This window comes from Vibrio qinghaiensis (genome assembly GCF_002257545.1).
GTDB lineage: Bacteria > Pseudomonadota > Gammaproteobacteria > Enterobacterales > Vibrionaceae > Vibrio > Vibrio ordalii.
Map to the genome: position 1 here is coordinate 2,536,764 of NZ_CP022741.1, position 115,343 is coordinate 2,652,106.

Here is a 115,343-nt window from a genome sequence, read left to right on the forward strand (position 1 = left end):
CCGCCTAGCGTTACATCTTGCAAAATCGAGACATCATTCTCCACCACCGCGGTTTCACCGATCACAATGCCTGTGGCATGATCAAGCATGATGCCGCGGCCAATACGTGCAGCAGGATGAATGTCCACTTGGCAAGCTACCGAAATTTGGTTTTGAAAATAGGTAGCCAACGCCACTCGACCTTGCTTCCATAACCAGTTCGCGACGCGATAGCCTTGTAAGGCATGGTAGCCCTTGAGATAAAGTAGAGGCATTGAAAACATAGATACCGCGGGGTCGCGATTGACAGTCGCGCAGATGTCACACGCCGCCGCTTCCATAATGCTGGGGTCTGCGGCAAATGCCTCTTCGACCACTTCACGCACCGCCATCGCTGGCATTGAGGCCGTATTCAGCTTATTGGCAAGAATGTAGCTCAAGGCCGAGCTTAAACTATCATGCTTAATAATAGTGGCATGATAAAAACTGGCCAGCATCGGTTCTTGTTCTGACTGCTCGCGCGCCTCTTTGACTATGGCTTGCCACACTTTGAGTTTTTCGCAATGTTTCATCGTTGGTTGATCACCCTTCCTCATCCAATCTCTAGAGCGTCAATGTAGATTGCTAATAGGCTTTGTGCCTAATCATGAGCAATGAATTAGCGTTCTGCTTTTTTATCACGAGCCAGCAAATCTTGTGCTGCAACACGCGCATCTTTTCCTTGATACAGCACTTGATAGATTTGATCAACTATTGGCATTTCAACCTCCATGCGCGCCGCTAATAACCACACCTCTTTGGTGTTGCGATAACCTTCAACCACTTGGCCAATTTCTTGCTGCGCCGTATCCACATCTTTTCCTTGCCCCAACGCCAAACCAAAGCGACGGTTACGTGATTGGTTATCGGTACAAGTGAGCACTAAGTCACCCAATCCAGCCATCCCCATAAAAGTTTCTGGCTGAGCACCTAACGCCGCACCTAAACGGCACATTTCGGCCAGACCGCGCGTAATCAATGCAGTACGCGCATTCGCACCAAAGCCAATCCCATCGGACATGCCAGCGCCAATCGCAATCACGTTTTTCACCGCACCACCTAGCTGCATGCCAATAAAATCACTATTGGCGTAAACGCGGAAAGTTTTGCTGCAGTGAATTTTGCCTTGCAGATCTTCGACAAACTGCGCGTCAGGCGAGGCAACAGAAATTGCGGTAGGCATTCCCATCGCCAGCTCTTTAGCAAAAGTCGGCCCAGATAACACCGCCAATGAATAGCGCTCGCCAATGGTGTCATAGGCCACATCCATCAGCAGCCGGCCCGTTTCAGGTTCAAGCCCTTTGGTTGCCCAACAAATACGGGAATCATCACGCAAGTGAGGCTTTAAACTGTTCATAACAAGGCCAAATACGTGGCTCGGAACGACAACCAACAAATCACGGCTCGCTTGTACCGCTTTTTTTAAATCGGTTTCCACAATCAGCGAATCGGGAAAATCAATACCGGGTAAAAATTCTTGGTTAGCACGATCAGCATCAAGACGAGCCATATGCTTAGCATCGTGTCCCCAAAGGACAACATTAGCACCGTTACGTGCTAAAGAAATCGCCAGAGATGTGCCGTAAGAACCCGCACCAACTACTGTCATGGTGATCGCTTTACCGTAAATACTGTTAGGATCTGTCATTGTTTCGTCCATTGCTATTCGTGTTGTCATGTTATACCTAAATTCCTCCCGATACAGCTTTCAATACGGAGTAGCAAGGAACTGAGGTATTGGCATTCGAAATAAACAAAAAATGCACAACGCACCATCATTATCTGGGATGCTTTGTGCATTTTTTATCATCAAAGTCTGACGTGGAACGCCAACGTTAATGATCTCACGTCATTAACGATTAAGCTTCTGCTTGCTCGCCTTGAGTCGCTTGTTGTTGTAGGTAGTTCATGAACAATGCATCAAAGTTCACTGGTGCAAGGTTAAGTTGTGGGAATGTCCCTTTTACAACCAAGCTAGAAATCGTTTCACGTGCATATGGGAACAGAATGTTCGGGCAGAATGCGCCTAAACAATGAGCAAGTTGGCCCGCTTCCATTTTTTCAGCAGTAAAAATACCACCTTGTTGCACTTCACATAAGAACGCGATGTCTTCCGCGTTTTTCACTGTCACCGTTAGGCGCAATACCACTTCATACACACCTTCACCCAGATCACGACTTTGAGTGTCAAGATCCAACTTCACATCTGGATTCCACTCTTTTTGGAACATAACAGGTGAGTTTGGCGCTTCAAAAGAGACATCTTTTAGAAAGATACGTTGAATTGCGAAATTTTGTTGTGCTGTTTGTTGTGCGGCTTCAGCCATGATTAAATCCTTAAATACTTACAAATTCAGTGTTGCTTTTAGACTAACCGAGCTGATTTCGAATGACTAGATGAGCTCACGATTACGTGGAAAACATCACAACTCTTAGCATCAAATGCTGGCTTTTCAGCCAGCACACTCAGTTCAAGATAACCGCGATCAGTCAATTATTTATTGCCACGAACCAGTGGCAAGTTCGCTTCATTCCAAGCTACAAGACCATTTTTCAGTAGATTCACATTCTCAAACCCAGCTTTAGCAAGCAGGTTGGCACTCTCTTGCGCGGTTTGACCCGTTTTACATACCACAATGATGGGGTCAGACTTGTGCTTTTCAAGGCTAGCCAAGTTACCGGATTTAATATCCGACGGCAAAATGTGAACCGCATCGGTAATATGGCCTTTTTTAAACTCATCTTTCGTGCGGATATCGACAACCACACCGTTTTCACGATTCATTAAAAGCGTCGTTTGTGAAGCCGTAAGCTCTTTATAGGCTGCCGTGGTTGATTTCACGATGCTCATGATTAAGGCGACGAGAATACCTACCCATGCCAAAGATAGAATCATATTGTGTTGGAAAAATTCGATGTACTCTTGCATATTCTGTGCTCTTGCAATGTGGGCTTAAAATCAGACAAGGAGTATAACGAGGTTGTCAGCCAGACGCGAGGGCTTACATTGCATAATAAGAAACTGTTGCCGTTTTTCAGCGCGCTCATCGCACTGCAAGCGCGCAATCCACATCAGCTTAAAAGCTTAAGCTATCGGAAAAGGAAAAGCCGTCACGTTATCAATATGATCTTGGCCTAACGCCAGCATAATCAAGCGATCAATACCAAGCGCCACTCCCGAACATTCAGGCAAGCCAGCCTCTAATGCTGCTATCAAGTGGTAGTCAATCGGCTGTTCGACCAGCCCCATCGTTTTACGCTTTTGGTTATCCGCTTCAAAACGAGCCAGTTGCTCTTGTGGGTTGTCCAACTCATGAAAACCATTCGCAAGTTCAATCCCTTTGAAGTAGACCTCAAAGCGATCTGCAACACGATGATCTTGCGGGTTAATCTTAGCTAGTGCCGCTTGTGATGCAGGAAAATCGTAAACAAAAACGGGTACCTGTTGACCAATTTCCGCCTCAACACCGACACTAAATAGCAGTTGCAGTAAGGTATCTCTATCCTCTTCTGGCTCTGCAATGTCACTCAGACCCAATAGGCTCGCAGCCGCTTTTAACTCGTCCATTGAGCCTTCTAACGGACAAACCCCAAGTACCTGCAAAAATGCTTGTTGGTAGCTCATCTTCTGCGCCGCTCCACACTGCAAAATAAGTTGCAGCAATTGATCCATCTCATCCATTAAATCATGGTGAGTAAAACCAACCCGATACCACTCTAACATTGTAAATTCTGGGTTGTGATAGCGGCCATTTTCCTCGTTGCGAAACGCTTTATTGATCTGATAAATCGAACCACTCCCCGCCGCCAAAAGTCGTTTCATATGAAACTCTGGGCTAGTCATTAAATAGAGTTGACGGCCATCAGCATAGCCTGGGCCAACAAACTGGGTTTGGAAGGTTTGCAAATGAATGTCGGTTACCGTGGCATGACTCATGGCTGGTGTGTCGACTTCCAATACATCTCGTAGTTCAAAGAAATGGCGGATCTGCTTGAGTAACTGAGCACGCTGTTTGAGTTGTGATATTGATGCGGTTGGCATCCAGTTTTTTCTATTCATGTTCTGGCACACATAAGTTTGGATGATATGAATTTTACTGACTTGAAGCGTAATTCCAAATTCTAACGTGATTATTATCACACAAAGAAAAATAAGTATGCTTGCACTTGCATTTCCGAAGCAAAAACCTAACAGAATCAATTTTTTCTTTACCCAGCTCTTCTACACTGGGTGTACCTCTTAAGGCTTACGAACCTTTAACTATAACAAGCGGATTTTCCGCATCACACACTGGAGGATAACTGTGCAAATTATCACCACAGATATCGCAGTCATCGGCGCAGGCGGCGCTGGTCTTCGCACTGCAATTGCAGCCGCTGAAGCAAATCCTGATTTAGAAGTCGCTCTGATTTCTAAAGTTTATCCTATGCGATCTCATACGGTTGCAGCGGAAGGAGGCTCAGCAGCAGTTATCAAGGAAGAAGATAGTCTCGACAACCACTTCAACGATACCGTTGGTGGGGGTGATTGGCTATGTGAACAGGATGTTGTTGAATATTTTGTGGCCAACTCGACCCGCGAGATGGTGCAAATGGAACAGTGGGGTTGCCCATGGAGCCGTAAAGAAAATGGCGAAGTCAACGTGCGCCGTTTTGGTGGAATGAAGGTCGAACGCACTTGGTTTGCCGCCGACAAAACAGGCTTCCACATGCTGCACACTCTCTTCCAAACTTCAATGAAGTACCCACAAATCAATCGATTTGATGAGTATTTTGTGGTGGATCTGCTTGTTGAAGATGGCGAAGTGCAAGGGCTTATCGCGATTCATATGTCCGAAGGTGAACTAGTAACCATCAAAGCAAAATCTGTGGTGTTAGCCACTGGTGGCGCGGGCCGTGTGTATCACTGCAACACCAACGGCGGCATTGTAACTGGCGATGGTATGGCGATGGCTTATCGTCATGGCATCCCTCTACGCGATATGGAGTTCGTGCAATACCACCCAACTGGCCTACCTGGCACGGGGATTTTGATGACGGAAGGCTGCCGCGGTGAAGGTGGTATTATCGTCAATAAAAATGGCTATCGTTATCTGCAAGATTACGGTATGGGCCCAGAAACTCCGGTAGGGCAGCCTAAAAACAAATACATGGAACTCGGTCCTCGCGACAAAGTTTCTCAAGCTTTCTGGCATGAACAACAGAAAGGCAACACCATCAAACATCCGCTTGGTGATGTGGTGCTGCTTGATCTTCGCCACCTCGGTGAAGAGTACTTACAAGAGCGTTTGCCGTTTATCTGCGAATTGGCGAAAGCTTACGTCAACGTTGATCCAGCAAAAGAGCCGATCCCAATTCGTCCAACCGTACACTACACCATGGGTGGTATCGAAACGGACGGACAGTGTGAAACGCGCATCAAAGGTCTGTTTGCGGTCGGCGAATGTGCCTCGGTTGGTTTGCATGGTGCAAACCGTTTGGGTTCTAACTCGTTAGCTGAATTTGTGGTCTTTGGCCGCGTTGCCGGTGAAAGTGCAGTGAAACGCGCAGCGGAATTCAAAGGCTGGAACGATGAATCTATCGCCAAACAAGTCAAAGCCGTAGAAGAGCGTATTGCAGCGCTGATGAACCAAGAAGGTGATGAAAACTGGGCCACCATCCGAACTGAAATGGGTCACACCATGGAAGCGGGCTGTGGTATCTACCGCCAAGAAGATTTAATGCAAGCGACGATTGATAAAATCACCGAGCTAAAAGCACGCTACAAGAACATTAGCATTAAAGATAAAGGCAAAGTGTTCAACACCGACCTTCTGTACGCTATCGAAGTCGGTTATGGCCTTGAAGTGGCTGAAGCTATGGCTCACTCGGCTATCTTGCGTAAAGAATCTCGCGGTGCGCATCAGCGTTTAGATGAAGGTTGTACTGAGCGTGATGATGTGAACTACCTCAAGCACTCTTTGGCTTTCTATCAACCGGATGCCGCTCCAAGTATCGACTACAGCGCGGTTAAGATCACGAAGTCTCAGCCGAAAGCTCGTCTCTATGGTGAAGCGGCAGAGCAGGCTGCTGCCGCGGAAAAAGCCGCAGCAGAGAAAAGCGCAGAGGAGCAAAAATAATGTCAGCAAATCGCATTCAAAAAGTAGACATTTTGCGCTACGACCCAGAAAAAGATGCTAAGCCACGCCTGCAAGCGTTTGAAGTTCCCTTTGATGACACCATGTCAGTGCTCGACGCGATAGGCTACATCAAAGATAACCTCGATAAGGATCTCTCTTATCGCTGGTCTTGCCGTATGGCGATCTGCGGTTCGTGTGGTGTAATGGTCAATGGCGTACCTAAATTGGCTTGTAAAAGCTTCCTGCGCGATTACCCTAATGGCGTGAAAATTGAACCTTTAGCCAACTTCCCAATTGAAAAAGATTTGATCGTGGATATGACTTCGTTTATCGAGCGTCTTGAAGCCATTAAACCCTACATCATTGGCAACGATCGCAAACCTGAAGATGGCACCAACTTACAAACGCCAGAGCAAATGGCCAAATACAAACAATTTGCTGGTTGTATTAACTGCGGTCTTTGCTACGCGGCCTGCCCTCAGTTTGGTTTGAACCCTGAGTTTATTGGCCCTGCGGCATTAACCCTTGCTCATCGCTACAACTTAGATAGCCGTGACCATGGTAAAGCCGAGCGTATGAAGCTTATCAATGGTGACAACGGCGCTTGGGGTTGTACCTTTGTTGGTTACTGCTCTGAAGTGTGTCCAAAACACGTTGATCCAGCGGCAGCCGTCAACCAAGGTAAAGTTGAGTCTTCAATGGACTTCGTGATTGCCATGCTAAAACCTGACGGTTCACCAAAGAAAGTGGAGGCATAAGGATGAGTAACCGTAAACCTTACGTTCGTGAAATGACACGTACTTGGTGGAAAGATCACCCATTCTACCGCTTCTACATGTTGCGTGAAGCCACGGTACTGCCACTGATATTCTTTACCTTGTTCCTGACCTTTGGCTTGGGCTGCTTGGTTAAAGGCCCTGAAGCATGGGAAGGCTGGTTAGGCTTTATGGCGAACCCAGTTGTGGTCGCCATCAATATTGTCGCGTTGGCGGGAAGTTTGCTGCATGCACAAACCTTCTTCAGCATGATGCCTCAAGTGATGCCAATCCGCTTGAAGGGTAAGCTAATCGACAAGAAAATCATCGTCTTAACTCAGTGGGCAGCGGTTGCATTTATCTCACTGATTGTTCTCATCGTGGTGTAGGAGCTTATAGTCATGAACAACAATTATAAGGTAAATCGCACGCCAAAACGTTCTGATGAACCTATCTGGTGGGGGCTGTTTGGTGCTGGTGGAACATGGTTTGCGATGATTACCCCGATCACCATTCTCGTATTGGGTATTTTAGCGCCATTGGGCATTATCGATGCCGAGGCAATGAGCTATGAACGCGTTTCAAGTTTTGCAACTAGCATCATCGGCGCGCTGTTCATCATTGGCACATTAGCCTTACCGATGTGGCATGCCATGCACCGTGTCCACCATGGTATGCATGACCTAAAATTCCACACAGGTTTAGTGGGTAAAATCGCCTGTTATGCGTTTGCAGGGCTGATTTCCGCACTCGCTGTCGTTTTTATCTTTATGATTTAAAGACAGAAACGTGATGACATCAAAGAGCTGCCTCGGCAGCTCTTTTTATTGCAGCACTCTCTCTCGTTTTTTAGTACAAAAAAGTAGGAAAATAAAAAAGGCCGCTAACCGAGCGACCTTCTTACTTATCTTGAGGTGATTATTTGACTCGACCTACATATTCACCAGAGCGGGTATCCACTTTGATCACTTCACCGATAGAGATGAACAGTGGCACACGTACCACAGCACCTGTGACCAACGTAGCGGGTTTACCACCCGTACCTTGCGTATCGCCTTTCAAGCCCGGATCAGTTTCAGCCACTTCAAGTTCAACAAAGTTTGGTGGCGTTACCGCAATTGGGTTACCGTTCCAAAGCGTCAACATGCAGGTATTGTTTTCCACTAGCCATTTAGCGCTTTCACCCACCGCTTTACGATCCGCCGCAATTTGCTCGAATGTTTCATTGTTCATAAAGTGGTAGAATTCGCCATCGTTATAAAGATAATCAAGGTCGATATCCATTACGTCAGCCGTTTCTACTGAATCACCTGACTTAAATGTTTTTTCCAACACTTTGCCAGAAAGAAGTTTACGGATTTTGACACGGTTGAAGGCTTGGCCTTTACCTGGTTTCACATATTCATTTTCGAGAATGACACAAGGCTCATTATCAAGCATAATTTTGAGACCGCCTTTAAATTCATTCGTGCTAACAGTAGCCATTTTTTCCTCTTACCATTCTTCGAGTTAAATTCAATGCCGCATATAATAACCCGAAAACTTGATTCTGTTGAGCAAAACTGGCTTCAACAATTAACGAATGCGATCTCAAACCCTGCCGATCTTCTCCAGAAGTTAGAGATTGATCCTGCCTTTTGGCAAAACGGGTTTGCCGCACGCAAACTCTTCGCACAACGGGTGCCACAAAGTTTTGTCGATCGCATGGAAAAAGGAAACCCTTACGATCCCCTGTTGCGTCAAGTTTTGCCACTCAATGAAGAGTTTGAGTGGCATGATGGGTACTCAAATGATCCGCTTGATGAGCAAAACAATGCCATTCCGGGATTGCTGCATAAATACCGCAACCGAGTGCTAATGATAGTCAAAGGTGGTTGTGCGATTAACTGCCGTTACTGCTTTCGTCGTCATTTCCCCTACCAAGAGAATAAAGGCTCAAAGCCGGTGTGGCAGCAAAGTGTCGACTATATTGCCGCGCATCCCGAGCTCAATGAGGTCATTTTATCGGGTGGTGATCCGTTAATGGCGAAAGATGAAGAACTGCGTTGGCTCATCGATGCAATCAGCAGCGTGCCTCATATTAAACGGTTGCGTATTCACTCGCGCTTACCCGTGGTGATCCCGGCTCGAATCACCGATACATTGTGTGAACTGCTGCGTGAAACTCGCTTACAAGTCATTTTGGTGACGCACATTAACCATGCCAATGAAATCAATCTAGAATTCAAACAGCAGATGAGTCGTCTGCGCGCCATCAATGTTACCTTACTCAACCAAGGTGTATTGTTAAAAGGTGTCAATGATAGCGTTGACGCGCAAGTCGCGCTCAGCGAAACCTTATTTGATGCAGGAATTTTGCCTTATTACCTGCATGTGCTGGATAAAGTGCAAGGCGCAGCGCACTTTTTTGTTAACGATCAACAAGCAAAAAAAATAATGACTGGTGTTATTGAACAAGTATCAGGCTATCTTGTTCCTAAACTCACTCGAGAAATCGGTGGCAGAGCCAGTAAAACACCGCTCGACCTGCATTTAGAGTAATAACAGTGCATCAAAAGATGCGGTTTACTATCAATCAACACACTCTAACCTTAATAATTTTTCGGAAAACATCATGCAATCTCTCGGACAATTTCTTGATCTTGGCCCCTTTAGTTGGGCTGCACTATTGTGCTGTGCTATCAATGGGTTACTGATTGGCATTGAACGCCAAACTCGAGGTAAACCAGTAGGCATTCGCACATCAATATTAATCATAGCAGGAACTTATTTCTTCCTCGCGATGGCCGTATCACTGTCCCCAAACACCTTGGATCAAGCCCGCGTGCTTGGACAAATTATTACTGGGGTTGGTTTTTTAGGCGCAGGCGTGATGATGACTCAAGATGGAAAAATCCATGGCGTCACCTCAGCCGCTGTTATTTGGGTACTGGCGTCACTGGGCTTGATGATTGGACTTGGCTACTTACAGCAGTCCGTGATTATTACAGTATTGGCATTGTGTGTGTTGTACGGCGTGGATAAGGTAGAAAATAGCTTTCAAAGTTTGCGTCGTGGTGTTCATCAACGCTTTAGGCGTCGTACATAATTCAATCACCCCCGCCCAAGGCGGGGGGTTTAGTTTCAGTCACCGATCACTTAGCAAAGTTAATGATAGGAAAACACTTAAAGAAACCGTTATCTGCACAGTTAATTAGACCAACTTGAACACCTTCAATTTTTGTGGTTTTGTTGAACAAACCCACTTGCACTGTTGATGTATCAGAAAAGTTGGCCGCACCAACATCAACCATGGTATTACCTTCAGAGTAGTTCACTAGACTGACGTTAGCACCTTGTACATTGTTGGTCAGATTCACTACACCCAAGTTAGCGCCATAAGTATTGCCTGTGTTCCAGTTTAAAAGACCCAACGATGCACCAGTCATCTCTTGGTTGACTTTCGATGCACCTAAAAGGCCTAAATTGACACCCGTCGTAGAGTTCGTTTCAGATAATCCAACAACGGCGAGATCTAAGCCTTTAACTTCATTCACTTTACCGTAAAGAGCCGCAACACGAACACCTGATACCGCATTTTCATCCGGCGCATTGAAGTTATCGATAGAAGAGAACATAACTGGAGTACCAGCCATCACGACAGAAGAAGATAGCGCAGCCGCTACGGCTAGTGCTGAAAGTACTTTTTTCATAAAGATCTCCATTGACCAATGAAACGGTTAATATTTGGTGTGTTTATGCCATTTCACTCACATTATTACTAAATTGTGCTCTGTGAAAGCAGAAAGTATAGAAGAATCAGATAGCTCAAGCGTCAGAATTGAGCTAATTATGCGAAAAAAAACCGGAGACAAGCTCCGGTTTCTTATTCAGAGGTGATAACTACATCATACCGCCCATACCGCCCATGCCGCCCATATCAGGCATTGCCGCTTCTTTCTTCGGTAGATCAGTCACCATAGCTTCGGTAGTGATCATAAGGCCCGCAACTGAAGCTGCGAACTGTAGCGCACTACGAGTCACTTTAGTTGGATCCAAAATACCCATTTCGATCATGTCACCATATTCGCCCGTTGCCGCGTTGTAACCATAGTTACCCTCGCCCGCACGTACATTATTAGCAACGACTGACTCTTCATCACCTGCGTTTTTGGTGATTTGACGAATTGGTGCTTCCATCGCACGCAGTGCAACTCGAATACCTACGTTTTGCTCTTCGTTATCACCTTCAAGACCAACCACTTTAGAAGCAGCACGGATCAGTGCAACGCCACCACCCGCAACAACACCTTCTTCAACAGCAGCTCGAGTTGCATGCAATGCATCTTCTACGCGATCTTTCTTCTCTTTCATTTCTACTTCAGTGGTTGCACCGACTTTGATCACTGCAACGCCACCTGCCAGTTTGGCCACGCGCTCTTGTAGTTTTTCTTTGTCGTAATCTGAAGTTGCATCTTCAATTTGTTGACGAATTTGTGCAGCGCGGCCTTTAATGGCTTGCTCTTCACCTGCACCATCAATGATGGTGGTGTTTTCTTTAGTGATAGAGATACGTTTCGCTTGGCCAAAATCTTCTAGTGTCACTTTTTCAAGCTCAAGGCCGATCTCTTCAGAAATCACAGTACCGCCCGTTAGGGTAGCAATGTCTTGTAGCATCGCTTTACGGCGATCACCAAAACCAGGAGCTTTCACAGCAGCCACTTTTACAATGCCACGCATGTTGTTTACAACCAGTGTCGCCAACGCTTCACCTTCAACATCTTCTGCAACGATCAATAGCGGACGAGAAGCTTTTGCTACTGATTCAAGAGCTGGAAGCAATTCGCGAATGTTAGAAATTTTCTTATCAACCAATAGGATGAATGGGCTATCTAGATCAACACTGCCCGCTTCTTGGTTGTTAATGAAGTAAGGAGATAGGTAACCACGGTCAAACTGCATACCTTCCACGACATCAAGTTCATCTTGAAGTCCTTGTCCCTCTTCCACTGTGATCACGCCATCACGGCCCACTTTTTCCATCGCTTCAGCAATGATGTTACCTACGCTTGAATCCGAGTTCGCAGAAATAGTACCCACTTGCGCAATCGCTTTAGTGTCTGAACAAGGTACTGAAAGCTCTTTCAATGCTTCAACCGCCGCCACGACAGCTTTGTCGATGCCACGCTTAAGATCCATTGGGTTCATGCCTGCCGCTACTGCTTTCAAGCCTTCAGTAATGATCGCTTGTGCTAATACCGTTGCGGTTGTCGTTCCGTCACCCGCAGCATCGTTAGCTTGAGAAGCAACTTCTTTCACCATTTGTGCACCCATGTTCTGGAATTTGTCTTCCAGTTCAATTTCACGCGCAACAGTGACACCATCTTTGGTGATAATAGGTGAACCAAACGATTTATCTATCACAACATTACGGCCTTTAGGGCCAAGGGTGACTTTTACTGCATCGGCTAGAACATTAACGCCTTCTAGCATTTTAATACGTGCATCGTTACCAAATTTAACGTCTTTAGCAGCCATCTTTAATTTCCTTTTCTAAATTCTGTTTTAATCAATCGTTTTTGAATCAGAGCAAAAATTACTCAATGCTTACTCGACAATCGCCATGATGTCGTTTTCAGACATAATGAGCACTTCTTTACCGTCGATTTTTTCCGTTTTAGTACCGTAGCTTTCTGCAAAAATAACCGTATCACCCACTTTGACATCCAGCGGTTGTACCGAACCATTTTCAAGGATTCGGCCTTTACCTACTGCTAAGATGACGCCGCGAGTTGATTTCTCTGCAGCGGAACCTGTTAGAACAATGCCACCAGCAGATTTAGATTCAACTTCCTGGCGTTCAACGATAACTCGGTCGTGTAATGGACGAATGTTCATCGGTCGTCTCTCCTGATTAGATTTTCCGTTAGGTTTATGAAAAGGCTGATTACTCAGCTTGTGAGTGATATGTGGGGGAGCAAGCAGGGGATCCCAAGGGGGGAAAGCGAAAATTTTGTGATCCATTTAACGAATTGATAGCGAATCTTGGTTCTGTGCTGACAAAAGTTACTAGCGGCTCATCCTGTATAGTCAATAATTTGCTTTATTAAGCTGCTTCTTCATAATAGATAAGGCAAACAGAGGAATGCGATGAAAACCATTGACCGAATACTTCAAACCATTAAACGTGACGGAGCGGTAACTGCCAAACAACTGGCAGACGGCCTAGGAATCACCACCATGGGAGCGCGCCAGCACCTACAAAGTTTGGAAGATGATGGCATTGTGGCCTTTCATGATGTCAAAGTTAAAGTCGGACGCCCTACTCGGCATTGGTCTTTGACGCAGCAGGGCCACGACCAATTTGCTGATCGGCATGGCGAACTTCTCATACAAGTGATTGATGCCGTTGAGCACCTTTTTGGTAAAGAAGGGCTAGCCAAAGTGGCGGCAGAGCGTGAAGCTCACACACTAGCACAGTATCAACACGCATTAATTGATTGCCACAGTTTAGAAGAAAAACTAGCCAAGCTAGTGACGCTTCGTGAGCAAGAAGGCTATATGGCAGAGCTCATTCCATCAGCGAACGGCTACACTTTAATTGAGAACCATTGCCCTATCTGTAAGGCGGCAACGCGTTGCCCCAACTTGTGCCAATCTGAACTTAATATTTTCCAAACGTTGATCGGTGAACAATACGTGGTTGAACGAAGCGAACACATCATTGTAGGTGAGCGCCGTTGTCGCTATCAAATCACCCCGCTAATATTATCTCAATAATAAGAAATGGCGATTTCGTTCCAACTCAACCTCTATTGATCGGTTATGCTCTTATTGTGTTGATAAAATAATCAACAGAAAAATGGTGTAAAGGAGAGAGATATGGAGCCCCCTCAAAAACAGGCCTTACCTTCTTTTGATGAGTTGGTTGAACTTGCCAAGCATAATCCAGATGCCTTTACGCAACTGAAAAAAGATATCTGTGAAGAGATGATCCTCTCCTCTTCCAACAATATGCAAGACAGATTATGGGCTCAGCAAAGTCACATTGATCTAGTAGTAAGCAAATGTAAAAACCCCGTTCACACCAATGTGATATTAATGCGTGAGCTCGCTGAGCAAATGATGAAATTTAGAAATGCCTTAGATGGCAAATCGGCGCGCACTCAACCGAGCGCAACCATCATTCCATTTGTGCCACGTCACAACGATTGGCGTTAACCTCGATATTTAAAGCTTTTTAAAACAACAGGAGGCATTGGCCTCCTGTTGTTTTTTTATCAATTTTTTTCTATTAAGTTTACTCAAGTTCAGGCCCGTAGCGATTGCTGCCTTGCGTTCCTTTCATAAAGCCACATTCGATCAAAATCCATGAGCCACAAACTAGTGCGACCAATGAGACTAATGACTCTACCATACTGGCTTGAGTGGCGATCTCGGCACTGGCAAAAGGTATACTCATACGGCCTATCACCAAGGGGACATTAAGCAATAACCACCACGCAGATTTATCTCTGTCATGCCAACGTTTTACCGTGATGGCCAAATCAGGCAATAACACCACTAGCAAAAACAGCGGCAAGATCAGGTGCGCATAGGCGGGAAACATTTGGTTTGCAGCGAATGCGAAGCCCATAATAGATGCGTAATAACAGAGATTCCACATCCAAAATACTTTACGCCCGATGCGTCCTTGAAATGAAAATAGCCGTTCTTTAATCAACATTTTGTTACCTAAAATGGTTAATTTACAACCTTTTGGAAGCAATCTTTATCCATATCACGCACATTCACGGTCAGACTCCTGACTTGACTCGCTTGCTGTTGCAATACCGCCATTAATTGACGTGACAACTCTCTTTTTTGTTCCGGTGTCCGCCCTGACAGTAAATCAAAGCTGAGATGAATAAAATCAACACTGTCGCCCTCTTCACCAATGCACCAATGGTGGCAGCGTAGTGCCCGTGATTTCACTGAGTCAGCGTCAAATAATCCGCAGCGAAGTGCGACTTGGTGAAGATCTTCCAATAACCCTTGAACATTCACACGTTCATCCACAGAGTTCGAGTATTCCATAACAAGGTTGGGCATACGAATTCCTTTTCTTCATTCATGATCAAATTTCAACACTGGTGAGCCTTATTGGTATCACTAGCTTTTCTTTTAACAGCCACTAATAGCAATTAATCTCATAAAATCCGAGCCATTATCGGCTATTCTGTCTATCTGATCACTGATAAGGGGTGTCAAGCATTGCTGAAGATCCCATAAAGTCATGACTCGAATCATGATCTGACCGATTTTATCTGTTATATTCTTTCGCAATCACGTTTATTTTTGACATTCATTGATTTTAACTTTGATAGATAATGGAGATATTCCTATGCGTCATCCTGTAGTTATGGGTAACTGGAAACTAAACGGCAGCAAAGAGATGGTTGTTGAGCTGCTAAATGGTCTGAATGCAGAGCTTGAAGGCGTAAAGGGTGTTGATGTGGCCGTTGCTCCACCAGCACTTTTTATTGACCTAGCAGAACGCACACTAACAGATGCGGGTAGCGCGATCATTCTGGGTGCCCAAAACAGCGACGTACACAACAGTGGCGCATTCACTGGCGATATGTCTCCAGCAATGCTGAAAGAATTCGGTGCAACTCACATCATCATTGGTCACTCTGAGCGTCGTGAATACCACAACGAATCCGATGAATTTGTCGCGCAAAAATTTGCATTTCTTAAAGAAAATGGCCTAACACCAGTACTTTGTATCGGTGAATCTGAAGCGCAAAACGAAGCTGGCGAAACAGTAGCCGTGTGTGCACGTCAACTTGACGCTGTGATCAACACTCAAGGTGTTGAAGCGCTAGAAGGTGCGATCATCGCTTACGAACCAATCTGGGCGATCGGCACAGGTAAAGCAGCAACAGCAGATGATGCACAGCGCATTCATGCCGCCATTCGCGCGCACATTGCTGCAAAATCAGAAGCCGTCGCGAAGAACGTTGTTATCCAATACGGCGGTTCTGTAAAACCTGAAAATGCAGCAGCTTACTTTGCACAACCAGACATCGATGGTGCTCTAGTGGGCGGTGCGGCGCTTGATGCGAAAAGCTTTGCAGCTATCGCAAAAGCAGCAGCTGAAGCGAAAAAAGCGTAATTATTCACGCTAGTTATCATTAAGCAAGGTCAGCATTTGCTGGCCTTTTTGTTTTCTTAACTGACGCGACTCTTCACATCCTACGGCTATAGTCGCGATCGCTAGAATCAAGTATCCTAACGTTTTGCTTAGCCTACGTTACCCGTGATGCACGATAAACACGGCCTATTAACGGCCCCGATTCCCAATGTGCTCCAACAAATGACGATCCCAATGATTTTTGGTTTGATCGCGATCTTGATGTTTAACCTAGTCGATACTTTCTTTATCTCGCTGTTAGGAACCAAGGCGCTTGCCGCCATCAGTTTTACTTTTCCCGTCACCTTTGCAATCAACTGCATCACCATGGGCATTGGCATTGGGCTCTCAACCAGTATTGGCCGCTTACTCGGTCAAGGTGACGCTAAAAATGCGGCGCGTTTTTCTAGTCACGGCGTGTTGCTGGCTGTGGTGCTGGTGACTCTCGCTTCAATTCTGGGTTTGCTGACCATTAAGCCACTCTTCCTACTGCTTGGTGCCACTGACGATTTAATCCCGTTGATTGAGCAATACATGCAGGTTTGGTATTTGACCATTCCTTTGCTCGTTATTCCCATGGCGGGTAACAGCGCAATTCGAGCCACAGGTGACACCAAAACACCAGCTAAAATTATGATGCTTGCTGGTTGTATTAACGGCCTGCTCGATCCACTGTTGATTTTTGGTTATGGCCCTTTCCCCGGGTTAGGGATGCAAGGTGCAGCGATTGCCAGTGCATTCAGTTGGTTAGGCGCACTGTGCGGATCGCTATATGTCTTAATCAAAAGAGAAAAATTATTGGCATGGCCGTATTTTCCTACTTTATGGCATGACTGGCAGCAAATCTTAAAAGTAGGTACACCTGCGGCACTCTCCAATGCAATGAACCCACTCTCTGGCGCACTATTGATGATGATGTTGGCAAGCCATGGCACCGCTGCCGTGGCCGCTTACGGCGCCGCACAGCGTATTGAGTCGATACTCATTTTAGTCTTGATGTCACTAACCTCAGCACTGACTCCCTTTATGGCACAAAACATCGGCGCCAAAAACATTGAGCGTAGCTTTGCCGCTCTGTTCCTCAGCATGCGTTTTTCTATCGTATTTCAATTGATGATTTTTGCGATGATGGTACCGCTGAGCATCCCTTTATCAGCCCTATTTTCTCAAGAGCCCTCAGTGCGCGAACTATTGTGGCACTATTTGCTGGTGGTGCCACTGAGCTATGGCTTTCAAGGCATTGTGATGATGCTTATCTCTGGGCTGAACGCACTTCATCAACCCATTCGTGCTTTTCAGTGGAGCGTGATGCGACTATTTATATTCACCCTTCCGGCTGCATGGTTAGGTTCGTATCTCTATGATGTCGAAGGGCTGTTTATCGGGATTGCCGCAGGCAATACCTTAGGTGGAGTGCTGGGTTATTACTACGCCCTGCGTCTAAAACGAACTTACCCGTTTCTCTAGTACTACCATTTATCTGGTTGAGTACGTTGTGGTGAACTAAATATAAAAAAGCCAGCATTCATGCTGGCTTTTTTACTTAGAAGAATCATAACTTAGAAGCATCGCCTTTCAGCGCGAGAAACTACTCTTCAATCTCGTCAAGGTCATCATCTAAGTCCATAACCACATTTAAAGGCTCTTGCGACAAAATAATGCCAGTGTTGTCAGCATAGAGATAATCTTCAGGTAGGAATGTAACGCTACCGAAATTCACCGCAACATCAACCTCACCGATACCTTGTGTAGAAGCACCAACAGGAATAGACGCTAAGGCTTGGATACCAATGCTCATCTCTTCCAGTTCATCCACTTCGCGGACACAACCGTAAACGACCACGCCTTCCCACTCATTTTCTTCAGCAAGAGAGGCCAATTCTGCATCAATTAACGCGCGGCGCAGTGAACCACCACCATCAATTAACAGCACCCGTCCTAGCCCATCCTGCTCTAGTACTTCGCGGATTAAGCCATTATCTTCAAAACATTTAATCGTCGTAAGCTGGCCAGCAAAGGATGCGATTCCACCAAAGTTACTAAACATTGGCTCCACTACATCAACTTGGTCGAGATAAATATCACATAACGCAGAGGTGTTGTATTCCATAATGGTTCTTCTCTTGCCGAAAATTATCTTCATCGAGTATATAGGCTCATTAAGTCATTGCAATGACAAGCGACGATTAACTCGTCAGAGTTTGAGCTATAACAATTCCAACAAATAACAAGTTGGTGATCAGTGAGCATTTGACGATGGCAGGCATCATAGGCGCTATCTGCGCAGGTTGATCACTCACCCACACCGCTTTACCATGCTTTACCACCACCACAATACTCAATAAAAAAGGAAAACTAATCCACATTGGGCTGCTTTGCATCACTAAATACCAAGCAAAAGCGATCACCGCACCCGCCAATAGCATAAAGTGATATTGCTTGGCACGCGTTTGCCCAAGACGTACGGCAACGGTTTTTTTACCGCAAACTGCATCATTTTCAATATCACGCATATTGTTGACATTGAGCACAGCGACCGCCAATAAGCCACAGCCTAACGCGGGTAAGAACAGGCTCGGTTCCACATGGCCGGTATGCAAGAAATAGGTTCCAGACACCCCAAGTAAACCAAAGAAAATGAATACGGATAAATCACCTAAGCCGACATAGCCGTAGGGTTTGTTACCGACCGTGTAAGCAATCGCGGCCACGATAGCGAGCACGCCCAGCCCGACAAAAGCCAGAATACTTTGCACGCTATCCAGTGCATAAAAGATCAACACCAAACCCGAGATAACCGTCAATGTGACGTTAATCAGTATCGCTTGCTTCATGTCATTGAGCGTCACCGCACCGGATTGAATCGCTCTGATTGGCCCTAAGCGAGCCTCATTATCCGTGCCCTTGACCGCATCACCATAATCATTTGCAAGGTTAGATAAGATTTGTAATAAAGTGGCGGTAAGCAGAGCAAGCAGCGCCACTGGCAGCAAAAAATGGCCCGATGAGAAAGCTAACGCGCTGCCCGTTAAAATAGAAACTAGCGCGAGAGGGAGCGTTTTAGGCCTGGCGGCATCAAGCCAGATATGGAGCGAGTTCTTCATGCAAGGTCACTGCCGTTCAAAAAAGGGGTCAGTATATACTGTTCTGTTGGCGAGTATAACACGGCAATAAAAAGCCCGTCACTTTGGACGGGCTACAAACAGTGTACTGACCATTCGACCCGCTAAAGAATAAAGCGGCTCAAATCTTCATTCTCGACTAACTCACCTAGGCGCTGCTTGACGTAGGCGGCATCGATAATCATTGAGGAGCCCGGTTTTTCTGTTGCATCAAATGAGATTTCATCCATCAAACGCTCCATCACGGTATGCAGGCGACGTGCGCCGATATTTTCCGTGGTTTCATTCACTTTCCACGCGGCTTCCGCAATTTGAGTGATGCCATCTTCAGTGAATTCAATGTTCACCTCTTCCGTCTTCATCAGCGCAATATACTGCTCAGTCAAAGAGGCTTTCGGCTCAGTCAAAATACGTTTAAAGTCATGGCTCGATAATGCTTCAAGCTCAACGCGAATCGGCAAACGACCTTGCAACTCGGGGATCAGATCAGAGGGCTTCGCCACTTGAAATGCACCCGACGTAATAAAGAGGATATGATCAGTTTTAACCATGCCGTGCTTAGTCGAGACGGTACTGCCCTCAATCAAAGGTAGCAAATCACGTTGTACCCCTTCACGTGACACATCAGGGCCTGAGCTTTCGCCGCGTTTACAGATTTTGTCAATCTCATCGATAAAGACAATGCCGTTATTTTCAACATTAAAAATAGCTTGATCTTTCAGCTCTTCCTGATTGACCAATTTTGCTGCTTCTTCCTCGCTCAAGGCTTTAAATGCATCCTTGATTTTGAGTTTGCGTTTTTTCTTGGTATCTCCCGCAAGGTTCTGAAACAAACCTTGCAGCTGATTGGTCATTTCTTCCATGCCCGGAGGCGCCATAATTTCAACCCCCATTTGAGGGACAGCGACATTGATTTCAATCTCTTTGTCGTCGAGCTTTCCTTCACGCAACTTTTTACGGAAGATTTGGCGAGTGTTAGAACTCTCTTCGCCCTTTTCATTCTCTCCCCAAGCATCACGAGCTGGCGGCAATAAAGCATCTAAAATGCGCTCTTCTGCTTGCTCTTGCGCGCGAAATTGCACTTTTTCCATCGCTTGCTGGTGAGTCATTTTTACCGCGACATCGGTTAAATCGCGAATGATGGTTTCCACTTCTTTACCAACATAACCCACTTCGGTAAATTTGGTCGCTTCCACTTTAATGAATGGTGCGTTGGCAAGCTTGGCGAGACGACGAGCAATTTCCGTTTTTCCCACCCCTGTTGGACCAATCATCAAAATGTTTTTCGGCGTTACTTCGGCGCGCAAGCTCTCTTCGAGCTGCATGCGACGCCAGCGGTTACGCAGCGCAATCGCCACCGAACGTTTGGCTTTATCTTGACCAATAATATGGCGATTTAATTCGTGAACAATTTCACGTGGAGTCATTTCAGACATCAGATTTTCCTTAATTCTTTACCCTAACACTGTCTTTATTTTTCGGTGGTCACTGTTTGTTGCAGTAGCAATTCCGCCGGTATTTCTAGTTCTTCGATAGTGTGGAAATGGTTGGTAAACACGCAAATGTCGCCGGCAATTTTCAGTGCTTTTTCAGCGATTTCACGTGCATCTAAATCGGTATTTTCTAATAATGCGGTCGCTGCAGCTTGGGCAAAATTACCGCCCGAACCGATAGCAATCAGATCGTTTTCTGGTTGAACGACGTCACCATTGCCCGTAATAATGAGCGATGCCGTTTCATCAGCCACCGCTAAAATCGCTTCTAGCTTACGCAGTGCTCGGTCACTACGCCAATCTTTTGCCAGCTCAACCGCGGCCTTAGTAAGATGACCTTGATGCATTTGCAGCTTACTTTCAAAGCGCTCAAACAAGGTAAATGCATCGGCTGTGCCACCGGCAAACCCTGCCAAGACTTGATTATTGTACAGACGGCGAACCTTGCGCGCGTTGCCTTTCATTACGGTATTACCGAGCGATACTTGTCCGTCACCGGCGATGACAACTTTATTATTACGACGTACAGAGACGATGGTAGTCACGACAGGACCTCTTATTTGTTTTCACGATGGAGTTAGCAAATATATGAGGATGGTTGGGGAAGATTTCAAGTCACAAAAAACACTCACCGCGAATCGATTGGATGCGGTGAGTGATCGCTCTTATTGTGGTTCAGTCCAAATGGCGCACGGCTCAATTTTAGCGCGTTGTAATTTATGCTCGTCACGCTGCGCATCACGCTTATATTTGTATGGCCCTAATACCACGCGATACCAACTGCTGCCTTCCGTTTTTCGGATTTCACTTTTTAAACCCTGAAACGCGATATCGAGTTTACGGCTTTCAGCCTGCGACGAAGTCTTGTACGCCCCACACTGCATAATATAAGGAATTTCAGACACTTTTTGTTCTTTGGCTACCACTTCTACTTCACGTTTCGGCAAGCTATCCACGTAATCCCATTTTTCCTCTGGGGGCGGTGGGATCACTTTCTCTGGCTTAGGTTTTGCGACTGGTTTTGTAGGAACCACAACCGCTTGAGGCGGCTCAGGATCACGGCTGAGTAAGAACAACCCATAACTAAAACCGGAAATGAGTAATAGTGCCAATAAGCCACTACGCCAAGGTTTACGACGTGGAGCTGTTTTTTTCGGGGTCGGCTTTTTCGGACTACGACCGCGCCTTACATAATCTTTATTAGCCACAGAGAATTCAAAAGTTGATGGTTTGTGCCAATGTTAATGCAGTTTCCAACGACTTAATAGTGTTGAAAGAGTTGCAGCGCATCAAAAATGCGCTGCATGTGGTTAGCTCAAACGAGGAGGCGCTGCGCTTTCTCGAATCACTAACTTGGTTTCTAATAGTCGAGAACCTGCGCCAACCTCTTGACCACGAAGAAGATCGAGCATCATGAGCATCGCTTGACGCCCTATCTCATAGCGCGGCTGTGATATGGTCGTTAACGGTGGATCGCAGTAGAGCGCAAATTGAATATCATCAAATCCCACCACTGAAATATCTTGTGGAACGCGCAAACCCAATTTTTTGGCTTCCTTAATGACACCGATCGCCATACTGTCATTATGACTAAAAATGGCGGTGGGGGGCTCAGATGACGCCAATAATTGGCGCAGTGCTTTAGCCCCGGCTTCAAAAGTAAAATCACCATAAGTGCAATAATTAGGATTCATTTCAATCCCTGCACGGCGTAAGGCTTGTTGATAACCTTGATGGCGGAACTTACACAAGGTTGCCTCTGCTGGCCCTGAAATTTGCGCGATGCGTTTGTGCCCAAGCTGCGTAAGGTAGTTCACCGCCTCAAACGCTGAGGTAAGGTTATCAATATGTACCGTTGGCAACTCAAGTTCTGGCGCAAATTCACAGGCCATCACCATAGGTGGCAGGTTTTTTTGTTCAGGCTTACTGACATCAAACGGCAAATCCGTACCTAGCAGCAACATGCCATCAACTTGCTTAGTAAATACGAGGTTAACTAACGAACTTTCTCGCTTTTTCTGCTGACCACTATCACCCAGTAGTACTAAATAACCATGTTCCATCGCCGCATCTTCGATACCACGAATGATCTCGGTGAAGTAAGGGTCACAAATATCCGGCACGATAGCGACAATGGTTTTGGATTCATTACGGCGTAAGTTGCGAGCGAGAGAATTTGGTGAGTAACCAGCTTCTAAAACGGCATCTTCGACACGCTTTCGCGTTGAAGATGATACTTTTTCAGGGTTCATCAACGCCCTAGATACTGTGGCGGTTGATACACCTGCAAGCTGGGCAACATCCTTCATTGTCGCCATAGAAATTAACCTCTTTAAAAGTCGTTACTGGGTTGAAATCACCCGTTGTTATGTTTATACAATCAGATTGTACAATCTGGTTATCCATTTTAAACGACGAGCTGTTATTCACAGCGGATATATGAGTGATAGTCTATTCATTTCCACCCATAAAGTTACGGTCAGATTAACAAATCTTACATAACAAGCGTGAAGTCACTCACATTAGAGAGGATTAAATTGGCTAGCAAAAATAATAGCAGCCTCTTTAGCATTCGATTGCTTCAATATGTTACATCTCATTTCATCGGAAACGCTACTGAGGTTTAACTGAGATCTTGCGGTTCAATATCTAACGACCAGCGAATTTTCTTGGCTAGAGGTAACAGTCCAATGGCTGGTTTAGCGCTCATCAATAGTTTTTGCATTTTGGATCGATGCTGAGTTTGCAGTAATAACTGCCAACGATATTTGCCCGCTCTTTTCGCCAATGGAGCTGGGGTTGGCCCTAACACTAAGCACGAATCATCAAATAATGGATGCGCTTCTAACGTATGCCTGATTTGGCGTAAGAACTCTTCCACCATCGAAGCTTGATTGGATTCCGCTTTAAATAGTGTGAGATAGGTGTAAGGCGGCAACATCGCTATTTTCCGCTCTTCTAACGCGGTTTCTGCAAAATGACGATAATCCTTTTGCAACAGTGCTTGCAGCAAACTGTGTTCCGGGTGATGCGTTTGTAAAATGACTTCGCCGGGTTTGCTAGCACGCCCTGCTCGACCTGCCACTTGAGTAAATAGCTGCGCCAAGCGTTCGGCGGCGCGAAAATCACTGCTGTATAGCGAACCATCCACATCCAATAACGCCACTAAAGTCACATCGGGAAAATGGTGCCCTTTAGCGAGCATCTGCGTGCCAATTAAAATCTGATACTCACCTTGGCGAATCGATGATAATGCACTTTCTAAACTGCCTTTACGACGCGTACTATCGCGATCAATACGCACCGTTTTATATTCGGGGAAAAGCTGCGCCAGTTGCGCTTCAAGTTGCTCGGTGCCCACCCCAACCGTGACCAACTGAGTTGAACCACAACCTTGACACTGATGAACCACCGGACGTTGCGAGCCGCAATGGTGACAACGCATGTCACTGCTGTATTGGTGAAAGGTATAGTACGCATCGCAACGTTTGCATTCGGCAATCCAACCGCATTCATGGCACATCAGCGCGGGCGAGAAGCCGCGCCGATTGAGAAACAGCATCACTTGGTTACCAGCGCTGAGGTGTTTTCTCATCTCAGCAATCAGCGGCGCTGATAAACCACTCTCTAAAAACAGGCCTTTCACATCCAACACTTTGTTTTTAGTGGGCACCGCTACGCCCGCACGCTGAGTTAAGCTTAAGTGATGATATTTGCCGCTCAATGCATTATGCAACGTTTCTAATGCTGGAGTGGCAGAACCGAGCACAATCGGGATCTGCTCAAGGTTTGCACGCATTACCGCGACATCTCTTGCATGGTAGCGTAGGCTATCTTGCTGTTTATACGAAGCGTCGTGCTCTTCATCAACAATGATGATACCTAGATCTGCAAAAGGCGTTAGTAGCGCTGAGCGAGTACCAATAATAATGCCCGCGATATTATCACGCGCCGCTAACCACGCGTTGAGGCGCTCGGTTTCATTGAGCCCCGAGTGGACCACGGCAACTGGCACATTAAATCGCTTACGAAAGCGGTTAATGGTTTGTGGTGTTAGACCGATCTCAGGCACCAGTACCAATGCCTGGCGGCCCTTTTCTAAAACGGGTTTAATCAGGTTTAAATAAACTTCGGTTTTCCCTGAACCGGTGACCCCTTCAAGTAAATAGCATGCGAAATGGTGATGGCTATTAATTGAAGCAATCGCGATCGCTTGTTCTTGGTTGAGCTTGGGCTTTTCCACATCCGCTTCAACATTCTGCGGCCAAGCCGTCAGTGTCGGCCGTTTTTCCAGTGATTCTATCCAGCCTTTCTCTTGTAAGGTTTTGAGTACGCTGCTACCTACCTCTTCATCAATAAACAGTTGATGGGGTACAGCGCCAGACTCAAGCATCGCCATCACTTTGGCTTGCTTTACCGCTCGCCCAAATCCTTGCATGAGTTGATCGCGCCCACCGGGCGTCAGTTGCCACTCTACTAAAGTCGAAAAATCGGCCGCTTTCCCTTTGCGTAATGCGCCAGGCAATGCATTAAATAACGTGTCGCCTAATGGGTATTGATAAAACTGGCTACACCACAACAGCAATTGATAGAGTTTCTCTGGCCAGACTGGCTGGCTATCGAGCACCGCTTTTAGCGACTTTAATTGATCGACTGAAAACTCAGACTCACTGACTATAGCGGTGACGATACCCACCAGAGTTTGCCGACCAAATGGCACCGACACTCGTCCACCAACAATCGGAAACAGATGACTTGGGATCTGATAATCAAACTGCTTATCCAATGGGACAGGTAAGGCAACGCGTGCAATGGTGGGGCGCATAATCGACCGTTCGTTCTACAAAAAATGTGAAAAGACAGTCTACTGGATGCGTCACCGAAATTCGAGCTTCGTCATTGGACAAAAATGTGGCGAAAATAGCGGCGAAATGGCTTGATCCACTGAAGAGGATTCATTAATATATCGCGCCTTGATGATATGGCTTCTTGCTTGATGTTAAGCAGTCAGCGGTATCAACATTTTTTTATTAACTACGTGTGGTGTCCGGCATAGATTCGGATAGCGACGCGGCCCAATTTGAGGTTATCCCATGAAAGCTGGTATCCATCCAGAGTACAAAGCAGTTAGCGCGACTTGTTCTTGCGGCAACTCTTTCGAGTTCAGCTCAACGCTAGGCAAAGATTCTATCCACCTAGACGTGTGTGACAAATGTCACCCATTCTACACTGGTAAGCAACGTATCGTTGATACTGGCGGCCGTGTAGATCGCTTCAACAAGCGTTTCGGTGCTCTTTCTAGCAAATAATCTCTTTTTTGCTAGAAAATTAAAAAAGGATGCCTCGGCATCCTTTTTTGTTGGCATTTTTTGTATAGTTGTCAGTACGCACTGGTCTTATCTGCGACATTTTCTCCATTTTTTGATGAAGCACGTCAGGTTCCCGCCTAGGAAGTTTGAGCAACATCCATTAGAATTATGGACCTTTTCCAATCCAACACGAGCACTTATACCTATGTCTGATGACACTCACCAAGAATTAACGGCAGAAGAACAATTTCGCCAACGCGCACTCGATTATCATGCTTACCCAACCGCGGGTAAAATTGCCATTTCATTAACTAAGCCTGCCGACTCGGCTGAAGACCTTGCTCTAGCTTACAGTCCGGGCGTCGCTGAACCGGTTCGTGAAATCGCGCAGAACATCGACAACGTTTATAAATACACTGCGAAAGGCAACACCGTCGCTGTGATCTCAAACGGCACGGCTATTCTTGGTTTAGGTAACTTAGGTCCGATGGCTTCCAAGCCCGTCATGGAAGGAAAAGCGCTACTGTTTAAACGCTTTGCTGGACTTGATTCAATTGATATTGAAGTAAAACACCGCACAATCGATGAATTTGTCGATACGGTTGCCAACATCGCTGACACCTTTGGCGGCATCAACTTAGAAGATATCAAAGCACCAGATTGCTTTGAGATTGAACGCCGTTTGATCGAACGCTGTAATGTGCCTGTTTTCCATGACGATCAACACGGCACTGCGATTGTTACCGCCGCTGGCATGCTCAATGCGATTGAACTGCAAGGCAAGAAACTCAACGAATGCACTATCGTCTGTCTTGGCGCTGGCGCAGCAGCCACCGCTTGCATGGAACTATTGATTAAGTGCGGCGCAATGCGTGAAAAAATCTACATGCTTGATCGCAAAGGTGTGATTCATACTCGTCGCGATGACATTAATGAATATAAGCAGTTGTTTGCTAATAACACCGACAAACGCACACTGGAAGATGTGATTGAAGGCGCTGACTTATTCCTAGGTGTGTCAGGCCCCAACCTGCTGCCTGCCGAAGCGCTAAAATTAATGGCCGATAAACCGATCGTATTTGCTTGCTCAAACCCAGATCCAGAAATTAAACCAGAACTCGCACGCGCGGTACGTGATGATTTAATTCTCGGCACAGGTCGTAGCGATTATCCAAACCAAGTCAACAACGTGTTGTGCTTCCCATTTATTTTCCGTGGCGCTTTGGATGTCCGTGCTAGTGAAATTAATGACCAAATGAAGCTAGCCGCAGTTGAGGCGATACGTGAACTGGCTAAAGAAGAAGTGCCGGCTGAAGTGTTGAAAGCCGCAGGCGTAAAAGCGTTAAGTTTCGGCCCTGAATACATCATTCCAAAACCGATGGACCCACGCCTACTGCCTCGTGTTGCTAAAGCGGTTGCTCAAGCAGCGGTTGACTCTGGCGTCGCTCGAATCGAGATGCCTGTCAATTACATGCAAGAATAATCACAAGCTTGAGCGGCTAAATGCCTCGCTCGAAAAAAACCGCTGACTTTCAGCGGTTTTTTTATATTCTGAGACACAGAGCCAAAGTCACCATGGCAACTTACCCAGTATCCTCTCGATTTTATCTCGTTGTACCGCAATTACGCGCTACACTTCTTCATCATCATACGCTTCAAATTCAATGCCCATGGCGGTCATTAATGCTTTTGCTTCCGTCGGAATATCGTCTGGACGATCTTTTCTCAAATCTTCGTCGGTCGGTAAAGGTTGACCGGTATAAGCATGCAAGAAGGCTTCACACAGCAGCTCACTGTTGGTTGCGTGGCGTAAGTTATTGATTTGACGGCGAGTGCGCTCATCAGTTAATACTTTCAACACTTTCAATGGGATTGAAACGGTGATTTTTTTGACTTGCTCACTCTTCTTCCCATGTTCAGCATATGGGCTAATGTATTCCCCATTCCAGTCTGCCATTGCGCACCTTCGTTATCGTAATTGGTCGTTAAAAATTTGAAAGTTGGATTTTAGCGGGATTTACCGCCACAAGCAAAGACATATAGACGTCTAGATATATTGACGTCTTCTTTTTGGTTCAGTAAAGTGTGCCATTATCGACTGATAGATAGCAATATAGCGCACTATCGGATATAGCTAATACTCTAGACAATTGAAATTGCCACCTTAGTTGTCCCCGAATAAGGCAGGAACCCCCTCAATAAAAGTCAGTTTATTGAGTTTATTAAGTAAGGAAACCGTCATGACCACTCGCAAGCCAGCCACCATCGCCGTTAGAACCGGTATTGAATCCGACTCTCAATATCATGCTGTTGTGCCTCCAATTTATCTTTCGACAAATTATAGCTTTCCTGCGTTTGGTGAAGTGCCTAAATACGATTACACACGCTCTGGCAACCCGAATCGAGGTCTGCTCGAAAAAGCGTTGTTTGAACTCGAATCGGGTCAAGGCGCGGTGGTGACTAACTGTGGCACTTCGGCGCTGAATCTATGGGTTTCCGCCTTTTTAAGTCCTGACGATCTGATTGTGGCCCCGCATGACTGCTACGGTGGCACATATCGCCTGTTTAATACACGCGCCAAAAAAGGCGATTTTCAGACACTCTTTATTGATCAATCCGATCCAAACGCTTTGCAGGCTGCTTTGGCGAAAAAACCCAAATTGCTACTCATTGAAACTCCATCCAACCCATTAGTTCGCGTGGTCGATATTGCTGATATTTGCCAACAAGCACACGCCGTCGGTGCATTAGTGGCGGTTGACAACACCTTCTTAACGCCAGTATTTCAAAAACCATTAGAGTTGGGCGCAGATTTTGTCATCCACTCCACCACCAAATTCATCAACGGCCACTCCGATGTGATTGGCGGAGTTGTTATCACTAAAACAGAGCAGCACGCTGAAGAGCTAGCATGGTGGGGCAACTGCCTTGGCTCAACGGGAACCCCTTTTGATAGCTACATGACGCTGCGTGGCATTCGTACCTTAGGCGCAAGAATGCGCGTCCATGAGGAGAGCTCACGCGCTATTTTGGACTATCTGCAATGCGAAGCCTTAGTCAAGGTCATTTATCACCCGAGTTTGCCAGAGCATCCTGGCCATGAGATAGCGAAAAAGCAGCAATCTGGCTTTGGCTCTATGCTCAGTTTTGAGTTTGCGGGCAGCTTTGAACAGCTTAAATATTTTGTCTCTCAGTTAACATTATTCTCACTGGCAGAATCATTAGGAGGCGTGGAGAGCTTAATCTGCCACCCCGCTTCGATGACTCACCGAGCGATGGGCGAAGAAGCGTTGGCCGAAGCCGGTGTTTCACAGCAGCTATTACGCCTATCGGTCGGCTTAGAAGATGCGCAAGATTTGATTGACGATCTCGCGCAGGCCTTTGCTAAAGCGCAGGAGGCCTATTAATGACTGCCCTACGTCAATTGCACAAGTTTGGCGGTAGCAGCCTTGCCGATCCTGAATGCTACAAACGGGTCGTTAATATCTTAAAAGAGTATTCTCAAGCTGATGATTTGGTGGTGGTTTCTGCCGCAGGAAAAACCACCAATCGTTTAATCGAATTTCTCGACGCTCTTAATAAAGATGGTCGAGTGGCTCATGAGAACTTGCAATCGGTCCGTCAGTACCAAACCGATTTAATCAACGCGCTGCTCGATGAAGATGCAGCGCAACCGCTCATCACTTTACTCACCAACGAAATTCGCACTTTGGGTCAGCTTTGCGCGCCCCTATCACCAGCTCAACAAGCGGCAGTACTTGGCCATGGTGAAGTGTGGTCATCACGCTTATTGGCGGCGTTACTCAATCAACATAACCTTGCGGCTGTGGCACAAGACGCCCGCGAATTTCTTCGCGCGCAAGCAGGCACACAACCGGAAGTGGATCGCGCTCGCTCCTACCCTTTGCTGAAAGAAATTTTGGCACAACACGCGCATCACCGAGTGATCATCACAGGCTTTATGGCTCGCAGTGAACAAGGTGATACTGTGCTACTTGGGCGCAATGGCTCCGATTACTCCGCTACGATGATCGGCGCACTTGCGGAAGTAAACCGAGTAACGATTTGGAGTGATGTGGCCGGTGTTTATAGCGCCGACCCGCGCATTGTTAGTGATGCCTGTTTACTGCCGCTACTGCGTTTGGACGAAACCAACGAGTTAGCGCGCCTTGCCGCCCCGGTATTGCACAGCCGAACTTTGCAGCCCGTGGCCCAAAGCACCATGGATTTGCACTTGCGCTGCAGTTATCAACCCGAAGCAGGCTCGACTCGCATTGAGCGTGTATTGGCATCGGGACGTGGTGCCAAAATCATTACTTCACTTGATGATGTGCTGTTGATTGAGCTTAATTTTGCTCACGGGCATGACTTCCAGCGCCTACAAAACGATGTGCTACGCAGCTTGCGTCGTGCTCAACTCGAACCACTAGCTTTCGATACTCAAGCCGATCAACACCAACTGCGCCTTGCCTATACTGCTGAGATTTCAGGCGGAGCTCTAGCTCATCTGCAAGATGCCGCTTTTGAAGCGGAAATTAAACTCAAAGAAGGCTTTTCGTTAGTGGGTGCCGTGGGTGCTGGTGTGACGAAAAACCCCAACCACTGCTACGGCTTTTATCAACAGCTACGTTCATCACCGATCGAGTTTATCTGTGAAGCAGAATCTGGGCTGAGTTTAGTTGCGGTACTGCGTAAAACGCCGATCACCCCCTTAGTGGTGGGTATGCATAACCAACTATTTCAGGCGCAAAAACGGGTCGCACTGGCACTGTGTGGCAAAGGCAACATTGGTTCGAGTTGGTTAAAACTCTTTGCTGAACAAAAATCAGAGTTAGAAAAACGCCATGGCATGAACTTCGAATTGGTCGCAGTGGTCGATAGCCAAACCTATTGGTTTGATGAGCAAGGGATAGATGCGGTATCGGTTTTAAAGCATTTTGACGATGAAGCGATTGCCAGTGAGGGAATGGCTTGGCTACAACGCTTAAGCAATATTCAAGGGTATGACGAAGCGGTTGTGCTCGATGTAACCGCAAGCAAAGAGCTAGCTGATCACTACCTCAATATTGCTGAAAATGGGATTCACCTTATCTCGGCGAATAAAGTCGCGGGCTCTTCCTCTAGCGTCGATTACCACCAAATAAAAGAAGCGTTCGCGAAAATTAGCCGCCATTGGCTCTACAACGCGACGGTTGGCGCAGGCTTACCCATTAACCACACGGTGCGTGATTTGCGTGAAAGCGGCGATGAAATCGTCGCCCTCTCTGGTATTTTCTCTGGCACTTTATCTTGGTTATTTCAGCAATTCGACGGCTCAATACCGTTTAGCGAACTGGTCGATTTAGCATGGCAACAAGGACTTACCGAGCCTGACCCGCGCAGCGATCTGGATGGTTCAGACGTCATGCGCAAACTGGTGATCCTAGCCCGTGAAGCAGGGTTACAGATCGAACCGGAAAATGTCAAAGTTGAATCACTGGTTCCTGATGAGCTCAAGCACCTCTCACTGGATGACTTTTTAGACAAAGGCCAACTGCTGAGTGAAAAATTAGCCGAGAGGCTAACCAAAGCACAACGTGAAGATAAAGTGCTACGCTATGTCGCAAGGCTTGAGAAAAATGGCAAAGCAACGGTGGGGGTTGAAGCTTTAGAGCGTGAACACGCTTTGGCTAACCTTTTACCTTGTGACAACATCTTTGCTATCGAGAGTAAATGGTATCGCGATAACCCGTTAGTGATTCGTGGTCCGGGCGCTGGTAGAGAAGTGACAGCAGGAGCTATCCAATCGGACCTCAACTTGCTGTCAAGCTTGCTGTAACACTCCAGCTTATTCCAGATTAAGGGGCCACTAGGCTCCTTAATTTAACTGCGAAAGGATGATATTAGGTCATGCATACCGAGGGTGAGCATGACTTGAAGGTCACTCACAATCAACATGAATAATATTCATAATTACAGTGTTGACATAAAATGTTATTCAATACATTCTGTGGACATATAGACGTCTAAACGTCAACTTAAGGAATAATAGATTGGCGCAAAAACGCCACAGGGAGAAATAAAATGGGATACACGCACGCCGGTCATATTGATGCACTCAACCAGAACGTGGCTGAGCTATCAGATAATATCAATGTCTCATTTGAGTTTTTTCCACCCAGCTCAGCGCAAATGGAAGAGACATTGTGGAATTCCGTTCACCGTTTAAAAACCCTGCAACCTAAATTTGTTTCTGTGACTTACGGAGCAAACTCTGGCGAGCGCGACCGCACCCATTCGATCATTAAAGAGATTAAAGATCAAACTGGTCTTATTGCAGCACCGCACCTCACTTGCATCGATGCCTCTCGCGATGAGTTGATTCAGATTGCCGATGACTACTGGCACAACGGCATCCAGAACATAGTTGCGCTGCGTGGCGATATTCCCGCTGGTGGCGGCAAACCAGAAATGTATGCTTCCGACTTAGTGACTCTACTCAAATCTCGCCATGATTTTGATATTTCTGTCGCGGCATTTCCAGAAGTCCACCCTGAAGCGAAAAGCGCGCAAGCCGATCTGGTCAATCTAAAACGCAAAATTGATGCAGGTGCAAACCGCGCAATTACTCAATTCTTTTTTGATGTTGAAAGCTACTTACGATTTCGCGACCGCTGCGTAGCCGCTGGTATTGATGCTGAAATTGTACCGGGCATTCTACCGGTATCAAACTTTAAACAAGCCTCTCGCTTTGCCGCGCAAAACAACGTTAAAGTCCCCGGATGGATGGCGAAACAATTTAATGGATTAGATGATGACCCAACCACACGCCAGCTCGTGGGTGCAAGCCAAGCCATTGACATGGTTCGCATTTTAAGCCGTGAAGGCGTCAAAGACTTCCATTTCTATACGCTCAATCGCGCTGAAATGACCTACGCATTGTGCCATACGTTGGGCGTAAGACCGAAAGCATAAACTTTCTCTGCACTCATAACGCTATTATTGGTAAATGTTGCTCGTGATAAAACGCGATGATTGATTAAAAGTAACGCCGACTTGATGTCGGCGTTGTGGTATTACTTAAGCGAGCAGATTACTCCACGTCGTCCATTTTACCAAGTAAGCTACGAATACGATCTTGCCATGCATTCTGCTCTTGCTCCATTTGTTGCGCTTTTTGCTCAAGCTCTTCACGCGCTACTTTTAGCTCATTCGCTTCATTCACAAGCTGCTGTTTCTCTTCTTTAAGCTCTTCCACTTCCATTTGTAGAAGTGCGATGGTGTCAACTGCGGTTTGAATTTTTGCTTCTAGTAGTTCTAATACTTCAAAAGACATGGTGCATACCCTTAGTTATTCGGTTGAGGTGAACAAAATTTCACTTATTGGTTCATTCTACTCAGCACAGCGCTCAGAAACACTCACTATATGCAAATTTTCTCGCTATTTGATTAAAAAATCAGCTCAACTTAACCGCAAGCTCACTTAAGCGCTAAAGCTAGGCAGAAAAACACCTTATCTGGCGATAGATTCACTCAATTTGACGCTTAGCTTTGATCAAGTGCAATCCTTGTGAACTAAAAAAGCAAACGTTTACTATTTGATATGCTAAAATTCCCGCCGAAATTTCCTATTCCCTTTTCTTTGGAGCTAGCATGAAACGCGATTTAGCAATGGCATTCTCTCGAGTCACTGAAGGTGCTGCACTGGCAGGTTACAAATGGCTTGGCCGAGGCGATAAAAATGCGGCCGATGGCGCAGCGGTAGAAGTCATGCGCAACCTACTCAATAAAACCGACATCCAAGGTGAAATTGTAATCGGTGAAGGCGAAATTGACGATGCTCCAATGCTCTACATTGGCGAGCTTGTTGGCCTTGGTGGCGATGCGGTTGATATCGCAGTGGATCCTATTGAAGGTACGCGCATGACGGCAATGGGCCAGTCAAACGCATTGGCTGTTTTGGCGGCTGGCGAAAAAGGCAGCTTCCTTAAAGCACCTGATATGTACATGGAAAAATTGGTGGTTGGCCCCGGTGCTAAAGGGTGCATTGACCTCAATAAACCTTTAAAAGAGAATTTAGAAAATATCGCCGCGGCGCTGAATAAACCATTAGACACTCTAGTGGTGATCACCTTAGCGAAACCTCGCCATGATGCCACCATAGCGCAGATGCAAGAGATGGGTGTTCGCGTGTTTGCTGTGCCAGATGGCGATGTCGCCGCCTCGATCCTAACTTGCATGCCTGATAGTGAAGTCGACGTGATGTACTGCATCGGCGGTGCACCTGAAGGAGTGGTTTCAGCCGCGGTCATCCGAGCTCTAGATGGTGATATGCATGGCCGTCTGCTACCACGTCATGAAGTCAAAGGCGATACGGAAGAAAACCGCATTTACGGTGCAAAAGAGTTAGCTCGCTGCGCGGAAATGGGTGTCGAAGCTGGCGTAGTGCTGAAAATGGAAGAGATGGCCCGCAGTGATAACGTCATTTTCTCAGCTACTGGTATCACCAAAGGGGATCTGCTGGAAGGCATTACCCGCAAAGGCAACATCGCCACCACAGAAACGCTATTAATTCGTGGCCGCTGTCGTACCATTCGCCGTATTAAATCAATTCACTACTTAGAGCGCAAAGACCCAGAAGTGCGCGCGATCATTTTGTAATCCGCCAGTGCTTTGCTCTGTTTTATTTTAACGACAAAGCATAGAGAGACAAAAAAGACCGCAATGCGGTCTTTTTTATTTACTCACTTTATACCGAGATGGAAGAAGCGATTAAAACAGCTCTTCAGCCACTTTATACAAATCAGTGCGAACTGGACGCTTCATATTTTCAATTGCGTCGATAATATCGTGGTGAACCAACTGCTCTTTCTGAATACCAACACAACGACCACCGTGGCCATCAAGCAGTAAATGTACCGCAAAATTACCCATGCGTGACGCAAGAACACGGTCAAACGCCGTCGGGCGACCACCGCGTTGAATATGACCCAGCACGGTAGCGCGAGTTTCACGTCCCGTTGCTTTTTCAATTTCTTTCGCCAGTTGGTTAGCATCCATCATCAACTCAGTCAGTGCAATAATGGCGTGTTTCTTACCTTTCTTAATGCCGTCTTGAACGTTCGCGATCAGTTGATCCATATTCAAGCCAGTTTCTGGGGTGATAATGTATTCACAACCGCCCGCAATTGCCGACATCAGAGTCAAATCACCGCAATGACGACCCATGATTTCAACAATCGAAATACGTTGATGAGAAGAGGAAGTATCACGTAAACGGTCAATTGCATCGATAACCGTGTTTAATGCTGTTAAGTAACCAATGGTGTAGTCGGTACCAGCAATGTCGTTATCAATCGTGCCTGGTAAACCAACGCATGGAAAACCCATTTCAGTCAGCTTTTTCGCACCCATGTAAGATCCGTCACCGCCGATGACAACTAAAGCATCAATACCATGCTTTCTTAGGTTTTCGATCGCTTTTTCACGTACTGCGACTTCACGAAATGCAGGGAAACGCGCAGAACCTAGGAAAGTACCACCTTTATTGATAACGTCAGAAACGCTTGAACGATCCAATTTTTTAATGCGATCTTCATAAAGGCCAAGGTAGCCGTCGTAAATACCAAATACTTCCAAATCAGCACCGAGTGCCGTACGAACAACACCACGGATTGCTGCGTTCATGCCAGGTGCGTCACCGCCACTAGTCAAAACACCGATCTTTTTAATCATGCTCACCCTCGATTTTTTGGGAACTTAATACTCATTTTTTACGCTGTCCGTTAGCGATAAAACAGACAACAAAATCTTTCCAATCTGTGCATAATGTTACCTTTCCTAAAAAGGAATACTACTGTTATTTGCACGAAATCATGTAAGTTTGCTACTTATGTAAGAGTATTACAGTTTTGAGTTAACGCTTTGTTGATTCATATCAGAATCAGGCTTATTTATTGTTCTTAAAAAGATAGTTAATAAGCGCGTTTTTGTCGCTACCACCCTTGTGATTTTTGTTTTTTTTCTGGTCCAAACACCACAGAATAAGGATCTTGGTGGATTAATACATCAGCTCCCGGGAAAGCCTCGAGTAGCTTATCTTCCACCTCATCGGAAATGCGATGCGCCTCAATCAAGCGGATATTGTCATCGAGTTCCAGATGTAACTGAATGAATCTTACAGGTCCAGACATGCGAGTTCTTAATTGATGCACACCCAACACACCAGCTACAGAAAGACATTCTGTGCGGATTTGCTTCAATTCTTCATCAGGTAACTTACGATCCAACAAGGTCTGAATAGCCTCTTGCACCATACGAAAAGCGCTGTAAAGAATATAAACGCCAATGCCGATCGCAAAGATGGCATCGGCCTGTTTAAAGCCAAACCAGCTCAATATGAGCGCGATCATAATCGCTGCATTCATGAACAGATCAGTTTGGTAATGCAATGAATCCGCAGCAATGGCTTGGCTGCCCGTTTTTTTCACGACATGCTTTTGGAACAACACTAAGCCAAAAGTCACTAGCATTGCAAACAGGCTGACATAAACGCCATATTCAGGAGAAGTTAATTCGTGTGGGCGAAAAAAACGGTCAACCCCATTGAGGATAAGAAAACAGGCCGAGCCTGAAATGAACATCGCCTGGGCAAGGGCCGCAAGCGATTCCGCCTTACCATGACCAAAGGCGTGCTCTTTATCTGCGGGCTGCAGTGCGTAACGCACCACAATTAAATTGACCACGGAAGCGGCAATATCAAGTAAGGAATCAATCAAGGATGCGAGTAGGCTGACCGAGCCAGTAACCCACCAAGCGATCACTTTTACTATCAGCAACAATGAGGCGACAAGGGTTGCTGTCCAGGCAGCAAGCGTAACAAGGCGTGCGTATTCTTGTTTCATATCACTAAAATCAGCTTAAAAATGAGCAGCTAGTATACCCTCTCAAATTAAGAATGAATATGACACAAATGAACAGGCCTCACCAGAGGCCTATTCTCAATTATTAGCGTATTAGCGGTTATCAATAATTAGCTATTTTTCTTCATGTGCTTAGGACCATTTTCCATGCACTGCTGCATGCGATCTTGTTGTAGCGTTTGCAGTTTTGCTTTTTGTTCCGGAGTTAACACACTCATCATGTCATGACGTTTTTCTAGCATCTTGACACGGTGAGCGACCTGTTGATCGACCATCTCTTTGGCTAATTCATTTGCCGCTGCCGCATCAAAGTTCTCCGCTAGCACGAGAGCTTGTACTTTGTCATGGTGCGCTTTCATTTTCGCTTGGCGTTGACCTTTATGCTCACCCTTGATCGCTTCGCGATTCGCTTCACGCATCTCTTTCAGCTTTGCTTGCTGATCAGCAGTCAAGTCAAGCTGTTGCATTATGCCGCGATCAAAGCCGCCACACTCATCATTTGGCCCTTTATGTCGCTCTTTACCACCAAATGCATAAACGCTTGCTGTGCCAAGAATCAGAGGTAGTATTACCGCCGAAAGTACTAGTTTTTTTGCCATTTTCATCATCTATTCCTTCACCAAGTGGATTCTAAAAGCTGCATTCACAGCACTTGAGTGTAGAATAGGACATGTACGGTAAAACAACGTATAGCAAGCGTAAAGAATCGTAAAGAGCTTATTGCTCACTGAAGATCTTGCCTATTTCACAGTAAACTGTACCCATAACTTCCCCCAACGACGAGGCGACACATGGCGCATATTCTTCTAATTGATGACGATACTGAACTCACCAGCTTACTAAAAGAAGTCTTAAGCTATGAAGGCTTTGAGGTATCTGAAGCGAATGATGGAGAGAGTGGGCTCGCTGCCATTCATGGCCGTATCGATCTTATTTTACTCGATGTAATGATGCCGAAACTCAATGGGATGGAAACGCTGAAAAAATTGCGTGAAAACTGGCATACCCCTGTTTTAATGCTCACCGCCAAAGGAGAAGAGATCGACCGCGTCATCGGTTTAGAACTCGGCGCGGATGACTATTTACCGAAACCCTTTAGTGACCGAGAGCTACTTGCGCGCATTCGCGCAATTTTGCGTCGCACTCAAGCCAGCACTAGCACCAAACAAAATGAAGTGATTGAATGCCAAGATATTCAGGTGTATCCCAGTAAGCAGGAAGCCTATTGCCAAGGGCAATTATTGGATCTCACTACCACAGAATTTGCCTTGCTGACTCATTTTGTGCAAAACCCAGGCGAAACCTTAACTAAAGAAGCGCTCAGCCTTGATGTTCTAGGAAAACGGTTGGCGGCCTTTGACCGCGCGATTGATATGCACGTCTCGAATTTGCGCAAGAAATTACCTGAACGTGTTGATGGTAAATCACGCATTAAAACACTGCGTGGTCGTGGCTATCTCATGATTTTGGAGGAGTAATGCGTCTACCTAAAATCAACAGCTTGTATGGCCGAATTTTTGCCATTTTTTGGTTTACGATGTTGCTGGTGCTGATCGCAGTATTAGCACTGCCGCACCTTGATCCTCGCAAAACCCGTGATATACCTAGCGATGAATACCAACGTCTTTCACATTTGAAACAGAAAATAGAGAGCACGTTTAAAGATGAGCATGAGCTCACACGTATTGTCTTTCGTTTAGAAAATAGTAGTAATAACCAGCGCAGTGAAGGGCATATGCGAGATAAGAGCAGCACTCCGCAATTTTTCATTACTACGCGAGATGGCACGATCCTCACCACAAAAACTCAAGCCGACTTCAAATTTAAAGCACTCCAAAATTTCGTGACCAGCATTGAATCCATTGATAAGCCACAACAAAAGCTCTATGGCCGCTATATGATTTCAGGCCCATTGCCCATCACCCTTGCCAAGCAAGATCTGCTCCTGTTTGTCGGCATTCGCTGGAATGAACCCCCCCCGTTCTTATTGCAACTGTTTGACCGCCCGTTCGGCCTGCTGCTTGCCGTGATGCTCGTCAGTACACCGCTACTCTTATGGCTCGCATGGGCATTGAGCCAACCCGCCAGCCGCCTCGAGCAAGCGGCCAAACGGGTCGCTCGCGGCGAATTTGTAGTCGATCCAAGCTTAGAAAAAGGCACCAGTGAATTTCGCCAAGCGGGAAAAAGCTTTAATCAAATGGTAGAAGCCGTCAATCAGATGATTTCTGGCCAGCAGCGATTGCTGTCGGATATTTCACACGAACTGCGCTCCCCTTTAACTCGGCTGAGAATGGCCAATGCACTGGCTACTCGTAAGCAAGGTAACAGCTCCGAATTAGAACGGATCGACACTGAAGCACAACGTTTAGAGCAGATGATCGGCGAACTGCTGACGCTTTCGCGTATGCAAACCAACAGTCATCTCAGTCGAGAAGTCCAACCTTTATCCAGTTTATGGGAGGAGTTGTTGAGCGATGCCCAATTTGAGGCCGAGCAGATGGAAAAAAGGCTCAGCTACAATACGATTCCACCGCACACCATTTCCGGAGCACCAAAACTACTGATGAGCGCATTGGAAAACATTGTGCGTAACGCCATTTACTATGGCAAAGATGAAATCAATATTACCTTTTCGGTCGAAAAAAGCAGACTATCGGTTTGCGTGGAAGACAATGGTGAAGGCGTTCCCGAAAACGAGTTAGACGATATTTTCCGCCCCTTTTATCGTGTTTCGACCGCGCGTGATAGGCACAGTGGCGGTACAGGATTAGGCTTAGCCATCACCGAAAGTGCCATTCGTCAGCACAGCGGAACCATTGATGCAAGTCGCAGCCAATTAGGTGGGTTAAAAGTACAGTTCACTCTCCCATTGGATAGTTAAATGCCACTGGTGCCTATATTGCCAAATAACGGGTGACTTGTACTCAATAGGCTCGTCACCTTATACTTCCGGCCCACACTCCTTAAGAGCAGCTATACCATGTTTGATATCGCACTTTACGAACCTGAAATCGCCCCTAATACCGGAAATATTATTCGTTTGTGTGCCAATTGCGGCGCTAATTTGCATCTTATTGAACCGCTGGGTTTTGATCTAGAAGAAAAGAAAGTGCGCCGTGCAGGGCTTGACTACCACGATTTAGCGCGCGTAACGCGTCATGCCAACTTGGATGCCTTTATGGACTACCTCAATGCAGAGCGCGAAACGTACCGGATTTTTGCTTGTACCACTAAAACCACGGGGCACCACGTCGATGCGCAGTTTCAAAAAGGAGATGTGTTGATGTTTGGCCCAGAAACTCGTGGATTACCAGCGCAAGTCATTGAAAGCTTACCGATGGCACAACGTATTCGTATTCCGATGATGGCAGAAGCTCGCAGTTTAAATCTCTCTAATGCGGTCGCTATTATTGCGTTTGAAGCGTGGCGCCAAATGGGTTTTGAAGGTGCGCAATGACAGCGCTAACGGTAGCAAAATAAATCACTAAATAGCAAAAAGGCCGCCTAGGCGACCTTTTTATTAATTCTAGATATTAGGCTAGATTACAGAACAGTTACTTGAGCTGCTTGTAGGCCTTTTTGACCGTTTTCTACGTTGAAAGACACTTTTTGGCCTTCAATTAGAGTTTTGAAACCGTCAGAAGCGATTGCATTGAAGTGTACGAACACGTCAGCGCCGCCGTTATCTTGAGTAAGAAAGCCGAAACCTTTAGTTTCGTTAAACCATTTTACAGAACCAGTTGTTTTGTTAGACATAATGTGTCCCTTTTATTTAAATTCATAAAGTTATCGCGCTTATGCGCAATGCACTGATAGATTGAATTATTTAATGTTACGAATAAGGTAAGGGAAACACTGAGGACATCAATTTTTACGATGGATTCTGAGAATTTACTTTTACTTTTATTTTTTGTTTCATTAATAACCCCTGAACAACAGAGCGAGGCCACTATAGGCTTTAACGTTACACTAAGCAACCTATTTCGCGATCTAAATTGTCCGGTCAACTCTGGTCAATCCCAAAGGCTCATCAAAGCCTTTTAATTCAACTTGTTGCGTTCGTCCTCTTTACGTTCGAACTCACCTTCTAATGTTTCTCCCGCCTCCGATGATGAGAAAGGAGTTTGGGAAAAAGAACCATGACTATGCCGGCCTGCGCGAAATTCCGTTTGGAAATGACTAGCACTATTTACGACTACTTTGTTCATCAAATAGTTGGCAAGTAACGCACGAGGGGCTGGCAATAACGCCACCATACCAAGTGCATCGGTCAAAAAGCCAGGAACTAAAAGCAGAACTCCAGCCACCGCCAATATAACACCTTCAACAATTTGTTGAGCAGGTAGCTCACCTTGTTGCAAGCGATGTTGAACACTCAATAAGGTCTGAATACCTTGACTACGAACCAATGAAGCACCAACGAATGCCGTAATCAGCACCAAGGCGATGGTTGGCCACATACCTAGCAAGCTGCCTACTTGGATAAAGAGACCAATTTCAATGATTGGCACAAAAATAAAAGCCAGAAGTAAGATTGGAAACACACGCCCTCCTTTGTTTATTGCTCTCACCTTACCGTCAACCACAAGCAACTACAACACCCGCTAGTCAATCAAAGCACACAACCTGATTACGGCCACCTAACTTGGCTTGATACAATGCAACATCGGCTTTTTGAATCAAACTATCAAGGCCATCAAACAATACGCCTGTCGTGCAGCCAGCACTCACCGTCACGGGTACAAGCTTCCCCTGCCAATAGAATCCAAACGAAGCGATGTGATAACGAATTTTATTGGCCATTGCGATCACCTCTTGTGGAGATGCACCGGGTAAGGCAACTAAAAATTCTTCGCCCCCCCAGCGCACACAGCAGGCATCAATACTGGTGGATTGCCAAAGAATATTGGCCAAGGTACACAGCAATTGGTCGCCCGCCATATGTCCAAAATTATCATTGATCGATTTAAAATGATCAATGTCGAGCATGATAACCCCCACATCACAACCCAACTCCCTATCTTCAATCCAATACTCTAGGCCACGTCGGTTAGTTAAATGGGTTAGAGGATCGGAATTGGAGATATGAAGCACCTCTTCCAACGACGCTTTTAATTGATGAATATTCTGGAAAGTAACGATATGCCAATTAGGCTGGCACTCAGCCTTAATTTGAGCACTTACGGTAAACCAACGTTGCAAACCATCACCACACTTAATTAGTGCGGGAATTTCTGCAATTTGTCGGTTCGCAAGCATCGAAGCATGGACTTCCTTCTCCCACCTTAGAGCAACTTCTTGCCGATACTCAGGATCTGGATAAACCGTGGTAAACCAAGTAGAAATATCAGGAATATCTTGGATGGTGTAACCTAACTCTTTCACAAAAGTCTGATTAAAATAGAGATGCTGCCGATTGTTATCTCCCTCTGTGGTAGAAATTATCCCTTGCGAAACGACTATCGGGAGAGGAATGATATCAAGCGACCGGAAAAAATAGTCTTGAAACTGTGTAAGGGGGAGCCCATCGACTTGCGTCATATCAATACATCCTTATGCCAATACCATCCTTACATTTATAGACCATATACTTAGCCATCACTCAATATCGACACCGACAAAGCCTAACCTTCGCTAACAAAATACAAACAAACCCCATGCATACAAATAAATACCACCACCAACATAACCGTCACTTATTAGTTAATCAAGGTGAGAATCATTTTTTAAACCTGAAAATAACGCCTATGGATACACATCAAATTTTCATCAAATATTGACTTAAAAGGTGATCCACTTACTATTTTTTAAATCTAGGTTAAGTATGATGTGCCACAGAAGTCAGGACGGATTTTCCAGCCTAAAACTCTGACGAATGGACTCTTAAGTTGCAGAAATGGCTAATAATTTCACTAATTATCAGAATAATTCTCTAAGGATCCTGTTATGGCTAACCTATCAGAAACGACAGCTGCTACAGCTAACTCGGCCACTCGTATCGAAGAAGATCTATTAGGTCAACGTCACGTTCCTGCTGACGCGTATTACGGCATTCATACGCTGCGCGCTATCGAAAACTTTAATATTTCAAAATCAACCATTTCTGATGTGCCTGAATTTGTACGTGGTATGGTGATGACTAAAAAAGCTGCCACGCTAGCCAACAAAGAGCTCGGCGTCATTCCAAGCCAAGTGGCTAATTACATCCTCCAAGCATGTGACTTGATCCTAGAAACAGGTAAGTGCATGGATCAATTTCCGTCAGACGTATACCAAGGCGGTGCCGGCACTTCTGTCAATATGAACACCAACGAAGTGATCGCAAACCTTGCTCTGGAATTGATGGGTAAAGAAAAGGGTCAGTACGAGTTCATCAACCCCAATGACCACGTTAATAAAAGCCAATCAACCAACTGTGCTTACCCTACTGGTTTTCGTATTGCGGTATACAACAGCATCCTGAAACTGATTGATTCAATTGCCTATCTAAAAGGTGCGTTTGAGCTAAAAAGCCAAGAGTTCTCTGGCATTTTGAAAATGGGTCGAACTCAATTGCAAGACGCCGTACCAATGACCGTAGGTCAAGAGTTCCGCGCTTGGGCGGTCACCATTAATGAAGAGATCCGCAACCTAGAGTACACCTCTAAACTGCTGCTCGAAATCAACCTTGGCGCAACGGCTATTGGTACTGGCCTCAATGCAGCGCCGGGCTACCAAGCGGCGGCAGTGAAGCACCTTGCTGCGGTGACTGGCTTAGCTGTGGTACCAGCGGAAGATTTAATTGAAGCAACCTCTGACTGCGGGGCTTATGTGATGGCGCACGGCGCGCTAAAACGCCTTGCTGTGAAACTCTCTAAAATCTGTAATGACTTGCGTCTTCTTTCATCGGGTCCTCGCGCGGGTTTTAACGAGTTGAACCTACCTGAACTGCAAGCTGGGTCTTCGATCATGCCTGCTAAAGTAAACCCTGTGGTGCCTGAAGTGGTCAACCAAGTGTGCTTTAAAGTACTGGGCAACGACAACACCATTTCCTTTGCCGCTGAAGGTGGTCAATTACAGTTAAACGTGATGGAGCCTGTGATTGCACAAAGCATGTTTGAATCAATTGACATTCTCTCAAACGCCTGTGTGAACCTTCGTGACAAGTGTATTGACGGCATCACTGTCAATAAAGAAGTGTGTGAAGCTTACGTATTCAACTCTATCGGTATCGTGACTTACCTTAACCCATACATTGGCCATCACGAAGGTGACATCGTGGGTAAGATTTGTGCGGAAACGGGTAAGAGCGTACGCGAAGTCGTGCTTGAGCGCGGCTTACTCACCGCCGAAGAGCTCGATGATATCTTGTCCGTTGAAAACTTCATGCATCCTCAATACAAAGCAAAACGCTACGAATAATGGTGCAAGGCCCCTGCGGGGGTCTTTTCCCCAACATATTCGGTTTCGTTTGTATGACTTTTTTGACCAAATCCACTCCCTTATTACAATCTATACCCAAACAACGTGGAGTTGCAGGTAGGCGGCAAGTGAGTGAGTCCCCATGAGCATAGGCAAACTATGTGATTGGGGTGAACGAACGTAGCCAACACCACGGCAGCTTCAAGTAGGAAGGGTATAATTATCTAAATATTTAGCCATCTGAATATTCAGATAATTAAATTAAAATAATGAGGTATCCACATGGTAATAGTTGAACTGTTTATTGTTCTGCTCTTTATATTCTTAGGAGCAAGAATGGGTGGTATTGGAATTGGCCTAGCTGGTGGCGCAGGGGTCATTGCCCTTTCATTACTGTTAGGTGTTCCAACTAACCAATCTTTCATTCCTGTCGACGTCATTTTGATCATCATGTCTGTCATCACAGCAATTGCAGCAATGCAAGTTGCAGGTGGCATGGACTGGTTAGTTCAAATCGCCGAAAATTTTTTACGCAAACATCCTGAACGAATTACTTTTTATGCCCCGATTGTCACGTTCTTAATGACATTATTGGCAGGTACTGGCCACACCGCTTTTTCAACGTTGCCAGTCATTGCCGAAGTAGCAAAAGGTCAAGGTATCCGCCCTTCTCGACCACTATCAATTGCGGTTGTTGCATCACAAATTGCAATTACCGCCTCTCCGATTTCGGCGGCAGTAGTAGCCTTTGCCGCAATGTTGGCACCGTTTGGGGTTGATTACCTCACGTTATTAGCCGTTTGTATTCCAACCACGTTTGTCGCTTGCATGATTGGAGCCTTTGTGGCCAACTTTATGGGAAGTGAGCTAAAAGATGATCCTGAATATCAGGATCGCTTAGCCAAAGGTTTAATCAAACTCAATACCGAACAAAAACGTGAAATTCTACCCACAGCAAAACGCGCGACATTCATTTTCATTGGCACAATTTTCTTTGTTGTTTGCTATGCCGCCGCTATTTCTGGCTCTGTTGGTCTTATCGAAAACCCAGCCTTAGGGCGTAACGAAGCCATCATGACTTTCATGCTAGCGGCCTCAGCAGCGATTGTGCTATTTACTAAAATTGATGCAGCGAAAATTCCATCAGCCGCAACATTCCGCTCAGGTATGACTGCTTGTGTTTGCGTCTTGGGTGTAGCTTGGTTAGGTTCAACCTTCGTCAACGCACACGTTGCTGGAATTAAAGAGGTTGCAGGGGCGCTGCTGTCTGACTACCCTTGGATGCTAGCTCTGGTTCTATTTTTCGCGTCTATGCTACTTTACTCTCAAGGAGCAACGACGGTTGCACTAATGCCAGCAGCATTAGCAATTGGAGTCGCACCATTAACGGCAGTGGCCTCTTTTGCTGCTGTCAGCGCTCTGTTTGTACTCCCTACCTACCCAACCCTACTTGCAGCAGTTGAAATGGATGATACTGGTTCTACTCGTATTGGTAAGTATGTGTTCAACCATCCATTCTTTATACCAGGCGTTGCAACCATTTCTTCAGCCGTAGCTTTAGGCTTTGTCTTCGGTAGCTTATTTAATACGCTATTGAAAATAAAAAGGGAGCTTTAGCTCCCTTTTTATTTGTCACGTATAAAAATTGATACACATCAACAAAGCAATAAATAATTACTTATCTTCACTCATCAACCTTAATGAATAAAATTTCAATACACTTACCACAAAACAGTTATCAGCCTATCTCCATGCCTTAGAATAAAAAACACAAGAATATAATTCCATTATTTACACTCAATTACCCTAAATTAAATTCCCTAAAAAAATGGTGTGTAACTCGGTACTATTGTTTTGTGAAGCAAGACAAAGTTACGCTTTAAAACTCACCTTAGAATTTATACAGATATCTGAGCAAGTGAGCATTCATGTTCACTTAATAATAATTAAAACTTTTCATTTAACGTATTTAATTGAAGTTCCAATAACTTTTTATTCTTTCACCCCTAGTAAATAATATTTTAATGGGCTGGAAGACTGAAGAACATTAGCCGCTGAACACACTCAGAATCTCGTTGTTCTCTGAGTGTAAGGAGATCGCTATGACAACCCAAACTGTATCCACGGAACCTAAAGGTGGCTTCTTTGCTAACTTTAAGTTTCCTTCCGCTTACACCATCCTTTTCATTCTAATTGCTCTTGTGGCCCTTTTAACCTGGATTGTGCCTGCCGGTCAGTATCAGCGCACCATGAATGAAGAGCTGGGTAAAGAAGTGCCTATTGCCGGAACTTATCAACTCACCGAGGGGAATCCACAAGGGATAATTGATATCTTGATGGCACCGATTGACGGCTTTTATGACCACAACAGCTACGAAGCGGCAGCGATTGACGTGTCTCTGTTCATTTTAGTCATTGGTGGCTTTTTGGGCCTAGTGACCAAAACAGGTGCGATTGATGCGGGCATTGAACGGGTCACTGCGCGGCTTGAGGGGCGTGAAGAGTTGATGATACCTATCCTGATGGCGCTGTTTGCCGCAGGCGGTACAATTTATGGTATGGCGGAAGAATCCTTACCTTTCTACACCTTACTCGTACCTGTGATGATGGCCGCTCGTTTTGACCCACTGGTTGCCGCCGCTACCGTACTGCTTGGCGCGGGTATCGGTACTCTGGGCTCCACTATCAACCCGTTTGCCACCGTAATTGCGGCCAACGCAGCGGGCATTCCGTTTACTGATGGCATCATGTTGCGCTTAGCAATGTTAGCTGTCGGTTGGGTTATCTGTGTGCTGTACGTGATGCGCTACGCGAAAATGGTGCAAGCAGATCAAAGCAAATCGATTGTGTACGATAAGTACGAAGAGAACAAAGCTCACTTCCTTGGCAACCAAAGTGGAGAGAAACTCGAATTCACCGCCACCCGCAAAGTTATTTTGACCATTTTCGCGGCCGCTTTTGGCGTGATGATTTATGGTGTATCTGTTGCTGGGTGGTGGATGGCTGAGATCTCCGCCATGTTCTTGGGCGCAACAATCCTTATTGGCTTAATTGCTCGCATGAGTGAAGAGGAATTCACCACCAGCTTTATTGATGGCGCACGAGACCTACTAGGCGTAGCGCTGATCATTGGTATCGCACGCGGCATTGTAGTGGTAATGGACCGAGGAATGATCACCGACACTATTTTGTTCTCAGCCGAGCAAATGGTTACTGGCCTTTCATCCGTCATTTTTATTAACGTAATGTATTTACTGGAAATTATTCTCTCTTTCCTTGTACCTTCATCTTCTGGCCTTGCGGTATTAACCATGCCAATCATGGCGCCATTGGCTGACTTTGCAGGCGTTGGTCGCGACCTTGTCGTCACGGCTTACCAATCAGCTTCAGGGATAGTCAACCTCATCACGCCAACCTCTGCGGTGGTGATGGGCGGCTTAGCGATTGCTCGCGTACCTTATGTTCGCTGGGTGAAATGGGTCGCACCACTGTTAGGCATATTGTGCGTATTCATTATGCTATCTCTCAGCCTAGGTGCGATGCTATAGCGCCAAACTGATGAACGATATGTCGTAGGTGAAAACCGCGTCACACCCTTTAAAAGCCGCATGATTGCGGCTTTTTTATTGGCAGGCCGACTTAGGCTCATTGGCTGCGCAGCTACTCAACTCTAAACATGATACGTTAGCCAAATCAGGAAATGATGGCTTTCAACGTTGTTAGATAGCCATTAGTTTTGATGGCTATTTTTTTATAGCAACTTGCTTTTTATAGCCATCGGCTGGGATAAATAACCACTTTTGGTGACTAAATAAAACGCGGCCTATATTCCTTTATCACCAAATTCAGATCGCCTGCTATTTCATCTCTCATTTTCCGTCCTCTATTACGCCAATTCAGACAAAACATCTACATTAGAAAGCCTGCGTGAGATCAAGTTTTATTAAGAAAGTTATGTTAACACAGCCCATCTCTTCGACTCATATTCAACTATATACCCTTTTCAAGTGCATATTCTTAACCAATTCTAAGAATTATCGACGTGTTTTTGGTGCATAAAATTCCCGACCAAAATACCTGTCCTATATGGAATAGTGCTGCGTGAGATTTAAATTGAATGAACATCCATAAAAAAAGCAGTAATAAATATGACACTCACAATATAAACACTGCATAAACATTGTTAAAAAACTCTTATTTTAGCCGAATTTCAATATAAATCATTCTGTGATGGACCTCTAAGAACATATACAGACCAAGGGTAATATTAATTGCAGAACAAAGAAGTGAATAAATAAATTCATACTGAATTCCCTACAGAAATAATTATGTATTTATCCAGAACAAGTTGAATTTAATGTCAAAAATATAACGGCATAAATGCATATATACCCAAACAACTTGGAGTTGCAGGTAGGCGGCAAGTGAGTGAGTCCCCATGAGCATAGGCAAACTATGTGATTGGGGTGAACGAACGTAGCCAACACCGCTGCGGCTTCAAGTAGGAAGGGTATAAATTAAGAGAGATACTATTATGAGTAAGTTATATGTTGGTTCTGAAATTGGTCAATTACGTCGAGTTCTTGTTCACCGCCCAAGACGCTCACTCACTCACTTAACACCATCAAACTGTCACGACCTTTTGTTTGATGATGTATTGGCCGTAGAGCGTGCGGGGAAAGAGCATGATGCGTTCACACAAACGCTACGTGACCAAGGTGTTGAAGTTTTACTGCTGACCGACCTATTAGCCGACACGCTAGCGGTTCCCGTCGCAAAAGAGTGGCTGCTTACTCAACAAGTATCGGATTACCGCCTTGGCAAAACATTTGCGAATGACGTGCGCTGCTACCTCAGCGATCTGCCAAACCTTGAATTGGCAAAAATCCTGACAGGTGGTTTGTCTTACGCTGAAATGCCAATGAAATCCTCTTCAATGATGCAAGGCTTGCATGCACCAACCGATTTCATCATTGAACCACTACCAAACCATCTCTTTACTCGCGATACGTCTTGCTGGGTATACGGTGGCGTGTCAATCAACCCAATGGCAAAACCTGCACGTCAACGTGAAACCAACCATGTGCGTGCAATTTACCGCTGGCATCCAAGCTTTGCGGGCCAGGACTTCATTAAATACTTCGGTGATGACGAGAGCATTAATTACGATAATTCAACCATTGAAGGTGGTGACGTTCTTGTGATTGGCAAAGGTGCAGTACTGATTGGTATGTCTGAGCGCACCACAGCGCAAGGTGTTGAACACTTAGCTGCTAGCCTATTTAAACATGGCCAAGCGAAGCAAATCATTGCGATGGAACTACCAAAACACCGCTCTTGCATGCACTTAGATACCGTCATGACACACATGCGTGAAGACACCTTCTCTGTTTACCCAGAAGTGGTACGCAAAGATGTGAAATGCTGGAGCCTCACAGGCGATGAGTCTGGTGCCGTGAACGTCAAAGAAGAAGGTTATTTCGTGACCGCCATCGAAAAAGCACTTGGCGTTGACAAGCTCAACCTGATCACAACGGGCGGTGACAACTTCAACGCAGAACGTGAACAGTGGAACGATGCAAACAATGTCCTAACCGTCAAACCTGGGGTCGTGATTGGCTATGAAGGCAACACCTATACCAATGAAAAATACGACAAAGCAGGCATCACTGTTCTGTCTATTCCTGGTGATGAATTGGGCCGTGGTCGTGGCGGTGCACGCTGCATGAGCTGCCCAATTGATCGTGACGGTATCTAGCCCTTAGGTTAATCAAATGGGTTGAGGCAAATTTCCTCTGCACGCCTCAACCCACCTTAGAAGAGATAGAATTATGAGCAAACAAACCGTTGTTGTTGCATTAGGTGGAAACGCGCTACTTCGTCGTGGTCAGCCATTAGAAGCAGATGTTCAACGTCGCAACATTGAAATTGCAGTCAAAACCATTTCCGAAATAGCCAAACACTATAACGTGGTACTGGTGCATGGCAATGGCCCTCAAGTTGGCCTGCTGGCACTACAAGGTCTCGAATACAAAAAAGTAGCGCCGTACCCACTCGACGTATTGGGCAGTGAAACTCAAGGGATGATTGGCTACATGTTGATGCAAGAGTTCAAAAACATGCTGCCTGAACGCAATATTTCGTGCATGTTGACCCAAATGATGGTCGACCCGAAAGACCCTGCATTTGCCAACCCAACCAAACCGATTGGCCCAGTTTATCAAGAAGCAGAAGCACGTGAATTGGCTGAGAAATACCACTGGACAGTCAAACCCGACGGCCAATACTTCCGCCGTGTGGTTCCGAGCCCTCAACCGATAGGCATCGTCGAACATGATGCGATTTCCCAGCTTATCAGTGCCGGTCATTTGGTGATTTGCACCGGTGGTGGCGGTATTCCAGTCAAACGTGAAAACGGCAAATTAGTCGGTGTAGAAGCAGTGATCGACAAAGACATGTCGGCTGCCTTTCTTGCCAAACAATTGAACGCCGACGCGCTGCTGATTTTGACCGATGCTGACGCCGTTTACCTTGATTGGGGTAAACCAACCCAACATGCGCTGCGCAGCACAACGCCAAGCGAGCTTGCCAACTATCAATTTGATGCCGGTTCTATGGGGCCCAAAATTGAAGCCTCGTGCGAATTCATTCAACAAGGCGGGAAAGTCGTTGGGATCGGCGCGTTAGAAGATGGCCTACGCATCTTAGAAGGCACAGCAGGTACCAATATTACGCGTGATTAACACATTGTTTTTAAAATCTATTTTATAAACCGAATCTGTTTTTAACTTTAAACAACTGTTTTAACTTTAAACAACTGTTTTTAACTTTAAAAAAATAGTAACGCTTTCTTCCACCCTTTCATCAGAAGCAAGCGTTGCAAATGAGGAAAAGATCATGGCTTTTAACTTACGCAATCGTAACTTTCTAAAACTTCTTGATTTCACTCCACGCGAAATCCAGCACCTATTGGATCTATCACTTGAGCTGAAAAAAGCCAAATACAACGGTTATGAGCAGCCTCGTCTCAAAGGCAAAAACATTGCACTTATCTTTGAAAAAACCTCAACGCGCACTCGCTGTGCATTCGAAGTAGCAGCGTTTGACCAAGGTGCTCAAGTCTCCTACTTAGGCCCATCAGGTTCACAAATTGGCCATAAAGAGTCGATGAAAGATACCGCGCGCGTCTTAGGCCGCATGTATGACGGCATCGAATATCGCGGCTTTGGTCAAGAGATCGTTGAAGAGCTTGGTGCCTACGCTGGCGTACCAGTATGGAACGGCTTAACTGACGAATTCCACCCAACACAAATTTTGGCTGATTTCCTTACCATGATCGAACATGGCCGTGGCAAACGCCTCCATGAAATGAAATTTGCCTACCTCGGTGATGCACGCAACAACATGGGGAACTCCTTGATGGTGGGCGCTGCGAAAATGGGCATGGACATTCGCCTTGTTGCGCCAAAAGCGTTCTGGCCAACCGAAGAATTAGTCGCGGAATGTCGCACTATTGCGCAGCAAACAGGCGCGAAAATTACGCTTACAGATGATGTTCAAGAAGGCGTTCAAGGCTGTGATTTCCTTTACACCGATGTTTGGGTATCGATGGGCGAAGCGAAAGAAGCATGGGCAGAGCGCATTGAATTGATGCTGCCTTACCAAGTGAACATGGCAATGCTAAAAGCCACTGGTAACCCACATGTGAAATTCATGCACTGCTTGCCTGCTTTCCACGGCGAAGATACCACCGTTGGCAAAGAGCTTGCGAAAAACTACCCAGTGCTTGCCAAAGGCGTTGAAGTGACCGATGAAGTGATTGAATCTGAGCATTCCATCGTGTTCGATGAAGCTGAAAACCGCATGCACACCATCAAAGCCGTGATGGTGGCCACCTTAGGTAACTAAATTAGGGTAGTTAACTTAGTTAACGAATAGTAGATAATGAATGTAGGCGATGAATCGTCTACTTCATCTCTTTGATGTTGAATCGATGCGAGCTTGAATAAAGCTCGCATTTTTTTTCAGTCAATAACACTCACAAATCGCACTTATGCTTTAGCTGTAAACGCGTAGTAAATAACATCGAAATCAAGCTAATTTCGCATAAAAATCCATTTTCTGGATATTTTCCAAAGAGTATTGCCAGCGTGTTTTTTGTCCGTATAATCCTTCGCAATTTGTCTAAACGGAGCAGAAAATGAACCGCAGCACTCCCCATCAACGCCATCCATTACACCCGGCGCCGGTCGAGTTAGTCGTTTTGTTTTTCTGTTCTGAACGTTATTGAAGCCTCCTATTTTAGGGGGCTTTTTTTTAAGCAAAATTTCGCAAAGGCTAGTAGCCAAAGCGAACCATACAGAGGGAAGACACGTTATGGCGCATTCGTTATTTAACAAGCACATCATTTCCATTCCAGAACTGAGCCGCGCGGAACTGGAGCTGATTGTTGAAACTGCAACAAGGCTTAAAGCGGAACCAAACCCTCAACTTCTCAAAAATAAAGTAGTAGCAAGCTGCTTCTTTGAGCCCTCTACACGTACCCGTTTGTCGTTTGAAACGGCAGTGCAGCGCCTAGGCGGCACAGTGATTGGTTTTGATAATGGCGGCAATACGTCACTAGCCAAAAAAGGGGAAACCTTAGCTGACTCGGTGCAAGTTATTTCCTCTTATGTCGATGCATTTGTCATGCGCCACCCACAAGAAGGCGCTGCACGTTTAGCCTCTGAGTTTTCCAACGGCGTTCCCGTAGTCAACGGTGGTGATGGAGCTAACCAGCATCCAACCCAAACCTTGCTCGATCTGTTTTCCATTTATGAAACGCAAGGCAGGCTCGATAACCTTAACGTCGCGTTCGTCGGCGACTTAAAATATGGCCGCACCGTCCATTCGCTCACCCAAGCCTTATCGAAATTCAACAATGTACGTTTCTTTTTTATCGCCCCAGAAGTGCTGGCGATGCCAGATTACATTTGCGAAGAACTCTCAGAGGCTGGCATTGCGTTTAGTTTGCACGCCAGCATTGAAGAGGTCGTGCCTGAACTGGATGTGCTGTACATGACGCGCGTACAAAAAGAGCGCTTTGATGCATCCGAATACGCGCACATGAAATCGGCTTACATCTTAACCGCAGAAACATTAAAAGAAGCGCGCCACAATTTAAAAGTGCTGCACCCACTGCCTCGGGTCGATGAAATCACCACCGATGTCGATAAAACACCTTACGCCTACTATTTCCAACAAGCCGAAAACGGCGTTTATGCGCGTGAAGCTTTATTAGCCCTTGTTCTTAACCCAACCTTATAAGCAGGAGATAACCTCATGGTAAAAGAGACCCAATTGCAAGTTGAAGCGATTCGTAACGGTAGCGTGATTGACCATATCCCTGCCAACCTTGGGATCAAAATTCTCTCTTTATTTAAGTTAAATGAAACCAATCAACGTGTGACGATTGGCCTAAATCTGCCCTCTTCTGCGTTAGGTAATAAAGATCTGATAAAAATAGAAAACCTTTATCTCACCAAAGAGCAAGCGAACCAATTAGCACTGTATGCCCCGAAAGCCACCGTCAATCAAATTGAAGAGTATAAAGTGGTCAACAAACTGACCCTCACTTTGCCAGAGCGAATTGACAGCGTATTTCGTTGCCCAAACAGCAACTGCATCTCTCATGGCGAGCCTGTCGAGAGCCGCTTTAAAGTGCAACTCAAACAAGAGAATGTGCATCTCAAATGCCACTATTGTGAGAAAGTATTCTCGCGCGAAATCATGACTGAACGTTGCTAAAACAGCACTAAGCGCGTCTCCATCGCGTTTACAGCCCTGCCAGCCTCCAGCGTCCTAACTCGGCGCTGGACAACTTCCGAATCTTACATATTTAAATGCATATTATTTCATAAAATCAACATAAAACACCAAAAATAAAGTGAAAATCTAGTTTATTGTTTGGTGATCCCCCGCAAAAAGCGACACATTGATTAATGCTAAGCTACAGGCATCAATCATAATCCCCCACCACCTATAGAGGGGAAAAGAGCAATGCTCAACCGTTGCGCCATTGGCGTCACACATAACGTCAACTCACACTCTAGGGCTTTGGGAGTGTGCTGGCATGGTAAGGATCACCGATACCCCAGACGCAGTAGCGTGTATAAAAGGAACCGCCCGTGAACAGAAAAATCCCCCACGGCGCAATGCAAACCGATGACAAAACGTTAGCTTCCGCTTGTAAGAAAATCCTACAACAACAAAGTTTTGCTAACCAAAATGAGCTACGACTCAGGCTAATAGAGCTCGGCTATGAAGGCATTAGCCAATCCACTGTGTCACGCCTGCTTTCCCAACTTGGTGTGGTGAAAGTGCAAAATGCGTGCGGAAAAAAAGTGTACTGCATTACGGTCGAAACCGCGCCAGTGCGTGTTGAGTCATCTATCGCTTCACAAATTGAGTTTATCACTCACAATCAAGCCACTGTGGTGGTAAAAACTCATCCTGGAAGTGCTCAATTGGTCGCACGATTGGTCGATATTGATCCCCACACTGAGATTTTAGGAACGGTCGGTGGTAATGACACTGTGCTTATTATTCCCAAAGACATCAATAATATTGAAGCGTGTGAAGCGGTGGTGAAAACTCGCCTAGGTGTCGCTTAAGCCCTATCGCCCAGCCAAGTGAGGGCGACAACCTCACTTGGCTTTTCTCGCTTCACTGCCTCATCAGCGACGATTTTTCCATCACTGTGAAACTTATTGCGCCGAAAAGCGGTCTGATTGGGTTAAGATGACACTCACCTAATGAAGACTCGATTTTTGTATGCGCCTACTCTTTTCCTTTGTACTGCTAGCTCTGCTGACACTTTCCCAACCTGCGTTGGCGGTCTTCGGCAATGACAATCCATTCAATAGTGGTAACAACCTCGGTTTGGCCTCAGCCGACAATCAATTTGTCCCTGTTGACCAAGCGTTTCCTTTTCATGCCGAGCAGCAAGGTAAGCAGGTCTTCTTAGATTGGCAGGTCAAGCAGGGCTATTACCTCTACCAAGATCGGATCAGTATCAGCGCCGAAAATGCGCAGCTTGGTGAAATCGAGATGCTCGATGGTCAGCCATATCGTGATGAATTTTTTGGTGATGTGAAAATTTATACTGAACCACTGTTTGTCGACGTACCGCTCGTCAGTGCAGCAGCAAACGCCAAATTAATTATCCAGTACCAAGGGTGTGCAAAAGCAGGCTTTTGCTATCCACCAGAAACGCGAATTATCGACCTTCAAGCTGTGGCAAGCGATACTGGCTCTGACAGCAACACGGCGGCCAATGTAGCGAAAAGCGAGACAGCTTCACCAAAAGCGCCCGTGGCTGAACAAGACGGGCTAGCAAGCCGCCTCGCCGATTCTTGGTGGACACCGCTGCTCTTTTTAGCACTTGGCGTTGGCCTCGCCTTTACCCCTTGCGTACTCCCGATGTACCCAATCCTCACCAGTATCGTGCTTGGTCGTGGCCAACTTTCACAACAGCGTGCGTTGATTTTATCGTTTATTTACGTGCAAGGTATGGCGCTCACTTATACCGTACTTGGCCTAGTCGTCGCTTCGGCTGGGTTACAATTTCAAGCCGCGATGCAGCACCCTTATGTACTGATTGGCCTCAGTACCCTATTTGTGCTACTCGCCCTGTCGATGTTTGGCGTTTATACCTTGCAACTGCCAAGCAAAGTGCAGACGTGGCTAAGCAGCCTGAGTAATAAGCAGCAAGGCGGGAACAGTCTTGGCGTGTTTGCCATGGGCGCGATTTCCGGTTTGGTTTGCTCACCGTGCACCACCGCGCCTCTTTCTGGCGCGCTGCTGTATGTCGCGCAAAGTGGCGATCTGTTCACGGGGGCGATTGCACTGTATGCCTTAGCTATGGGCATGGGGATTCCGCTGATTTTGGTCGCCGTATTTGGTAACAAACTGCTACCTAAAGCGGGTGGCTGGATGGAGAGAGTCAAAACACTATTTGGCTTTATTTTACTGGCTGCGCCGATCTTCTTACTTGAACGCTTATTGCCACCAGTGTGGTCAACGGCGCTCTGGTCCGCGCTTGGGATCGCCGCGTTTGGTTGGCTCTATCATTGTAAAAACAGCTTGCCGTTTGGTGGCTGGAAACAGAGCATGGTTGGCATTATTGCGCTATTGGGTCTGTTTGCTTCAGCGCAACCTGCACTGGATGCATGGTTTAAGCCAGAACAAGCCAACCTAGCAAGCCGTAGCCATGTCGAGTTCATTCGGGTGAATAATATTGCCGAGCTCAACTTGCAGTTGAGCCAAGCCAAATTAGCAGGTAAACCCGTCATGCTCGATTTCTACGCCGACTGGTGCGTGGCGTGTAAAGAGTTTGAAAAGTACACTTTCCATCAGCAAGAGGTCGCGCAGAAACTGCAAAACTTTGTACTATTGCAAGCGGACGTCACCAAAAATCAGCCACAAGATATTGAGCTGCTCAAGGCGATGAACGTGCTAGGGTTACCGACGATTGATTTTTGGAATGCGCAAGGTGAACGCGTTTCAAACGCACGTATCAGCGGTTTTATGCCAGCCGATCGCTTTTTAGCGCACCTCATCGCCCACCAGCTTTAAAGCTTACCCGTTATTGCCGCCTGTTTGAGCAAGCCATTGCAACCGTCGGCAATAATGGCGCGTGAACCGCCATCACTTCTTCTCTAACCGCTTGGCATGCACCACTCTCAGATCAGGCTCAGTTACGACTAAGTCTCAGACAAAAAGTGGATACAGTTCAGACTTTTAGCGTATAAAGATTGTTCAGCGAGAGATCGCGGTCAATAATCGATTTAACGACATTGCTAAAAGTGTAAAACGTCATGGATTCGACCTACACCATCATCATTGCTGACGACCACCCTCTGTTTCGCAATGCGCTATTTCAATCAGTGCATATGGCGATAAGCGGTGCCAATTTATTGGAAGCGGATTCGCTAGATGCCCTGTTAGCCTTATTAACCAAACAGAGCGATGTGGATTTGCTGCTGTTGGATCTCAAAATGCCAGGCGCAAATGGGATGTCAGGGCTCATTCACTTGCGAGCCGAATACCCTGATTTACCGATTGTGGTGATTTCAGCCAGTGAAGAGCCTTCGGTAGTAGCGCAAGTAAAAAGCCATGGCGCGTTTGGCTTTATTCCGAAATCGAGTGACATGCGCGCGCTGATCGCAGCACTCAATCAAGTCCTAGCCGGTGACCCATTTTTCCCTGAAGGGCTAATTGCCAATCACGCCGCGTGCAATGATTTAACCAAGAAAATTGCCGCCTTAACCCCGCAACAATACAAAGTATTAGGCATGCTCTCTGATGGGCTACTCAACAAACAAATCGCCTATGAGCTTAATGTTTCTGAGGCGACCATCAAAGCGCACATGACGGCTATTTTCCGTAAACTTGGGGTTAAAAACCGCACTCAAGCAGTAATTTTACTCAATGAGTTGGGCGAGTAGTCGGCTACTCGCTCGCTTCATCTAACTTCTCTTCTAAAGGTAATCGCAAACCGACTTTGGTTGCTTGCCAATCGGCCACGTCCGCTACCACCAGATACAGACCTTGCCATTCAAAATGGTCACCCAGTACTTGTGTGGCTCCGAGCTCTTGGATCAGCAAATCGTTGAGCGTCATCTCTTGATTGAGGTGCTCAATCGTCAAACCATAATAGGCTGCGACATCAACGAGTTTTGCATCCACATCCAAAAAGAAGTCACCAAAGAAGCGCTCTAACGAGGCTTTTTCTGGCGCTTCACTAAATAGGTTGCTCAATGATTCGAGATCTTTCTCCTGTGCTAACACGCACAATACATCGCCCTCTTGCAACTTAGTACTGCCCGATGGGTGAAGCAGTTGCTCGTCACGAAACACGGCGGTAATACGTGTTCCTTCAGGCATAGAGAGGTTGCGTAATGGCTCACCAATACACCATTTATCTTGTTTAAGTTTATAGACCAACGTTTCCCATTCGCTGCATGGGTATATCTCAACACCGGTACGTGAAACTGGCTCAGGTTTGGGCGGCAGTTCAACGCGAGCCAAAGCAGCTGCTTTCATCAAGGTCCCACCTTGCACCACTAACGATACCATCACAACGAAGAAGGCTAAGTTAAAATAGAGCTGCGCATTCGGTAAACCGGCCATCATTGGGAAAACCGCTAAAATAATGGGTACAGCGCCGCGTAGTCCAACCCAAGAGATAAACCACTTTTCACGCGCGGTAAATGCTTTGAATGGTAATAAACCGATCCATACCGAAATGGGGCGCGCAAACAAAATCATACCAAAGGCGAGCGCAAGGCCCGGCACCGCAATGGTCAGCAATTCAGAAGGTGTGACCAATAACCCAAGCACAAGGAACATACCGATTTGACTAAGCCACGTCATCCCATCCAGTACGTTCAAGATCGAGTAACGGCAACGGGTCGGTTTATTGCCCAGCAGTAACCCCGTCAAATAGATAGATAAAATACCACTGCCGCCGAGTGAATTGGACAGCGCAAAAATAATCAAACCACCACTAATGGCCAAAATAGAATAGAGCCCTTCAGGCAACTGATTACGATTAATCAGCTTCCAGAGTAGCCAACCTCCGGCTAATCCAAATAAAGCGCCGAGACCAAATTGCTGGATAAAACTCAGTAACAAAAACCCAGCACTGAGATCATCGCCTTGGCTACCCAGCACCGCAATTAATGTCACGGTTAAAAACACCGCCATCGGATCGTTAGTGCCCGATTCAATCTCCAACGTTGAACCGACGCGCTCATTCAAGCTTCTCCCTTTAAGCAGAGAAAAAACCGCCGCCGCATCGGTTGAGCCGACAATCGCACCGACCAATAAGCCTTGTAGCAACTCCAAATTAAACAGCCATGCAGCCATTAACCCCGTCAGCGTAGTAGTAATTGCTACCCCAATCGTCGCTAATGAGACTGACGGCCAAAAGGCAATCCGAAAGCTAGCAACACGGGTACGCATACCACCATCCAATAAGATGATGGCGAGCGCTAAGTTACTGACTAAATAAGCAAGAGGATAGTTATCAAATAAAATCCCCCCAGGTCCATCCTCGCCAGCCAACATACCCACCACTAAAAAAATGAGCAGAATAGGGATCCCTAACTTAGAAGAGACCGGACTTAACAACACACTTAATGCAATCAGCAAAGCACCTACGAGAAAAAAACCATTGATAGCGATTGCATCCATATTCCTTCCTTATTGATTTAATTATTATTGATTGAATAACCAATATAAACTCGCGTTCCATTGTGCCTTAGTTTAATCCGTTTTTAAGACAACTTTATGTAAACATTGATCGTTTTTATCATGGCGAGAATAACCAACTACATAAAAAATCCTTAACTCGCCATGAGCGATTTTCCAATCAAAGGCTGATGATCTTATACTTTTGGCTAATCTCACATTTAATCAACATAAGAAATGTCTTCTAAATTGAGATATTTCACTTATTTACAATGCATTAAAAAAAACAACCTCCCGACTAAAGTTGCACAGACCCACCACCCTTTCACTGCTATCTTGACTTCGTAACATTAAATTAACACTACGATATGCAAACCGAAGGAGAAGGTCATGGCGTTCCAATCAACCGAACATGCTCAAGCCTACTGGAAGGAAAACTTGGCAATTATGGGCTCACTGCTGGCAGTGTGGTTCTTGGTATCATATGGTGCAGGCGTTCTTTTCGTCGACGCACTGAATACGATTCATTTAGGCGGCTTCAAACTAGGGTTCTGGTTTGCACAACAAGGGTCCATCTATACCTTTGTCGCCTTGATCTTTATTTACGTTGTGCGCATGAACGCGCTCGACAAGAAATACAACGTGCAGGAAGACTAAGAGGTTTACGAAATGGATATTCAAACTTGGACGTTTATTCTGGTCGGTATTACGTTTGCACTCTATATCGGCATTGCCATTTGGGCTCGTGCAGGATCGACCAGTGAATTCTATGTCGCTGGCGGTGGCGTTCACCCTGTTGCCAACGGCATGGCAACCGCAGCGGACTGGATGTCAGCCGCTTCGTTTATCTCGATGGCAGGTATTATCTCGTTCATCGGATACGACGGCGCTGTCTATCTAATGGGCTGGACTGGCGGCTATGTGCTACTGGCACTTTGCCTTGCGCCTTACTTGCGTAAATTCGGCCAGTTCACCGTGCCGGATTTTATCGGTGAGCGGTACTACTCAAAAACCGCGCGCATGGTGGCGGTATTTTGCGCCATCTTTATCTCGTTTACTTATGTGGCGGGGCAAATGCGCGGCGTCGGCGTGGTCTTCTCTCGTTTCCTCGAAGTGGATATTAACGTCGGTATCGTCATCGGTATGGGGATCGTGTTCTTCTACGCAGTACTTGGTGGCATGAAAGGCATCACTTATACACAAGTTGCACAATTCTGCGTGCTCATTTTCGCCTTCCTTGTTCCGGCTATTTTTACCTCGATCATGATGACAGGTAACCCACTGCCACAAATTGGCATGGGTTCAACCATTACTGGAAGCGATGTCTACCTACTCGATAAACTTGATGGCTTAACTCAAGAGCTCGGCTTTACTACCTATACTGATGGTAATAAAAGCATGGTTGACGTGTTCTTTATCTGCGCAGCCTTGATGGTAGGTACTGCTGGTCTTCCTCACGTGATCATTCGCTTCTTCACTGTGCCTAAAGTACGTGATGCACGTATTTCGGCAGGTTGGGCATTACTGTTTATCTCTTTGCTATACACCACCGCACCGGGCGTTGCTGCCTTTGCACGAGTTAATTTAATTGACACTATCAATGGGTCAGACATGCAAGGTGTACCCGCAGCAGAAGCACCGACTTGGTTTAAAAACTGGGAAAATACTGGTCTTGTGAGTTGGGAAGATAAGAACGGTGATGGTCGCATGTTCTACTCCGGCGATGAGCGTAATGAGATGAAAATTAGCCCTGACATCGTCGTATTGGCATCTCCTGAATTAGCGAAATTGCCAAACTGGGTGGTTGGCTTACTTGCAGCAGGGGGTTTGGCTGCTGCGCTTTCGACAGCGGCAGGTCTACTATTGGTTATCTCAACTTCAATCTCGCATGACTTATTGAAGAAAGGATTAAAGCCGAACATGACCGATAAACAAGAGCTGTTAGCCGCACGCTTAGCCGCCGTTGTTGCTATCGTTGGCGCAGGTTACCTAGGCATTAACCCACCAGGCTTTGTGGCTCAGGTGGTAGCGTTTGCCTTCGGCTTGGCAGCCGCCTCCTTCTTCCCGGCCATTATTTTGGGCATCTTCTACAAGAAGATGAATAAAGAAGGCGCGATCGCGGGCATGGTCGCAGGGATTATCTTTACCGCAACCTACATCATCTACTTCAAGTTCATTAACCCGGCAGCCAGCACGCCAGATAACTGGTTGTTTGGTATCAGTCCTGAAGGTATTGGTACGCTAGGTATGTGTTTGAACTTCGTGGTATCGATTGTGGTGAATAAATTTACCGCAGAAGTTCCAACCGAAGTGCAAGAAATGGTGGAATCTATCCGCTTCCCGAAAGGCGCAGGTCAAGCTCACGACCATTAATCTTCACCTACGAGCGTCATGCTCGATGTTCGCTCCGCAGTGAAGCGTGATAACCATAAAGCCGATGTCAACGCATCGGCTTTATGCTGTATGCTCAATTGACTCGATTCAACAGCGCGCGCAGTTTGAGTGGTTTTATCGGTTTGGGAAGAAAGCTAAAGCCATTGGATTTAATCGCATCCATCATCTCTTCAGTGCGATCAGCGCTGATGATAACCCCCTCAAAACTATCTCCAAGCCGTAGGCGGCACTGCTGCAGCACCTCCAAACCAGTGCGACCATTATCTAAGCGGTAATCCGACAAAATGACATCGGGCAACCAATTGTTTTCTAATGCTTTCAAGCTTTGCAGTAAGTCGGCTGCTACTTTGACATCACACCCCCACCTTGCCAGCAGATCGTTCATACCGACTAAAATATCAGCTTCGTTGTCCACACACAGTACGCGCAGATGATTGAGATCAGATGGCATACCTTGCTCTATCGCCAGTGTCGGAGCCTGTTTAACAGGTTCAGCTCGCGCCAAAGAGAGCGAAAACACGCTGCCTTTTCCATACCAAGAGCGCATCGATATTTGATGACCCAGCACATGTGCAATGCCTTTTGAAATCGCTAAACCGAGCCCCAAACCTTGGTCAGAACGGACTTGGCTACCACGGTTAAACTCTTCAAAGATTTCTTGCTGCTTATCTTGCTCGATACCAATGCCATTATCCCAAACATCAATCCTGACCTGATCTCGCACTCGGCGTATACCCAGCACCACTTTTCCTTTAGGGTTGTAGCGAAACGCGTTAGTGAGAAAGTTTTGCACCACGCGGCGCAATAATTTAGGGTCAGACATCACATAGAGCGAGGACGGAATCACTTTAAAATCGATGCTTTGCTGCTTGGCTAAGGCGCTAAATTCAGCGTTAAGATTCGAAAACACATCATTAATAGCAAAGCTGTGGCAATGCACCTCAAGCTTGCCGGACTCCAAACGTGAAATATCCAGCAAATCACCAATCAGATCTTCAGCCGCGCCCAGAGCACTCTCTATATAACCCGCCAACGTTTTCACTTCCGTCTCTTTGGCCACTTCCGAGAGCGAAGAGGCAAACAGGCGCGCAGCGTTCAACGGCTGCATTAAATCGTGGCTGACAGCGGCCAAAAAGCGCGATTTTGATTGCGATTCTTGGTCTGATTTTTGAGTTGCCGCCACCAAACGTTTATTAAGGGTTTCAAGCTCTAGGGTGCGTTGGTGCACGCGATCTTCTAAGGTTTCATTGGCCTCTTTTAATGCTTGCTCAGCCTCGCGAAAAACGGTGATGTCGCTAAAGCTCATCACAAACCCGCCGCCCGGCATCGGGTTGCCTTGCACTTCAATAACTCGTCCATCAGGGCGAATACGCGCCGAAGTATGTCTGGTTCCTTGCTCAAGGTGATACACCCGCCGCCGCACGTGATCCTCAGGGTCACCAGGGCCACACAATCCGTGTTGCGCATTGTGCCGTATCACATCCGCAATCGGTCGCCCCACTTGAATCAGCCCAGCGGGAAACTCAAACAGTTCGAGATAGCGTTGGTTCCACGCCACCAGCCGCAGCTTTTTATCGACCACGGTAATTCCTTGACCAATATGCTCAATGGCCCCTTGCAATAAGCCGCGACTAAAGTCGTACAGCTCAGATGCTTCATCAACAATGGTCGCCACTTCCTCAAGTTGCATGTTGCGCCCTTGCAGTGCGGAAGTGAGCACTAATTTGGCCGAAGAAGCACCAAACACCCCCGCCAGCACTCTTTCTGTATGACGGATTAAGGTAGATGGCGCTTGTTGGTTAGGCAGTAACGTCTCTCGCTGCTGGCTCCAATATTGGCGAAAGGCAGTGCGAACACGAGTGCGCCCTACAAAACGGGCGGCCAACATTTCAAGCTCAGCTACTGTCACGCGGCTTTGATACAAGCTGAGATTCTCACTCTCAGGCAGCGGCGTACCGACAAAAGAAGCCGATTGCAAACGCTCACTCAAACTCGGACGAGTCACCATAGAGACAACAACGTAGCAGAATGTGTTGAGCACAACACTGAGCATCATGCCCCAATCTGAGTTTTTCAGCCCCATCTGCACCAACCAATCCGGCGGGGTGATCATCCATAACAGAACGTTAGTTTGTGCATCGCCCGCCAACATCTCCGTTTGGCTCATTAACGTCACTAGCCACACAGTAAAACCGACCGCCAATCCAACATAAACGCCTTTGCGGTTGCCTTCACGCCAGTACATGCCACCAATCAATGAAGGGGCAAATTGGGTAATCGCCGCAAATGAGAGAAAACCGATCGCCGATAAAGAACCAATCGCATCCAATGCCTGATAAAAACCCCAAGCGCCAAGCAGCAGCAATAGAATCAACCCGCGACGGATGTTGAGCAACAACCCAGATAAATGACGGTAGTTGCGCTGAGTTAAACGCATGCGGCGCAACAGAAGCGGCATCACCAAATCATTAGAAACCATGATAGCCAATGCGATGGTCGAGACAATCACCATGCCGCTGGCCGCTGATGTGCCGCCTAAAAACGCCAGTAGCGCTATATGCTCTGCGCCCACCGACATAGGCACGCTGAGCACATAAGTATCGGCGGGGCTGCCGCTTAACAAGCTTTGCCCAACCCATGCAATAGGTAGAACAAATAACCCCATTAAAGCCAGATAAAGAGGAAATAACCAGCGCGCCGTGTGTAGATCTTGCGCGCGTTCATTTTCTACCACCATGGTATGGAACTGACGCGGTAAGCAGATGATCGCCATCATGGTTAATACGGTGTGGATCAACAGCGTTGGCCAGTTGGGCGCTTGATACGTCTGCTCGGCAATCGCACTTAGATCAACCGTTTCACGGCTTGAAGCCAGATAAATGATGAAACCGCCCACGGCTAAAAAAGCGACCAATTTAACAATCGATTCAAACGCAATCGCCATCATCATGCCGCGGTGGTGCTCGGTGTTATCAATATGCCGTGTACCAAACAGCATGGTAAATAGCGCTAAAGCCGCAACCACAAACCACGAGACGTGATAATTCTGATAACCAAATTGCGTAGCGAGATTGGGGGCGATAATCTCAAGCCCCATAGTGATGCCGCGCAGTTGCAAGGCGATGTAAGGTAAAATGCCCACCACGGCAATCAAAGTTACGGTTACCGCTAACCCTTGCGATTTTCCGTAGCGGGCGGCAATAAAATCGGCAATGGAGGTAATATGTTCGCGTTTCGCAATCAAAATCAGCCGCGCCAACATACGCCAGCCAAGGGTAAACACTAAAATAGGCGCAATGTAGATAGGCAAAAATGACCAAGGGTTGCTAGCCGCTTGACCGACAGTGCCGTAAAAAGTCCAAGAGGTGCAATAGACTGCGATCGATAAGCTGTAGATCCACGGTCGCCATTTTGCCAGCCATTGGTTTTGCCTATCACCATACCAAGCGATGAGAAACAGCACGCCTAAATAAGCGAGCGAAACGGGAACGACGATCCATCCTTGCATTTGATATCCTTATCGGTTCAAAAAAGCCTCTTCCAAGAAGAGGCTTCATTTAACTAAGGATAATTTTTAATCTCAATCAGTTAAGGTTAATTCTGTGCTTCAGGCGTAGCTTTCATTACCTCAATACCTGACACGTTAGATGAGGTCGGTTCGACTTTGATCAATAGCGCTAAGATACCCATTACCGCCATCGCCCAAAATACATTCGCGCCCCAGCGCTCATAACCCCAACCACTCAAGGTGGTCATCAAAGCAATAAATGCCCCAAGTGGAATGGCGTTATACAGCGCTTGCATAGCCACCATTTTGCTTTGCGGTGCGTGCTGAATGTATTGAATCGCCGCAATATGCGCCATCGCAAACGTCACCCCATGCAGCAGTTGAATCGTCCCTAGCGCAAGCAGCGCGGTGGTCGATGCCATAAGCCCCCAGCGCACCACAACCCCGATCGACGCGGCAACAAATAGTGTGCGTAGTGACCACCCTGAAAAAAGGCGTTTGCTGAGCGCAAATACCGCCACTTCAGCGGCAACCCCAAGGCTCCATAAATAACCGATTAGCTCTTCAGAATGCCCCGCCGCTTTCCAGTGAATCGAGCTAAAACTATAATACGCCGCGTGACTGCCCTGTATTAGCGCCGCTAAAATCAAGAATTTGACGACTGGCCATTCACGCAATAACTGCGTCAGTTTCGGCCGGACAGCATGTGCATCACCAACCGTCACGGGCATTGGGTTGGGATTGCGCAAGCTGATCAGTAGCGAAACAAATATCCCTGCTAAGGCGGTATAGAGGATCATGTCTGAACCATAACGTGCCACAAGTACGCCAACCACGGTAGAACCAGCGATAAAAGCTACCGACCCCCATAAGCGAGTGCGGCCATAATCGAGCATTTTTAAGCGCGCATAGTAGTTAGCCATCGCATCAGATAGCGGCACCACGGGGCCACAGCAGATATTAAACAGCACAGTGGCTAACGCCATCAGCCAGAAACTGCCGCCCGTAAAAAAGTGAAAACCAATAAATAGCAGCGCCGCTAAACTTAACCAACGCAGTGCTGGCAAAAGGTGCTCAGCCTTATGAACACGCGGCGTAATCACAAAGTTAGCAACGCAACGCGTGGCAAAACCCATACCGATTAATACGCCAATATCAGTTGCAGACACACCTTGGTTTTCAAACCATAGCGCCCAAAATGGCAAATAAACGCCATACGCAAAGAAGAAACCAATAAAGTACTGCGATATCCAACCATATGGAGAGGGGTTAAGCATGATTCATCCTGAACAAAATGAGGGAGAGAAAACGGCGGTATTATGCAGGCAGTTTAAGATTCTAAAAAGGGAAGTTTACTGATAAATCTGTTTCCTTATTCACAACCTTGCGGGTCATGTCACTCATTAGACCAAAGTCGTCTGGAGGTAGTGGCGATTTTTGTCACACTTAGATAGGAATTTCTTCTGAGTGACGATCGTTATGCCTGACAAATTCAACATGCAGTCACCGCCCTTTGACCGCTTAACATTGCCGCAGCAACAGCGACTTCGCTCATCCTTGGATGTGGCGTATTTTCGTAGCAACGATCTGCTGCAGGCCAGTGACAGGCCCAGCGTGTATCTGCACGTACTGATCAAAGGCGCGGTCGAAGAACGCTCGCCAGATGGCAAAGAGATTTTTGCTCACTACGCCAACGATGACATGTTTGATGTACGCGCACTGTTTGAAGAAAAAGCCAAGCATCAGTACGTGGCGCTGGAAGATACCTTAAGCTATCTGCTGCCGAAAGCCGTCTTTCTCGAACTGTATAACGACAACGGCCAGTTCGCCGCCTACTTCGACAATAACCTTGCCAAACGCCAAGCTCTGCTTGATGTAGCACATCAGCAGAAGAATTTAGCCGAATTTATTTTAACTAAGGTGGATGACTCAATTTACCATCCACCGATGATTTTAAACCCAGATCAACCGCTCAACCAAGTGACCCAGCAATTACGCGATAACGGAGTTGATGCGGCCTTAGTTCGTCTTGCCGAGCATGATCAACGCTTAATCGAAAACCCCAGTGCGCACCCCTATGCTATCGTCACGCGCACCAATATGCTGCATTCCGTTATGCTCGATAACCAGCCGCTCGATACCCCTGTTGGGGAAATTGCTACCTTTCCTGTGCTGCACATCAACGATGGCGATTTTCTGTTTAATGCAATGATCGCCATGACGCGCAACCGCATAAAACGAGTGATGGTGTGTGATGGCCATCAAGCGGTTGGCATGCTGGACATGACACAAATTCTTAGTGCTTTCTCCACTCATTCTCACGTGCTGACGTTAAGTATTGCTCGCGCCAGCTGTGTGAAAGAGTTAGCCCTTGCCTCAAGCAAACAGCGGCAACTGGTTGAAAGCCTAATCAACAATGGCATTCGCACTCGTTTTATTATGGAGCTGATTTCAGCGGTTAATGAACAGATCATCGAAAAAGCCTTTCATTTGGTTGTGCCATCCGCGCTGCATGATCACTGCTGCTTGATCGTACTCGGCTCCGAAGGCCGTGGAGAGCAGATCCTAAAAACCGACCAAGATAACGCGCTGATCATCAAAGATGGCTTGCAGTGGCATCAAATGGGTGTGGTCATGGACACGCTCACCCACACCTTACAGCAGCTCGGCTATCCGCTTTGTCCGGGCAATGTGATGGTCAATAATCCGAAATGGGTTAAAAGCCAAAATGAGTGGAAAACCACGCTTAGTCAATGGGTGAAAGCGGCCAAACCCGAGCAAGTGATGGACATTGCGATCATGGCCGACGCACACGCCGTTGCGGGCAACAAACACTTATTGGCCCCTATTAAACAGCACTTGAGCCATTTAATGGCCGACCAAGAATTGATTTTGATGGAGTTTACTCGCCCCGCGCTGAGTTTTTCTGTGCCACTTACACTGTTTGGCACGGTGAAACACTCCAAATCTGGCTTAGATATTAAACAAGGTGGCATTTTCCCGATTGTGCATGGCATTCGCGCCTTAAGCCTTGAACATCAAGTTCAACAAAACAACACCTTTGAACGTATCGAGGCCTTAGTGCAGCAAAAGGTCTTGGAAAGAGAAACCGCCGATAACCTCAGTGAAGCGCTCAAACAGTTCTTTAAATTGCGCTTAGCTCAGCAACTGAGCAATCAACACAACACCAATAAACTCGATTTAAAACAGCTCGACCGAACCGAGCGTGACCTGCTCAGGCACAGTTTACACGTGGTGAAAAAATTCAAGCAGTGGCTTGGCTATCACTATCAAATTCGCGAATAGTGGAGTCTGAAAATTGAATTGGTTTACACGCCATTATTGGTTTCACAAACTAAAAGACTCGCCTTATCAGCCACTGTTTGCAACGCCGATGCAAGGGGAATATGTATCGCTCGATTGCGAAACCACCAGCCTTGACCCGAATCGCGCCGAGTTAGTGACGATTGCCGCCACCAAAATTATCGACAACCGCATTTTAACCAGCCAGCCATTTGAAGTGCGTTTGAGCGCGCCACAATCGCTCGACTCAGGTTCAGTCAAAATCCACAAAATTCGCCATCAAGATCTGGTCGATGGCATCGACGAGCAAGAGGCCATCACTCGCCTATTAGACTTTATCGGCAACCGACCTTTAGTGGGCTATCACATTCGTTATGACAAGAAAATCCTCGACCTCGCTTGTCGGCGACATTTAGGCTTTCCACTGCCCAATGCTCTCATCGAAGTAAGTCAGATCTATCATGATCAGTTAGAGAGAATGTTGCCGAACGCGTACATCGACCTCAGCTTAGAGGCGATTTGTCGCCATCTCGACTTACCGATACAGGATAAACACGACGCGCTGCAAGATGCCATCGCCGCGGCATTAGTGTTTGTGCGCTTGACCAAAGGTGATCTACCTCCCTTTGTTGCGCCTTACTCGCGCTAGCACTTACCCCACACTCATCCTAAAGTCTAATTGTAGAAAATCGTACTCTGACTGACAGTTACCCACATACAGATTTTCCTTTCAGCGCAACCTAATCGCCAATCAACAGGGAAATTGTTTGAATTCACAAGGAGAAGAGTAATGAGTGAAGCCCACGTTTATTCGGTAAAAGAGAATATCAAAGCCAAAACACATGCGGATAATGACACTTACCTAGCGATGTACCGACAATCAGTGACCGACCCAGAAAGTTTCTGGAGTGAACACGGCAAGATTGTGGATTGGATTAAGCCTTTCACTCAAGTGAAACAAACCTCGTTTGATACTGGCCATGTAGACATTCGCTGGTTTGAAGACGGCACATTAAATGTCTCCGCTAACTGCATTGATCGCCACCTTGCCACACGTGGTGATGAAGTGGCAATTATTTGGGAAGGTGACGATCCGGCTGATGATAAAACCCTCACCTTTAAAGAACTCCATCAACAAGTGTGTCGCTTTTCTAATGTGTTGAAAGAGCAAGGAGTGCGCAAAGGAGATGTGGTCTGTCTTTACATGCCTATGGTGCCAGAAGCAGCCGTTGCGATGCTCGCTTGTACTCGAATTGGCGCAGTGCACACTGTGGTGTTTGGAGGCTTTTCACCGGAAGCCCTTTCCGGTCGCATTATCGATTCCGATTCCAAAATAGTCATCACTGCCGACGAAGGTGTACGTGGCGGTCGCGCTGTGCCCTTGAAGAAAAACGTCGATGAAGCCTTGACTCATCCTGAAGTGAAAAACATCAGCAAAGTGATCGTGTTTAAACGCACTGGTGGCCAAATTGACTGGCACGAACATCGTGATGTGTGGTGGCATGAAGCGACCGCAAAAGCTTCCGACCACTGCCCAGCCGAAGCCATGAAAGCGGAAGATCCCCTCTTCATCCTCTACACCTCAGGCTCAACCGGTAAACCCAAAGGTGTGCTGCACACAACCGGTGGCTACCTTGTTTACGCGGCGATGACCTTCAAATATGTGTTTGACTATCAGCCGGGCGAAGTGTTTTGGTGTACCGCCGATGTGGGCTGGATCACTGGCCACACCTACTTGGTTTACGGTCCTTTGGCCAATGGTGCAAAAACCGTTCTGTTTGAAGGGGTTCCCAACTACCCAGACACCAACCGCATGAGTCAAGTGGTAGATAAACACCAAGTAAACATTCTTTACACTGCGCCGACCGCTATTCGCGCCTTGATGGCGAAAGGCAATGAAGCCGTCAAAGAGACGTCACGCACCAGTTTGCGCATTATGGGTTCGGTGGGAGAACCAATTAACCCAGAAGCGTGGGAGTGGTACTACAAAACCATAGGCAACGAGAAATCACCGATTGTCGATACATGGTGGCAAACCGAAACGGGTGGCATTTTAATTACGCCACTGCCGGGCGCGACGGCACTTAAACCGGGTTCGGCCACACGGCCATTTTTTGGCGTGCAACCAGCCTTGGTCGATAACATGGGCAACATCATTGAAGGGGCTGCCGAAGGTAACTTAGTTATTTTAGATTCATGGCCGGGCCAAATGCGCACCGTTTATGGCGATCATGACCGTTTTGAACAAACCTATTTCTCAACTTTCAAAGGCATGTATTTCACCAGCGATGGCGCACGCCGTGATGAGGATGGCTACTACTGGATAACAGGCCGCGTGGATGACGTGTTAAACGTTTCTGGCCACCGTATGGGCACTGCGGAAATTGAATCGGCTTTGGTTGCTTTTGATAAAATTGCAGAAGCGGCAATTGTCGGCGTGCCACACGATATTAAAGGCCAAGCCATTTATGCTTACATCACCTTAAATGATGGCGTCTACCCCAGTGCCGAGCTGCACAAAGAGGTCAAAGATTGGGTACGAAAAGAGATTGGGCCGATTGCAACGCCCGATGTGCTGCACTGGACCGATTCACTGCCCAAAACCCGTTCTGGCAAAATCATGCGCCGTATTTTGCGTAAAATCGCCACCGGCGACACCAGTAATTTGGGCGATACCTCGACACTGGCCGATCCTAGCGTAGTGGATAAATTGATCGCCGAAAAAGCAGAATTGTCTTAACGCTAACGATGCTACCTGCCGCGAGGCATTGAGATGATTAAGCCGTCACACTTGTGGCGGCTTTTTCTTTCCCTCTCACTTCTTCTCATTCTGTTAACTCGGTTGCAGAATTAAATGAGTAAACTATCTGATAAGACCAGTAAATTGCTGCCATTTGCGCTGAATTAGCTATAATCTTGGGCAATTTCTTAAATTCAGGGAATTTTTGACGAAAAATTCACTCTGACCTAAGAATAATATGGGAATATTAATATTCGTTTCACGATATAGGGAGATGTCGACACAATGACTGCTAAATCTCGCATTCTGGTCTTAAATGGGCCAAATCTTAACCTGTTAGGGCTACGTGAACCTGCACATTATGGTTCTGACACCTTAGCGCACATTGTCGAGACATTACGCGAACAAGCGCAAAAAGCAGATATTGAGTTAGAACATCTTCAATCGAACCGCGAATATGAGCTGATCGAAGCCATCCATGCCGCTTACGGCAAGGTCGACATCATCATCATTAATCCCGCTGCATTGACGCACACCAGTGTGGCACTGCGCGATGCGCTATTGGGTGTCGCCATCCCATTTATTGAAGTGCATCTATCCAACGTTCACGCACGTGAACCTTTTCGCCACCACTCCTATTTGTCGGATAAGGCGCAAGGGGTGATTTGCGGGTTAGGTGCACAAGGTTATGAATTTGCTCTTGCAGCCGCCATAAAAGCGCTACAGACAAAATAACCCACATACGATCAACGATAAACAAACACTCTACGGCCCAACCTTAAGGGCTGACGTATTCACAAGATAAAGAGAAAGAAAAGATGGATATTCGTAAAATCAAAAAGCTTATCGAACTGGTAGAAGAATCTGGCATTTCTGAACTAGAAATCTCTGAAGGTGAAGAATCGGTACGCATCAGTCGTAACACTGCGCCAGTACAGATGGCTCAGATGCATTACGCTGCACCAGCGCCAGCACAACAAGCCGCGCCAGTCGCTGCCCCTGCGCCAACGGCTGAAGCCGCCGCGCCTGTAGCGCCAAAAGGTCACCAAGTGCTTTCACCAATGGTCGGTACTTTCTACCGCTCACCAAGTCCAGATTCAAAATCCTTCATCGAAGTCGGTCAAAGTGTTTCAGTCGGTGACACACTATGCATCGTTGAAGCGATGAAAATGATGAACCAAATCGAAGCCGATAAAGCAGGTACCGTTACGGCAATCCTACTTGAAGACGGCCAGACCGTTGAATTCGACCAACCGCTTGTTGTTATCGAATAATCGAGGTTTGCTTTATGTTAGATAAATTAGTCATCGCGAATCGAGGTGAAATTGCACTTCGTATTCTGCGCGCATGTAAAGAGCTTGGCATCAAAACTGTTGCCGTGCACTCCACTGCCGATCGTGATTTAAAACACGTACTGCTGGCCGACGAAACCATCTGTATTGGCCCAGCACGTGGTATTGACAGCTACTTAAACATTCCACGCATTATTTCTGCAGCGGAAGTGACTGGCGCAGTAGCCATTCACCCCGGTTACGGTTTTCTTTCTGAAAACGCCGACTTTGCTGAACAAGTCGAGCGTTCAGGCTTCATTTTTGTTGGCCCGAAAGCCGATACCATTCGCATGATGGGTGACAAAGTGTCAGCCATCAGCGCAATGAAAAAAGCGGGCGTTCCTTGTGTGCCAGGTTCTGACGGCCCACTGGATGGCGATGAAGCCAAAAATAAAGCCCACGCGAAACGTATTGGTTTCCCTGTGATCATCAAAGCTTCTGGCGGCGGCGGCGGCCGTGGTATGCGTGTGGTTCGTAGCGAAAGTGAACTGACCCAAGCGATCGCAATGACACGTGCCGAAGCCAAAGCGGCGTTCAACAATGACATGGTTTACATGGAAAAATTCCTAGAAAACCCACGTCACGTTGAAGTACAAATTATTGCGGATGGCCAAGGTGGCGCAATTCACCTTGGTGAGCGTGACTGCTCAATGCAGCGTCGTCACCAAAAAGTGGTTGAAGAAGCGCCTGCACCAGGTATTACCGAAGAGATGCGTAAATACATCGGTGAACGTTGTACACGCGCTTGTCTCGAAATTGGCTATCGTGGTGCCGGTACGTTTGAGTTCCTATACGAAAACGGCGAGTTCTACTTCATTGAGATGAACACGCGTATTCAAGTTGAGCACCCAGTCACCGAAATGGTCACTGGTGTTGATCTCATCAAAGAACAACTTCGCGTCGCCGCAGGTCAACCACTGTCGTTTACCCAAGATGACATTAAGATCCGTGGCCATGCGATTGAATGCCGTATCAACGCGGAAGATCCGGTTCGTTTCCTCCCTTCTCCGGGCAAAATCGAACACTTCCACGCGCCGGGCGGTATGGGCGTTCGTTGGGAATCACACATTTATGCAGGCTACACAGTGCCACCGCATTACGATTCAATGATCGGCAAGCTCATCACTTACGGTGAAAACCGTGACGTGGCAATTGCGCGCATGAAAAATGCGTTAAACGAAATGATCGTCGATGGCATTAAAACCAACATCACCTTGCAGCAATCGATCATGCAAGATGAGAACTTCCAACACGGTGGGGCGAACATCCACTACCTTGAGAAGAAATTGGGCTTACAGCACTAATCTTCTCTTCGCGTCGCGAGAAACCAAATGCTCACTTCGGTGAGCATTTTTGTTTTCGGCAGCTGAGTCAGTTTCTGCTAAACTCTGCGCCAACTGACGACATAACAGAGCAACTGACATGCCTTGGATTCAAATTAAACTGAACGCAACTAACGCCAATGCCGAGCCAATTGGCGACATGCTGATGGAAGAGACGGGCGCAGTATCCGTCACTTTTCTTGATGCGCACGACACCCCTGTTTTTGAACCGCTTCCAGGCGAAACTCGCCTTTGGGGCGATACCGACGTGCTGGCGCTGTATGATGCCGAAGCCGATAGCGCATGGATCATTGACCAAATTCGCTCAAGCAAACTGCTGAGTGATGACTTTGCCTACAAAGTTGAACAGCTCGAAGATAAAGACTGGGAACGTGAATGGATGGACAACTTCCACCCAATGAAATTTGGTCAACGTTTGTGGATTTGCCCAAGCTGGCGTGAAATCCCAGAACCTGACGCTGTCAACGTGATGCTCGACCCGGGCCTTGCATTCGGCACAGGCACTCACCCAACGACTGCATTATGTTTAGAGTGGCTCGAAGGGCTCGACCTAACAGGCAAAACCGTCATTGATTTTGGTTGTGGTTCAGGCATCTTAGCCATTGCGGCGATCAAATTGGGCGCAGCCAAAGTCGTCGGTATTGATATCGACCCACAAGCACTGCTTGCTTCTAACGACAACGCAGGACGCAATGGCGTAGCTGACCAACTTGAAGTGTATTTGCCACAAGACCAACCTGAAGGCTTAGTCGCTGACGTAGTTGTGGCCAACATTTTGGCCGGCCCACTGCGCGACCTGAATGGCGTGATCAAAGGGCTACTTAAACCCAATGGCCAACTTGCGATGTCCGGCGTTTTGGACACTCAAGCCGAAGAGGTTGCCAACCATTATCGTGACGAGCTTCACATTGACCCGATCATTGAGCTCAATGAGTGGTGCCGCATCTCAGGTCGCAAGCAAGGCAAGCAAGGCTAGATAAGACTTTGTGCGCTAATAGACTGTATTTTATACGATTTACTAAAACAAATTGTAAATGCTCAAATATTAGTCTTTTCACGCAGTAAAAAAATGCGTAAAATGCGCGCCCTTGCTGGTACAGAACTGTGATGACGTTTTGAAAATCGGAAACTATCAACTTAAGAACAATCTTATCGTTGCCCCTATGGCAGGAGTAACTGACAGACCATTTCGAGAGTTGTGTCTTCGCTATGGAGCAGGCATGGCCGTCAGTGAAATGATGTCCTCTAATCCTGCTCTATGGAATACGTCAAAGTCGATGCAACGTATGGTACATGAGGGCGAATCGGGCATTCGCTCGGTACAAATTGCGGGAGCCGACCCACAGCTTATGGCCGATGCAGCCCAATTTAGTGTTGAGAACGGTGCTCAGATCATCGACATCAACATGGGTTGCCCAGCAAAAAAGGTGAATAAAAAGCTGGCGGGTTCAGCCTTACTCCAATTTCCGGAGACGATTGAACAGATCTTGAAAGCGGTGGTGAACGCCGTTGATGTCCCCGTGACATTAAAGACCCGTACTGGCTGGGACACGGACAACAAAAACTGTGTCTACATCGCTAAATTAGCCGAAGACTGCGGCATACAAGCTTTAGCCCTGCATGGCAGAACCAAAGCGTGTATGTACAAAGGCGAGGCCGAATACGACAGCATTAAAGCGGTGAAAAACGCCATCTCTATTCCGGTTATTGCTAACGGTGATATCGATAGCCCAGAGAAGGCGAAATACGTGCTGGATTACACCGGCGCTGACGCTTTAATGATTGGACGCCCTGCCCAAGGTCGCCCGTGGATTTTCCAAGAAATCCAACACTATTTGGAAAACGGCACCACGATGTCTGAACTTCCGGCTGCGGAAGTGAAAGATATTATGCTTGGTCATGTACAAGCTCTCCACAGTTTCTATGGTGAGTATTTAGGCCCTCGCATCGCTCGTAAGCATGTGGGTTGGTATCTGAAAGAACATGAGCAAGCGAGTGAGTTTCGCCGTACCTTCAACGCTATTGACGCAGCACCGCTGCAAATTGACGCGCTCGAAGGTTATTTTGATAACGTTGCATCATAATTAAGAGAAGAGCTAGACCGCATATGTTCGAACAAAACCTGACTTCAGAAGCTTTCACAGTAACAACCGTAACTTCACAAGATCAAATCACGCAAAAACCACTACGTGATTCAGTTAAAGCATCTCTTAAAAACTACCTTGCGCAGTTAAACGGCCAAGAAGTGACAGAACTATACGAGTTAGTTCTTGCTGAAGTTGAACAGCCACTACTCGACACCATCATGCAGTACACTCGCGGTAACCAAACTCGCGCAGCAACCATGATGGGTATCAACCGCGGTACTCTTCGTAAGAAGCTAAAAAAATACGGCATGAACTAATCTAGCTACTGCACGAATCGAGCAACTAGATACCATCGCTTTTAAAACCGAGCCTCTGCGCTCGGTTTTTTCATTTTTATTACTCAAAACACCAGTAAAAGCTATCTCTGCTGACAACATTGCTATTGCTATTGATCTCACATTGCTCATTCATTAAACAAATAGACTTAGCGGCAATAAATAAAGGTGACTTATTCTTTTAAATGTTAATGATATCAATTACCATTCGCATAACGAATTGTTGTAAGAGTTCATTATGTCCTATTTTAAAAGTCGCCCCACATTACTTTGCTTAGCTATTCTCGCTGCCCATCACTCAGCACTAGCCCAAGAAGAGACATTGGTTGTAACAAGCCAACAAACTCAGCACCCGGTTGTTGCCACCGCAACACGGACTGCAACGCCTGCGAAATTAGTGCCGCAAACCATTAATAGCCTACCTGCAGAGCAGCTCAGCGCCTTTAATCCATCCTCATTAAGCGCAGCGCTAGTCGGTACGCCCGGTATTGATGCGGTCAATGATACCCGCTTTGATAGCGTGACAATTCGTGGTTTTGCGGCCAGTAACGATTTCTACCTCGATGGTTTCCGTGATGACATGCAGTACACGCGCGATCTCGGCAACATCGAAAGTGTCGAGATCCTGAAAGGACCGGCGGCGGTACTGTATGGGCGTGGTAGTACTGGTGGCATCATCAACCGAGTCAGTAAAACGCCACAAAAAGGCCAAACCTCAAGTATCAATGCACGAATTGGTAGCCATGATTACCAACGTCTCGCTGCCGATCTTAGCGGTGAATTACATGACGATGTGCAGGTGCGCTTGAATATGGCACAAGAAGACAGCAACAGTTTCCGCGATGGTGTGGAAGGCAAACGCACACTGCTGGCACCTTCACTGCGTTGGGCAATCAAGGACAACCTCGATTTTCTTATCCAGTATGAACGTAATGAGCACCACCGCACACCGGACCGCGGCATTCCTGCGGTCAATGGCTACCCGGCTGATGTGCCTAACAGCGCTGTCTACAGCGATACTAAACGTGATTTTATTGATGATGTGAGCGAAACAACTCGCTCACGACTCACTTGGCAATTGAACGATCTTTGGCAACTGCGCCAACAGCTCAGCTACATTAAGCTCGACAGCGAATTTGATAATACTTACGTCACTCAAGTGAAAGGGGATAACGTGGTTCGTAAGCGCTGGCAGCAACAGCTCAATGCCAGCAACTTAACCAGCCAAAGCGAAGTGGAAGGCCAATTCAATACCGGCTCAATTAACCACCGTTTATTGGCTGGCCTAGAACTGAGTTGGCAGGAACGTAATCCAAAACTGTATCAAAATAAGGAGGCGATCCCTGCGGGCAACCTTTACCAACCGGACCAACTCCCAAGCCACAATGGTGAAATGTCGCTGTCTAGCGATGCTAATCATAAAGTACGCAGCTCTGGTCTTTACTTACAAGATCAAATCAGTCTAAACAACTGGCATCTGTTACTTGGCCTGCGCTACGACGAATTTAAAGTTACCACTCACCGCTTGGATCTTAATAAAGAAGAAACTCAAACCTCTTATAACCTAAGTCCTCGCTTAGGCTTGGTTTGGAACCCAGTGGCGGATCACGCCTTATACGCTTCTTACAGCAAAACCTTTTCTCCTGTCGGAGGCGGGGTGATTGGTCTTTCACCAGGTAACAAAGCCAATCAGCTTGATCCTGAGCACAGCCGTTTATATGAAATTGGTGCAAAAAGCGATTGGTTCGATGGACGCATTGCCAGCACTTTATCTCTGTATCGTTTAGAGATGTATAACCGCCGGATGAAAGATCCTCTCGACCCAAAAATCATATTACTCACTGGTTTACAAAGAACCGATGGTGTGGAATTGGATGTGAAAGCATACCTCAGCGAAACATGGTCACTGCGTGGGGCTATCGGCTGGCAAGATGCTGAAATCATCAAAGCCGAGAATAATACCCAAGGCAATCGCCCAAGTGCAGTATCAAAACTGAATGGTCAACTATTTATTCACTACCAAGCGGAACAAGGCTGGTTCGCTGAAACGGGTATGACAGCGGTAGGCGATCGCTATGCTGACTCACAAAATACGACCAAACTGCCCGGTTACGCGCGTTTTGATGCTCGTCTGGGTTACCAATGGCAAGATTGGAGCACTCAATTGAGCGTAGAAAACGTGTTAGATAAGGACTATTACGTCAGTGCCACTGGTGCGACACAAATTATGCCAGGCGCACCTCGTCAGTTCTATATTAACGCCTCTTACGCTTTCTAAGCACTATAAGCACTATAAGCCGCTAGAGAGCCGCTAAATACTTCGATAAAAAAGAGAGCCGAATGGCTCTCTTGAATCGATTTACGTTGGTTTGAGGTATCGCAATCGAATTTAGGGTGTTGGCGGGTTTATCTTTATCGCTGCGCGCGCAATAAAGGTTCCCGATAAACCGCCAACAAAATCGACCTTTAGTCTTTCAACACTTTCACTGTGTAGCTCCCGTTAGCTTGACGATACAAGCCGTGAATATCAGTATCAAACCCCGGATAATGCGCGCCGATTTCACACAACATTTCCAAGAATTCAAGGACAGGACGTGAGCTCTCTGTCACCATTTCACCTGGCAACACCAAAGGTACACCAGGAGGATAAGGTAAGATCATATTCGCGCTCACGCGGTTAACCATTTCATTCAACAGAACCTCTTCAGTTTTACCGCGTAGTTCTTGCTGCCATGCCGCGTGTGGCGTCACTTTCATCTCAGGCAACACATCAAATGCTTTGTACATCAATTCTGGCAATGCATATTTCTTAGTTAAGTCGTGAATACCTTGCGCTAGATCTTGGATACGCATGCCTTCGTAGAAGCTTGGGTCTTCTTTGTATAAAGAAGGAAGAATCGAACGAATGGTCAAGTTCAAATCGTAACCCCGTTTGAACTCAGTCAAACCGCGCAGCAGTTGCATCGCTTTCGATTTATCAATACCAATTGAGAACAAGAACAGCAGGTTGTATGGGCCTGTTTTTTCAACCACAATGCCGCGCTCGTCTAAGAATTTAGCCACTAATGAGGCAGGGATCCCCGACGCTTCAAGCTCACCTTGTTGATTCATTCCCGGAGTTAATAAAGTAATTTTAATTGGGTCAAGGTACATGTGGTTATCATCAATACCTTTAAAACCATGCCAGTTATCATTAGGGTCTAGCTTCCAACATTCCGTTGTATCAATATTCTCCGGCTGCCATACATCAAAGAACCAGCTATCACTCTCACCTTTTAATCGTTTGATCTCTTTACGGAAACGTACGGCGCGATCGATAGAGTCTTGCATCAACTTGCGACCCGTATTGCCACGCATCATCGCTGCTGCTGTTTCAGTTGAAGCCACAATACCGTATTGAGGCGAGGTCGAGGTATGCATCATGAAGGCTTCGTTAAACGACTCTTTATCAAACTCACCTTTTATATGAATCATCGAAGCTTGCGAGAAAGCGGCGAGCAGCTTATGAGTAGATTGTGTTTCATAAAACACTTTACCTGGCATCGCTTCACCGCTCATACCACATTTACCTTGGTAAATTGGGTTGAAGTTAGTGTAAGGCACCCAAGCACTGTCAAAGTGAATGTGTTTACAATCTAAAGACTCTTTGATGAATTGGGTGTTGTACAACAAACCATCGTAAGTCGAGTTGGTGATCACAGCATAGCTTGGCGCGCTGGCACCCGGGGTATTGGCCACTTTTTCAGCAATCACATCACGGCTAAATTCGCTTTGTGGAATTCCGCCTAAAATACCGTAAGCATTACGAGTTGGACGGAAGTAAATAGGCGTTACGTCTGTCATCATCATTAAATGAGTTAATGATTTATGGCAGTTACGATCCACCAGCACAGTGCTACCCGCCGGCGCAGAATACATGCCGACAATTTTATTTGATGTCGAAGTACCGTTGGTTACGATGTAAGAACTGTCGGCATTAAATGTTCGTGCAATATACTCTTCCGCTTCTTTATGTGGGCCAGAGTGATCAAGCAGTGAACCCAGTTCTGGCATCGAAATTGAGACGTCTGCTTTGAATGTATTCGGGCCGTAGAAATCATAAAAGATACTTCCTGCGGGGCTTTTTTGGAATGCCGTACCTCCCATATGACCAGGAGTACAGAAAGTGTACTTGCCCTCTTCCACATATTTAAACAGCGCTTTGGTAAACGGAGGCATGATCGCATCTTTATACTCTTGCGTTGCTTGATTGATCTTCACTGCAATATCATCGGCCATGCCTAACGAATACTCAAAAAAGCTCACGTTCAAACGCAAATCTGTCAATGAAATATCTAACGTTGACTGCTCATTGGCAAATGCGTGTACTGGCAGTTTTTCGTTGACATTACTGATGCGCTCACAAAGCTCAAGAGAGTATTTATCCCAGTCAAATAACACCCCACAAACACGCGGATTCATCTCAATTAATTTGATCAAATCTTTATCATCAACGGGATAAACCACGTCATAACCTGCTTTTTCTAATGCCGCGTGAAGCTGGCGAACAGGCTCTTCTTTAAAGAACACACCCATGTGGTTCAAGATAGCAAAAATATTCATTTGGACATCTCCAAGACGAGAAAAGGCGCTCCCTATCCGTTGTGATAGTGAGGAGAAGAAGCACCAAGGAAAATGAAGGACTAACGCACTGCGTAGCTGGCGCGCTAGCCTAGGAAATTAAGCCGCTGACGCAGGTAAATCGTTTTTGTGTGACTCTATGTATTGAGCAAGGCCCGTTTTTTTGCTGTAGAACATCAAAATGACCAGTGACATGATGAAGGTAGCGGTCAAGGTCGTCCCCTCCGCGCCAGCCAGTGCCACCATACAAAACGCACACGCGACACCAGAGAACAGCATCACAAAACCATTACGCGTCGTCATACCTTCGAAACGGATCAAGTTAATGCTGGAGTAAAAGTAAGGCAGCATGGTTAACAACACTGCATCTGTTGTAAGTTGGTTAAAGATATCTGACGCGTGCGCGGTTTGAGAGCTAAAGGCCATCAAGACACACATCAGCGCTGTCATCTTGATTGACGCTAAGATCAATCCTTTTTTAGGCACACCGTTTTTGTCCGTATCGCCGTAGATTTTAGGAAAGTTGCCATCGCTCGCAGCACGTTTACCCGCTTCACCGACCAACATCATCCAAGAGCCTAACGACGTAAAACAAGCCAAGGCTGTGAAGGCTGAAACAAACGGTGCAGACCAACTACCAAAGAGTTCCGTTGTCGCGAGCGCAAAAGGAGCACCGGAAGCGGCAACTTCTGCGGCAGGGAACATCCCACTGATCATTTGTGTCGAAAGGATATAAATAATCCCCGCGATCGCCGTGCCAAGCATTGTCGCTAGCGGCACGGTGCGTTTGGGGTTGTGTACCATACCCGAGGATACCGCGGCTGACTCAACACCAACAAATGACCACAAGCAGATCAATACGGCACTGATAATGGCGTGATTATCACTGCCAGCAGAAACGTTCCAGTTTTGTTGATAGGTTGCCATATCAAAATGAGTCCAGCCCAAAAGAGCAGTGCCCAGCACTGGAACCAAAATTAATACCAAACCAAACGTACACAAACGGCTAACCCAACTGCCCCCTAGCAAGTTGACCAAAGTAAACACCCATACCGCAGCAATAGTGGCTATCCCAGCAGGAACAGGGTTGTTCAAAATAGGGAAGAACACCGAAAGGTAGGAGACACCCGTAATGGCAATAGCTAAGTTCCCAATCCAGTTTGCGTGGTAATAAAGCACACCCGCTTGGAAACCAAATACTGGTGAAACTTCACCTGCATAAGCAATTGGGCCACCTTCTTGTGGGTTTTTAGTGGCTAAGCGTGCAAACACAAACGCCAAGCTCAGCGCGCCGATGATGCAGATAATCCAACTAAATAGAGAAATAGAGCCAACCGTTGCAAGGCTTGAGGGTAACAAGGCAATGCCGCTACCCATCATGTTGCCCGCGACCACCCCAGTACAGGCAATGACGCCAATTTTTTTGCTATTCGATGACATAACGTCTCCCGATATTTTCTACGAGCCATAGGCTCAAACCATAATAAGTGAGAGGCTTTGGCTAATAGGTCGCCACGACATCTCACTGAATTTGGCTGCAGATTACGCTCAAAATTGACGAAAAAAATAAAGATGCGCTTATCAATAAAATAATGAGTGAATCCCTATTTATTGAGAAAAACCTGATAACGAAAAAAATAAATATCCTTATTTTTCTGATAGATAAAAAATAAAACAACAAAACATCACAAAAGCTAAAAATATCAGGAGAGAACAATCGGAGCAGATAGGTGAGATAAACAAACCGTTTGATGTGATAAAGCCACAAACGCAGTTATCAGGAAAGGTTTCACTACACAATTGGACGTTGCCAACGCAATGTTCGCCCAACGCCAACGGACTCCATAGCTTTGATCAGTTGAGAGTTGAGAGTTGAGAGAACACGCTATAGAGCGAACAGAGTCGCTCGACAAAGAAAAGCCGGAGGTTGAAGGTTTAGGATAGGAGCGATCGTTCGGACTAGGGTTTGGTATCGTTGGATGATGTTTTAGCCTGCAGTTGCTATCAGCACAGCGGTAAAATCAGCGATGGTGCTGACCAATTCCTCTTGAGCGGCAATAATTTGCAATTCCCACTCGCCCTGCTCTGCCGTTTGCTTTAAGACTCGATAAACCGCATGATTACACAGCTCGAATGATTTCAGTGCATCGTGATTATTCAAGTAATGCCCAGTAAAGAGTGACGTAATGAGATCCCCTACCCCTACAGGTTGGCGAACAAAATCCAGCAAAGGCCGAGTAACAAGAAACAAGCCCTGAGCGCTACCCAACAACATGGTAAATTGATGCTCAGAAGCACTGTGCAGATGCTTCACTAAGACAATTTTTGGCCCCATGGTTAATGCGCGTTGACACGCCTTAATCGCCGACTCCAAATCATCAATCTCGATCCCCGTAAATCGGGCTAACTCGAACTGATTAGGCACAATAATATCGGCTTTCTGCATGATCCGTTCACACAAAGCTTTGGTTACTTCCGGACTCACCACACAACCTTTAACCGGATCCCCCATCACAGGATCGCAAATATATAGGGCATTAGGATTCGCAGCTTTCACTCGCTCAACTGTATCTAAAATTTCATCAGCCTGCGCATCGCTCCCGATATAGCCTGAAATCACTGCTTTGATCTCATTGACGACCTCAATATTAACTAAGCCCTGCGCGAGATCACTGATATCACCCGGTTGCAGCACTTTGCCCGTCCAGCCCTGCGCATATTGGGTGTGGTTGGAAAATTGAACGGTGTGAATCGGCCAAACCACATGCCCTAAACGCTGCAAAGGGAATACAGCCGAGCTATTGCCAGCGCAGCCATACACCACGTGAGATTGGATAGAAAGAATACCTTGCATAGTGGCCTCTAAAGGGGACAGTTAAAGCCCCCAGATAAATAACGATGAGTAATAAACACTCAACTCTCGTGCTATGGCACGCCATAAACCACGCAGTATAGTTGAGATGAAACCCAACGCAGTTTCTATAACACAGTCGTAACCGATGGATGAACGGCGCGATAGAGCGCGTAATCAATCGACTTAAGGTTGCTATAAAAAGCTAAGTTCTCACACAACATATAAGTTTCCATCGACGTATCAATATAAAAAGCTTCGCTGTACGCTTCACTGGCCCTTTCTCTATCGCCCTGTAATTCGGCCAGTTTACCCAAAAGTACATACGCCAGTACTGATTCACGCTCAGCAAGGACTTTTTGCAAATAATGATTGGCTTGCGGCGTATTATCACGCATGGTCTCATGCAGCGCTAATGCTTCGAAAATACGCGGCTGTTGCAATGGTTGGCCTTGCTCGATGACATGCAGTAATGACTGCGTCAATTGATTCACACGGTCAATGCTCAGCACCTGGCTTGGATCGAGCGCCGTTTGCACATAGTAAGCCACTAATAACTCAGCTTGCACGTAAGTGTTATCAGGTTCAATTTTCAATACCTCCTCTAACAGCCTGATCCCCTCTTTAAAAGAAGATGGCTGAGATACATTGAGATAATGATGGGCTTGAATCAACTTGACTAACGCTTGCTGGTTGGCGGGCATATCTGCCATTAATCGCTCAGCCTTACTGGCCGCATCCGGTACGGCTAATGCTTGCATTAAATCCAGCGAGGCTTGCTTCATGACGGCTTTAATTTGAGGCAAAGCAAGCGAGTATTGGCGGCTAAACAGAATGGTTCCCGATCCATTATTGCGATACTCCACATCCAAATAAGCTTTACCGCCCTCATCTTTGACCTGCACCGTCACCGTTTTTCCCGCTAAAATCCCCGCAGCAAAACGGGTTTTACTCAAACGAACCCGATATTGACTGACTTGTGCGATGTCAGCGGCCAGCTTTTGCACTAAGCCATCGGACAACTCAATATTGCTTTGAGCCTGCGCGAAATGTTCTTGGAATTTAAACTCAATCAAATGGGTATCAATCGCTTGAGTAATATTGGTTTCAGATTGATGGTAGGTAAACAAACCAAAAGCGATGATCAACGCTCCTATCCATAGCACATCAAAAGCCATCGATTTCCAACGGCGAATTTGCATGCTATCGCGTGGTGTAGAAGTGTTACGGCTACTAAAAGCGCGCGTCAACGGCCCGGCAGGAAAGGCAATATCGCCAGACAACTCTGGTTCAGCCGTCTCTTCAATTTCCGACCTTTGTGCTGATTTACTGATGGGTTCATCATTAATTACCAGCCAATTCTGCTCAACGACTTGTTCAGGAAACACTTTTGTAACGTTTGCCACCAGCTTATATCCACGCTTAGGCACAGTCGTTAAATAATGGGTATTTTCTTCACGGCCGTCGCGTAGCAGTTTTCTCAGCTCAAAAATAGATTGAGTCACCACTTGGTCGGTGACAATCGCACCACCCCAAACGTGTTCAATCAACTCTTCACGACAAAAGACTTCTCCTGCATTTTTTGCAAGAAAATACAAAAGGTTAATTAATCTTGGCTCGACCGAAACTTCCCTATCTTGGCGATACAATTTATTTTCATCAACACTCAACATCCAGTCGTTGATTTGAAAATGTATTCCAATCATGTGTGTACCATGAAGTATCAGTGATCATTGATAAAATGATAAAATGATAATTTAATACAAAGCAAATGAGGTGTGATTATATAAAGCTTTATACCCACAACCTAATGATCAAACTTATCAAAAACGCAAACTAAGGTTATCTCACTCCAATGCCGCTAAAATCGAGCAGTGGCTGGCGTTGTCGTCTGTATGACCACAGCACGCATCATTGATTTTTTTTAGCGCTTGACGAATCTCAATTAGCTCAGCAATTTTTTGGTCAATCACCACCAGCTTCGCGCTGGTGATCGATTTCACTTCCGCACAGCTGTGTTCCGTCGCTTCGAGCTTTATTTCCAGTAACTCTTTGATCTCATCCAAACTGAGCCCTAGCTCTTTGGCTTTGAGAATAAAACTCACCTGCTGCTGATTTTTTTGATTATATAAACGATAACCCGATTCACTGCGCCCCGCCGGTTTTATCAACGCATTTTTTTCATAAAAACGCAGCGTATCGGTTGAAACTTTACAGCGTTTGGCGAGCTCTCCAATTTGAAACATCTCATTCTCCTTTAACTTTTTTATTACGTTTAATACCCAATATCGCCGTTTTTATAAAAAATTTTGCGATGCCAAACGATTGCGCGAGCTTTTTGATGATTGTTTGGTTAGAATGTGCGCCATCAAATTTCCCATTAACTCCATGATTTGAGGAAGACCGAAGCATGAATAACGCTCGTCCTATTCACCGCGCATTGATCAGCGTATCAGACAAAACCGGCATTGTTGAGTTCGCTCAAGCTCTCGCGAAGCGCGGTGTCGATATTCTTTCTACTGGTGGCACCGCTCGCTTATTAGCAGACCAAGGTATTGCGGTTACAGAAGTTTCTGACTACACCGGTTTTCCTGAGATGATGGACGGTCGCGTAAAAACATTGCACCCGAAAGTACACGGTGGCGTGCTGGGCCGCCGCGGTCAAGATGACGACATCATGCAACAACACGGTATTAAGCCGATTGATATGGTGGTCGTCAACCTTTACCCGTTTGCCGAAACCGTTGCTAAAGCAGGTTGTACCCTAGCTGATGCGGTAGAAAATATCGACATTGGTGGGCCAACTATGGTGCGTTCTGCGGCGAAAAACCACAAAGATGTGACCATAGTGGTGAATGCACATGACTACGACCGTGTCATTGCCGAGATGGATGCGAACGACCATTCGCTAACACTCGAAACACGTTTTGACCTTGCGATTGCCGCTTTTGAACATACCGCCGCTTACGATGGCATGATCGCCAACTACTTCGGCACTATGGTTCCGTCTTACGGAGCCTCTTTACTTGATGAAGAAGGAAAAAAGGCTGATGAAGAGAGCAAATTCCCGCGCACCTTCAACCAACAATTCCTGAAAAAACAAGACATGCGTTACGGTGAGAACAGTCACCAAGCGGCCGCTTTCTACGTGGAAGCCAACCCAGAGGAAGCGTCAGTCTCTACGGCACGCCAACTCCAAGGTAAAGCGCTCTCTTACAACAACATCGCCGATACCGACGCCGCCCTTGAGTGTGTGAAAGAGTTCGCTGAGCCAGCGTGTGTGATTGTCAAACACGCCAACCCATGTGGCGTTGCCTTGGGCAGCGATATTCTTCAAGCCTACAACCGTGCTTACCAAACCGACCCTACTTCTGCCTTTGGTGGCATCATCGCTTTTAACCGCGAGCTAGACGCACAAACCGCAGCGGCGATTGTTGAGCGCCAATTTGTTGAAGTGATCATCGCACCAAGCGTTTCAGCGGAAGCGATTGAAGTGGTTGCGGCGAAGAAAAACGTGCGCCTGCTTGAGTGCGGTGAGTGGTCAGCGAAAACCACGGGCTTTGATGTGAAACGCGTCAATGGTGGCTTGCTGGTGCAAGATCGCGATCAAGGCATGGTTAGCCTTGATGATCTCAAAATCGTAACCAAGCGCCAGCCGAGTGAAGAAGAGATCAAAGATGCTCTTTTCTGCTGGAAAGTGGCTAAGTACGTCAAATCAAACGCGATTGTTTACTCAAAAGGTGACATGACTGTTGGCGTGGGCGCAGGCCAAATGAGCCGCGTTTATTCAGCCAAAATTGCGGGCATTAAAGCGGCCGATGAAGGCTTGCAAGTCGAAGGATGTGTGATGGCTTCTGATGCCTTCTTCCCGTTCCGTGACGGCATTGATGCTGCGGCGCAAGCGGGCATCAAGTGTGTGATTCAACCAGGCGGTTCGATGCGCGATGACGAAGTGATTGCCGCCGCCGATGAACACGGCATGGCGATGATCTTTACGGGTATGCGTCACTTCCGTCACTAATTTCCTCTTCGTATTTGGTACTGTGGCGTCGTTAGCTGCTTTCGCCCACCCCGGTCACATAGCGGGCTATGCTCCCGGGGATGGGCTCAATTGCTGCCTAGCCACATCACCCACTACTTTGAGTAAACAGTATTTATAAGATTAAGGATTTTTATATGCGAGTTTTAATCATTGGTTCAGGCGGTCGTGAACACGCACTAGGTTGGAAGGCAGCGCAAAACCCAAGTGTGGAGACGGTCTTTGTTGCTCCGGGTAATGCGGGCACAGCGCTTGAGCCTAAACTTGAGAACGTCAACATTGCAGTGGAAGACATTGCTGGTTTGGTCGCTTTTGCTCAGGAAAAACGTATTGAACTGACCATTGTTGGCCCAGAAACACCCTTAGTGCTTGGCGTGGTGGATGCTTTCCGTAAGGCGGATTTACCCATCTTTGGCCCGACGCAAGCGGCAGCACAGCTCGAAGGCTCAAAAGCCTTCACCAAAGATTTCTTAGCTCGTCATCATATTCCAACGGCGGCTTACGCTAATTTCACAGAAATTGAACCTGCTTTGGCATACGTCCGCCAGCAGGGTGCGCCGATTGTGGTCAAAGCTGATGGCCTTGCCGCTGGCAAAGGAGTCATTGTGGCGATGACGCTGCAAGAGGCCGAAGACGCGATTCAAGATATGCTCGCAGGCAATGCCTTTGGTCATGCAGGCAGCCGCGTGGTGATTGAAGAGTTCTTAGATGGAGAAGAAGCGAGCTTCATTGTCATGGTCGATGGCGTAAATGTTCTCCCTATGGCCACCAGCCAAGATCATAAACGCGTCGGCGATAAAGACACCGGCCCCAATACTGGCGGCATGGGTGCTTACTCGCCAGCTCCGGTGGTCACGCCTGAGATCCATGAACGCGTGATGCAAGAGGTCATTTATCCAACCGTTCGCGGTATGGCAGCAGAAGGCAACCCTTACACAGGTTTTCTGTACGCTGGGCTAATGATTGACGCGCAAGGCACACCAAAAGTGATTGAGTACAACTGCCGCTTTGGTGACCCTGAAACTCAGCCGATCATGATGCGGATGCAATCGGATTTGGTCGAACTCTGCTTTGCCGCTCTAGAAGGCAAACTTGATCAAGTGGAGTCAAAATGGGACCCACGCGCTTCTATCGGTATTGTTTTGGCCGCTGGCGGTTACCCTGCCGACTACGCGAAAGGGGATGTCATTTCTGGCTTACCAACGCAAGAAGTCGCGGGTGAGAAAATCTTCCACGCAGGCACAAGCAACCAAGCTGGAGAAGTCGTCACCAACGGTGGTCGCGTGTTATGCGCAACCGCACTTGGTAACACAGTTTCACAAGCGCAGCAGCGCGCTTACCAATTAGCCAAACAGGTCAATTGGGATGGCATGTTCTATCGCAGCGATATTGGCTACCGCGCGATAGCTCGTGAACAACAGACAACAAAATAACAACGACAAAGCTAGGTTATGATCCAATAAGGCGCTCATAGAGCGCCTTATTTTTATACTTGATGTTCATACTTGATGCTCATACTTGATGTTCATACGACTGTATTGCTTGGTGCTAAACCCACCAGCAAATGACGTGAATCATCACTTCAACAATTGCGGTTTTTCGACACAGCCATGATTCTCATCAGCAAGCATTAATAGCTCTTCGATATAGACACGGTTATTGCGGATTTTACCTAAAAAGGCAATGTAGTTATCCAATGATGCTAAACGACTGACCACAAAACTGGGCAGCGTTTGGTTAAATTCCATCTGCGTGTATTCATGACCCGTGCAGGTTTCAAACACTTCGCCATCCCACACTCCTTGAATCAGCTCTAACCCTTGGTTGTCTTTATTTTTGGTTTCTGAGATCAGGTATTGTGCTTGTTGCAGATAATGGGAAAGCTGCTCTTCATCGAGTGGCAGTATTTTTCCATCGACACGGTATTGTTGATAAATGGCCTCACCAGCGTCATTAAAACGTAAGTGAACCGAATAAGGTACCAGCGATTTCTTTTGTAGCTGCTCACCTTCACGCTTGAGCTCTCTTAATGTCCCCTCATCCCAACGATAATTGCTTTTATACCAACCATAATCACCGGATGCGACATAATCGGCGGCGCTGTTTGGAGAGGCTGAACGCTCGGTATACCAATAAAAACTAGTGGCATCGCCCATGGTTTGTCCGCTGGTATAATTGGAATATTGTTCAAGGCTAGGTGTATGGCTAGAGGAGCATCCCATCAGGAATGTAGAAAATAGAATGGATAACAGAATTTTTTTCATGGGAAAAATCTACGCCGAGAGAGTATCTCGGCGTAGTATAAATTATTTCACTGAATCTTTCAGCGCTTTACCGGCGACGAATGCTGGAACGTTTGCTGCTGCGATTTGAATCTCAGCACCCGTTTTAGGGTTACGGCCAGTGCGCGCTGCACGGTGATTTACTTTAAATGTACCAAAACCAATTAGTTGAACTTGGTCACCCTCTTTGAGAGCGCCTTCAACTGCGCCTAAAGTCGCCTCAAGAGCAGCTTTTGCTTGTGCTTTAGATAAGTCTGCTTTTTCAGCGATAAAGTCGATTAATTGGGTCTTGTTCATTAGGTTTCCCTTCTCATGTGTTATCGAATTGACCTCACTCTAAAACATAAAGCCCCCGTCTGGCAAAGGTTTGTCACTGATCTTTTGTCTCTATGCCGCACTTTTAACCACAATATGAGCAATAACTCACAATTTGTTACTGATTGACAAAGAATATCCGCTTGTTTTTGACGCTGTAAGCCCTTATTTATAGCGTACTTATGCTTGGATGCCTGATATATTAGGTCACTTAAGCGACCTAATATATCAGTACAATCCTACGCAGCTAGAGCCTCCAATGACCGACATTGGCATGGATCAAGCTCAACGCAGTATTGATTTGGTATAAATAAAACTAAGGAACAATCATGTTTTTGCTTACGGTTTATATTACCGTTGCCATCGGTGTCTCTTTTATCTGTTCAGTGCTTGAGGCGGTGCTGCTGAGCATCACACCAAGTTACCTTGCTCAGTTGCGCCAAAGCGCTCATCCTTCAGCTGACAAATTAAGCAAACTCAAAGCGAACATCGACCGCCCCTTGGCATCGATTCTCACGCTCAACACTATTGCTCACACCATCGGTGCTGCCAGCGCAGGTGCACAAGCGGCGGTTGTATTTGGTAGCGAATGGCTCGGCGTATTCTCTGCGGTGTTAACTCTCGGTATTTTAGTGCTATCGGAAATCGTACCGAAAACCATTGGCGCGACCTATTGGCGTCAACTTGCGCCAGCTTCTGCGGTGGTTTTACGCTGGATGGTGTGGGCGCTGACGCCTTTCGTCTGGTTTTCAGAGCAGATCACCAAACGTTTAGCGCGTCACCATGAAGCGCCCAAAATGCGTGATGAACTCTCTGCGATGGCTATGCTGGCCAATGAGAGCGGTGAGTTTGCCGATGGCGAATCAAAAATGCTCAATAACTTGTTGGCTATCCAGCACGTCCCAGCTACTCAAGTGATGACACCGCGCCCGGTTTTGTTTCGCGCCAGCGCGCAACTCACTATCGACGAGTTTCTCGTGCAACATAGAGATACGCCCTTTTCGCGTCCACTTATTTATGGCGACAGCAAAGAGGACATCATCGGTTTTGTGCATCGCTTAGAGCTCTTCAGACTGCAACAAAAGGGCCAAGGCAGTCAACGTTTAGAAGAAGTCATGAGGCCGCTTCATGCGCTGCTCAACAAAATGAGCCTATTAAAAGCGTTCGAACAAATGATGCAAAAACGGCTGCAACTGGCGTTAATCGTTGATGAATATGGTACAGTACAAGGCATTCTGACCTTAGAAGATATTTTTGAATACCTACTGGGTGAAGAGATCATTGATGAAGCGGATAAAACCACCGACATGCAGCAGCTTGCTTATCAGCGCTGGGAACGTTGGAAGAAAACACACGGCGTCATTGAAAATCGAGATGAAGAATAATCACCAATCAGCTTAAGTAAGAAAGCTTCGTTGGGAAAGGGGAATACAGATGAAAATAAGGAAAAACTGCAAATGCCATTAATAAATGACATTTGCATTTGTTAACAATTAATTGCACATAAGACGAAAATGAAAAAATACATTTTAACACTTGCAACTCCACTGGTTCTTTCTGGCTGTATTGGTAGCAATGCTGTCACTGAAAAAGTGATGACCTTTAACCTAAAAGCCGTGGATAACCGTTATGCACGTGGTGGCCTCAATATGCTTCTAGCACCAGTTTATGGTGTCGCTGTTGCCGCTGACTATATCGTTTTTAACAGTATCGAATTTTGGTCAGGAAAAAATATTATTAATGGCAAACCGCATATTTTTGATAGCAAAATGGATACCTACATCGAAGTCAATGACCAGATTCATGACTCACTAAAAACAGCACCGATTGATCCTTTAACCAATCAACGCATGATTGAAAAAGGTGAAATGCAGAAAATTGATGACAACACTATCCAAATGAATATCACCTACAATAATGGCGAGAAAGCAACGCTTATAGGCGTGCGTAACGATAATGATGTGTCTTACTATCTTGACGGTGAGCTAGTGACTCAAACCTCAATCGAAGAGTTGGAAGCGTATTTACAAACGAATGCTTAATTAGCACCTATTTAAATATCAAAAATCCGATATCGAAACAAAGATATCGGATTTTTTGTACTTAAGTCAAAGCTAAAGGCTCACGCCAATGTTGCTCACACCAATGTTGCTCACGCCTTCGTCGCGTAGCTCTTGGCGTAGGTCTTTAATCAAATCAATATCTCGCTCTACGGCTTCACGCAGAGGGCGGAAAATAGCCCACTGCACATCCCATTCGGCGCAAACCGCTTCATTTTGTTTTTGATTGTCGTTGGTGATCTCTTCGCCCGTTTGCGCTTCTTCTAACTGCGCCACTGTCAGCACCGATACCTGACTGATTTTTTGCATGTTTTCATACAGATAATCGCGATCAAGCAGGCCGTGAAGTAGGTGAGACAAAGCCACACAGGCATCAATTGCTGGGTACACAGCGTAAACATCAAAATCTTCTGAGCTTGGAATGATCTCTTCCAACTTCTCCAATTGGTTCTCGAAATTGATTTTGGCACTTTTTACCGTGAGCAATTCCCAAACACTGTCGAGAATATCTCGATATACTCGCGTGTGAGCAAATTCAGTATTGTCGCAAAACATGGCATAGTTCGGGTACATACGTTCACACAAACACGCCATAAAAGTAATTTGTTGCCAAGGTTCAAATTTCTCAAGACGAACCTGCAGAGGGTTTTGTAGCATAATCACTCAATCGCAGCAGAAAAAGACAGCGGAAGTGTACTTGATAACCAACAGGGAAAAAAGCAAAGCCGATGAACAATTTCACTCATAAACTCTATATTCTGACCGAACACAACGATATTTATCGACAAGCGATTGAACAGGCGCAGCTGAGCGGCTTAGCCATCACTGACGATCGCAGCGAAGCAACCATTTTGCTGGCCGCGCCGCCACTGGCGGCAAAGTATTTGGACGATTTTCCGCAACTGGAATGGTTGCACTGGGAATATGCAGGCGTCGACACCTTAATGTCGCCACAACTTCGTCAAGATTATGAGCTCACCAACGTTAAAGGCATCTTCGGCCAGCAAATTGCTGAATACGTTCTGGGCAACCTGATTGCACACTTTCGCCACTTTGCTTGCTACGCGCAGCAACAAGCGGCCAAACAGTGGCAGACCCACCCTTATCAATCGATCAATGATAAAACCATGGTGATCCTCGGCACAGGCTCGATTGGCAGCCATTTAGCGAAAGTAGCCAAAGCCTTTGGTTTGCACGTGATTGGCGTCAACCGCACTGGCATCCCAGCCAAAAACGGGGGTTTTGATAAAACCTATCACATTAACGAGCTTGCTACTGCCCTCGCCCACGCGGAGGTTGTGGTCAGTACGTTACCCAATACGCCGCACACCAAAGGCTTGCTCAATAAAAGTACGTTAAGTCATTGTCACAATGCATTGCTGTTTAATGTCGGGCGCGGTAAAAACCTGGTTGAGAGTGATTTGATTGCATTGATTGAAGAGGGGCACATTCAACACGCCTACCTCGATGTGTTTGAAAAAGAGCCATTAAGCGAAGATCACCCGTTCTGGACGCACCCTGCCATTAGCCTTACCCCACACATCGCGGCGGTAAGTTTTCCTGAGCAAGTAATGGAGATTTTCACTCGCAATTACCACTTGTGGCGCGACGGGTTCCAACTAGAAAACAGAATTGATTTTGAAAAAGGCTATTAGGTCAAATAGCGGTTAATAATCGGCACTAAGCCTAGGGAAACCTCGGCTCAATGTTACTATAGACACGCAAACCACTTGCCATTGCTGTCGAGCATACACTGCCTCATCCAGCACAGGTAAAACAGGAACGATATCGGCTTAATTAAACGAGGAGCAAATCATGCCTTCAGCCATCACTTCGTGGCTACAATCACTGAACATTAATTTAGAACAACTGCTGCCAATTGCCGAAGCGCTTGGGCTGATCGCGCTTATTTCTATCGTTATCCATTTAGTGCTGCACCGAGGGGTGAGCCTATGGCTACAGCGGCGCACAACCAACGCACAAGTTTTACAAAACATTCTGTTTAGCAAAAAGCTTTTCAGCCGCTTTGCCTTGTTAATTCAAGGGATTGTCATTTCAATCCAAACTCAGTTATGGCTTAGCCACGCCAGTGCGACTTACGAACTGCTGCATACATTGACCTTACTGTGGATTATTCTGTTTGGTCTGTTAAGCAGTTACGCCCTGCTCAACGTGGTGGAAACGCTACTTTATCGCAGCGCAACTAGCCGTAATATTCCGCTCAAAGGCATTATTCAAAGCATCAAAATCATCGCGTTTGTTATCGCCGCACTGTTCGCGACGTCGATTTTAATTGGCAAATCACCAGTGCTACTGCTGAGCGGTTTAGGTGCGATGACAGCCGTCATCATGCTGGTATTTAAAGACCCGATTTTAGGGTTAGTGGCGGGCATTCAGCTTTCAGCAAACCAAATGCTAAGCGTTGGTGACTGGCTCGACATGCCTAAATATGGCGCAGACGGTAACGTCATCGACATTAGCCTGACCACAGTCAAAGTGCAGAACTGGGATAAAACCATCACCACTATTCCGACTTATGCCTTGATCTCCGATTCGTTTAAAAACTGGAAAGGGATGCAAGAATCAGGCGGCCGACGCATTAAACGCAGCGTATTAATTGATGCCAATAGCATTCACTTTCTGACGCCAGAAGAGCAAAGCTACCTACGCAAAGCACAACTTTTAGAGCCCTACTTGGCCGAGAAAGAACAAGAGATCAACGCCTATAATCAGATGAGCCAACTCGATTTAGCCTGCCGTATCAATGGCCGCCGCTTAACCAACATTGGCAGTTTTCGTGCCTATCTAGAACGTTACTTGCGTAACCATGCCCAAATTCACCAAGGCATGACATTAATGGTGCGCCAACTGGCCCCCACGCACGATGGCGTCGCGCTGGAGATCTATTGTTTCACCAATACGGTCGTGTGGGTCGAATATGAAGGTATTCAATCGGATATTTTTGACCACATTTACGCCGTACTGCCTGACTTCGGCCTGCGCGTGTCGCAAGCACCAACTGGCAGTGACTTTCAAGCACTCGCAAGGTAAACATGACATTGCCTGAATTTCCTCCCCCTAATGGGGGAGGTTTAATCGAAAAGTGATCGAGAAGGGTTACAGTTTAAAGCGGTTAATTTCGTGTTGAAGCTCTTTAGATAAGCTAGAAAGCAATTCAGCTTGTTGGGAAGCTTCTTGCGCTTCTTTTGCCAGTTCATCAGACACATCGCGTATACCTTGGGTATTACGCGTAATTTCCTCTGTGACTGACGCCTGTTCTTCTGCGGCGGTTGCAATTTGGCTTGCCATATCGCTGATCGTACCGACCGCTTCACCAATTTTCACTAAGCTTTGCGCGGCCACGTTGGCATCTTCCACGCTACTTTCGGAAAGCTTGCTACTCTCAGTCATGATGTTCACAGCCTGAGTCGTGGTTTTCTGCAAGGTTTCAATCGTCTGTTGAATCTCTTGTGTCGAACTGTGCGTCCGTTGGCTGAGTACCCGAACTTCATCCGCTACCACCGCGAATCCACGCCCTTGCTCACCCGCCCTTGCCGCTTCAATCGCCGCATTCAGTGCCAATAAGTTGGTTTGCTCAGCAATGCCCTGAATCGACGACAAGATCGTATTGATGTTTTGTGCGTGCTGGTTCAAGTTCTCAATGACCTCTTTGGCTACCGTCATCTCTTTCGACAACTCACCGATCGACTGTTGAGTATTTTTCACCTGCTCAACGCCGTGGTTAGAAATTTTCACCGTATCCAAAGAGGTAGCCGCTGTATTGTCTGCGTTGCCTGCAATCTCTTGCGTTGCGGCCGCCATTTCGTTAATTGCAGTGGCCACCATGTTGATTTCATCTTGTTGCACCATAATGCGTCGGGTACGCTCATGGGCTTGCGCAGCAGTGTTTTCTGCTTGCAGTGTTAACCCTTGCGACACTTCATGGAAACGCTTGATCATGCCGTGCATATTACCGACGAACTGATTAAAGTTATTCGCCAGTGCACCTACTTCATCTTGATAACGTGGTTCAATGCGCTGCGTAAGGTCCGCATCACCGTCTGCAATTTCCGCTAATGCTTGGGAGACTCGGCCCAAGTCACGCAGTAAGAACCCAACCAATGCCGAAAATACGATCACGACCAAAATTGTAATGGCGACTGATATCGAGGTTAACTGCATAAAGAGCGCGCCAATATTGGTGTACTCCACCTCTTTATCAAGCTCAATGCCGAGCACCCAGTCCGTCGAAGGAACGGCAGTAAAGAATAATAGTTTTTCAACATCACCAACCATCACAGTTTGTATTTTATTCTCAGTCATTGAGCGGTCGATGACTTGCTGCGTTAGGTTAGGGCTATAAGAAGCTAACGGTTTGAGAATTAAATCTTTATTGCGGTGGGCAATAATTAACCCTGTATCACGGTTGACCAACATAGCGTTTGATTGTGCCCCTGCATCAATCGCAATAACATCTTTAATCAGTTGATCAATTAACACATCGGCACCGATAACGCCCCAAAACTGCCCGTTTTTCTTAATCGGCTCAGCGAGCGTTACCATCAAAGCGCCCGTGATCGCATCGGCATAGGCGGCCGTCAGTATCGGGCCAGAGCTATTTTTCGCTTCTTGATACCATCCTCTTGTCCGAGGATCATAGCTTGCGTTATTTGCGCCTCGAGATGGAATAGAACGATGCATGGTGCCTTGCTCAGTGCCGAAATAGAGTAAATCAAACTGTGCGCCTTGTTGAGCTTGCTGTAAAAAAGGCAGTGAATCTTCCCTCATTGTGTGAGGGATCACCGCGCTAATAACTTTGCTACGAACATCCAGCCACTGGGTAATCGAACTCGTTGCCGATTTCGAGATACCATACACCCTTTCCTTGATGCCACTCTCCGTTTCATCTTTCAATAAATTTGCCGACAGTAACGTCAACACCACCGCCATCACAATAACAACAAGCAAACTTGTCATTATCAACTTACCTTTTAACGATAGATTCACAACTCACCCCCATTGGTGAAATAGATTAGTTTTTTTGTAAGCATCGCCAGCAGCACAAACTTTGCACTTACACCATTTTGCACTTACACCATATTGTGGTTAAGCAACACGGAAGCGAAATCGCAAAGCGTTATCGTTTAGTTGCTAATGGATACAAATCTTTTACACCTATTAAAAGTAAGTTACTGCTATTAACAATGCAATTAACACGGCAAAACATTGCGCTCAATCTATCACCTCATAACCTAAACTGCGCAACGTAACCGCAAAAGCTTGCTTTGTTGTGGGCTCTCCATGAATCAAATGAATTTGCTTAGGCTTAGCGGCAATACCCTCAATAAAGCGCAACAAATCGGCTTGGTCAGCGTGGGCAGAATAGCCCGACATACTGTGGATCTGTGCATTCACAAGCACGTCATCACCATCGATCATCACCGAGTGATCGCCTTGCACTATTGCACGGCCCAGAGTGCCTTGTGCTTGGAAGCCCGCAAAGATCACATCGGTTCTTTTATCAGGCAACAGCGCTTTTAAATAGGCCATCACTCGGCCACCTTCACACATGCCAGACGCGGCCACCACAATCGCCGCTTCCCCTGTTGAGGCTAAACGGTTGACCAATGCTTGATGGCTTCGATGATCTTGAACGGTAATACACTGTTCAAACGCAAGCGGATGCCTTTGTGCATCCAAACTCTTTTTCGCCTCTTTTCCCCACAATTTCTTAAACTTTCGGTAAGATTTCGTCACCTGTTGCGCCATGGGTGAATCTAAAATAATCGGAATATTGCCATCAATTTCACCGCTAAAGATCAATTGTTCAATATCAAACAGCAGCTCTTGTGTTCGGCCCACACTGAATGCTGGAATTAAAATGGTGCCACCGTCTTGCAAAGAACGGTTGATGATGGCCTTTAAGCGCTGCGCCCGCAGCTGCACATTGTCGTGGGTTTTGTTCGCGTAGGTTGATTCAATCAGCAGATAATCGGCGCGAGGCGGAGAGACTGGGTCTGGCAATAACGGTGTGTTGCTGGGACCTAAATCCCCTGAAAACAGGACAATTTCATTATTTGGCAGTTTCACTTCAATAAACGCTGACCCTAAAATATGGCCCGCAGGCGTAAAGCGAAAATAAGTATTGTCTAAATCACGAGAAATACGCTGCCATACGCCATAATTCACCGGCTTTATTTGTTTATTGAGCCTTTCTAATATTCTTGTACGCTGTGCTTGCCCTAAACCAAGTTGAAGCTTTAAACCATCTTCTAACATTAACGGGAGTAATTCCGCGGTAGCGGGTGTGCAATAAATCGGCTGATGAAAACCCGCCGCTAATAACCAAGGTATACGGCCGATGTGATCAATATGCGAGTGGGTTAACAACAACGCCTGCAGATGAGTTAATGGAAAATCAATCGCCATAGGTCGGCTATCACGCCCTTGAAATAAGCCACAATCAACCAAAATCCCTTTATTCCCAAGCCTCAGCTCATGACAAGAGCCTGTGACGGTCTCTTTTCCACCGTGGTGGATGATATCCATATTCTTCTCCTAAATTTATGTTTGCTCGCATATTCTTCGGTTAAATAAACAACACAATATGGTTAATATTTCGACAGGAAGTTTTTAAGTAAAATTCAAATTGCGACGCAATCGTTAAAAGCAAAAGATATAAATAACAATACTATTATCATTGATTGTTTTTTCACCAAAAAGATAAAAACACCTAGTGAAATATTCTGAAAAAAAAATAACAAAAAATATTAATGTGTATGACATCAATTAAAAAGATCGTCTATAATGCCGTTCGGTATAAGAAACACCCTACATCGTAGGAATCTTCTTTCAAGAAATTAAGAAAAATAGTGATAAAATGTACCAATCAATTGACTTTCAAATCATGGCAACCTTTTAAAACAAGGTTATTTTAATGTTTTGATTATCAATAACCATATCGCTATTTAGGATTTTCCTTATAAAACAATAATAACAGCCAGTTGTGACCTAAAAGCAAACCAGATATAGGCCACATAAAAAACGTCACAAAGTGACAATACAAACAATAAGAACCTAATAAGCACATTTAAATTGTGATTATCGCACTTTCACGCAAAAAATAAGCATAAACAGCACCATTACATTAAACAAAATAGAATACTGATGTCGCTCTCTCTGCATTAGCTATTCATAATTTATAAGTTGGCTAAATAATGGCGATAGAACTATCATTTATTTTCTTCTCGTCCTTCACTACGCTTTTTGCCATGAGAAAAGTGGCGAAAAAAGTAGGACTGGTTGATAAACCTAATGCTCGCAAACAGCATGAAGGGCTAGTACCACTGGTTGGTGGGCTCTCGATCTGTATTGTTTTACTACAGTATTTTCTGTTTAGACAAGACATCATGCCCCACAGTAACCTTTACCTTATTTCGATATTAGTGCTTACCATAGTCGGCGCATTGGATGATCGATTCGATTTAAGTGTTAAAACTCGCATGATTATTCAAGCGTTATTGTCGCTACTCATGATACATCAGACGGGTATTTCTCTCGATAATCTAGGGAATATATTGGGCACTGGCACTATTAACCTTGGTTATTTTGGCATCGCTTTGACTGTCGTTGCCGTGATTGGGGCTATTAATGCCTTTAATATGGTGGATGGAATTGATGGTTTATTAGGCGGGCTATCCGTGGTCACATTCGGCGGCTTAGCCATTTTGCTGCATGTCGATAGCCAGCATGGCCTTGCGTACTTATGCTTAGTGATCACAGTGGCGATGGTTCCTTATATTTTTATGAACTTAGGAATATTCGGCAGAAAGCGCAAAGTTTTTATGGGTGATGCGGGAAGCATGCTAATTGGTTTCACGGTTATCTGGTTATTATTAGGTGTAAGCCAAACAACGGCCAAACCCTTAATGCGCCCCGTTACAGGTTTATGGTTAATTGCCATTCCATTAATGGATATGGCCGCAATTATGATCAGAAGAATTCGCCGTGGCTCTTCTCCGTTCAAACCAGATAGAGAACATTTACACCATATTTTCCAACGTTTAGGTTTAACTTCCCGCCAAACCTTGTGCGTTATTTGTTCATTTGCCTCTCTATTTGCTGCATTTGGTATTTATGGTGAAGCAAATCAGTTGCCTGAAAGCATTATGTTCTTCTCGTTTATTATTTGTTTTTGCATTTACAGCACACTACTGAACTACGTTTGGCTCATTACGACTTATTTCAGAAAATTACGTGGCATGCCAGAAAAAATCTTTGAAGCTCAAAACAGCATTAAGTGATGAAATACTGAGCAAATCACAAAAGAGGTGGCTCTTAGCTCATTCTCGTTGAAAGACATTCACGTTGAAAAAAAGATAATAAAAAAGGCCTATTATTGAATAGGCCTTTTTATTGCAAGGTCGGTAACATTCCGGCCGCATAAACATCTGCACAGTGCCAATAATTATCACGATGTAGACCGCGCAGTGCAAGATCCGACGAAATCATTTGTCGGATTGATATCATTTGTCGGATTGATAAAGAAGTCGCAGGGTATCGATATAGATGAATATACCTAATTTCTAGCACAAATTTTTATTTTCTTTCAAATGTGATTGAAATCATAAAACAAAACTTCATAACTGAGTCGCCAGAATGTTCGGCAGGCGGATTGATTTTGATCATATCTCTAGCACATTATTCAGGTGAACATATGTGCCCTGTCCCACATGTGTAGGTAATGTTATGAAAAACCCTGTTCAAACCGAGCGCAAGGTTACGCTGGGGTGCTACGTTGCACTGGCGTTTGCGGTCGTGTTCTTTTCTGGCCTCATGCAATCGAACGAATGGTATGGCGTATTTGATTTCACCACGTTGAATGGATCTTTCGGCAAGGTGGCTTATGGTGTCACCGAAACGGCTGACGGTGTACAAGTGGCAACAACGTCGCTTCGTGGTACTGGTGGTAGCGGTGCTCGTGACGGTTTCATTTTTGCACTGACTTTGATTCCTACCGTTATGTTCGCACTGGGTATGATCAATGTACTTGAGCACTATGGTGCACTAGAAGCGGCACGCAAACTACTAACGCCACTTCTTCGCCCAATGATGGGCATTCCGGGAAACGCTGGCTTGGCTCTTATCGCTTCGCTGCAAAGTACCGACGCGGGCGCGGCGATGACTCGTCAGCTTAAAGATGAAGGTCACCTCACCAAACGCGAAACCGATGTGTTCACTATGTTTCAGTTCACCGCAGGTGCCACCATTGTTAACTTTTTCTCCTCAGGTGCGGTGCTGTTTACGCTGACGATGGCGGATGGCTCTCTTGCCGTAACGTCTTCTATTGGTTTAGCGGTTGTGGTGATGTTCTTGTTTAAAATCGTGGGTGCGAACTTATTCCGTCTCTACCTAAACATCACAGAAGGTAAAGAAGACAAGCAAGAGCCAAAAAAATCTGAGAACTTAAAAGAGGAGACGGCGTAATGAGTGACGTAAAAATAAGTAAGCCGATGGTGACGGATATCTTCGTTGAAGGCGCTAAAAAAGGCTGGGTTATTGCGACAACATCAACCGTACCTAACGTTCTTATGGCGTTTGTCATCATTAAAGCATTGCAGATTACTGGCACGCTGGATTTGATGGGCTCAGTATTTTCTCCCGTAATGGCGGTGTTTGGTTTGCCAGGTGAAGCGGCAGCAGTGCTGATTGGTGCTTGGATGTCGATGGGCGGCGCAGTTGGCGTGGTTATCACATTGTTTGACCAAGGCATCTTGAATGGCACACACATCGCGATTCTTGCACCTGCCATTTACCTAATGGGCTCACAGGTTCAGTACATGGGTCGTATTATGGGGCCAATCGGTACTGAAGGTCGTTACATCCCAATCATGATTGCAATCTCAGTATTGAACGCATTTGGCGCAATGCTCGTCATGAACTTGTTTGTTTAAGGGGCTATCATGCAGTTTTCTCTCAATGAATATCTCGAAGAACTTCGTCCTCTCATCAATGTCGATTGTGGTACGTACACCACTGATGGCATTGAGTTCATCGCTTCTCAATTTGAAGGGAAGTACCAAGCGATGCCAGGTTGGAGCGTAAAACGCATCGACTGTGGCGGCGCGGGCATCGGTCTTGAAGTTCGAAACAAGCCCGAAGCTGAGCAAATTGACGTGATGCTGATTGGTCACATGGATACCGTGTTCCCTGTCGGTACCGCTGAGTTACGTCCCATGTCTCAAGATGCTGAAAAAGCCTACGGCCCCGGTGTCTCGGACATGAAATCTGGCTTGCTGAATATTGTGTACGCGCTGCGTAACCTCGACCAGGCAGTGTTAGATAAACTGTCGATTTGTATCTGCATGAACCCAGACGAAGAAACCGGATCGCTAGATTCGGTCGACTGGATTCAATCTGTTGCGAAGAACGCAAAGCACGTATTGGTGGCAGAAGCAGCACGCGCAGACGGCGGCTTAGTCAAAGCGCGCAAAGGCATGGCGCGTTACAAAATCACGTTTAACGGCGTGGCGGCACACGCTGGCAACGAGCCAGAAAATGGTCGCAGCGCAATCACTGAGATGGCGAATTGGATTCTGGCAGTCAATGCGATGACAAACTTTGAATCTGGTACCACGTTGAACGTCGGTATTGTGTCTGGCGGTAACGGTGCAAACATCGTCCCTGAACATGCAGAAGCGATTGTGGATGTGCGTTTTTGGCATAACAATGAGTACGATGAAGTGGATACTAAGTTGAACGGTTTAGTAGAAACACCATTTGTTGATGGCGTTAGCATCATGTTGGTTCGTGAAGCTTACAAACCTTCTATGGTTCCAAGTTCACAAACAGAGCGCTTAATGTCATTGGTGGAAGAAGCGGCAAATGAGCTGTCTATCGACATCAACTGGAAGGAAGTCGGCGGTGGCTCAGATGCTAACAATACCGCTATTCTGGGTATTCCTACGCTTGATGGTTTTGGCCCTATTGGTGCTGGCTTCCATAGCGATCAAGAGTACTTATTGCTTGAGTCTATCGAGCCACGTATCAAAATGCTGATGCGTGTACTGGAGAAGATTGCTCAATAAGGCATTCTGCTTCTAAAGCTTGGTTCCCAAAACCATAATCCCCAAACTTCGGCTTGGGGATTTTTTATACCCGTTCAACTTGAAGATGCAGGTCTCAGAATCTGAACCGTTATCCGTGTCAGAGACATGGACGTGTCAAATACATGGGTGTCCTGTATTTCCCCGGATTCAATCTGTTGCGAAGAACGCAAAGCACGTATTGGTGGCAGAAGCAGCACGCGCAGACGGCGGTTTAGTCAAAGCGCGCAAAGGCATGGCGCGTTACAAAATCACGTTTAACGGCGTGGCGGCACACGCTGGCAACGAGCCAGAAAATGGTCGCAGCGCAATCACTGAGATGGCGAATTGGATTCTGGCAGTCAATGCGATGACAAACTTTGAATCTGGTACCACGTTGAACGTCGGTATTGTGTCTGGCGGTAACGGTGCAAACATCGTCCCTGAACATGCAGAAGCGATTGTGGATGTGCGTTTTTGGCATAACAATGAGTACGATGAAATGGATACTAAGTTGAACGGTTTAGTAGAAACACCATTTGTTGATGGCGTTAGCATCATGTTGGTTCGTGAAGCTTACAAACCTTCTATGGTTCCAAGTTCACAAACAGAGCGCTTAATGTCATTGGTGGAAGAAGCGGCAAATGAGCTGTCTATCGACATCAACTGGAAAGAAGTCGGCGGTGGCTCAGATGCTAATAATACCGCTATTCTGGGTATTCCTACGCTTGATGGTTTTGGCCCTATTGGTGCTGGCTTCCATAGCGATCAAGAGTACTTATTGCTTGAGTCTATCGAGCCACGTATAAAAATGCTGATGCGTGTACTCGAAAAGGTAGCTCAGTAGCGCACTCGACAACTTAGTTCCCTACATCACGATCCCCAAACTTCGGCTTGGGGATTTTTTATACCTGTTCAACTTGAAGATGCAGGTCTCAGAATCTGAACCATTATCCGTGTCAAAGACATGGGCGTGTCAAATACATGGGTGTCCTGTATTTCCTTAAGTGATGAAATACTGAGCAAATTACAAAAGAGGTAGCTCTTAGCTCATTCTCGTTGAAAGTAATTAACGTTGAAAAAAGATAATAAAAAAGGCCTATATCGAATAGGCCTTTTTATTGCAAGAATCAAACTTAGTTGAAAATCAATCCGAACCAAATAAATCTCGGGTGTAGACTTTCTCTTCTACATCAAATAGCTCTTGCGCCATACGGTTTGACACAATCACATCGCTCATCGCTTTGAACTGTGCTAAATCAGTAATTACTTTTGAACGGAAAAATTCAGCTTCCTTCAGTACGGGTTCGTAAATAACCACCTCCACACCTTTTGCTTTAATCCGCTTCATAATGCCTTGAATGCTTGAAGCGCGGAAATTATCCGAACCTGACTTCATGATTAAGCGATAAATTCCGACAGTTTTAGGGTTTTGCTTAAGGATCGACTCGGCAATAAAATCTTTACGCGTGGTGTTCGCATCAACAATCGCGCTGATGATACTGTTCGGTACATTTTGGTAGTTGGCGCGTAATTGCTTGGTGTCTTTCGGTAAACAGTAACCACCGTAACCAAAAGAAGGGTTATTGTAATGCTGCCCAATGCGTGGATCTAACCCGACACCTTCAATAATTTGCCGTGAATCTAACCCATGAGTTTCGGCGTAAGTATCTAGCTCATTAAAGTAGGCCACTCGCATGGCTAAATAGGTGTTGGAGAAAAGTTTTACCGCTTCCGCTTCGGTTGAATCAGTAAACAGAACGGGTATATCTTCTTTCACGGCCCCTTCAACCAACAAGCTTGCGAACACTTTTGCCCTTTCGCTACGCTCACCAACAATAATGCGTGAAGGATGAAGGTTGTCATACAAGGCTTTGCCTTCACGTAAAAATTCAGGAGAGAAGAGAATATTATCGCAACCATACTTCTCTTTCACACTTTGGGTAAAACCGACCGGAACGGTTGATTTAATCACCATAACTGCAGATGGGTTGATCGCCAATACATCTTGAATGACGGATTCCACAGAACTGGTATTAAAGTAATTGGTTTTTGGATCATAGTCCGTTGGGGTAGCAATGATCACAAAATCCGCTTCTTGGTAAGCTTGCTGCTTATCAGTAGTGGCATAGAAATTAAGCGGTTTTTCTTTTAGAAAATGTTCAATTTCGTTATCCACAATCGGAGAGATTTTATCATTCAATAAATCAATTTTTTGTTGAATGATATCAAGAGCCATGACGTGGTGATGCTGCGCAAGCAGCATTGCGTTAGACAAGCCGACATAACCTGTCCCTGCTATTGTTATTTTCATATTAAATTCCTAAGCCAATCAAATATCATCAGTCTCAATGCGAGTTGAAACATTCAGCAATGTCACATTAGATAAAACTGTATTGACCAAATAGATTGCATCACTAAGAGTACAAGCCTCGGCATAGCAGCGTAGCTCTGGTGCATTACCCGATGGACGAAGATGTACTATGTTTTTGCTTGCTAGATGAATCCGTAGCCCATCGGTTTGATCAACTGACATCACGGAATCGGCTTCAATGCCAAGTTTTTTGATCAATAAATCAGGTTCATTCCTACCGAACGCAATAATCGCGCGGCTATCTTCTATGGCAAAATTTTGAATACGATCACTATGCGTGTAACGTTTAGGTAGCGCTTCTAGTAATGCCGTAATGCCTGACTCTTTCGCCATTGAAAGCAGCATAATAAAGGGCAAAACCGCATCGCGTGTTGGCAGTGCTTTGAGTGCTTTGCCATTGATTTTAACATCAGAACCTAACAGATAACCGCCATTGGCCTCAAAACCAGAGATAGCATCATACTGTTTAGCCAGCTCAGCAAACTCGGCGATCACATAGGGCGAACCAATACGAGTGCGCGACACATGGCTAAATTGCGGGATGGACTCTATCACCGTATTGCAGCTTACTGGCACCGCTAGTGCTTGCATGTTCATAGCCTGTGCGCATAACACGCCAAGAATATCACCGCGCAGCCATTCACCATTTTCATCGGCAACTAATGGCCTATCACCATCGCCATCGGTAGAGAAAATCGCATCCAACTGATACTGCTGTGACCACGATCTGGCCTTAGCCTTATCAGCTTCTGATACCGCTTCGGTATCAATGGGCACAAACTCGTCACTGCGCTCAAGTGAAATCACTTCAGCACCTAATGTGGTAAATAGAGGTTGATAAAGATCGCGCCCCGCGCTGGAGTGCTCATAAATACCGATGCGCTTACCCGCCAGTAAGTCGCTTTCAAACAAGGTGGTGTAACGCTCAATATAAAGCTGGGCCGCGCGTGGATTGACTACCAGAGAAGGAAGTTCTTGTGGTAAGGAAAATTCCACTTGAGCAGCTAAAATTGCTTGTTCGTCTGCTTTGGTAATTTCACCATCTGGGCGGTAAAACTTCAGGCCATTGCGATCAAATGGAATGTGGCTACCTGTCACCATAATACAGGGGATAGTTTGCTGCATAGCCGCATAAGCCAGCGCTGGCGTTGGCACCACACCATAGTAGACGGCCTCTAAGCCCTGTGACTCAATCGCGGCGATACAGGCTTGCGCCATGGCCGGACTGCTTGGGCGGTTATCGATGGCAATTGCAACCTGCTTAAATTCAAACTTGGGTTGAATTGAGGATATAAATGCATGAGCAAAAGCTGCACACACATCTGGCACAAATTGCTTAACAAGACCACGAGCACCACTGGTACCAAATTGAATACCTGACTCTTTCATAATATCTGCACTTACTAGAAGATTCATTTTTAGTATCCTTCCCCTTCAGTACCAATACGTTCGATATCATCCTCGGCTAAATAACTACCGGTTCTAACCTCAATTAATTCTAAATTCACTTTTCCAGGGTTCTCAAATGAATGAGCAGCACCTACTGGAATATAAGTTGATTGATTTTCTGAGACTAAGTATGTTTCATTACCATTTGTGACTTTTGCTGTTCCTGATACAACAACCCAATGTTCAGCACGATGGTAATGAATTTGAGTTGCTGTTTTTTTCCCAGGTCTGACTACGATTTTTTTAACATGGTAACGATCACCTTCAGCAATTTGATCATGCTTCCCCCAAGGACGATAAACGTCTTGATGCTGACGATATTCAGAACGGTCACATTGTTTGAGTTGATTAACTATATTCTTAACATCTTGAACTTTATCTTTATGAGCGACCAAAAGCGCATCTTTCGTCTCAACAATCACTAAATTATCAACACCAACTGTCGTGACTAATTTATTTTGAGCATAGATGTAGCTGTTTTTAGTTGAGTCTAGTAGGACATCACCACGAATCGCGTTGCCGTTAGCATCTTTAGCATTAATATCCCACAACGCAGACCATGACCCAACATCACTCCATCCCGCATCCATAGGTAAAACAACTGCTTTATCTGTCTTTTCCATAACGGCATAGTCAATAGAATCGTCAGGGCATTGAGCAAATAGCTTTTTAGGTATGCGAATAAAATCCAGATCTGAATAAGATGAGTTCATCGCGTTTTCACAAATATCATAAATGGCGAAGTTATATTTTCTTAGTTCATTTAGATATGTCGATGCTTTAAACAAAAACATCCCACTATTCCAAGAGTACTTTCCTGTTTCTAAATACTGTTGAGCAGTTTCAAAATTAGGTTTTTCTACAAAGGCTTCAACATGATATAAATCATTATCAAAAACTTTCCCTTGTTTAATATACCCATACCCAGTTTCAGGGTGAGTAGGAACGATGCCGAACGTTACTAACATGTCATTCTCAGCCGCAGGTATAGAACGGTTTACCGATTCAATAAAAGCTTGTTCATTTGTTATCACGTGATCAGCAGCTAAAACTAATAATAAAGGATCTTGCCCATCACGAATCGCTTGAAAAGCAGCTAAAGCTATTGCGGGAGCGGTATTCCTACCAACTGGTTCTAAAATAATATCCGCGTTATGGATACCTAACTCTCTCATTTGTTCTGCAACCATAAAACGGTGATCATTATTACAAATAATAATAGGGTCACTTTTAGGGAGCAGCTTTAGGCGTGAAATTGTATCCTGAAGCATTGAGTCATTATTAACTAAAGAGATAAATTGTTTCGGATATTGAGTACGAGATAAAGGCCAAAGACGAGAACCAGAACCACCGGCCATAATTACAGGGATGATCATATAAATAACCTTTAGTTAGAAAGAATTTGATTAATCCTGGCGGAAAAAGGAGCCAGCTTGCCAGTCCATGAATGATGTTCTTTTACATATTGAAGTGCATTAGCAGATAATTTTTCAGCGTAATTCACATCATTTTCTAACCGAAGAATAGATTGAACAAAGTCTTGTGGTAAATCAGCAACAAGAATATCTTTATTAGGAATAGAATCTAACCCTTCAAGACCTGTACTTGTCGTAATTGTCGGTAACCCCAAGGCCATATACTCGAGGATTTTATTTTGAACCCCAGCAGCCAACCTCACAGAGCAAATACCGGCAATAGAGCCTCTTGCATGTGCAATAACACAATCAACTGCGCCAGTAGCAATAACCCCCTCATGACGATTTAATTTCATTTCATCGTCAGGCTTTATTCTTCCAATAACCTTAAATGTATAATCACCATTTTGCCGTAATAAAGGAAGACACTCTTTTGCAAACCACATAGCTGCATCAAAGTTTTGAGCTGAAAACATATTACCGATAAAAACAACTTCTTTTTTATTCGGTGAAAATTCATAAGTTAGCTTTGATACATCGACACCATTCGAACATACCAATGTTTTCTCATAAACATCAGTTTCTGGTGTAAATAAGAAATCTTTATCAAACTTCGAGACTAATAAGTTACAATCAAACTTTTCTGCAGTCTGCTTTTCATAACGATTTAAGCGTTTTTTTTCTAATTTATAAATTAAACCTTTAACACCAGCATTATTCTTTGTTTCACATACTCTTGAATAATTCATCGATATGGCATCAGTCATTTCTAATACTTTTTTATTCGGCAAATCTTTTGCATAATCTGCCATTCTTATCAAGTGCGGTAGAACTAAGTCATGATCTTTAGATAAAACATTTACTACTTTAGAAAATTTGTGTGATTTATAATATGCCACTTGCAATGGTGTTTTAGTTGGAAGAGCAAGAATACAATTAAGATAAGAACGGTATTTAGGAAGAAACACACGATGAATATTAGAAAAAACACCATCGTTAGGTATATCTAATGTCATTTCATCTTTCGTTTCACATAAACTAACTAATGTTAATGAATAATTATTAGCTAACTCTTTACATAATTCAAAGATTCTTAGCCTATCGCCACCAATGACTGGATAAGGAAATCGAGGGGTCAATACAAGTATTTTCTTCTTAGCAATCTGAATCACAATACTTTCTCCAAAAAACTTTGATTTGTCTATTTACAGCACTTTCACTAAATTCGCTTGCTCTTAAATAAGCCTTCGATACTCGGTTTTCAGATATTGACACTTCTTCAGTCAATATCTCTATAATAGATTTTGAAATAGCATTAACATCACAAGGATCGAATAATAAAGACGAATCACCAACGACTTCAGGTAAGGAGGTTGAATTACTGCAACAAACAGGAGTTCCTGATGCCATGGCTTCTAAAAGAGGAATACCAAATCCTTCGAATAAAGAAGCAAAAATAAATGCTCTTGCTTCTCTATATTGCACTTGTAATTCCCTGTCTGAAATAAACCCAAGAAACTCAACATCGCTTTCAATTTTAAACTTCTTTGCGATTTCTATAAATTCAGAATGATGCGCAGCTTTAATACCAGCGATACGTAATGTAACATTGTCATCTATATACTTTTTTGCTAAAGAAAAAGCCTCAATTAATTTAGGTACATTCTTACTAGGAGCTTCACCAGCAACTGTAAATAAATAAGGCTTTCTCTCCGAGAGTCCAGCATATGCCCCAAACCATTTGTTACTTATTGAATTTGGAATAACTTTGATTTTACTTTCAGGTATATTTAATTTTCCGACCAACTCACTCTTTGTATATTCAGAGACGGTAATAATCACATCCGAATTTTTTGCAACTTTTGGCACAACGAAACGACGATAATATCGCCCTAGTGTTTGATATAAAGACATCGATAATGGAAGTTCATTTTTAGAACGCATGAATATTAAATCATGTATAACAACTATTTTTTTTGCTTTCCCACAGCCGATTATAGGCCCTGTGTTATAAGGAAAAATAATATAATCCATTTGTTCCTTTTTGGATAAAAAAGGAAGGATGCATTGTTCCCACCAAGGAAAAAAAGAATTGCCTTTTTTTACCACATTATAATTTGAAGTGTCTATATTATTAGGTGCAAAGGCTGTGATTTTTTCTTCTACTGGTTTAATTAAGAATTCTGCAAAACGCCCCATGCCTCTATGGTTATTTACCATCCATCGAATATCTATTCCAAGTTTCACTTAACACCACGCTTTTCTAATACTTGATCGACAACAGCAATAAATCCCTGTGTCATTTTCTCTAATGAAAATTTATTTTTTATCGTCGCTATCGAATTCTTACTCAACGTTGTATACAAAGCTCTATCTTGTTGAATTTTATGAATAGCAAGAGCTAATTGTTGTGGTTGATAACCATCAAGTAATAAACCGTTATCTAAATGTTGAACAGCTTCAGGAACGCCGCCAACAGGAACGGCTACCACAGGAACCCCCTGCGCCATCGCTTCTAGAACAACAAAAGGAAACGCTTCATTTTTTGATAACATTAATAATAAATCAGCTTGCTCATAATATTGCGTAGGATCATCCTGAAAACCAGCCCAATGCACTCGTTCAGAAACACCTAGATCTATTGCAAACAATTTTAAACTTTCAATATCAGCACCAGAGCCAACCAGTGTTAACGTTGCGTCCTCAATATGAACTAACGCCTCTATGGCTAGTTTCTGGTTTTTATTCTCATTAATAGCGCCTACCATCAGCAGGTTTAACTTACCACTAAGCTCTCTAGGAACTTCAGTTTTAAGTTCAACCCCATTATAAACAGTCGTAATTTTACCTTTAGCGTATTTGTCCGGAATGCATTTATTACAAACTCGAATTACTGCATCCACTCTTTTTAGACATAAGTACAATAAAATTTTTCTAATTATTTTTTTATATACAGGCGCTTGGGAATCATTAATATCGCTATGTTGGATATAAATTAAAGACCCTTTCTCAAAAAAACCTTTGTACATTGAACTATTACCATTCAATACTTTAATAATCAATTTTCCATCTATATTAAATACGGTAGATAATGATCTTAAACTCTCAGGCATACCCATGAATGATATTGAAAAACCATCATTTTTTAACTGTTCAGAAAGACGGATTAAATATATTTCCTGCCCACCTATAACATTTGAATGATTATTAAGTTGAATATAAACACTATCGCCTTTCATACCGACAACTCGTTAATAATAATGAAACACATACACCTATATATGGTGAAGTTATAGATGACTGGAAAAATAAAATGAATGATAGAAAATAAAAAACCATTAAAGTTAGACGATCAAATTTAATTTTAATAAAAATGAAAACAATTAAAAATAAAATAATAATTAGCGACATGAACCATCCGAGGTCAGAAATTAAACTATAAAAAATTGTTTGTGGCTCAGTAGGCATACTAGACTTATATTGTAAACCTAGTACCGAATGATAAGCTATGAAGTCCCAACCATTTTCATGAGCAACTAAGAACCAATTGTTTTTTATAGCTCCAAGCCCACCAAAAATAAAATTATCCATCGAATACATAACAGCTAATGAAGCTAGAATTAACCTAGTACTCCCACTTGGTTCAACTATTGTCATTAAAACTAAAAAATCTTTCCACGTAAAATCTTTTATATTTGTGATGGTAATAACTAAATCCACAACTCTTTCATTTTCAGAAACTATTAATATAAATACAAATAAAAAAATCATCAAGTATGGTAAATGGTTAATTTTAAAAAACTGGATAAACAAAAAACCAATTAGAAATAAAAACGATAACAATGATCCTGTTAATATCAACAATATATATAATAACACAACAGTAAAGATGAATGTTTTTTTTGATATTTTATTTTCAGAGTAAATATATGTAGAGTTACACATAATAATTAGAGATGCCAAGATTAAAGACATATAACTTTGCTCTGGAGCAATTATAGGAACACCTCGACCTCCAGCTTCTAAACTACTATTAACCCTTGGGGTAACCACATCAAAAACAAAAGATAAATTATTACCAAAAAACTTCTGGTCTAATGCGATAATAATAAAAAAAAATGCAATTATGGTGTAATTGTTAAAACTCAAATATTCACTTTTCAAATTGCACATTGCAATCGTTACAAAGATGAATACCAGATATTTTATTAAAGTTCCAGAGTCGCCATCTGCAAAAAAAACAAAAGCTACAGAGTACAATAAAAAAAAATTAAGAATTGCAAATAACAATGCATAATAGCTATTTTTTTTATTTATCAACCCATCGAAAAAAAATATCAATCCGATAATAAATAAAACAATAGGCTGCGTTTCTCCTAAAGAAGGGATTAAAGAAATATATATACTTATAAAACCTAAAAAAATATAATTACTCATATTTTCAATACCGAACTTAAATACTTATCTTTCATATTCATTGGACTTAATGGGATAAGTTTTTTATATCTAGAATTATTAATTATGAAAGATTCTATTTCAATATTTCGAATATCACTTACTAAACCTATATTATATGAAGAATTAAATTCAATACCAGCGGCTACTGATCTAGACACCAAAAAGTTACAATCAAAAATAAGAGCCTCATTAACCACCATTCCCCACGGCTCGTCTTCTGAAAGTAAAATCAATGAGTCGGCTGCAACATAAAGTTCTGATAGTGATTTATCTTGTACAAACCCACAAAAATTAATATCGCTAAAGCCTAACTCAAACGCTTTTTTGCGCATATCCTGTTCCAGAGGGCCAGTACCTGCAACAATAAAATGCAATTTCGTTTTCTGACTCGCTTTCGCAAGCAGTTCTAATGTTTCAAGAACACGTTTTCTCGAGATCAGTTGCCCCACATAAATAAAGCAAAATGCATCAGGATCAATACCTAATCGCGTTCTTATCGCTTCTCGTTGTGGCTCTAATTCTACTTTATGAGTTAAAAACAATTCATTATCTACCGCATTATTAACAATGCTGATTTTTGATTGATCAACACCACATTGGCGAAGATAATCTTGTGCCATTTTGCATGAAGCAATCAAATGCGATGCATGCTTATACATATAGTTTCTAAGCTTAGCGACAATGCCTTGCGACACCTTTGATGTTGTTGTAATTTCATTCCACACTACATAAGGTATTCTCAGTAATTGACAAGCAAATACGGCAATAAAAGAAGTCCAAGAAGCATCGCCTATAATCAGCTTATCTGGCCTATGTGAAATAAGTTCCCATAAGATACCAAAGCGAAAATGCATAATACGGCGTGCATCTTTACCTGATTTCAGGTTTAAAGTTATGCCAAAAAGACGTTTTACTTGATAATCCTGCTCTTTATTTACTAACCATTCACGATCACACTCTTTATCAACACAAGTCAATACACGAAAACGAGTAATATTTTTATCAGATGCCATTTCTTTGAAAAATGGCACACGGTATGGCGTAACCATATTCGTTAGAAGTGAAATTTTAAGATTAGACATTGCGACTCACTCTCCAAACATTGAAATATAACCACGACTTTTTCAATGTATTAAGCAACGAAGTTCGTTTAACTATTTCTATAAAATATTTATCTAAAAACAGCTTATAACCTAGTTTTGCTCTCGATGAGAGACCGATTGACTCACCACCATGTCGATGGTAAATAGTCTGAATGTCTTCAACAACTTCTGCTGTATAGCCTTTCATAAAAATAGCAGTCCACATATCCCAGTCTTGACAACTTGGTAATGCTTCATCAAATAATCCTGCTTCAACAATCGCACTTTTTCGTACCATCACAGAAGCTGACATAATAAAATTAGTTGTTAAAATATATTTTCTAACATCCCCTCTAAACGAGTGACAACTTTTATATGACTCCTGACCTTTTTGGCCTATAGCCTCTGTCCAAGTATAGATTAAGCCAAGCTTTTCATTCGATTGGGAAGCAATATCCCATTGTTTTTCCAGCTTCTCAGGTAACCATTCATCGTCATCATCCACAAGAGCTATCCAATCGTTTTTAGCTAGCTTAATACCTGTATTACGAACAGCTGGTGCACCTGAATTTTTCACCAATTCCATATATTGAATTGAATTAAAACAATGGCTAAATTTTTTAACACAAACCTCATACTCGCCCTTCATTCCTGATGCATCATCAACAATAATAACTTCTTCTGGAAGTAAAGTTTGTTTTGAAATAGATAATAGAAGGCGTTCTAAACGATCTGGACGTTTATAGGTTGGAATGACTACTGATATC

Annotated in this window: 100 protein-coding genes and 1 pseudogene (2 of these 101 cut by a window edge); 53 read left to right on the plus strand and 48 right to left on the minus strand. The window is 45.4% G+C overall.

Annotated elements, in window-relative coordinates:
• The 5 genes from cysE to epmA form a co-directional block, all read right to left on the minus strand.
• Nucleotides 1–551, minus strand: partial view of a serine O-acetyltransferase gene (gene cysE, locus CCZ37_RS11795; RefSeq protein ID WP_010317654.1) — the 5' portion only. 271 nt of this gene lie to the left of the window's left edge; 551 of the gene's 822 nt are visible here — the first part of the coding sequence; the start codon lies at nt 549–551; its stop codon lies beyond the left edge, outside the window.
• Nucleotides 552–637: 86 nt separating this feature from the next.
• Nucleotides 638–1,696 (minus strand): NAD(P)H-dependent glycerol-3-phosphate dehydrogenase, encoded by a 1,059-nt coding sequence (gene gpsA / locus CCZ37_RS11800; RefSeq protein ID WP_017043209.1) that lies wholly within the window; start codon nt 1,694–1,696, stop codon nt 638–640.
• Nucleotides 1,697–1,877: 181 nt separating this feature from the next.
• Nucleotides 1,878–2,345: a protein-export chaperone SecB gene (secB, locus tag CCZ37_RS11805; protein WP_094500589.1), complete on the minus strand. Its 468-nt coding sequence runs from the start codon at nt 2,343–2,345 to the stop codon at nt 1,878–1,880.
• Nucleotides 2,346–2,512: 167 nt separating this feature from the next.
• Complete coding sequence (locus CCZ37_RS11810) at nt 2,513–2,947, minus strand: rhodanese-like domain-containing protein (protein ID WP_094500590.1); 435 nt, start codon at nt 2,945–2,947, stop codon at nt 2,513–2,515.
• Between the two features lie 156 nt (nt 2,948–3,103).
• Entirely contained in the window at nt 3,104–4,078 is a 975-nt protein-coding gene (gene epmA, locus CCZ37_RS11815) for an elongation factor P--(R)-beta-lysine ligase (protein WP_094500591.1), read from the minus strand.
• A gap of 244 nt (nt 4,079–4,322) precedes the next feature.
• On the opposite strand from epmA, the gene frdA reads away from it, so the two are divergent.
• The 4 genes from frdA to frdD are packed head-to-tail and all read left to right on the plus strand — an operon-like array spanning nt 4,323 to nt 7,671.
• Complete coding sequence (gene frdA / locus CCZ37_RS11820; protein WP_094500592.1) at nt 4,323–6,137, plus strand: fumarate reductase (quinol) flavoprotein subunit; 1,815 nt, start codon at nt 4,323–4,325, stop codon at nt 6,135–6,137.
• Nucleotides 6,137–6,895, plus strand: coding sequence for a succinate dehydrogenase/fumarate reductase iron-sulfur subunit (locus CCZ37_RS11825; protein ID WP_010317642.1), 759 nt, complete (start codon nt 6,137–6,139; stop codon nt 6,893–6,895). Before frdA ends, CCZ37_RS11825 begins: the two co-directional genes overlap by 1 nt.
• Before the next feature lie 2 nt (nt 6,896–6,897).
• Nucleotides 6,898–7,281, plus strand: a complete 384-nt coding sequence (gene frdC, locus CCZ37_RS11830) for a fumarate reductase subunit FrdC (RefSeq protein WP_094500593.1) — start codon at nt 6,898–6,900, stop codon at nt 7,279–7,281.
• Between the two features lie 12 nt (nt 7,282–7,293).
• Nucleotides 7,294–7,671: a fumarate reductase subunit FrdD gene (frdD, locus tag CCZ37_RS11835; RefSeq protein WP_010317640.1), complete on the plus strand. Its 378-nt coding sequence runs from the start codon at nt 7,294–7,296 to the stop codon at nt 7,669–7,671.
• A gap of 139 nt (nt 7,672–7,810) precedes the next feature.
• Here the strand turns inward: frdD and efp are convergent, their stop codons facing one another.
• On the minus strand, nt 7,811–8,377 hold the full coding sequence (efp, locus tag CCZ37_RS11840; protein WP_094500594.1) for an elongation factor P: 567 nt from the start codon (nt 8,375–8,377) through the stop codon (nt 7,811–7,813).
• Between the two features lie 33 nt (nt 8,378–8,410).
• Here efp and epmB point away from each other — a divergent pair, with 33 nt between their 5' ends.
• Together epmB and CCZ37_RS11850 are read left to right on the plus strand one after the other, a co-directional pair.
• On the plus strand, nt 8,411–9,433 hold the full coding sequence (epmB, locus tag CCZ37_RS11845; RefSeq protein WP_094500595.1) for an EF-P beta-lysylation protein EpmB: 1,023 nt from the start codon (nt 8,411–8,413) through the stop codon (nt 9,431–9,433).
• Between the two features lie 73 nt (nt 9,434–9,506).
• Nucleotides 9,507–9,980 (plus strand): MgtC/SapB family protein, encoded by a 474-nt coding sequence (locus CCZ37_RS11850; RefSeq protein WP_094500596.1) that lies wholly within the window; start codon nt 9,507–9,509, stop codon nt 9,978–9,980.
• A gap of 46 nt (nt 9,981–10,026) precedes the next feature.
• Here CCZ37_RS11850 and CCZ37_RS11855 read toward each other — a convergent pair whose 3' ends face one another.
• From CCZ37_RS11855 to CCZ37_RS11865, 3 genes are all read right to left on the minus strand, one after another.
• The gene (locus tag CCZ37_RS11855; protein WP_167372410.1) at nt 10,027–10,584 is read right to left on the minus strand and encodes a VC2662 family protein; all 558 of its coding nucleotides are present in this window, start codon (nt 10,582–10,584) and stop codon (nt 10,027–10,029) included.
• 190 nt (nt 10,585–10,774) lie between these two features.
• Nucleotides 10,775–12,409 (minus strand): chaperonin GroEL, encoded by a 1,635-nt coding sequence (gene groL, locus CCZ37_RS11860; protein WP_010317635.1) that lies wholly within the window; start codon nt 12,407–12,409, stop codon nt 10,775–10,777.
• 69 nt (nt 12,410–12,478) lie between these two features.
• Nucleotides 12,479–12,769 carry a co-chaperone GroES gene (locus tag CCZ37_RS11865; protein ID WP_010317634.1) on the minus strand — a complete coding sequence of 97 codons (291 nt, stop codon included), beginning with the start codon at nt 12,767–12,769 and terminating at the stop codon, nt 12,479–12,481.
• A gap of 252 nt (nt 12,770–13,021) precedes the next feature.
• Between CCZ37_RS11865 and CCZ37_RS11870 the strand changes: the two genes are divergently transcribed.
• Together CCZ37_RS11870 and CCZ37_RS11875 are read left to right on the plus strand one after the other, a co-directional pair.
• Nucleotides 13,022–13,651, plus strand: coding sequence for a helix-turn-helix transcriptional regulator (locus CCZ37_RS11870; RefSeq protein ID WP_094500598.1), 630 nt, complete (start codon nt 13,022–13,024; stop codon nt 13,649–13,651).
• Between the two features lie 102 nt (nt 13,652–13,753).
• Nucleotides 13,754–14,092 (plus strand): DUF3135 domain-containing protein, encoded by a 339-nt coding sequence (locus CCZ37_RS11875; protein WP_010317630.1) that lies wholly within the window; start codon nt 13,754–13,756, stop codon nt 14,090–14,092.
• Nucleotides 14,093–14,171: 79 nt separating this feature from the next.
• Here CCZ37_RS11875 and CCZ37_RS11880 read toward each other — a convergent pair whose 3' ends face one another.
• Complete coding sequence (locus tag CCZ37_RS11880; protein ID WP_167372411.1) at nt 14,172–14,597, minus strand: DUF805 domain-containing protein; 426 nt, start codon at nt 14,595–14,597, stop codon at nt 14,172–14,174.
• A gap of 17 nt (nt 14,598–14,614) precedes the next feature.
• The gene (locus tag CCZ37_RS11885; protein WP_017043199.1) at nt 14,615–14,962 is read right to left on the minus strand and encodes a 5-carboxymethyl-2-hydroxymuconate Delta-isomerase; all 348 of its coding nucleotides are present in this window, start codon (nt 14,960–14,962) and stop codon (nt 14,615–14,617) included.
• Nucleotides 14,963–15,254: 292 nt separating this feature from the next.
• On the opposite strand from CCZ37_RS11885, the gene tpiA reads away from it, so the two are divergent.
• Complete coding sequence (tpiA, locus tag CCZ37_RS11890; RefSeq protein ID WP_094500600.1) at nt 15,255–16,028, plus strand: triose-phosphate isomerase; 774 nt, start codon at nt 15,255–15,257, stop codon at nt 16,026–16,028.
• 147 nt (nt 16,029–16,175) lie between these two features.
• Nucleotides 16,176–17,513, plus strand: coding sequence for an MATE family efflux transporter (locus CCZ37_RS11895; RefSeq protein WP_094500601.1), 1,338 nt, complete (start codon nt 16,176–16,178; stop codon nt 17,511–17,513).
• A gap of 121 nt (nt 17,514–17,634) precedes the next feature.
• On the opposite strand, the gene rraA is transcribed toward CCZ37_RS11895, so the two are convergent.
• The 7 genes from rraA to priA all read right to left on the minus strand — a co-directional run bounded on the left by rraA (nt 17,635) and on the right by priA (nt 25,486).
• Entirely contained in the window at nt 17,635–18,156 is a 522-nt protein-coding gene (gene rraA, locus CCZ37_RS11900; RefSeq protein WP_094500602.1) for a ribonuclease E activity regulator RraA, read from the minus strand.
• 76 nt (nt 18,157–18,232) lie between these two features.
• Nucleotides 18,233–19,150, minus strand: a complete 918-nt coding sequence (locus CCZ37_RS11905; RefSeq protein ID WP_094500603.1) for a 1,4-dihydroxy-2-naphthoate polyprenyltransferase — start codon at nt 19,148–19,150, stop codon at nt 18,233–18,235.
• A gap of 122 nt (nt 19,151–19,272) precedes the next feature.
• Complete coding sequence (gene hslU / locus CCZ37_RS11910; RefSeq protein ID WP_010317616.1) at nt 19,273–20,604, minus strand: HslU--HslV peptidase ATPase subunit; 1,332 nt, start codon at nt 20,602–20,604, stop codon at nt 19,273–19,275.
• A gap of 35 nt (nt 20,605–20,639) precedes the next feature.
• Nucleotides 20,640–21,206: an ATP-dependent protease subunit HslV gene (hslV, locus tag CCZ37_RS11915; protein ID WP_010317615.1), complete on the minus strand. Its 567-nt coding sequence runs from the start codon at nt 21,204–21,206 to the stop codon at nt 20,640–20,642.
• Nucleotides 21,207–21,326: 120 nt separating this feature from the next.
• A complete protein-coding gene (locus CCZ37_RS11920) occupies nt 21,327–21,869 on the minus strand; it encodes an SPOR domain-containing protein (protein WP_064625975.1) in 543 nt (180 codons plus the stop codon).
• Nucleotides 21,870–21,971: 102 nt separating this feature from the next.
• Nucleotides 21,972–22,979: a DNA-binding transcriptional regulator CytR gene (gene cytR, locus CCZ37_RS11925; protein WP_010318346.1), complete on the minus strand. Its 1,008-nt coding sequence runs from the start codon at nt 22,977–22,979 to the stop codon at nt 21,972–21,974.
• Between the two features lie 305 nt (nt 22,980–23,284).
• Nucleotides 23,285–25,486 (minus strand): primosomal protein N', encoded by a 2,202-nt coding sequence (priA, locus tag CCZ37_RS11930; protein WP_094500604.1) that lies wholly within the window; start codon nt 25,484–25,486, stop codon nt 23,285–23,287.
• A 268-nt stretch (nt 25,487–25,754) separates the two neighbouring features.
• Here priA and rpmE point away from each other — a divergent pair, with 268 nt between their 5' ends.
• Together rpmE and CCZ37_RS11940 are read left to right on the plus strand one after the other, a co-directional pair.
• A complete protein-coding gene (gene rpmE / locus CCZ37_RS11935) occupies nt 25,755–25,970 on the plus strand; it encodes a 50S ribosomal protein L31 (RefSeq protein ID WP_010318344.1) in 216 nt (71 codons plus the stop codon).
• A 205-nt stretch (nt 25,971–26,175) separates the two neighbouring features.
• Nucleotides 26,176–27,453, plus strand: coding sequence for a malic enzyme-like NAD(P)-binding protein (locus CCZ37_RS11940; protein ID WP_026027888.1), 1,278 nt, complete (start codon nt 26,176–26,178; stop codon nt 27,451–27,453).
• 147 nt (nt 27,454–27,600) lie between these two features.
• On the opposite strand, the gene metJ is transcribed toward CCZ37_RS11940, so the two are convergent.
• Nucleotides 27,601–27,927, minus strand: coding sequence for a met regulon transcriptional regulator MetJ (gene metJ, locus CCZ37_RS11945; protein WP_010318342.1), 327 nt, complete (start codon nt 27,925–27,927; stop codon nt 27,601–27,603).
• 283 nt (nt 27,928–28,210) lie between these two features.
• On the opposite strand from metJ, the gene CCZ37_RS11950 reads away from it, so the two are divergent.
• From CCZ37_RS11950 to metF, 3 genes are all read left to right on the plus strand, one after another.
• Nucleotides 28,211–29,377, plus strand: coding sequence for an O-succinylhomoserine (thiol)-lyase (locus CCZ37_RS11950; RefSeq protein ID WP_094500605.1), 1,167 nt, complete (start codon nt 28,211–28,213; stop codon nt 29,375–29,377).
• Nucleotides 29,377–31,788: a bifunctional aspartate kinase/homoserine dehydrogenase II gene (locus tag CCZ37_RS11955; protein ID WP_017043192.1), complete on the plus strand. Its 2,412-nt coding sequence runs from the start codon at nt 29,377–29,379 to the stop codon at nt 31,786–31,788. The genes CCZ37_RS11950 and CCZ37_RS11955 overlap by 1 nt, the downstream gene beginning before the upstream one ends.
• Before the next feature lie 245 nt (nt 31,789–32,033).
• Entirely contained in the window at nt 32,034–32,924 is an 891-nt protein-coding gene (gene metF / locus CCZ37_RS11960; protein WP_094500606.1) for a methylenetetrahydrofolate reductase, read from the plus strand.
• A 118-nt stretch (nt 32,925–33,042) separates the two neighbouring features.
• Here metF and zapB read toward each other — a convergent pair whose 3' ends face one another.
• Nucleotides 33,043–33,285, minus strand: a complete 243-nt coding sequence (zapB, locus tag CCZ37_RS11965; protein WP_010318338.1) for a cell division protein ZapB — start codon at nt 33,283–33,285, stop codon at nt 33,043–33,045.
• A gap of 317 nt (nt 33,286–33,602) precedes the next feature.
• On the opposite strand from zapB, the gene glpX reads away from it, so the two are divergent.
• Entirely contained in the window at nt 33,603–34,610 is a 1,008-nt protein-coding gene (glpX, locus tag CCZ37_RS11970; protein WP_013855841.1) for a class II fructose-bisphosphatase, read from the plus strand.
• Nucleotides 34,611–34,721: 111 nt separating this feature from the next.
• Here glpX and pfkA read toward each other — a convergent pair whose 3' ends face one another.
• From pfkA to CCZ37_RS11985, 3 genes are all read right to left on the minus strand, one after another.
• Nucleotides 34,722–35,684 (minus strand): 6-phosphofructokinase, encoded by a 963-nt coding sequence (gene pfkA, locus CCZ37_RS11975; RefSeq protein ID WP_094500607.1) that lies wholly within the window; start codon nt 35,682–35,684, stop codon nt 34,722–34,724.
• A 260-nt stretch (nt 35,685–35,944) separates the two neighbouring features.
• The gene (fieF, locus tag CCZ37_RS11980) at nt 35,945–36,853 is read right to left on the minus strand and encodes a CDF family cation-efflux transporter FieF (RefSeq protein WP_010318335.1); all 909 of its coding nucleotides are present in this window, start codon (nt 36,851–36,853) and stop codon (nt 35,945–35,947) included.
• 128 nt (nt 36,854–36,981) lie between these two features.
• A complete protein-coding gene (locus tag CCZ37_RS11985) occupies nt 36,982–37,476 on the minus strand; it encodes a CpxP family protein (protein ID WP_010318333.1) in 495 nt (164 codons plus the stop codon).
• Between the two features lie 186 nt (nt 37,477–37,662).
• On the opposite strand from CCZ37_RS11985, the gene CCZ37_RS11990 reads away from it, so the two are divergent.
• From CCZ37_RS11990 to trmL, 3 genes are all read left to right on the plus strand, one after another.
• Entirely contained in the window at nt 37,663–38,349 is a 687-nt protein-coding gene (locus tag CCZ37_RS11990) for a response regulator (protein ID WP_010318332.1), read from the plus strand.
• Nucleotides 38,349–39,752, plus strand: a complete 1,404-nt coding sequence (gene cpxA / locus CCZ37_RS11995; RefSeq protein ID WP_094500608.1) for an envelope stress sensor histidine kinase CpxA — start codon at nt 38,349–38,351, stop codon at nt 39,750–39,752. Before CCZ37_RS11990 ends, cpxA begins: the two co-directional genes overlap by 1 nt.
• 99 nt (nt 39,753–39,851) lie before the next feature.
• Nucleotides 39,852–40,328 carry a tRNA (uridine(34)/cytosine(34)/5-carboxymethylaminomethyluridine(34)-2'-O)-methyltransferase TrmL gene (gene trmL, locus CCZ37_RS12000; protein WP_094500609.1) on the plus strand — a complete coding sequence of 159 codons (477 nt, stop codon included), beginning with the start codon at nt 39,852–39,854 and terminating at the stop codon, nt 40,326–40,328.
• An 86-nt stretch (nt 40,329–40,414) separates the two neighbouring features.
• On the opposite strand, the gene cspE is transcribed toward trmL, so the two are convergent.
• From cspE to CCZ37_RS12015, 3 genes are all read right to left on the minus strand, one after another.
• The gene (gene cspE, locus CCZ37_RS12005; protein WP_013855834.1) at nt 40,415–40,627 is read right to left on the minus strand and encodes a transcription antiterminator/RNA stability regulator CspE; all 213 of its coding nucleotides are present in this window, start codon (nt 40,625–40,627) and stop codon (nt 40,415–40,417) included.
• Between the two features lie 284 nt (nt 40,628–40,911).
• Nucleotides 40,912–41,415: an FxsA family protein gene (locus tag CCZ37_RS12010; RefSeq protein WP_010318328.1), complete on the minus strand. Its 504-nt coding sequence runs from the start codon at nt 41,413–41,415 to the stop codon at nt 40,912–40,914.
• 64 nt (nt 41,416–41,479) lie between these two features.
• On the minus strand, nt 41,480–42,412 hold the full coding sequence (locus tag CCZ37_RS12015; RefSeq protein ID WP_094500610.1) for a sensor domain-containing diguanylate cyclase: 933 nt from the start codon (nt 42,410–42,412) through the stop codon (nt 41,480–41,482).
• A gap of 405 nt (nt 42,413–42,817) precedes the next feature.
• Between CCZ37_RS12015 and aspA the strand changes: the two genes are divergently transcribed.
• The 11 genes from aspA (at nt 42,818) to CCZ37_RS12080 (ending at nt 57,759) form a co-directional block, all read left to right on the plus strand.
• A complete protein-coding gene (gene aspA / locus CCZ37_RS12020) occupies nt 42,818–44,272 on the plus strand; it encodes an aspartate ammonia-lyase (RefSeq protein ID WP_094500611.1) in 1,455 nt (484 codons plus the stop codon).
• 282 nt (nt 44,273–44,554) lie between these two features.
• On the plus strand, nt 44,555–45,889 hold the full coding sequence (locus tag CCZ37_RS12025) for an anaerobic C4-dicarboxylate transporter (RefSeq protein WP_094500612.1): 1,335 nt from the start codon (nt 44,555–44,557) through the stop codon (nt 45,887–45,889).
• A 485-nt stretch (nt 45,890–46,374) separates the two neighbouring features.
• The gene (locus CCZ37_RS12030; RefSeq protein ID WP_094500613.1) at nt 46,375–47,820 is read left to right on the plus strand and encodes a YfcC family protein; all 1,446 of its coding nucleotides are present in this window, start codon (nt 46,375–46,377) and stop codon (nt 47,818–47,820) included.
• 986 nt (nt 47,821–48,806) lie between these two features.
• A complete protein-coding gene (gene arcA, locus CCZ37_RS12040; protein WP_094500615.1) occupies nt 48,807–50,030 on the plus strand; it encodes an arginine deiminase in 1,224 nt (407 codons plus the stop codon).
• A 73-nt stretch (nt 50,031–50,103) separates the two neighbouring features.
• Nucleotides 50,104–51,015, plus strand: coding sequence for a carbamate kinase (gene arcC, locus CCZ37_RS12045; protein WP_013855827.1), 912 nt, complete (start codon nt 50,104–50,106; stop codon nt 51,013–51,015).
• A 154-nt stretch (nt 51,016–51,169) separates the two neighbouring features.
• A complete protein-coding gene (locus CCZ37_RS12050) occupies nt 51,170–52,180 on the plus strand; it encodes an ornithine carbamoyltransferase (protein ID WP_017042199.1) in 1,011 nt (336 codons plus the stop codon).
• 468 nt (nt 52,181–52,648) lie between these two features.
• Entirely contained in the window at nt 52,649–53,578 is a 930-nt protein-coding gene (gene pyrB / locus CCZ37_RS12060; protein ID WP_094500617.1) for an aspartate carbamoyltransferase, read from the plus strand.
• A 15-nt stretch (nt 53,579–53,593) separates the two neighbouring features.
• Nucleotides 53,594–54,058, plus strand: coding sequence for an aspartate carbamoyltransferase regulatory subunit (gene pyrI / locus CCZ37_RS12065; protein ID WP_017042201.1), 465 nt, complete (start codon nt 53,594–53,596; stop codon nt 54,056–54,058).
• Nucleotides 54,059–54,465: 407 nt separating this feature from the next.
• A complete protein-coding gene (locus CCZ37_RS12070; protein ID WP_094500618.1) occupies nt 54,466–54,924 on the plus strand; it encodes an arginine repressor in 459 nt (152 codons plus the stop codon).
• Nucleotides 54,925–55,084: 160 nt separating this feature from the next.
• Complete coding sequence (locus tag CCZ37_RS12075) at nt 55,085–56,887, plus strand: protein-disulfide reductase DsbD (protein ID WP_094500619.1); 1,803 nt, start codon at nt 55,085–55,087, stop codon at nt 56,885–56,887.
• Nucleotides 56,888–57,129: 242 nt separating this feature from the next.
• Nucleotides 57,130–57,759: a response regulator transcription factor gene (locus CCZ37_RS12080; protein WP_094500620.1), complete on the plus strand. Its 630-nt coding sequence runs from the start codon at nt 57,130–57,132 to the stop codon at nt 57,757–57,759.
• Between the two features lie 4 nt (nt 57,760–57,763).
• Here the strand turns inward: CCZ37_RS12080 and CCZ37_RS12085 are convergent, their stop codons facing one another.
• Nucleotides 57,764–59,509 (minus strand): potassium/proton antiporter, encoded by a 1,746-nt coding sequence (locus CCZ37_RS12085; protein ID WP_094500621.1) that lies wholly within the window; start codon nt 59,507–59,509, stop codon nt 57,764–57,766.
• Nucleotides 59,510–59,896: 387 nt separating this feature from the next.
• On the opposite strand from CCZ37_RS12085, the gene CCZ37_RS12090 reads away from it, so the two are divergent.
• Nucleotides 59,897–60,163 carry a DUF4212 domain-containing protein gene (locus CCZ37_RS12090; RefSeq protein ID WP_010320349.1) on the plus strand — a complete coding sequence of 89 codons (267 nt, stop codon included), beginning with the start codon at nt 59,897–59,899 and terminating at the stop codon, nt 60,161–60,163.
• Between the two features lie 12 nt (nt 60,164–60,175).
• A complete protein-coding gene (locus tag CCZ37_RS12095) occupies nt 60,176–61,879 on the plus strand; it encodes a sodium:solute symporter family protein (protein WP_094500622.1) in 1,704 nt (567 codons plus the stop codon).
• Between the two features lie 94 nt (nt 61,880–61,973).
• On the opposite strand, the gene CCZ37_RS12100 is transcribed toward CCZ37_RS12095, so the two are convergent.
• Complete coding sequence (locus tag CCZ37_RS12100; RefSeq protein ID WP_094500623.1) at nt 61,974–65,408, minus strand: hybrid sensor histidine kinase/response regulator; 3,435 nt, start codon at nt 65,406–65,408, stop codon at nt 61,974–61,976.
• A gap of 86 nt (nt 65,409–65,494) precedes the next feature.
• Complete coding sequence (locus CCZ37_RS12105) at nt 65,495–66,685, minus strand: 3-phenylpropionate MFS transporter (RefSeq protein WP_064625986.1); 1,191 nt, start codon at nt 66,683–66,685, stop codon at nt 65,495–65,497.
• Nucleotides 66,686–66,887: 202 nt separating this feature from the next.
• Between CCZ37_RS12105 and CCZ37_RS12110 the strand changes: the two genes are divergently transcribed.
• The 10 genes from CCZ37_RS12110 to CCZ37_RS12155 all read left to right on the plus strand — a co-directional run bounded on the left by CCZ37_RS12110 (nt 66,888) and on the right by CCZ37_RS12155 (nt 78,825).
• A complete protein-coding gene (locus CCZ37_RS12110) occupies nt 66,888–68,714 on the plus strand; it encodes a DUF294 nucleotidyltransferase-like domain-containing protein (protein ID WP_094500850.1) in 1,827 nt (608 codons plus the stop codon).
• A 13-nt stretch (nt 68,715–68,727) separates the two neighbouring features.
• Nucleotides 68,728–69,360 carry a 3'-5' exonuclease gene (locus tag CCZ37_RS12115; protein WP_094500624.1) on the plus strand — a complete coding sequence of 211 codons (633 nt, stop codon included), beginning with the start codon at nt 68,728–68,730 and terminating at the stop codon, nt 69,358–69,360.
• Nucleotides 69,361–69,501: 141 nt separating this feature from the next.
• Nucleotides 69,502–71,451, plus strand: a complete 1,950-nt coding sequence (gene acs / locus CCZ37_RS12120; RefSeq protein ID WP_094500625.1) for an acetate--CoA ligase — start codon at nt 69,502–69,504, stop codon at nt 71,449–71,451.
• 285 nt (nt 71,452–71,736) lie between these two features.
• Nucleotides 71,737–72,186 carry a type II 3-dehydroquinate dehydratase gene (aroQ, locus tag CCZ37_RS12125; protein WP_094500626.1) on the plus strand — a complete coding sequence of 150 codons (450 nt, stop codon included), beginning with the start codon at nt 71,737–71,739 and terminating at the stop codon, nt 72,184–72,186.
• Between the two features lie 83 nt (nt 72,187–72,269).
• Nucleotides 72,270–72,725, plus strand: coding sequence for an acetyl-CoA carboxylase biotin carboxyl carrier protein (accB, locus tag CCZ37_RS12130; protein ID WP_010320342.1), 456 nt, complete (start codon nt 72,270–72,272; stop codon nt 72,723–72,725).
• A 14-nt stretch (nt 72,726–72,739) separates the two neighbouring features.
• Entirely contained in the window at nt 72,740–74,086 is a 1,347-nt protein-coding gene (gene accC, locus CCZ37_RS12135; protein WP_010320341.1) for an acetyl-CoA carboxylase biotin carboxylase subunit, read from the plus strand.
• A gap of 118 nt (nt 74,087–74,204) precedes the next feature.
• Nucleotides 74,205–75,101 (plus strand): 50S ribosomal protein L11 methyltransferase, encoded by an 897-nt coding sequence (prmA, locus tag CCZ37_RS12140; RefSeq protein ID WP_094500627.1) that lies wholly within the window; start codon nt 74,205–74,207, stop codon nt 75,099–75,101.
• A 139-nt stretch (nt 75,102–75,240) separates the two neighbouring features.
• Nucleotides 75,241–76,209, plus strand: coding sequence for a tRNA dihydrouridine synthase DusB (dusB, locus tag CCZ37_RS12145; protein ID WP_010320339.1), 969 nt, complete (start codon nt 75,241–75,243; stop codon nt 76,207–76,209).
• 23 nt (nt 76,210–76,232) lie between these two features.
• Nucleotides 76,233–76,529 carry a DNA-binding transcriptional regulator Fis gene (fis, locus tag CCZ37_RS12150; RefSeq protein ID WP_010320338.1) on the plus strand — a complete coding sequence of 99 codons (297 nt, stop codon included), beginning with the start codon at nt 76,233–76,235 and terminating at the stop codon, nt 76,527–76,529.
• 256 nt (nt 76,530–76,785) lie between these two features.
• Nucleotides 76,786–78,825, plus strand: a complete 2,040-nt coding sequence (locus CCZ37_RS12155) for a TonB-dependent receptor (RefSeq protein WP_094500628.1) — start codon at nt 76,786–76,788, stop codon at nt 78,823–78,825.
• Nucleotides 78,826–79,013: 188 nt separating this feature from the next.
• Here CCZ37_RS12155 and CCZ37_RS12160 read toward each other — a convergent pair whose 3' ends face one another.
• The 5 genes from CCZ37_RS12160 to zntR all read right to left on the minus strand — a co-directional run bounded on the left by CCZ37_RS12160 (nt 79,014) and on the right by zntR (nt 86,264).
• Nucleotides 79,014–81,149 (minus strand): lysine decarboxylase CadA, encoded by a 2,136-nt coding sequence (locus tag CCZ37_RS12160; protein WP_017042215.1) that lies wholly within the window; start codon nt 81,147–81,149, stop codon nt 79,014–79,016.
• 117 nt (nt 81,150–81,266) lie between these two features.
• Nucleotides 81,267–82,607 (minus strand): cadaverine/lysine antiporter, encoded by a 1,341-nt coding sequence (gene cadB, locus CCZ37_RS12165; RefSeq protein WP_094500629.1) that lies wholly within the window; start codon nt 82,605–82,607, stop codon nt 81,267–81,269.
• Nucleotides 82,608–83,154: 547 nt separating this feature from the next.
• On the minus strand, nt 83,155–84,021 hold the full coding sequence (gene pdxY / locus CCZ37_RS12170) for a pyridoxal kinase PdxY (protein WP_094500630.1): 867 nt from the start codon (nt 84,019–84,021) through the stop codon (nt 83,155–83,157).
• A gap of 125 nt (nt 84,022–84,146) precedes the next feature.
• Nucleotides 84,147–85,724 carry a lysine decarboxylation/transport transcriptional activator CadC gene (cadC, locus tag CCZ37_RS12175; protein WP_094500631.1) on the minus strand — a complete coding sequence of 526 codons (1,578 nt, stop codon included), beginning with the start codon at nt 85,722–85,724 and terminating at the stop codon, nt 84,147–84,149.
• A 141-nt stretch (nt 85,725–85,865) separates the two neighbouring features.
• Nucleotides 85,866–86,264 carry a Zn(2+)-responsive transcriptional regulator gene (gene zntR / locus CCZ37_RS12180; protein WP_094500632.1) on the minus strand — a complete coding sequence of 133 codons (399 nt, stop codon included), beginning with the start codon at nt 86,262–86,264 and terminating at the stop codon, nt 85,866–85,868.
• Nucleotides 86,265–86,428: 164 nt separating this feature from the next.
• Here zntR and purH point away from each other — a divergent pair, with 164 nt between their 5' ends.
• Nucleotides 86,429–88,039 carry a bifunctional phosphoribosylaminoimidazolecarboxamide formyltransferase/IMP cyclohydrolase gene (gene purH, locus CCZ37_RS12185; RefSeq protein WP_094500633.1) on the plus strand — a complete coding sequence of 537 codons (1,611 nt, stop codon included), beginning with the start codon at nt 86,429–86,431 and terminating at the stop codon, nt 88,037–88,039.
• 155 nt (nt 88,040–88,194) lie between these two features.
• Nucleotides 88,195–89,490 (plus strand): phosphoribosylamine--glycine ligase, encoded by a 1,296-nt coding sequence (gene purD / locus CCZ37_RS12190; protein WP_094500634.1) that lies wholly within the window; start codon nt 88,195–88,197, stop codon nt 89,488–89,490.
• A 144-nt stretch (nt 89,491–89,634) separates the two neighbouring features.
• On the opposite strand, the gene CCZ37_RS12195 is transcribed toward purD, so the two are convergent.
• Complete coding sequence (locus CCZ37_RS12195; RefSeq protein ID WP_029627224.1) at nt 89,635–90,321, minus strand: DUF1481 domain-containing protein; 687 nt, start codon at nt 90,319–90,321, stop codon at nt 89,635–89,637.
• A gap of 42 nt (nt 90,322–90,363) precedes the next feature.
• Nucleotides 90,364–90,636, minus strand: coding sequence for a nucleoid-associated protein HU-alpha (gene hupA / locus CCZ37_RS12200; protein ID WP_010320328.1), 273 nt, complete (start codon nt 90,634–90,636; stop codon nt 90,364–90,366).
• Nucleotides 90,637–90,983: 347 nt separating this feature from the next.
• Here hupA and CCZ37_RS12205 point away from each other — a divergent pair, with 347 nt between their 5' ends.
• Together CCZ37_RS12205 and CCZ37_RS12210 are read left to right on the plus strand one after the other, a co-directional pair.
• Nucleotides 90,984–92,039, plus strand: a complete 1,056-nt coding sequence (locus CCZ37_RS12205) for a CNNM domain-containing protein (protein ID WP_094500635.1) — start codon at nt 90,984–90,986, stop codon at nt 92,037–92,039.
• 129 nt (nt 92,040–92,168) lie between these two features.
• Nucleotides 92,169–92,696 carry a DUF3332 domain-containing protein gene (locus tag CCZ37_RS12210; protein WP_094500636.1) on the plus strand — a complete coding sequence of 176 codons (528 nt, stop codon included), beginning with the start codon at nt 92,169–92,171 and terminating at the stop codon, nt 92,694–92,696.
• Nucleotides 92,697–92,768: 72 nt separating this feature from the next.
• Here CCZ37_RS12210 and CCZ37_RS12215 read toward each other — a convergent pair whose 3' ends face one another.
• Nucleotides 92,769–93,371 (minus strand): YjaG family protein, encoded by a 603-nt coding sequence (locus CCZ37_RS12215; protein ID WP_094500637.1) that lies wholly within the window; start codon nt 93,369–93,371, stop codon nt 92,769–92,771.
• Between the two features lie 71 nt (nt 93,372–93,442).
• On the opposite strand from CCZ37_RS12215, the gene CCZ37_RS12220 reads away from it, so the two are divergent.
• Together CCZ37_RS12220 and CCZ37_RS12225 are read left to right on the plus strand one after the other, a co-directional pair.
• Entirely contained in the window at nt 93,443–94,369 is a 927-nt protein-coding gene (locus CCZ37_RS12220; protein WP_094500638.1) for a D-2-hydroxyacid dehydrogenase, read from the plus strand.
• A gap of 160 nt (nt 94,370–94,529) precedes the next feature.
• Complete coding sequence (locus CCZ37_RS12225; protein ID WP_094500639.1) at nt 94,530–95,765, plus strand: mechanosensitive ion channel family protein; 1,236 nt, start codon at nt 94,530–94,532, stop codon at nt 95,763–95,765.
• Between the two features lie 66 nt (nt 95,766–95,831).
• Here the strand turns inward: CCZ37_RS12225 and CCZ37_RS12230 are convergent, their stop codons facing one another.
• Both CCZ37_RS12230 and CCZ37_RS12235 read right to left on the minus strand, forming a co-directional pair.
• A complete protein-coding gene (locus CCZ37_RS12230; RefSeq protein WP_029626848.1) occupies nt 95,832–97,721 on the minus strand; it encodes a methyl-accepting chemotaxis protein in 1,890 nt (629 codons plus the stop codon).
• Between the two features lie 225 nt (nt 97,722–97,946).
• Complete coding sequence (locus CCZ37_RS12235; protein WP_094500640.1) at nt 97,947–99,263, minus strand: MBL fold metallo-hydrolase RNA specificity domain-containing protein; 1,317 nt, start codon at nt 99,261–99,263, stop codon at nt 97,947–97,949.
• Between the two features lie 668 nt (nt 99,264–99,931).
• On the opposite strand from CCZ37_RS12235, the gene wecA reads away from it, so the two are divergent.
• The 5 genes and pseudogenes from wecA to CCZ37_RS12260 all read left to right on the plus strand — a co-directional run.
• Complete coding sequence (gene wecA, locus CCZ37_RS12240; protein WP_094500641.1) at nt 99,932–101,017, plus strand: UDP-N-acetylglucosamine--undecaprenyl-phosphate N-acetylglucosaminephosphotransferase; 1,086 nt, start codon at nt 99,932–99,934, stop codon at nt 101,015–101,017.
• A 445-nt stretch (nt 101,018–101,462) separates the two neighbouring features.
• Nucleotides 101,463–102,200, plus strand: a complete 738-nt coding sequence (locus CCZ37_RS12245; protein WP_094500642.1) for a nucleoside recognition domain-containing protein — start codon at nt 101,463–101,465, stop codon at nt 102,198–102,200.
• Nucleotides 102,200–102,667: a YjiG family protein gene (locus CCZ37_RS12250; protein ID WP_094500643.1), complete on the plus strand. Its 468-nt coding sequence runs from the start codon at nt 102,200–102,202 to the stop codon at nt 102,665–102,667. The genes CCZ37_RS12245 and CCZ37_RS12250 overlap by 1 nt, the downstream gene beginning before the upstream one ends.
• 9 nt (nt 102,668–102,676) lie before the next feature.
• Nucleotides 102,677–103,801 carry a M20 family metallopeptidase gene (locus tag CCZ37_RS12255; protein ID WP_094500644.1) on the plus strand — a complete coding sequence of 375 codons (1,125 nt, stop codon included), beginning with the start codon at nt 102,677–102,679 and terminating at the stop codon, nt 103,799–103,801.
• A gap of 166 nt (nt 103,802–103,967) precedes the next feature.
• A pseudogene (locus tag CCZ37_RS12260) lies at nt 103,968–104,645 on the plus strand (M20/M25/M40 family metallo-hydrolase); the annotation flags it as partial.
• Nucleotides 104,646–104,945: 300 nt separating this feature from the next.
• On the opposite strand, the gene CCZ37_RS12265 reads toward CCZ37_RS12260, so the two are convergent.
• The 9 genes in view from CCZ37_RS12265 to CCZ37_RS12305 are tightly spaced (at most 18 nt apart) and all read right to left on the minus strand, a layout consistent with a single transcriptional unit that may run on beyond the window.
• Nucleotides 104,946–106,112, minus strand: coding sequence for a nucleotide sugar dehydrogenase (locus CCZ37_RS12265; protein ID WP_094500645.1), 1,167 nt, complete (start codon nt 106,110–106,112; stop codon nt 104,946–104,948).
• Between the two features lie 18 nt (nt 106,113–106,130).
• Entirely contained in the window at nt 106,131–107,588 is a 1,458-nt protein-coding gene (locus CCZ37_RS12270) for a phosphomannomutase (protein WP_094500646.1), read from the minus strand.
• Nucleotides 107,589–107,590: 2 nt separating this feature from the next.
• Nucleotides 107,591–108,997: a mannose-1-phosphate guanylyltransferase/mannose-6-phosphate isomerase gene (locus CCZ37_RS12275; protein WP_088729214.1), complete on the minus strand. Its 1,407-nt coding sequence runs from the start codon at nt 108,995–108,997 to the stop codon at nt 107,591–107,593.
• Nucleotides 108,998–109,008: 11 nt separating this feature from the next.
• Nucleotides 109,009–110,208 (minus strand): glycosyltransferase family 4 protein, encoded by a 1,200-nt coding sequence (locus tag CCZ37_RS12280; protein WP_094500647.1) that lies wholly within the window; start codon nt 110,206–110,208, stop codon nt 109,009–109,011.
• Nucleotides 110,192–111,283, minus strand: coding sequence for a glycosyltransferase family 4 protein (locus CCZ37_RS12285; protein WP_088729216.1), 1,092 nt, complete (start codon nt 111,281–111,283; stop codon nt 110,192–110,194). Before CCZ37_RS12285 ends, CCZ37_RS12280 begins: the two co-directional genes overlap by 17 nt.
• Nucleotides 111,280–112,275 (minus strand): glycosyltransferase family 4 protein, encoded by a 996-nt coding sequence (locus CCZ37_RS12290; protein ID WP_094500648.1) that lies wholly within the window; start codon nt 112,273–112,275, stop codon nt 111,280–111,282. The genes CCZ37_RS12285 and CCZ37_RS12290 overlap by 4 nt, the downstream gene beginning before the upstream one ends.
• Nucleotides 112,262–113,473: a hypothetical protein gene (locus tag CCZ37_RS12295; protein ID WP_094500649.1), complete on the minus strand. Its 1,212-nt coding sequence runs from the start codon at nt 113,471–113,473 to the stop codon at nt 112,262–112,264. The genes CCZ37_RS12290 and CCZ37_RS12295 overlap by 14 nt, the downstream gene beginning before the upstream one ends.
• Nucleotides 113,470–114,576, minus strand: a complete 1,107-nt coding sequence (locus CCZ37_RS12300; protein ID WP_094500650.1) for a glycosyltransferase — start codon at nt 114,574–114,576, stop codon at nt 113,470–113,472. The genes CCZ37_RS12295 and CCZ37_RS12300 overlap by 4 nt, the downstream gene beginning before the upstream one ends.
• Nucleotides 114,569–115,343 carry the 3' portion of a glycosyltransferase family 2 protein gene (locus CCZ37_RS12305; RefSeq protein ID WP_094500651.1) on the minus strand. Its footprint extends 2 nt past the window's final position, so the window shows 775 of its 777 coding nt (coding positions 3–777); the start codon is cut by the window's right edge — 1 of its three bases falls inside, at nt 115,343; it ends in the stop codon at nt 114,569–114,571. The genes CCZ37_RS12300 and CCZ37_RS12305 overlap by 8 nt, the downstream gene beginning before the upstream one ends.

What these genes read in the sequence shown, in the direction of transcription:
- CCZ37_RS11855 (WP_167372410.1), bottom strand. Translation starts at nt 10,584, where the DNA reads ATGAAAAAAGTACTTTCAGCACTAGCCGTAGCGGCTGCGCTATCTTCT.
- CCZ37_RS12075 (WP_094500619.1), top strand. Translation starts at nt 55,085, where the DNA reads ATGCGCCTACTCTTTTCCTTTGTACTGCTAGCTCTGCTGACACTTTCC.
- groL (WP_010317635.1), bottom strand. Translation starts at nt 12,409, where the DNA reads ATGGCTGCTAAAGACGTTAAATTTGGTAACGATGCACGTATTAAAATG.
- efp (WP_094500594.1), bottom strand. Translation starts at nt 8,377, where the DNA reads ATGGCTACTGTTAGCACGAATGAATTTAAAGGCGGTCTCAAAATTATG.
- secB (WP_094500589.1), bottom strand. Translation starts at nt 2,345, where the DNA reads ATGGCTGAAGCCGCACAACAAACAGCACAACAAAATTTCGCAATTCAA.
- CCZ37_RS11955 (WP_017043192.1), top strand. Translation starts at nt 29,377, where the DNA reads ATGACTGCCCTACGTCAATTGCACAAGTTTGGCGGTAGCAGCCTTGCC.
- hupA (WP_010320328.1), bottom strand. Translation starts at nt 90,636, where the DNA reads ATGAACAAGACCCAATTAATCGACTTTATCGCTGAAAAAGCAGACTTA.
- CCZ37_RS11875 (WP_010317630.1), top strand. Translation starts at nt 13,754, where the DNA reads ATGGAGCCCCCTCAAAAACAGGCCTTACCTTCTTTTGATGAGTTGGTT.
- CCZ37_RS11990 (WP_010318332.1), top strand. Translation starts at nt 37,663, where the DNA reads ATGGCGCATATTCTTCTAATTGATGACGATACTGAACTCACCAGCTTA.
- CCZ37_RS12160 (WP_017042215.1), bottom strand. Translation starts at nt 81,149, where the DNA reads ATGAATATTTTTGCTATCTTGAACCACATGGGTGTGTTCTTTAAAGAA.
- CCZ37_RS12205 (WP_094500635.1), top strand. Translation starts at nt 90,984, where the DNA reads ATGTTTTTGCTTACGGTTTATATTACCGTTGCCATCGGTGTCTCTTTT.
- prmA (WP_094500627.1), top strand. Translation starts at nt 74,205, where the DNA reads ATGCCTTGGATTCAAATTAAACTGAACGCAACTAACGCCAATGCCGAG.
- CCZ37_RS11865 (WP_010317634.1), bottom strand. Translation starts at nt 12,769, where the DNA reads ATGAACATTCGTCCATTACACGACCGAGTTATCGTTGAACGCCAGGAA.
- CCZ37_RS12270 (WP_094500646.1), bottom strand. Translation starts at nt 107,588, where the DNA reads ATGAATCTTCTAGTAAGTGCAGATATTATGAAAGAGTCAGGTATTCAA.
- CCZ37_RS12300 (WP_094500650.1), bottom strand. Translation starts at nt 114,576, where the DNA reads ATGTCTAATCTTAAAATTTCACTTCTAACGAATATGGTTACGCCATAC.
- CCZ37_RS12250 (WP_094500643.1), top strand. Translation starts at nt 102,200, where the DNA reads ATGAGTGACGTAAAAATAAGTAAGCCGATGGTGACGGATATCTTCGTT.
- CCZ37_RS12105 (WP_064625986.1), bottom strand. Translation starts at nt 66,685, where the DNA reads ATGCTTAACCCCTCTCCATATGGTTGGATATCGCAGTACTTTATTGGT.
- cadC (WP_094500631.1), bottom strand. Translation starts at nt 85,724, where the DNA reads ATGATTGGAATACATTTTCAAATCAACGACTGGATGTTGAGTGTTGAT.
- zapB (WP_010318338.1), bottom strand. Translation starts at nt 33,285, where the DNA reads ATGTCTTTTGAAGTATTAGAACTACTAGAAGCAAAAATTCAAACCGCA.
- CCZ37_RS12255 (WP_094500644.1), top strand. Translation starts at nt 102,677, where the DNA reads ATGCAGTTTTCTCTCAATGAATATCTCGAAGAACTTCGTCCTCTCATC.
- CCZ37_RS11905 (WP_094500603.1), bottom strand. Translation starts at nt 19,150, where the DNA reads ATGAAGAACTCGCTCCATATCTGGCTTGATGCCGCCAGGCCTAAAACG.
- wecA (WP_094500641.1), top strand. Translation starts at nt 99,932, where the DNA reads ATGGCGATAGAACTATCATTTATTTTCTTCTCGTCCTTCACTACGCTT.
- CCZ37_RS12265 (WP_094500645.1), bottom strand. Translation starts at nt 106,112, where the DNA reads ATGAAAATAACAATAGCAGGGACAGGTTATGTCGGCTTGTCTAACGCA.
- fis (WP_010320338.1), top strand. Translation starts at nt 76,233, where the DNA reads ATGTTCGAACAAAACCTGACTTCAGAAGCTTTCACAGTAACAACCGTA.
- metF (WP_094500606.1), top strand. Translation starts at nt 32,034, where the DNA reads ATGGGATACACGCACGCCGGTCATATTGATGCACTCAACCAGAACGTG.
- CCZ37_RS12080 (WP_094500620.1), top strand. Translation starts at nt 57,130, where the DNA reads ATGGATTCGACCTACACCATCATCATTGCTGACGACCACCCTCTGTTT.
- trmL (WP_094500609.1), top strand. Translation starts at nt 39,852, where the DNA reads ATGTTTGATATCGCACTTTACGAACCTGAAATCGCCCCTAATACCGGA.
- cytR (WP_010318346.1), bottom strand. Translation starts at nt 22,979, where the DNA reads ATGGCGACAATGAAGGATGTTGCCCAGCTTGCAGGTGTATCAACCGCC.
- epmB (WP_094500595.1), top strand. Translation starts at nt 8,411, where the DNA reads ATGCCGCATATAATAACCCGAAAACTTGATTCTGTTGAGCAAAACTGG.
- frdD (WP_010317640.1), top strand. Translation starts at nt 7,294, where the DNA reads ATGAACAACAATTATAAGGTAAATCGCACGCCAAAACGTTCTGATGAA.
- pyrB (WP_094500617.1), top strand. Translation starts at nt 52,649, where the DNA reads ATGGCGCATTCGTTATTTAACAAGCACATCATTTCCATTCCAGAACTG.
- purD (WP_094500634.1), top strand. Translation starts at nt 88,195, where the DNA reads ATGCGAGTTTTAATCATTGGTTCAGGCGGTCGTGAACACGCACTAGGT.
- CCZ37_RS11895 (WP_094500601.1), top strand. Translation starts at nt 16,176, where the DNA reads ATGCACGATAAACACGGCCTATTAACGGCCCCGATTCCCAATGTGCTC.
- CCZ37_RS12235 (WP_094500640.1), bottom strand. Translation starts at nt 99,263, where the DNA reads ATGGATATCATCCACCACGGTGGAAAAGAGACCGTCACAGGCTCTTGT.
- CCZ37_RS12015 (WP_094500610.1), bottom strand. Translation starts at nt 42,412, where the DNA reads ATGACGCAAGTCGATGGGCTCCCCCTTACACAGTTTCAAGACTATTTT.
- CCZ37_RS11810 (WP_094500590.1), bottom strand. Translation starts at nt 2,947, where the DNA reads ATGCAAGAGTACATCGAATTTTTCCAACACAATATGATTCTATCTTTG.
- CCZ37_RS12050 (WP_017042199.1), top strand. Translation starts at nt 51,170, where the DNA reads ATGGCTTTTAACTTACGCAATCGTAACTTTCTAAAACTTCTTGATTTC.
- priA (WP_094500604.1), bottom strand. Translation starts at nt 25,486, where the DNA reads ATGCGCCCCACCATTGCACGCGTTGCCTTACCTGTCCCATTGGATAAG.
- CCZ37_RS12155 (WP_094500628.1), top strand. Translation starts at nt 76,786, where the DNA reads ATGTCCTATTTTAAAAGTCGCCCCACATTACTTTGCTTAGCTATTCTC.
- arcC (WP_013855827.1), top strand. Translation starts at nt 50,104, where the DNA reads ATGAGCAAACAAACCGTTGTTGTTGCATTAGGTGGAAACGCGCTACTT.
- pfkA (WP_094500607.1), bottom strand. Translation starts at nt 35,684, where the DNA reads ATGATTAAAAAGATCGGTGTTTTGACTAGTGGCGGTGACGCACCTGGC.
- cpxA (WP_094500608.1), top strand. Translation starts at nt 38,349, where the DNA reads ATGCGTCTACCTAAAATCAACAGCTTGTATGGCCGAATTTTTGCCATT.
- CCZ37_RS12100 (WP_094500623.1), bottom strand. Translation starts at nt 65,408, where the DNA reads ATGCAAGGATGGATCGTCGTTCCCGTTTCGCTCGCTTATTTAGGCGTG.
- rpmE (WP_010318344.1), top strand. Translation starts at nt 25,755, where the DNA reads ATGAAAGCTGGTATCCATCCAGAGTACAAAGCAGTTAGCGCGACTTGT.
- CCZ37_RS12195 (WP_029627224.1), bottom strand. Translation starts at nt 90,321, where the DNA reads ATGAAAAAAATTCTGTTATCCATTCTATTTTCTACATTCCTGATGGGA.
- CCZ37_RS12245 (WP_094500642.1), top strand. Translation starts at nt 101,463, where the DNA reads ATGAAAAACCCTGTTCAAACCGAGCGCAAGGTTACGCTGGGGTGCTAC.
- CCZ37_RS11985 (WP_010318333.1), bottom strand. Translation starts at nt 37,476, where the DNA reads ATGAAAATGGCAAAAAAACTAGTACTTTCGGCGGTAATACTACCTCTG.
- cadB (WP_094500629.1), bottom strand. Translation starts at nt 82,607, where the DNA reads ATGTCATCGAATAGCAAAAAAATTGGCGTCATTGCCTGTACTGGGGTG.
- hslU (WP_010317616.1), bottom strand. Translation starts at nt 20,604, where the DNA reads ATGTCTGAAATGACTCCACGTGAAATTGTTCACGAATTAAATCGCCAT.
- pyrI (WP_017042201.1), top strand. Translation starts at nt 53,594, where the DNA reads ATGGTAAAAGAGACCCAATTGCAAGTTGAAGCGATTCGTAACGGTAGC.
- CCZ37_RS12030 (WP_094500613.1), top strand. Translation starts at nt 46,375, where the DNA reads ATGACAACCCAAACTGTATCCACGGAACCTAAAGGTGGCTTCTTTGCT.
- CCZ37_RS11850 (WP_094500596.1), top strand. Translation starts at nt 9,507, where the DNA reads ATGCAATCTCTCGGACAATTTCTTGATCTTGGCCCCTTTAGTTGGGCT.
- CCZ37_RS12090 (WP_010320349.1), top strand. Translation starts at nt 59,897, where the DNA reads ATGGCGTTCCAATCAACCGAACATGCTCAAGCCTACTGGAAGGAAAAC.
- CCZ37_RS12095 (WP_094500622.1), top strand. Translation starts at nt 60,176, where the DNA reads ATGGATATTCAAACTTGGACGTTTATTCTGGTCGGTATTACGTTTGCA.
- CCZ37_RS11950 (WP_094500605.1), top strand. Translation starts at nt 28,211, where the DNA reads ATGACCACTCGCAAGCCAGCCACCATCGCCGTTAGAACCGGTATTGAA.
- CCZ37_RS11940 (WP_026027888.1), top strand. Translation starts at nt 26,176, where the DNA reads ATGTCTGATGACACTCACCAAGAATTAACGGCAGAAGAACAATTTCGC.
- CCZ37_RS11885 (WP_017043199.1), bottom strand. Translation starts at nt 14,962, where the DNA reads ATGCCCAACCTTGTTATGGAATACTCGAACTCTGTGGATGAACGTGTG.
- frdC (WP_094500593.1), top strand. Translation starts at nt 6,898, where the DNA reads ATGAGTAACCGTAAACCTTACGTTCGTGAAATGACACGTACTTGGTGG.
- CCZ37_RS12025 (WP_094500612.1), top strand. Translation starts at nt 44,555, where the DNA reads ATGGTAATAGTTGAACTGTTTATTGTTCTGCTCTTTATATTCTTAGGA.
- CCZ37_RS12295 (WP_094500649.1), bottom strand. Translation starts at nt 113,473, where the DNA reads ATGAGTAATTATATTTTTTTAGGTTTTATAAGTATATATATTTCTTTA.
- metJ (WP_010318342.1), bottom strand. Translation starts at nt 27,927, where the DNA reads ATGGCAGACTGGAATGGGGAATACATTAGCCCATATGCTGAACATGGG.
- CCZ37_RS11880 (WP_167372411.1), bottom strand. Translation starts at nt 14,597, where the DNA reads ATGTTGATTAAAGAACGGCTATTTTCATTTCAAGGACGCATCGGGCGT.
- purH (WP_094500633.1), top strand. Translation starts at nt 86,429, where the DNA reads ATGAATAACGCTCGTCCTATTCACCGCGCATTGATCAGCGTATCAGAC.
- CCZ37_RS12290 (WP_094500648.1), bottom strand. Translation starts at nt 112,275, where the DNA reads ATGAAAGGCGATAGTGTTTATATTCAACTTAATAATCATTCAAATGTT.
- CCZ37_RS12070 (WP_094500618.1), top strand. Translation starts at nt 54,466, where the DNA reads ATGCAAACCGATGACAAAACGTTAGCTTCCGCTTGTAAGAAAATCCTA.
- zntR (WP_094500632.1), bottom strand. Translation starts at nt 86,264, where the DNA reads ATGTTTCAAATTGGAGAGCTCGCCAAACGCTGTAAAGTTTCAACCGAT.
- pdxY (WP_094500630.1), bottom strand. Translation starts at nt 84,021, where the DNA reads ATGCAAGGTATTCTTTCTATCCAATCTCACGTGGTGTATGGCTGCGCT.
- CCZ37_RS12085 (WP_094500621.1), bottom strand. Translation starts at nt 59,509, where the DNA reads ATGGATGCAATCGCTATCAATGGTTTTTTTCTCGTAGGTGCTTTGCTG.
- epmA (WP_094500591.1), bottom strand. Translation starts at nt 4,078, where the DNA reads ATGAATAGAAAAAACTGGATGCCAACCGCATCAATATCACAACTCAAA.
- gpsA (WP_017043209.1), bottom strand. Translation starts at nt 1,696, where the DNA reads ATGACAACACGAATAGCAATGGACGAAACAATGACAGATCCTAACAGT.
- tpiA (WP_094500600.1), top strand. Translation starts at nt 15,255, where the DNA reads ATGCGTCATCCTGTAGTTATGGGTAACTGGAAACTAAACGGCAGCAAA.
- CCZ37_RS12210 (WP_094500636.1), top strand. Translation starts at nt 92,169, where the DNA reads ATGAAAAAATACATTTTAACACTTGCAACTCCACTGGTTCTTTCTGGC.
- accB (WP_010320342.1), top strand. Translation starts at nt 72,270, where the DNA reads ATGGATATTCGTAAAATCAAAAAGCTTATCGAACTGGTAGAAGAATCT.
- aroQ (WP_094500626.1), top strand. Translation starts at nt 71,737, where the DNA reads ATGACTGCTAAATCTCGCATTCTGGTCTTAAATGGGCCAAATCTTAAC.
- CCZ37_RS11825 (WP_010317642.1), top strand. Translation starts at nt 6,137, where the DNA reads ATGTCAGCAAATCGCATTCAAAAAGTAGACATTTTGCGCTACGACCCA.
- glpX (WP_013855841.1), top strand. Translation starts at nt 33,603, where the DNA reads ATGAAACGCGATTTAGCAATGGCATTCTCTCGAGTCACTGAAGGTGCT.
- CCZ37_RS12215 (WP_094500637.1), bottom strand. Translation starts at nt 93,371, where the DNA reads ATGCTACAAAACCCTCTGCAGGTTCGTCTTGAGAAATTTGAACCTTGG.
- fieF (WP_010318335.1), bottom strand. Translation starts at nt 36,853, where the DNA reads ATGAAACAAGAATACGCACGCCTTGTTACGCTTGCTGCCTGGACAGCA.
- CCZ37_RS12110 (WP_094500850.1), top strand. Translation starts at nt 66,888, where the DNA reads ATGCCTGACAAATTCAACATGCAGTCACCGCCCTTTGACCGCTTAACA.
- cspE (WP_013855834.1), bottom strand. Translation starts at nt 40,627, where the DNA reads ATGTCTAACAAAACAACTGGTTCTGTAAAATGGTTTAACGAAACTAAA.
- CCZ37_RS11870 (WP_094500598.1), top strand. Translation starts at nt 13,022, where the DNA reads ATGAAAACCATTGACCGAATACTTCAAACCATTAAACGTGACGGAGCG.
- accC (WP_010320341.1), top strand. Translation starts at nt 72,740, where the DNA reads ATGTTAGATAAATTAGTCATCGCGAATCGAGGTGAAATTGCACTTCGT.
- CCZ37_RS12225 (WP_094500639.1), top strand. Translation starts at nt 94,530, where the DNA reads ATGCCTTCAGCCATCACTTCGTGGCTACAATCACTGAACATTAATTTA.
- CCZ37_RS12275 (WP_088729214.1), bottom strand. Translation starts at nt 108,997, where the DNA reads ATGATCATCCCTGTAATTATGGCCGGTGGTTCTGGTTCTCGTCTTTGG.
- aspA (WP_094500611.1), top strand. Translation starts at nt 42,818, where the DNA reads ATGGCTAACCTATCAGAAACGACAGCTGCTACAGCTAACTCGGCCACT.
- rraA (WP_094500602.1), bottom strand. Translation starts at nt 18,156, where the DNA reads ATGGAATACAACACCTCTGCGTTATGTGATATTTATCTCGACCAAGTT.
- arcA (WP_094500615.1), top strand. Translation starts at nt 48,807, where the DNA reads ATGAGTAAGTTATATGTTGGTTCTGAAATTGGTCAATTACGTCGAGTT.
- CCZ37_RS12220 (WP_094500638.1), top strand. Translation starts at nt 93,443, where the DNA reads ATGAACAATTTCACTCATAAACTCTATATTCTGACCGAACACAACGAT.
- acs (WP_094500625.1), top strand. Translation starts at nt 69,502, where the DNA reads ATGAGTGAAGCCCACGTTTATTCGGTAAAAGAGAATATCAAAGCCAAA.